The organism is Williamsia sp. Y844, from assembly GCF_056786475.1.
In genome coordinates, this window is record NZ_JBXCJB010000001.1 from 1,150,639 (window position 1) to 1,265,981 (window position 115,343).

A 115,343-nucleotide genomic window follows, 5' to 3' on the forward strand; every position below is an offset into this window, starting at 1 on the left:
AGGTCATCGAGGGTGCGCTCGACGAATGCGCGGTGCTCCGGCGGGATCATCGCGTCGAGGTCGATCTGCGAACCCTCGGTAGGGATCTTGGCGGGCATCACCACGTCGACACCAAACGGTTTGCCGTCGGTGTTCTCGCGCATCCAGTCGAGGGTGGCGTCGAGTTCCTCCGCCTCGTTGAACCGCACGCAGCCCAGCACACCGAGACCACCGGCCCGGCTGATCGCCGCGGCCACATGCTCGGACGGGGTGAACCCGAATATCGGGTATTGGATTCCGAACTCGTCGGACAGTGAAGTACGCACTGCGTCAGGCCTTTCGTGAGCTGGTTGTCAGATTTTCGTCGGCAGACCGGGATTCGGCGATCTCCGCCGCCCAGCGATAGTTGGGCTTACCGGCCGGGGAACGTTTGATCTCGTCGACGAACCACACCGCCCGTGGGCACTTGTAGCCGGCGATATCCTGCCGGGCAACAGCATTGATCTCATCGAGCGTGGGACGCACACCGTCCCGGGTCGCGATGACCGCGGCGACCCGCTGTCCGTACCGCTCGTCGGGCACCCCGACCACTACGGTGTCGAAGATGTCCGGATGCGCCTTGAGCGCTGATTCGACCTCTTCGGGGTGGATCTTCTCGCCGCCGGAATTGATACTCACCGAACCACGTCCGAGCATCGTCACCGTGCCGTCGTCTTCGACACGCGCCTGATCTCCCGGAATGGAATACCGGACGCCGTTGTAGATCTTGAAGGTCTTGTCCGTCTTGGCCGGGTCGTTGTAGTACCGCAGCGGGATGTGCCCGGTCCGGGCCAGGATCCCGACCTCACCCTTGCCGGGCTCGATGACCGAACCGTCTTCGCGCAGAACAACTGTCGACAGGTCGGCCTTGACCCGCGGACCGCCACCACTGTGCGAGGTCTCCTTCGAGATGACACCCATCCCGGAAAAGCCGGTCTCCGATGAGCCGATGGCATCGATGATGACCGCGTTCGGGAACTTCTCGACGAACTGATCCTTGACCGAGGCCGAGAACAGCGCCGCGGACGACGCAACGGAGAACACCGAGCTGACGTCGTAGTCTTTCTGCTCCAACGCGTCGATCATCGGACGCCCCATGGCATCTCCGGTGATGAAGATGACGTTCACCTGGTGGCGCTCGACGATCTCCCACGTCTGATGGGCGCCGAACTCGGGGTAGACGATGGCCTTGCCGCCTGCGAACAACGCCTGGAACACCGCCCACTGCGATCCACCGTGGATGAACGGTGGGATCGGAAATCTCACCAGCTGTCCGCCCTGCGCCCCGGTCTTCGCGAAATGCCACTCGTCGGTGACCGCCTCGCCGGTGTACCAGTCGATACCGCCTCCGAGGACCCGGAACACGTCCTCCTGCCGCCAGACCACGCCCTTCGGATTTCCGGTGGTGCCACCGGTGTAGAGCATGTACAGGTCGTCGTCGGAGCGCGGCTCGAAGTCGCGCTCGATCCCGCCGTCGGCAACCGCCTGCTCGTAGGGGATTCCGTTCACCACCGAGATATCCAGGTCGGAGCCGTCTTCGATCACGATCACCGACCGCAATTCGGGCACCTTCGGTAACACGTTCGCCACCCTGTCGACGTACTGACGCTCGACGATGAGCGCCTTCATGTCGGAGTCGGTGAAGATGTGCTCGAGTTCGCTCTCGACGTACCTGAAGTTGACGTTGACCATCACCGCACGGGCCTTGAAGATGGCGACCATCGACTCCACGGCCTCGATGCCGTTTCTGCTGTACAACCCCACAGAATCGCCCGGAGCGACGCCGAGGTCCCGTAAGGTGTGGGCGAGCCCGTTGGCCCGCTGGTCGAGTTCGGTATAGGTCTCGCTGCGCCCGTCTGTTTCCAGCGCCACCCGGTCGCCCATCGTGTCGACGGCATGCTCGATGAGGTCGGCAATGTTGTAAGCCATACCGACAAAACTAGAACGTGTTACCGTTTGATGGCAAGGCCCGAGGAGATACAGGTCACAGACGCCCCCGCGCGTCTTGTCATGCGAGAAATCAGGAGCAAATCATGTCGGACGCTGCCCCCCATTGTCTTGTCGAGAAGCGCGGGCACACGTTGATCGTGACGATGAATCGGCCCGAGGCCCGCAACGCACTCTCGAGCGACATGCTCGCGATCATGAACTCCGCGTGGGATCAAGTCGATTCCGACCCCGATATCCGGGTCGCGATCCTCACCGGAGCCGGCGGCTATTTCTGTGCGGGCGCCGACCTGAAGAGCATGAACAAAAAGGCCCCCGGAGACTCTTTCAAAAAGGGCGGCTTCGATCCGAAGATGCTTGACGCCTTACTCAAAGGCCGCCGCCTGACCAAGCCTCTGATCGCAGCAGTGGAAGGCCCGGCCATCGCCGGTGGAACCGAGATCCTGCAGGGCACCGATATCCGTGTCGCCGGACAGAGCGCCAAATTCGGTGTGTCCGAGGCAAGGTGGGGTCTGTACCCGCTCGGCGGATCGGCAGTCCGACTGGTTCGGCAGATCCCGTACACCGTCGCCGCCGACATCTTGCTCACCGGACGCCACATCACCGCTGCCGAAGCCCTCGAATACGGCCTCATAGGGCATGTCGTCGCCGACGGCACCGCGCTCGACAAGGCCATCGAACTCGCCGATCAGATCAGCGCGAACGGCCCGATCGCGGTCCAGGCGATCCTCAAGACGATCCGGGACACCGAGGGCATGCACGAACAGGATGCATTCAAGATCGACGCCGATCAAGGCATCAAGGTCTTCATCAGCGACGACGCCAAGATCGGCCCGAAAGCCTTTGCGGAGAAGACTATCCCGGACTTCACCGGCAAGTAGCCCGGCCGGCGGCACACCGTCGAACCCCTGCTCTTCAGACCGTCTGCCCCTCAGACCGTCGGGGTGCCGTAGCAGAGGAATCCGACCACGGTCTCGACCGTCTCTTCGACGTCGAGTTCGGCGGAGTTGTCGAGCATTCGTGGCAGTACCGCGCCGAGTAGGCACGAGACCATCGCCTCGCCTGCGAACTCCACGTCGAGGTCCTCCCGTAGGTAACCGTCGGCGACGCCGTGCCGGAAGTACTGTCCACACAACTGGCTGAGTTGAACGTAACTGCCGGTCAGCAGATCGAGCGTTGCCTCGTCGATACCCGGCGCCTCCATCATCACGAACGTGAGCACGTCGGGGCGTTCGTTCACGTGGTCGACCAGCCTGCGGACCAATGACCCCATCGCGTCGACGAACTCGGCCTCATCACGTGGGCGCGGACGGTGCAACTCGGCAATCGCGGTGAGCTCGGCGAGTTCCCGGGCCAGGACTGCATCGAGCGCATCCCGCTTGTTGTCGAAGTAGTTGTAGAACGTGCCGTGACTGCAGCCGATCCGGGCAACTATCTCGGCGACTCCCACGTCGCTGTAACCGTTTTCGATGAACGTTCGCAGGGCGGCGTCGAGCAGTTGGCCTCGACGAAGCCGGGTCCGCCTGGTGTCCGGGCGAACTGTCGGTTGGACCATCACTTCCCATCCATGGTCGGCGGGCGCTTCATCATTCCGTGGAAGGCCAGGTCGGCGGCTCCGCTGACATACCGCTCACGCTTGCCTGCGTCGTCGTCCGCCCGCAGCGACATGACCAGACCGGGCAGCGCCAACATCATCAACAGCCGGGCAACGATCTGCCGCTGCGGCATCGTCAGGACGAACCACTCATTCTCGACAGCTCGCGTCAGCGCCTTGACCACCAGAGAATTGATCATGTATTCGAGTCCGACGACCCGCGCCTTGAGTTCTTTGTCGATTGCGCTGGCCTGCACCCCGATCAGCTTGAGCATCGCCGGATCGTCTTCGATCATCCGGTGGAGCCGATCGCCGATGACCCTGATGTGCAGCGCCATGTCTTGCGCCGTTTGCGCCTCGGCCGCGAGTAACTCGTTGGGATCAACGGTTGCGAATATCCGCTCCACGGACCAGTCGAAGACCATGTCCAGCAGCTCTCGCTTGCTGTTGACGTAGCGGTAGACGGTGCCCTGGCCAATACCTGCGCGTTGCGCTATCTCCGCGATACTCGTTCCGTCATAACCTCTTTCAGTGAGCACGGCATAGGCCGCCTCGACGATCTGGTTACGACGGTGATCGGCAAGACCCTCGACTTTGGGGCGTCCGCGGCGTCGGCGCACGGGAACGTCAGATGTCATTGCCCGACGGTTACGCTTTCAAGACACGGCTGGCGAGAAATCCGATGTACCCGATCAATCCCACGTAGCCGATCTTGCGGGTCCGCTTGTTCGCAATCGCCAGACCGACGAGGGTCTCGGTTGCCCCGTTGGAATACGTCCACTGGGTCGTGTTCTCCGGGAAGGCCGCCTTGGTGATCGGTTCGAACACCTGCGGACTGATGAAGTGCGCCAACCCGGTTGCGGCAAGGCCGAGCCCGGCCACACGCGGTAGGACCGCATCCCGCGATCCGGTGTCGCCATCTTGATCGGGGCCCTGTGATGATCGGGCCGCCGACAGACCGGCACCAGCGGATTTCTTCAACACTCGCGCGAGCACGATTGTCATTCGTTGCCTTTCGTTGTTTCAACACTATCGAAGCCTTTACCCAGGGCAAGCGTTCTCTGAACATCACCGGGTCACGTCATCGACCCCGCGCCCACGCCCCACTCCGCCGACATGGCGCCAACTCTCGATTGCGGTGCCCATCGGCGTCGCCGCTGCGGCATCGTCGTAGATCCACTCACGGACGATCGAACCCCACGGAGCCGTCGCCTCCAGGCGGCCGAGTAGTTCGCACACACTGAGCTCCGTCCGCCGCGAGAACACATGCGTCTCGGCCAGGTCCTGACGCCGGATCTGTCGATAGTGCCCGGACCCGGGCAGCACCGCGCAGGCGAATGCGAACCTCGCGACCTCCCCGGTCACCGTCGACCGATCCGGCGACAGATGCCATCCGGCCACCTTGCGCGTGTACTGGGCGACCTGTCCCATCGACATCGCGTTCTCGTCCTGGATGAAGCCCGCCTCGATCGCCAACCGATAGACGTCCTCGTCACGACCCTCGAGCAGCGCGCGGAACGCATTGCGCTGCAGCACGATATCTGACTCCGCCATCGACAGATAAAGTCCGAAGTCCAGGAAGCCGACCTTGCCGTCCGGCATCACCAGCACATTCCCCGGATGGGGGTCGGCGCAGAACTCGCCGCGCTCGTAGACGCCACCACAGTAGAAGCGGTACACCGCTTCACCGATCCGGTCCCGCTCCTCCGCCGGGAGTGCGCAGGCCGCGGTGAACGGCATCCCGTCCAGATATTCGGTGACGAGAACCTGATCGGTACTGAACTCGGCATACGGCCGCGGAATGGTCCAGACCGGATGGTCGAGGTAAAAATCGTGGACGCGTTGATGATTGACGAGTTCGGTGTCATAGTCCAGCTCCGCGAGCATCTGCCGGGAGACCTCTGCCACCACGTCGTCGAGGTTGGCGCCGGGTATCCTGCTTCGCCCCATCCTCACCACTAGCGCAAGATTCTTCAGGTCCGCCCGGACCGCCGATTTCACGTGGGGATATTGAACTTTCACGGCAACCCGCTCGCCGTCCAGCGTCGCCAGATAGACCTGGCCGATGGATGCTGCAGCTATCGGTGTCTGTTCGATGTCCAGGCGCGCCATCCGAGCCGGCCCCAGCGAGGATTCCAGGACCGCCATCATCGCCGCGTTGTCGACGGCCGGCGCGCGGTCGAACAGCGGGGCGAGTCGGGCTCTGAACTCCTCCCTGGTCGCCTCCGAGCTCACGCCCAGGTCGAACATCGCCAGCATCTGGCCGAGCTTGAGGGCCGCGCCCTTCATACTCCCGACGACGGCGACCAGCTCGTCGACAAAACGAAGTATCTGTTCATCCTGCTTGCGTGCCTTCGCGTCTGCATCGGCCGATGAACCGATCAGGTTGCCGGTCGCCGTGCGGACTGCGTGACCGGCAACCACCCGGCCGATCTTCTGACCTCTCCCCAGACGGGCGCCGATCTGTCGTGCCGATCCGCCTGCTGTGGGCGGCTTGGCGTCTGCGGGCGAGTCCGGCACGTTCGGGACTCTACGCACCGCCGACCCAGATCGTCGGCGACTTCGACACGCCGATCAGATTTAGAACATGTTCTCCTCAGATGAGGCGACCGAGCCTGGCGATCTGATCGGGATCGCGGTTGGTCACCATCAACATGCTGACCCCGGCCTGTTCCCACCTCTTGATCTGGCGCCGCACCTCGTCCTCGTCGCCCACGATCATCGTCTCCAGAACCATCTCGTCGGGCACTGCCGCGACCGCCTCGTCCTTGCGCCCGGACAGGAACTTCTCACCGATCTCACGGACCACCTCGCCGTACCCCATCCGGGTGTAGACCTCGGCGTGGAAGTTCTGCTCCTTGGCCCCCATGCCACCGACATAGAGCGCGGTCGATGGGCGGTAGGCATCGATGACCGCGGGAACGTTGTCGGTGATCTCGACCTGGACGGTCGCGGCCACCTCGAACGTGTCACGGGTACGACGCGCCCCCGGCCGCGCGAAGCCTTCGGCAAGCCACGACTCATACATGTCCGACAGGCGCGGCGTGTAGTAGATCGCCAGCCAGCCATCGGCGATCTCCGCGGTCAGCGCGACGTTCTTCGGACCTTCCGCACCGAGCCAGATCGGCAGGTCAGCGCGCAGTGGATGGGTGATCGGCTTGAGTGATTTGCCGAGCCCGGTCGAGCCCGTGGCATCCGGCGGATAGGGCAACGGATAGTGCGGTCCGGTGTTGGTGACCCGCTCTTCGCGGGCCAGCACATCCCGGACCACCCGAACGTATTCACGGGTCCGCGCCAGCGGTTTGGCAAAGGGCTGGCCGTACCAGCCCTCGACGACCTGGGGCCCGGACACCCCGAGCCCGAGGATGTGACGGCCACCGGACAGATGATCGAGCGTCAGCGCTGCCATGGCCGCCGACGTCGGTGGCCGTGCCGACAGTTGAGCGATGCCGGTACCGAGCTTGATCGTCGACGTCGCAGAGCCCCACCAGGCCAGCGGCGTGAACGCATCAGACCCCCATGATTCGGCGGTGAACACGGCCTCGTAACCCGCCGCTTCGGCGGCCGCGATCAAAGCCGGCGCATCCGGGATCGGCGACGCTCCCCAGTACCCCAATTGCAGACCGAGCTTCATACCTGGCGACCTCCTGTTCGGCCTAGTCCTTGCGCGACAATCTAGAACCTGTTCTACTCGATTCTGTGAGCGTGAGCCAGATATCCGCAGGATTTGCCGCCGTAGTCGCACCGATCGAGAACCCCGACGACCCCGTTCTGTCCGCACCGTTGCACAACGCCTTCGACTACACCCGCTCGCTCGGGCCGGTCCTGGGACGTTTTGCACGCGGGCTGCTCGACGGCAAGGTCGTCGGAGGACGCAGCGCGGACGGAACCGTATACGTCCCACCGGTCGAGTTCGATCCCGTCACCCGGAGGCAGATCGACGACTTCGTCGAGGTCTCGCCCGTGGGCACCGTGACGTCATGGACCTGGATGGCGCAGCCCATCGCGGGCCAGCCATTGTCGAATCCGTTCGCGTGGGCCCTGATCCGGCTCGACGGCGCCGACACCGCCCTGCTGCACGCCGTGGCTGCAGGCGGTCCCGGCGACCTGAGTACCGGCGCCCGTGTGCATGTGGTGTGGAAGTCCGAACGCACCGGCCGCATCGACGACATCGACCACTTCGCACTCGGCGAGACCCCAGAACCAGCGTCCCCCAACACCTCCGAGCCGTCAGCTTCGGACGGTGTCATGATCACGACTCCCATCGAGTTGACCATCGACCACACTGCCTCCATCGAGGAGACCTGGTATCTGCAGGGCCTCAAGGAGGGCAAGCTCTACGGTGGACGCACCGGCCCTGGTGCGCCCGTCTACTTCCCACCTCGCGGCGCCGACCCGACCGACGGCAATCCGACCGGTGAGAGGGTCGAACTGACCGACAAGGGCGTGGTGACCACGTTCTGCATCGTCAACGTGCCGTTTCTCGGACAGCAGATCAAGCCACCGTATGTGGCGGCCTATGTCCTGCTCGACGGTTCCGACATCCCGTTCCTGCACCTGATCCTCGAAACCGAGGCCGCCGACGTGCACATGGGCATGCGGGTCGAGGCCGTGTGGCGCCCCCGTGACGAGTGGGATTACACGTTGCGCAACATCAGCCATTTCCGTCCGTCGGGTGAACCCGATGCCGACTACGACTCCTACAAGGATCATCTGTGAGCACATACCGCGACATACCACCGATCGCCGTGATCGGATTCGCGCACAGTCCCCACGTCGATGCGACGTTCGGAACCACCAACGGCGTCGAGATGCTGGTGCCGTGTTTCCAGAAGCTCTACGCCGACCTCGGGATCAGCCGGACCGACATCGACTTCTGGTGCTCGGGTTCCTCGGATTACCTTGCCGGTCGAGCCTTTTCGTTCATCTCGGCGATCGACTCGATCGGGGCCGTCCCGCCGATCAACGAATCGCACGTCGAGATGGATGCCGCCTGGGCCCTCTACGAGGCCTGGGTGAAGATCGCAACCGGCGAGGTCGACGTTGCCCTCGCCTACGGGTTCGGAAAGCCCTCGGCTTCCAACACCGATCAGGTGCTGGCGCTGCAGACCGACCCGCACACCGTCGCCCCGCTGTGGCCCGACGCCCGATCTCTCGCTGCACTGCAGGCCCGCGCCGGCCTCGACTCCGGGGCGTGGACCGAAGCCGACATGGCCGCGGTGGCCGCCCGGGGTTCCGGAGCCTCGGTGGATGAGCTGCTCAAGTCCGACTACGTCGCCGATCCCCTACGCGCCCATGATGTCTGTCGCTACACCGACGGCGCCGCCGCGATCATCCTGGCCAGCGAACATCGCGCCCGGGAACTCGTGGCGAACCCGGCCTGGATCACCGGCTGGGATCATCGCATCGACACCCCCAACTTCGGGGCCCGCGATCTGACCAAGTCTCCATCTACCAAGCTGGCCGGTGACACCGCCCTCGGCAGCAACCGCACGTTCGATGTCGCCGAGCTACACGCTCCTTACACGCACCAGGAACTGATTTTGAAGTCCGCACTTGGACTCGATGATTCGGTGATCATCAACCCGTCGGGCGGCGCACTGGCCGCCAACCCGCTGTTCTCGGCCGGGCTCGAACGCATCGGATACGCGGCAACCACGATCCTGAACGGCAATGCCGGGACCGCACTGGCCCATGCCACCAGCGGTCCACTGCTGCAACAGAACATGGTCGTCGCCCTGGCCGGCGACGCAGCCGGATCCTCGAAAGGTAAGAACTGATGGGCCGCTATCGCGCTGCGGTGCTCGGCACCGGGCAGACCAAATACGTTGCCAAACGCCATGATGTCTCGATGGCGGGGCTCTGCCGCGAAGCCATCGACAAGGCACTGGAAGATGCCCAGGTGTCGATGGATGACATCGACGCCATCGTCATCGGCAAGGCGCCAGACCTGTTCGAGGGCACGATGATGCCCGAACTCGCACTTGCCCAATCGCTGGGCGCCGAGGGCAAACGACTGATCCGCGTCCACACGGCCGGATCCGTCGGCGGTTCGACCGCCAACGTCGGGGCCTCGTTGGTCACCTCCGGTGTGCATCGCCGGGTTCTGGCCATCGCGTGGGAGAAGCAGTCGGAATCGAATGCCATGTGGGCGTTGTCGATTCCGGTGCCCTTCACCATGCCGGTCGGCGCAGGCGCGGGCGGCTTCTTCGCCCCGCACGTCCGCTCGTACATCCGAAGGTCCGGCGCGCCCGATCACATCGGAGCGATCGTCGCCGCGAAGGACCGGCAGAACGGCGCCCTCAATCCATTGGCGCATCTCCACCAGCCCGACATCACGGTCGAGAAGGTGATGAGCTCACAGATGTTGTGGGACCCCATCCGCTACGACGAGACCTGCCCGTCGTCCGACGGTGCCTGTGCAGTCGTCATCGGCGATGAGGAAACCGCAGACAACGCAGTGGCCCAGGGGATTCCGGTGGCCTGGATTCACGCCTCTGCCATGCGGACCGAACCGCTGTCGTATTCCCACCGCGACACCGTCAGCCCCCAGGCCGGCCGCGATGCGGCCGCCGCACTGTGGAAGGCAGGCGGGATCTCCAATCCGCTCGAAGAGATCGACGTCGCCGAGATCTACGTCCCCTTCTCATGGTTCGAGCCGATGTGGCTCGAGAACCTGGGCTTCACGCCCGAGGGCGAAGGCTGGAAGCTGACCGAGTCCGGCGACACGGCCATCGGCGGAAAGCTACCGGTGAATCCGTCGGGCGGCGTGTTGTCGTCGAACCCGATCGGCGCCTCCGGCATGATCCGTTTCGCCGAGGCCGCCATCCAGGTCCAGGGCAAGGCAGGTGATCACCAGGTGGGCGGCGCGCGCAAGGCACTCGGCCACGCATACGGTGGTGGTTCGCAGTACTTTTCGATGTGGCTCGTGGGCGCCGACAAGCCCACGCACTGATCATCGACCGCGACGACCGACACGAGGGAGACATCATGACGAAGGCACAGCCTGCCTACATGAACATCGACCGCGCCAACAATCCCGCGGTGGTTGCGGGCCGGCGCTCCCGCGAGTACGTGGGTTCGCGCAACAAGGACGCCTGGGTGAACCTGTTCGCCACCGACGGGATCGTGCAAGATCCCGTCGGCCCCTCGATGTTCGACGAAGAAGGCATCGGCTTCACCGGACACGACCGCATCGGTCAGTTCTGGGATATGTCGATCGGCGCCACCGAGCAGATCGAGTTCCTCTTCGATGAGGAGATCATCTGCGGAAACGAGGTGGCCTATATCGGGAAAATCGTCACCCATATCGCCGGACACGTCTCCGAAGCCCGGGGTGTGTTCACCTATCGCGCCAACTCCGACGGCAAAATCGCTGCGCTGCGGGCGTTCTGGGAAGTAGAAAAGACGATCAACTCGGTCCGTAAGGCCTAGCTGAGCCACCCGCCGACACCGCACGACTTCGCATCCGCCCCGGGCTTACCCCCGGGGCGGATGCGTTATATCGGCACCCTTTTACCCTGACCGTGCGGTCACGAAGAATAGAAAATCCTTCCGAACCAGCATTTATGAATTGAATACGCAACATACGAATTAGCATCGCTAACCTATACATTTCACCGAAAGTGAACTTATAGTCTAAAAACTCGCGCCAATCCGTGGTCGCATCATTCAGAGGACTCGCCACAATGCGTAGGTCAACCGTTGCTGGTGTTGTCGTGACAAGTACCGCTGCTTTCGCCCTGATCGCTCCCGGGCAAGCCACCGCCGCCGACACCACCGCAACATTCACCATCCCGAGCGGCAGCCTGTCGATCACCGCACCCGCCGCGGCGGGACTGGCGGTCGACGCCGACGGAACCGCCGCCCGCGGGACGATCCCGAACATCAAAGTCATCGACGATCGACGGGGTACAGCCGGTTGGACCGTGTACGTCGATGGAGGCGGATTCACGCGTGCAAGCGATGCGGATGTACTGCCCTCCAAGTACGCAATCCCCAGCGTGGGGTCCAGCGGAATCGTGAACGCGGCTCAGAGCCCCGAGTTCACACTGACAGGCTCGGGTGACCAAGACCCGGCGGTGGCGGTCACCGGGTCCGGTGTGCAAGGCGTCAACACCGCCGGCTGGGACGCCACCGTAACCGTCGACCTGCCTCAGAATGTGCTGGCGGGCAACTACAGCAGCACCCTCACCCATTCGGTGACCTAGCTCGTCCACCACCGCTGTCGGCCCTTCTGCCCGATCTTCGATCTCCACCTTGAAGGACTCACCACAATGCGTAAATCAATCGTCGCCGGTATCGCCGTAACAAGCGCAACCATTCTCGCGTTGACCACTCCGGGACAAGCCGCTGCCGCCGACACCACCGCAACATTCACCATCCCGAGCGGGCCACTGGCGATCACCGCGCCTTCTGAATTGAGGCTGGACGTGAACACCAACGCGGTGGCAGTCGGAACAATCTCAGGCATCAAGGTCACCGACGACCGACGTGGAACAGACGGTTGGATCGTATACGTCGCCACCAGCGGAGTCTTCACGTCTGAAGACGCAGGAACCTCCACCACAGGCTGGAACTCGACCTACGTACCCGGCAACGCGACGACCAGCGGAACCGTAACGGTCACAAAAGGCGTGGCAGTCTCCATTCCGGTCACCGATCCGAAAGGGCCTGCCGTGCAGACCGCGACCGCTGCGAACGGCGCCAACACCGCCACCTGGGACGCCCGAATAGCTGTCCCGATCCCCGACGAAGCATTGGCGGGCACATACACCGGTGCCTACACTCACTCGGTGGCCTGACCTGCGAAGTCCTGGCCGAGGTCGAAAAAGATGCCTGAGCCCGGCACGCGTGGCAGATCCGGGGCTCCCCAAGTCTCGGCCACGGTGACAAACATACTGAACAAACGCCGTGTGGCCCGACCCTGAATCAGGGTCGGGCCACACGGCATTCGACAACTAGTGGGCGACGGGGCAACCGGTTCCGTAGTTGACCGTCATCTCCTTGACACCGTTGATCCAGCCGGACCGCAAACGGCGCGGCTCGGCGATCTTGGTGATGTCCGGCATGTGGTCGGCGATGGCGTTGAAGATCAGGTTGATCTCCATGCGCGCCAGGTTCGCTCCGACACAATAATGGGCACCGTGACCACCGAATCCCACGTGCGGGTTGGGGTCTCGCAGGATATCGAACTCGAAGGGATTCTCGAACACCTCTTCGTCGAAGTTCGCCGATGCGTAGAACATTCCGACGCGCTGCCCCTTCTTGATCTCGACGTCGCCGAGAACAAGATCGTGACGGGCTGTGCGCTGGAAGCAGTTGACCGGCGTGGCCCAGCGGACGATCTCGTCGGCCGTGGTCGCGGGACGTTCACGCTTGTACAGCTCCCACTGATCCGGATTGTCGATGAAGGCGTTCATCCCGTGACTGATCGCGTTTCGGGTGGTCTCGTTGCCTGCCACCGCGAGCAGCAGCACGAAGTAACCGAACTCGATCTCTTCGAGGGACTGACCGTCGATGTCGGCATGGACGAGCGCCGTCACGATGTCGTCTTTCGGGGAGTTCTTGCGCTGCTCGGCCATCGTGTAGGCGTAGCCGAGCAGTTCGGCCGAAGCGATCTGCGCCGGACTGAGCTCTTCACCCTCGAGGGGCTCGTTGAACTCGGGATCATCGGTGTTCATCATCGTGTTCGACCAATGGAACAGTCGCTCACGGTCTTCGGCCGGTACGCCGAGCAGATCGGCGATGGCCATCAGCGGCAGATTGACCGCAACATCCTCGACGAAGTCGCCTTCACCTTTTGCTGCGGCATCGCGGGCGATCTTCTGGGCCGCCTCTTCGAGGGACTCCTCCAGCGCGTGCACGGCCTTGGGCGTGAACAGCTTTGCGATCAGTTTCCGCAGACGGGTGTGCTCCGGCGGATCGTGATTGATCAGCAGCGCCTTGGTGATGTCGAGCTGTTCCGGGGTCATCTCGTCGTCGAACCGCATGATCACACCGTTTTCGTTGGTGGACCAATCATCGTTGTTCTTCGACACCGCCCGAATGTGCTCGTGCTTGCTGACAACCCAATACCCACCATCGTGGAACCCACCGCCCTTGCCCTCTTCCTGGGCGTTCCACCAGACGGGGGCGGTCTTACGCAATTCCGCGAATTCCCGGACCGGGATACCCTGCTCTAACAGGTCAGGACTGGTGAAGTCGAACCCCTTCACGAACGGGCACACCTGCTCGGCCTGCGTCATTGCATTCCCCTCAATCCTCTGCATGAACGTGTTCTAGTCGATCGTAGAGCACAATGGCCAGCAAGGCCACTACCTGCTGTAATAGGACTTGTGTCCAGTTGGCAACTTGTTCTAGTTTCGTATGGACAACGACCTTTTTCGCAGCATGAAAGGAAATGACATGGGAACACCGGTGATCGTCGAGGCGACCCGCTCCCCGATCGGTAAACGGGCAGGATGGCTCTCCGGACTCCATCCGGCAGAACTGCTCGGAGCAACCCAGAAAGCTCTGGTGGAACGCGCCGGAATCGATCCGAACGAGGTCGAGCAGGTCATCGGCGGCTGCGTGATGCAGGTGGGTGCGCAATCGAACAACGTGACCCGGACCGCGTGGCTGCATGCCGGGCTCCCCTGGCAGACCGGTGCGACCACCGTCGATTGCCAGTGCGGTTCTGCCCAGCAGGCCAATCACCTGATCGCCGGCCTGATCGCGACCGGCGCCATCGACGTCGGCATCGCCTGTGGTGTCGAGTCGATGACCACGGTGCCGCTCGGCGCCAACGTGATGCTCGAAGGTGCGGGCAAACGACGCCCCGAGTCGTGGGATATCGACATGCCCGACCAGTTCTTGGCCGCCGAACGTATCGCGACCCGGCGCGGGATCACCCGCGCGGACGTCGACGCGCTCGGTGTGCGCAGCCAGCAGCTCGCCAGGCAGGCCTGGGATGAGGGTCGCTACGACCGGGAGATCTTCTCGCTGAAGGCACCCGAGCGGACCAAGGAAGGCGAGCTGACCGGCAACATCCTCGATGTCGCGCGCGATCAGGGACTGCGCGAGACCACCCTGGAATCGCTTGGCAAGCTCAAGCCCGTACTGGAGGGCGGCATCCACACTGCCGGAACATCCTCACAGGTCTCCGACGGCGCCGCCGCCGTCCTGATCATGGACGAAGACAAGGCAAAGGCGTTGGGGCTCAAGCCTCGTGCACGGTTTGTCGCCCAGGCACTGGTCGGCGCCGAGCCGTACTACCACCTCGACGGACCGGTCCAGGCCACCGAAAAGGTCCTGACCAAGGCCGGGATGTCCATCTCCGACATCGATCGGTTCGAGGTGAACGAGGCATTCGCCTCGGTACTGCTGTCATGGGCTGCCGTGCACAACCCCGACATGGACAAGGTCAACGTCAACGGCGGCGCGATCGCGCTCGGCCATCCGGTCGGATCCACCGGGGCGCGCCTGATCACCACCGCGTTGCATGAGTTGGAGCGTTCCGATTCGTCCACCGCCCTGATCACGATGTGTGCCGGTGGAGCCCTGTCCACCGGAACCATCATCGAACGGATCTGAGGTCTCATGCCCCCGCAAGAAACTCCCAAGGCCCTCAATTCCAAGGCCGTCGGCTCGATGATAAAACTCGGATCTCGCCTCAACACCCGGGTCTACAAGATGAGCGGGGGCAAGGTCGGGGCAAACTGGCGGATCGGTTCCGGTTTCAAGAAGCCGGTCCCGGTCATCCTGCTGACCACCATCGGCCGCAAATCCGGGAAGCCGCGTACCGTTCCGCTGCTGTATCTGCGCGACGGCGCCAACGTCGTGGTGGTCGCCTCCCAGGGTGGCATGGCATCGAACCCGGCCTGGTATCTCAATCTGAGAGACAACCCGGACGTCACCATCCAGGAGGGCAAGCACACCACGGTGATGCGAGCCCGCGAGGCCACCGACGCCGAGCGCGAACGGCTGTGGCCGCAGCTGGTGGAGATCTACGCCGATTTCGACACTTATCAGGGCTGGACAGAACGCAAGATCCCGGTGGTCATCTGCGAACCGAAGTGAGTTGACGTCCGGCGGCGCGGGGGGGTCACATAGCCAAGCGTTCACCGGTGGGTCGCAAAGAATTCTTCGCGAAGGTCACCGGATTGCATCCTCGGGGTCGCCGGGTATGCCAGGATTTGTGCGCAATGAAAACAACTCGAGATTCTCAGCCCCGCACCTGGACTCAGCCGTCACGTCGCGCGTTCATCGGCGGGGCCGCCGTCGGAACCGTCGGCGTCCTCGGGTCGGTCTATGCCGGGAGCGCGAGCGCTGATCCCACCGCACCCGTAGCCGCCTTCCGCCATGGCATCGCATCGGGCGATCCGTTGCCCGACCGCGTGATCCTGTGGACCCGCATCACCCCGACCGACGACGCCGCCCCGGGCTCGGGCCGGGGCAGCGCCACGTCCGTGGCCTGGGACGTCGCCACCGATCCGGGATTTGCCTCGGTGGTCTCGTCCGGGATTGCCGAAACCGGACCGGACCGTGACCTCACCGTCAAGGTCGACGCCGGGGGTTTGGCGCCGAATACGCGCTACCACTATCGTTTCCGCGTCGTCAGCGGTCCGGCTGCCGGCGCGGTCTCCCCGACCGGTCAGACAAAAACAGCACCTGCGACGGCCGCGGAAGTCGCCAAGGTGCGATTCGGTGTTGTGTCCTGTTCGAACTGGGAGGCCGGATACTTCAGTGCCTACCGGCATCTGGCCGCGCAACCGGACCTCGACGCGATCGTCCACCTCGGCGACTACATCTACGAGTACGGGGTCGGCGAATATGGCGGGCATGACGGGTCGGTCCGCACCCATCAGCCGCCGCACGAGATCGTCTCGCTCACCGACTATCGAATCCGGCACGGCCAGTACAAGTCCGACTCCGATCTGCAGGGCGCACACCGGAACGTGCCGTGGATCTGCACCTGGGACGACCACGAATCGGCCAACGACGCATACGCTTCGGGCGCCGAGAATCACAGTCCCGCCGAGGGTGATTGGTCGGCCCGCAAAGCCGCCTCCGAGCAGGCCTACTACGAGTGGATGCCGGTCCGGCCCGATGTCGACGCCGGCGGCCGCCATCTCTATCGCCGCCTGCGCTTCGGAAACCTGCTCGAACTCACGATGCTGGATCTGCGAACCTACCGCAGCGCACAACAATCGATGACGTCCGCGAAGACCGACAGCCCGGCCGCCACCATCACCGGCGCCGCGCAGATGTCCTGGTTGACCAATGGTGTCGTCTCGTCACCGGCCACCTGGCAGATCATCGGCAACCCGGTGATGATCAGCCCCATCCTGATCCCGCCGCTCGAACCACGCACGACCGAGGCACTGACCGAACTGCTCGGTGTCCCGCAGGCCGGGGTCCCGTTGAACGCCGATGCCTGGGACGGTTACACCGCCGACCGCAAGCGGCTCTATCAGGCGTTGCGAGACAACAACATCGACAATGCGGTGTTCATCACCGGCGACATCCACATGTCTTTCGCCTGCGACCTGCCCGTCGATGCCGCCAACTATCCGGGTGCGGGCACCGTTGGTACCGAGTTGGTGGTGACCTCGGTGACCTCCAACAACGTCGACGACATCGTCGGGGTCCCCGAATACACCGCGGGTGCGGTCGCTGCCGCCGCACTCACCAACGTCAACCACCACCTGCGCTGGGTCGACACCGATGCCCACGGTTACGCGGTTCTGACTGTGACCCCGGCTGCCACACAGATGGATTGGTACTTCATCGACAACCGCGATGATCCGCGCTCGGGTCAGCGATACGCGCAGTCCTGGCGGGTGCCCAACGGTGCCAGGCAAGTACACCCCGCCACCAGCCCAGCCCGTTGATCCGCAGAAAGACACCCAACCATGAGTGAGCAGCCCACACCATCTCGTTCCGGCTTCCGCAGGCGCACATTCCTGGCCGGCACCGCGGCAGCGGCAGGCGCCGGAATCGCCCTGGCAGGCACCGCGCAGGCCGCACCCGCGACCACCGGCAGGTTCCCGTTTCCCCAAACCGGTTCGACGGCGCGGATTCTGATCACCGGCGACGCGGGAACCGGTGAGGCACCCCAGTTCGCGGTGACCAAGGCGGCCCGGGCACTGCACGCGCAGAACCCGTTCGGGATGGCAGTCGGGCTTGGCGACAACATCTATGAGTCCGGCCCCAACGGTCCCGACGACCACCAGTTCGACGAGAAGTTCGAAAAGCCCAACACCGGCCTCGACTTCCCGTGGGTGATGGCACTGGGCAACCACGACAACTCCGCGGTGTTTCCCGGCGACGGTGGCTGGCTGCTCCGCGGCGATGCCGAGGTGGCGTACCACTCGCGGTCGTCGCGCTGGTACATGCCCAAGCGTTACTTCTCGGTGGCGGTACCCGAGCAGACCCCGCTGGTCGAGTTCTTCATCCTCGACCTCAACCCCATCGCGGCATACATCCCGCCGTTCCTGGCGCCGTACTGGGAACCGCAGGGCACGTACATGACACAGCAGCGTCAGTGGCTGCGAAAAGCACTCGCCGAGTCCAAGGCGACGTGGAAGATCGTCGGCACGCACCACCCCTATCTCAACAACGGACCTCACGGCAGCGCCGGACACTACGACGGCATCCCGATCCCCCCGATCAACGGGATCCTCGTCAAGGAATTCTTCGAACAGGAGATCGCAGGCCGCGCGCACTTCTTCCTGTCCGGGCACGATCACTCGCTGCAGGTTTTCGACCCGACGACGTTGTCGAAGGGCACCCGCCAGCTGGTCTCGGGCGCGGCGTCCAAGTCCGTCGAAGACCGATCATCCAAGGAAACCCCGGCGCTGTACGAGAACTATTCCAACCGCGGATTCATGACCATGGACATCAGCAGCACTGAGGTGGACCTGCGGGTCTATACGGTCGACCTGTCCACCGGCACCCCCGCCGAGGCGTTCACGAAACGCTACTCCGTATGACCGGAGCGCGCGATCGCGAATAGGATCAAACCATGACTGATCCAGACCGTGCCGCAATACGTCGCGACATCACCGCCGCCCTCGAAGCCGCTTTCGAACAACGCCATGCCGTACTCGACGCCATCGTCGAGGCCGAAGACCGTCCGGCCGCCGTGGCAGCCATCGCAGACCTGCTCTCGGTGCCTGCCGTCGGCGCGGAGGCAGTCCTGGGGATGTCGTTCGATCGTCTGACGGTGTCGGCACGGCGAGCCAATGCCGCCGAGCTCGAGGACCTCAACAGCAAGCTCACGTTCACCCAGACCGATCGTCCGGCCGCGACCGCCGAAACGCTCACCCTGCGGCCGTTCAAAGACAGTGATGCCGACCTGTTCGCCGCCCGGACCGCCGACGTGGGTGCGGCAGGCGACGGCAGCGGCACCCCTGCCGCCGAGATCAGCGAAGAGATCTCCTCGGCCAACAGCCGGATGGACAACGAAGAAGCCGTGTGGCTCGTGGCAGTCGAGGGTGAGCACAAGGTGGGCATCGTCTTCGGTGAACTGTCCGACGGCGAGGTCGACGTCCGGATCTGGATCGCACCCGACCACCGTAAGCGCGGCTACGGCACCGCTGCGCTGCGTCGCAGCCGCTCCGAACTCGCCGCGTACTTCCCCGGTGTCCCGATGGTGGTCCGCACCCCCATCGCATAACTCGTAGACGCTCCACCTATGCGAAGACGCTCCACATATTTGTGGAGCGTCTTCGTATTTGTGGAGCGTTTGCGGGTCAGCTGCGGCGCGGGACCCCGAACTTCGCGAGGATCTTGACGATCCGACCGGTGTCATCGAACTCGAAACTCTCGGTCACCAGCGCACGCAGGCGCAAGGCTTTCGGATGGACGTGTACATAAAACGTACTGTGGACAACGCGCCCGGTTGCTTCGGCCGTGAAGTCACCGATGGTGTGGATGAGACGGAACTGCGGTCCGCGAGCCAGACTGCGCCGCAGATGGTTTCCGTTGCGTCCGGTCTTGACACCCATCTCGATCCGTACACAGTCCGGATGAAACGGCACCCCCGACGGGTCATGGCTGACCAGGGCGTCGACATACGACTTCGCCGCCGCGATCAGCTCTCCATCGGTGGGTGTAGCGGTCATCGTGCCCCGTAGACCGGCATCGGAGTGGGCGCTTCTTCCAGGATGTCCTTCACCACGGGCCCGAGTTCCGCCGGATCCCATTTGGCGCCCTTGTCCCGCTTGACGCTTCGCTGCCAGCCATCACTGACCGAGATGGTTCCACCCTCGACCTCGAAGACCCGGCCACTGACCTGAGCCGATTCCTCGGAGCCAAGCCAGACCACGAGCGGGGACACGTTCGCCGGATCCATCGCGTCGAACGAGCCGTCCTCGGGCGCTGCCATCTGCGCGGCCATGGCTTCACCGGAACCGGTGGTCATGCGGGTACGAGCCGACGGCGCAATGGCATTCACCGTGACACCGTAACCCTTCATCTCCGCTGCGGCCTGGATGGTGAGTTCGGCGATCGCGGCCTTGGCCGCGGAGTAGTTGCCCTGTCCGACCGAGCCGTACAGTCCAGCGCCCGACGAGGTGTTGATGACACGGGCTGCCCGGGTGTTGCCTGCCTTCGACTCGGCCCGCCAGTACGCGGCGGCGTGGCGCAGCATCGCGAAGTGTCCCTTGAGGTGGACGCGGATGACGTTGTCCCAGTCCTCTTCGCTCATCATCACGAGCATCTTGTCGCGCAGGAAACCGGCGTTGTTGACCAGCACGTCGAGTCCGCCGAACGTGTTGATCGCGGTGGCCACCACGTTCTGCGCGCCTGCCCAATCAGCGACGTCGTCGCCGTTGACGACCGCTTCGCCACCAGCGGCGATGATCTCGGCGACAACCTGCTCGGCGGGAGACTCCCCGGTGGCCGCCCCGTCGAGGCCGGCACCGATGTCGTTGACCACCACTTTCGCGCCCTCGCGAGCAAAGGCCAGGGCATGTTCGCGGCCGATCCCCCGGCCCGCGCCGGTCACGATGACAACGCGTCCGTCAACAATTCCACTCATCAGTTATCTCCTCAGTTCAGGTGTTGGTAGGGGTGACCGAGTTCGCGGCGGTGGCGGCGTCCAGGAACGCCAGCTTCTCTCCGCCGCCATGCACGGTCAGTGTCGAACCGGTGATGTAGGAAGCCAACGGCGACAACAGGAATGCCACCGCATTTCCGACATCCTCGGGGGAGGCCAGACGGCCCATCGGGATGGTCTTGCCGACGGCGTCCACCCCGGCCTGGTCGCCGTAGTGCAACTCCGCCAACTCGGTGCGCACCGCTCCGGCAACCACCGAGTTGATCCGCACCGTCGGCGCCCATTCGGCAGCCAATGAACCGGTCAGCGAATCGAGCCCAGCCTTGGCCGCACCATAGGCCGCGGTTCCGGGCGACGGACGATGCCCGCTCATGCTCGAAACGTTCACGATCGAGCCACCACCTTGCTGATCACGCATGATCCTTTGCACCGCCTGCGAAATTATGAGCGGCGCGAGCATGTTCAGTTCCACGATCTTCGAGTGGTAGCGGGGTGAGACGTCGGCGGCGAGTGCAAACGGTGCACCGCCTGCATTGTTCACCGCCCCGTCGAGGCTGCCGTGGCGCGCGGCGATGTCGTCCACCATCGCGGTGACCGCGTCAGCATCGCGAATGTCGCAGCTCACGAAGTCCACCCGCGGATCGGGTACGTCGGCAGGGCGCCGAGCACACGCCACCACGGTGGCTCCCAGGTCTGCCAGTACCGCACTGATACCGGCACCGACACCTCTGACGCCACCGGTCACCAGCACCACCTGGCCTTGCAAGCCGAGGTCCATCCACGCTCCGTTCCGAGTCAGCACTTTGAGTGTTAAGGTACCAAGCAATTGCTTGGTTGGTCTACACCAGGACAGTACGCGAGGAGCATTGATGCCGATCACCACATCCACAGTTGAACCGGGAGTCGTCACGGTCACCGTCGACTACCCACCGGTCAACGCCTTGCCGTCAGCGGCATGGTTCGAACTCGGCGAGGCGATCATCGCCGCCGGTCAGGCGCCTGACACCCATGTTGTGATCCTGCGAGCCGAGGGCCGGGGGTTCAATGCCGGCGTCGACATCAAGGAGATGCAGGCCACCGAGGGGTATGACGCCCTGGTCGCCGCCAACCGCGGATGTGCCGCCGCATTTGCCGCGGTCTACGACTGCGCGGTGCCCGTCATCGTCGCGGTGAACGGATTCTGCGTGGGCGGCGGCATCGGTCTGGTCGGCAACGCCGACGTGATCGTGGCCTCCGACGACGCCATCTTCGGGTTGCCAGAGGTCGACCGCGGGGCCCTTGGCGCCGCCACCCACCTGGCCCGGCTCGTCCCCCAGCACACGATGCGCACGCTGTACTTCACCGCGCAGAACGTCACCGCCCAGCAATTGCTGCACTTCGGTTCGGTGCAGGCAGTGGTGCCGCGGGCCGAACTCGACGAGGCCGCACTGGAGATCGCCCGCAAGATCGCCGCGAAGGACACCCGCGTGATCCGGGCGGCCAAGGAAGCCATCAACGGCATCGATCCGGTCGATGTGAAGAACAGCTACCGCCTCGAACAGGGCTACACCTTCGAACTGAATCTCGCAGGCGTGGCCGACGAGCACCGTGACGCGTTTGTCGAAACCGGCAAGCCGAAAACCGCAACAACCAAGGGGGCTTGAGCCCAGATGGCAACCGACAAGACCAGCACCCTCGACGAGATCATCGGCGAGATCGAGAGCGGAATGACCATCGGTATCGGTGGTTGGGGTTCGCGGCGTAAGCCGATGGCATTGGTACGGGCCCTGGCCCGTTCGAGCGTCACCGACCTGACCGTGGTCACCTATGGCGGGCCGGATCTCGGTTTGCTCTGTGCCGCAGGCAAAGTGAGCAAGGCCTACTACGGCTTCGTCTCGCTCGACTCCCCGCCGTTCTACGATCCGTGGTTCGCACACGCGCGCACCACCGGGGCCATCACGGTCCGTGAGATGGACGAGGGCATGGTCAAGTGCGGCCTCGAGGCCGCCGCGGCACGCCTGCCCTTCCTGCCGGTTCGTGCCGGCCTCGGCTCCGACGTCCCGAACTTCTGGGAAGGCGAATTGAGCACGATCACCTCGCCCTATCCCGACGAGGATGGCCGCCACCAGACCTTGATCGCGATGCCGGCCCTGGAACTCGACGCGGCGTTCGTCCATCTCGACATCGCCGACAAGCACGGTAACGCCGCGTACACCGGCGTCGACCCGTACTTCGACGACCTCTACTGCGGTGCGGCCAAGCGGCGCTACCTCGAGACCGACCGCCTGGTGACCACCGAGGAGCTGGTGGAAAAGGTTCCCGTGCAGCGTCTTCTGCTCAACCGGCTCAACGTCGACCGGGTGGTGCACACCCCGAACGGTGCGCACTTCACCTTTGCAGGCGAATACGGGCGCGACGAAGCCTTCCAGCGGTTCTATGCCGAGTCGGCCAAAACCCCCGAAGCCTGGCAGGCGTTCTCCGACCGGTTCCTGACCGTGCCCGAAGACGTCTATCAGGCAGAGGTCGAGAAATGGAACACCGAGCGAGAGGCCGCACAGTGACTACAGGACACGCAGGGACCACCCCGAATACCGCGTCAGATGTGACACGCGCCGAGTACTGCGTCATCGCGTGCGCCGAGATCTTCTCCGGTGCAGGCGAAATCATGGCCTCGCCGATGTCCACCACCCCGTTGATCGGCGCCCGGCTGGCCCGACTGACCACTGAACCCGATCTGCTGATCACCGACGGTGAATCCCTGATCTTCGCCGACACCCCTGGCGTCGGACGCTCCGGCGCCATCGAAGGATGGATGCCGTTCCGCAAGGTCTTCGACGTGGTCGCGTCCGGCCGCAGGCACGTGGTGATGGGCGCCAACCAGATCGACCGGTACGGCAACCAGAACCTCGCGTCGTTCGGGCCGCTCCAGCACCCCACCCGCCAGATGTTCGGATCCCGCGGCGCACCGGGAAACACCATCAACCACCCCACCAGCTATTGGGTTGCCAAACATTCCGCGCGGGTGTTCACCGATGTCGATGTGGTCTCCGGTGTCGGCTACGACAAGATCGACCCCGAGAACCCCGCTTTCAAGTACCTGAACATCCCCCGCGTGGTCACCAATCTCGGTGTCTTCGACTTCGAAGGCCCCGACCACACCATGCGCGCGGTCTCGTTGCACCCAGGCGTCGACGCCGCAGAGGTCGCCGAGAACACAGGCTTCGAGATCGCCGGCCTGGCCGATGCTGCGGTCACCCGCACGCCCTCCGCCGAGGAACTGCGGATCATCCGTGAAGTACTCGACCCGAAGGGGTTGCGCGAGAAGGAAGTCAAGCCAGTGGCGGAGACGCCCCGATGACCTCTGCGCCTTTGGCCACGCGGTTCACCGAACTGGTCGGCATCGATTACCCGATCGTCCAGACCGGTATGGGCTGGGTGTCGGGACCATCGCTGACCTCGGCGACGTCCAACGCCGGCGGACTGGGCATCCTGGCTTCGGCGACGATGACCTATTCCGAACTGGAAGCGGCCATCAAGAAAACGAAGTCGCTGACCACCAAGCCTTTTGGTGTCAACATGCGCGCCGATGCCACCGACGCACCCGAGCGGATCGACCTGCTGATCCGCGAAAAGGTCAAGGTGGCCTCGTTTGCGCTGGCTCCCAAGAAGGAACTGATCGCCAAGCTGAAAGATCATGGGATCGTGGTCATCCCGTCGATCGGCGCCGCCAAGCATGCGGTGAAGGTTGCCTCGTGGGGTGCCGATGCCGTGATCGTGCAGGGCGGCGAAGGCGGCGGACACACCGGTCCGGTTGCCACCACCCTGTTGCTGCCGAGTGTGCTCGACGCACTTGGACCCGACGGCATCCCGGTCGTCGCGGCCGGCGGGTTCTTCGACGGCCGTGGCCTGGTTGCCGCATTGGCGTACGGCGCCGAAGGCGTGGCGATGGGCACCCGCTTCCTGTTGACCAGCGACAGTGCCGTGCCCGACTCGGTCAAGGCGCAGTATCTCGAACGTGGGCTCAGCGACACCGTCGTCTCGACGAAGGTCGACGGTATGCCGCACCGGGTGCTGCGGACCGAGCTGGTCGAAAAGCTCGAATCAGGCAACGGCGCAACGGCACTGGCGGCGGCTGCGAGCAACGCCAACAAGTTCAAGCGGATGACCGGTATGAAGTGGTCGACCATGCTCAAAGACGGTCGCACCATGCGCAAGTCGGGCGAACGCACCTGGCAGCAGATCATCATGGCAGGCAACACCCCGATGTTGTTGCGGGCCGGACTGGTCGAGGGCAACACCGAAGCCGGAGTCCTGGCCTCGGGTCAGGTGGTCGGGATGATCAACGACCTGCCCAGCTGTGATGAGCTCATCCAGCAGATCATGACCCAGGCACGGAGCCGTCTGGATAGTCTCAGCAAGTTCTGATCCCCCGACCCCGGGCAGGCCTTTCACGTACTCCGGTGCGCTGACGAAAGGCCTGCCCGGGGTCGGATCATCGAATCAACGTCTGTGGTGAACTCTTGCTACTTCGGACACTCCCCGCGAACCAAAGTGTTAGCTTTTTGAAGCAGCTGACCGTTCGTTCAGGGAGGTCCTTCGATGAGTTCAGCCGCACAACGTGTGCTCTCGACGTTCGAAGAGCTCGTAGGCACTGAACTCCCGGTTCACGTGCGATGTTGGGACGGCTCCGAAGCCGGACCGCCCGACAGTGCCGCGCGAGTCTTCTTCCGGAACCGCACCGCGCTCCGTCGCTTGTTGTGGTCCCCCGGCGAACTCGGCCTGGCCCGAGCGTTTGTGGCAGGCGACCTCGAGGTCGAGGGTGACATCTTCGCGCTGCTGGATGTGCCCGGACTGCTATCGCGGATCAGCGAACACCGCGTCCGCGCGATGAAACCGGTTGCCGTCCTTCGCATCGCGGGCTCCCTGCTCAGACTCGGTGCCGTCGGCCCCCCACCCAAACCACCGACCGTCGAGATGCGGCGCAAACGCGGGCCACTGCACAGCCGATCACGCGACTCCGCCGCGATTTCACACCATTACGACGTCGGCAACGATTTCTATCGCCTTTTCCTCGACAGCGGCATGGTGTACTCGTGCGCATATTGGGAGGACGGTGTCACCGATCTCGACGTCGCCCAGATCGCCAAATGTGATCTGGTCTGCCGAAAGCTCGGCCTGAAGGCCGGCATGCGTCTGCTCGACGTGGGCTGCGGATGGGGCACGATGGCCATCCACGCAGCGAAGACCTACGGGGTAGACGTGGTGGGCGTCTCGTTGAGCCAGGAACAGGTCGAACTGGCGAAGACCCGGGTCGCAGACGCCGGTCTCTCCGATCGGATCGAGATCCGATTGCAGGACTACCGCGACGTCGATGACGGCCCCTACGATGCCATTTCGAGCATCGGGATGTCCGAACACGTCGGCCTCTTGCAGCTACCGACGTACACCAGCGCCTTACAGGGATTACTCAAACCCGGCGGCCGGCTTCTCAATCACGCAATCGCCCGGGTCACCTCCCTGCCCGACGACCCCAACCCGGCCACCTTCATCGACCACTACGTGTTTCCCGACGGGGAAATCCTGCCGCTGAGCAAAACAATCGATGCGCTGGAGCATGCCGGCCTGGAGGTTCGCGACAGTGAGGCTCTTCGCGAGCACTACGCGCAGACCCTGCGCGTCTGGGTCGCCAATCTCCTGCGGTCGTGGGACCAGGCCACCACGCTGGTCGGGGTGCAGCGAGCCCGCACGTGGCTGCTCTACCTCGCGGCGAGTGCACTCGGATTCGAGGAGGCGCGTCGTCTCACCATCCACCAGGTGCTGGCGGTACGCCCCGGCGACGATGGCGTCAGCGGACTGCCCCTGACCCGCGGCAGTTGGTACCACCCAGATGTCAGCGGGCAACCGCCGCAGTAGAAGCGCCTGCACCCATCACGGGTCCCGTTGCCACCGATCGCCCAGCCTTCGACCGATGGGCAGGGTGGCGCGGTACGCCGAGACCCTGGCCCACACCATGTGCTGCACCGCCAGCGTCAACCAGCCCGCAATGGCCATCCCGAAGAGGTTGATCACGAGCTGGAAACTGCTGCCGACGACCGCGTCCCGAACTCCGAAAGCCAACCCCAGTGCGACGTTGCCTGCGGCGGGAATGGTCGTCACCGAGATGAAGACCCCGGACAGCCCACCGAGCCTGGCCGATGTCAGCGACAGCACCCCAGCGATCCCCGCGATCACGGCAACGATGAACGACCACTTGTCCGGGGTGTAGATGAAGTCGGTGTCGGGCCGGGACTCGGTCACATCGGCCACCGTCACCCAGCCGAAGCCACGCACGACGAGGGTTGCGATGGTCGTGGCCGCGATGGCGAGCAGAAATCCACCACTCAGTGTCATCAATGCACGTCCGAGAAGCGTCATCCGCCTGCGTACCAGCGCGACTCCAAGCGCGGCCACAGCCCCGAACTCGGGGCCGAGGACCATCGCACCGACGAGGAGAATGCTCGAATCGAGGACGATGGCCACCGCACACAGCACGGTCGCCAGAACCATGAAACTTGCGAAGGTCCAATTGAATTCGGAGTCGTCGTAGGCCTGCTGCGTCACATCGGCCCAGACAACCGCATCTGCACTCGCCCCCGGTGTCACCTGGTCGGCCTCTCGAGCACTCTGAGAGACCCACGTCGGAACCGGGGCCAGATGGACACTGCCGAACCGGTGAATTCCCATGTCCCGCAACATATCGACGACCTCGTTGGCGCCTTCCCTCGCGATGTAGGCCTCGATCACATCGCCTTGGGGCTTGACCGACACGCCACGATGTACCGTCACGTTGCTGACAGCGGTGTCCTCGCAGAGAAGTCCTACGATGCGATCTGCGTGTTCACCTGGGGCGATGACCCGTATCTGCAGCATTCCGACAGCTTGCCACGGCGCACCCGCCGAAACGACGAAGCGGTCAGCGTGGCACGATCCCGTCGAGCACGACACTCAAATACTGGTCGGCCACCTCGCGGGCGGCCCGCTCACCACCCGGGCGATACCAGCGGACGGCAACCCAGACCGTGTCTCTCATGAAGCGGTACACCAGTTCGGTGTCGAGATCAGGCCGGAAACTGCCGTCGGCCACACCCCTGGTCAGGACATCGCTCCACAGGGTGCGGAACTCGACGTTGCGATCCTGGATGTACGAAAACCGTTCCTGGCCGGCGAGTCGCTTGGCCTCATCCTGGTAGATCGCCACCGCAGAATGATCGCGGTCAATGCTCTCGAACGACGCGATCACCAAGGCGGTCAAGGTTTCTCGCGCCGGCATACCGGCCGCGACCACCTCGTGATACGTCTCGAAGAGCGAATCGAGGAACGACCTCAGGATCTCGTCGACCATCGACTCCTTGGAGTCGAAATGGTGATACAGACTGCCGGAGAGGATGCCCGCCGCATCGGCGATGTCACGGACCGTGGTGGTCCGCAGTCCACGTTCGGCAAACAGTCCACTTGCCACCGCCAGCAATTCATCACGCCGCGACGGACGACCATTGGCCGCATCAGCCGCACCGGTCTTTCTCGCCTGGCCTGCGCCCTGCTTCTTTGTCCCGCGGCTTTCCGCCACCTGCGACCACCTCCATCGATAGCCTAGCAAGCGCTTGGTTGCCTGGCTGCCGGTAGAGGTTCGCCGCAGGTGGCGGAATCCGTCCGACCTACAAGGTTACTTCTTGCCGTTTTTCTTGATGGATCGCTTGGTGAAGAAGTTCCATGCCTTGAGCTGCAAGTTGGTGGTCTTGGTGTCACGCGACGTGAACGGCGCCGACATCATCTCCGAAACGGTGATCTTCAACGACGAGAAGGCGATGGCCCGCGTGTGCGAGAAGGTGTCGAAGCCGAACTTGCCGTGGTAGTTACCCATACCGCTGCGGCCGATACCGCCGAACGGCAGATCCGGGCCGAACATGTTGACCGCGAAGTCATTTCCGTTGATCGAACCCGAGCGGGTCGAGTCGGCGAGCTTGGTGAAGCGGTCGTTGTAGTCGCCGTACCAGTACATCGTCAGCGGGTGCGGATGGCTGCTGATGTGGGTGATCGCCTCGTCGAGTTGCCGGTAGGGGTACACCGTGAGGACGGGACCGAAGACTTCGTCCTCTTCGATCTTCATGCCGGCCTTGACGCCGGTGAGCAGCGTCGGCGGGATCTTGCGCGCCTGGGCGTCAGGCAGCTTCTCCCCCACCGGGATCACCTGATGCTTGGTGGCACCGAGAGCTTCGGCATCGTCGATGAGGCCGACGATGCGGTTGAAGTTCTTCTCGTTGATCGTCGACGTGTACTGCGGGTTGTCCTTGATCGTCGGCAGGTTGGTGCGCCAGCGGGCCAGCACACGGTCGGTGAACTCGCCGACCTTGGACTCCGGTACCCACACATAATCGGGGCACAGGCAGACCTGGCCACCATTGACCAGACGCGCATCGGCGACCCCGTTGGCGGCCTTGGCGATATCGGTGTCGATGTCCACGACCACGGGATTCTTGCCACCGAGTTCGAGTGTCACCGGCACCAGGTTCTTACCTGCCTCCGCGGCGACCGAAGCGCCCACATCGGGCGATCCGGTGAAGAACATGTGATCGACCTCGAGTTTTGCGAAGTCGGACCCACCACCATGAGCGCTGGTCAACACGGCCAGCTCTTCGAGCTCGAAGTATTTCGGCGCATGCTTCGCCAGTACGGCCGTGGTCTTGGCGGTGACCGACGACGGACGCATCAGTACGCGGTTACCGGCAGCGAACGCTGATCCGGCAGGCACGATCGTGAGCTGCAGTGGGAAGTTCCACGGACCCATGATCCCGACAACACCCTTGGGGTCGTGCCGCAGTTCTTGTCGCAGGCCGGCGCGGGCCAACCATTTACCCGGCGTCGATGTCTTCATCCACCCGGAGAGGTGCTTCTTCTGGTGTGCCAGGTCGATCATGCAGCCGGCGATATCCGCTGCCATCGACAGTTCACGGGGACGGGTGCCGAAGTCGTCGTTGAGCGCTTCGGCGATCTCCTCCGCGTTGTCGAGGAGCAGCGACTGGAGCCGATTGATCCGATCGATACGGGTCTTGGCATCGGGGATTCCGTCCCGCAGGAATGCCGTGCGCTGCAGTTCGAGCAACGCCTGCAGCGACAACGTATCCGCCGACGTCTCGTCTCGGACCTGCTGCTTTGCCACATCTACCGGTTTTGTCATTGCGGGAACCTCCACGAGCCGTTGGTCATCTGCGGGACATTGGAACGAAACTCCAAGTCTGTCGCAAACCAGTATGCGCTACCTCACACCGAGTGCGCCACTGCCGATCTCGCGCCACCTGAATTTGTGCCGCCCACCTGCACTTGCAGGTGGGCGGCACGAGAAAAGGCGCAAGACCGATACTGCCCGTCAGAGCCGTTCGATGATCGTGACGTTGGCGGTGCCGCCGCCCTCACACCGCGGCGAACCGACTGAACCCGTCAGAGCCGTTCGATGATCGTGACGTTGGCGGTGCCGCCGCCCTCACACATCGTCTGGAGGCCGTAGCGGCCGCCGGTGCGTTCGAGTTCGTGCAGAAGCGTCGCGAAGAGCTTGGCTCCGGTGGCGCCCAGCGGATGCCCGAGGGCGATGCCGCCGCCGTTCGGGTTGACCTTGGCCGGGTCGGCCCCGGTCTCCTTGAGCCAGGCCAGCACCACGGGTGCGAAAGCCTCGTTGATCTCGACGACATCGATGTCGTCGATGGTCAGCCCGGCCTTGGCCAGGGCGTATTTGGTCGCCGGGATCGGCGCGGACAACATCATCACCGGGTCGGCGCCGCGAACCGAGATGTGGTGGATCCGGGCCCGCGGGGTCAGGCCGTACTGCTTGAGGGCGGCTTCGGAGACGACCAAGGTTGCCGACGCACCGTCGCAGATCTGTGAGGCGACGGCGGCTGTGAGATCCGAGCCCTCGGCCAGGACCTGCAGTGAGGCCATCTTCTCCAGCGACGTCTCGCGGGGGCATTCGTCGACGACGCAGTCGCCGAGTGCAACCGTCTCGGCATCGAAGCGGCCTGCTGCGATGGCGGCGCGGGCGCGCTCGTGCGACTGCAGTGCCCAGCGCTCCATGTCGTCGCGGCTGATGTCCCACTTCTTGGCCATCATGTCGGCACCGACGAACTGGGAGATCTCTGCGTCACCAAAACGCTTGTCCCAGCCGACCGACCCGGCGAACGGACTGGTGAACCCGTATTCGGCACCGGCGAGCATCGCCGCCGAGATCGGGATGGCGCTCATGTTCTGCACGCCACCGGCCACGACGACGTCCTGGGTTCCACTCATCACGGCCTGGGCGGCGAAGTGGATGGCCTGCTGCGACGATCCGCACTGGCGATCGACGGTGGTGCCGGGGATCTCCAGGGGCAGGCCGGCGGCCAGCCAGGCGCTGCGGGCGATGTTGCCCGCCTGCGGGCCGATTGCATCGACGCAGCCGAAGATGACGTCGTCGACGGTCATCGGATCGATGCCGGTGCGCTCGACGAGGGCGGAGATGACGTGTGCACCCATATCGGCGGGGTGGACCTTGGCCAGCGAACCGTTCCGTTTCCCGACCGGGGTACGCAACGCATCGACGATGTAAGCCTGGGGCGAAGACATGTTGTGCTCCTTCTATATTCGACGTTGGGACAGCGAGATCAGGCGCGCTGGCTCGAGATGGAGACGACCTCACCGGTGAGGTAGGTGGTGTAGTCGCTGGCGAGCATCGCGATGGTGGCGGCGATCTCCCACACCTCCGCGGCCCGCCCGTAGGCCTCGCGGGAGGCCAGGTCGGTGAGCAGCTCTTCGCTGGTCACCTTCGCCAGGAACGGATGCCGCGCGATGGACGGTGCCACCGCGTTGATCCGCACGCCGTATTCGGCGGCTTCGATCGCAGCGCAGCGGGTTAGCGCCATCACACCGGCTTTGGCTGCCGCGTAATGGGATTGGCTGTGCTGGGCTCGCCATCCCAAGACCGACGCATTGTTGACGATGACACCCCCGTGCGGTGCGTCACGGAAGTAGCGCAGTGCCGCGCGGGTCGCCCGGAAGGTGCCGTTCAGGGTGATGTCGATGACGCGATCCCACTCGTCGTCGTTCATGTCGACCACGGGGGTCTCACCGCCGAGGCCGGCATTGTTGACCAGGATGTCGATCCGACCCAATTCGCTTGCGGCAGTTTCGATCAGAGCGTTGACCTGCGAGGTCTCCTGGACGTTGCACACGACCTGCGCCACGGTCTGCCCACCGAATTCGGCGCGCAGCTTGTCCGCGGTCTCCGTCAGCCGCCGTTCGTGCCAGTCGCTGACCACCACGTCGGCGCCTTCGAGGAGCGCACGTCGCGCGGTGGAGAATCCGATGCCGGTTCCGGCTGCCGCGGTGACAACCACCTTCCGTCCGGCCAGGAGTCCGTGGCCGGGAATCTCTTCCGGGGCCGTCGCCAGCGGGCTGGGGCGATGTTCAACTGTCACGATCGTGCCTCTCGAGGTAGTCCGAGCACGCGCTCGGCAATGATGTTGCGCTGCACTTCATTTGATCCGCCGTAGATGGTGTCCGACCTGGTGAACAGGTACAGACGCTGCCATACGTCGAGCTCGACGTTCCCGGGATCGAAGATGTTGTTCGGCGCGCCCTCACTGGTGGCGTCCGGAGCGATCAGCGAGGACGGACCCTGGACGGCTACCGCGAGCTCACCGAGATCGCGATGCCAGTTGGCCCACAACAGTTTGGCCACCGAGGCCTCGCCGCCGGACCCGCCGGTGTCGACCGCGGCCAGCGTGCGTTGCACGTGCGCCCGCATCACGCGGAGTTCAAGCCAGGCGCGGGCGATCCGCTCGCGGATGACCGGATCGTCGGCCGCGCCGTTCGACTTGGCCATCTCAACGATCTCGCTCAGTTCACGGGAGAATCCGACCTGCTGGCCGAGCGTGGACACACCACGTTCGAACTGCAGCAGCCCCATCGCGACCTTCCAGCCGTCGCCCGGCGCGCCGACCACAAGACTCGCCTCGGTGGTGGCGTTGTCGAAGAAGACCTCGTTGAACTCGGAGGTGCCGGTGAGTTGCTGGATGGGACGCACCGTCACACCGGGCTGGTCGAGTGGGACGAGCAGGAAGCTCAGTCCACTGTGCCGTGTCGAACCGGGTTCGCTGCGGCACAGGACGAACGCCCACTGCGCGACATGCGCGAGCGAGGTCCAGACCTTCTGTCCGTTGATCACCCACTTGCCGTCCTCCAGACGGGCCGTCGTGGAGATGTTGGCCAGGTCGGAACCGGCGCCGGGCTCGGAATAGCCCTGCGCCCACAGCTCGTCGACCGTGGTGATCGGCGGCAGGAACCGTTCCTTCTGCTCCTGCGTCCCGAACGCGATCAGCGTGGGCCCGAGGAGTTCCTCACCGACGTGACTCACCCGCGCCGGAGCGCCGGAGCGCGCGTATTCCTGATGGAAGAGGATCCGCTGCTCGATGGTGGCCCCGCGGCCACCGAACTCGGTTGGCCAGCCGAGGCAGGTCCACCCCGCCTTCGCCAGCAGCCGATCCCAGGCCAGTCGGGGTCCAAAAAATTCGTGTTCACTGCCGGGCCCACCACGGGACTTCAGATGCTCGAACTCACCCAACAGGTGTTCATCGAGCCAGGATCGCACAGCGTCCGAGAATTCGGCCGCCGATCCGTCCCATCGTCCCAGGTCCACGCCTCGGTCAGCGAGCTTGATCGCCGTCATGCAACTCAGCGTAGCCGACCAAGCACTTGCTCGGTTTACTACCCAAGCAAGTGCTAGGTTTTTGCGACGAGCCTGTTGCCTCCGGCACAGGTATTAGCCTTTTGAGCAGGTGAGAGCACCGGGAGGAATTATGTCTGTGGGACCGCAGCAGTCAGCAGCAAGCGTGGAGTCCGAAGAAGTGACAACTACGCCACAGGCGTTGATACGAGCTGCGAGGCTCTGGCCCGACCAGACCGCCATCATCGACGATCAGTGGGGCGAGACGGTGTCGCTCACCTGGTCGGAACTGCTGAGCACGGTGCGCACTTTCGCCACCGCCCTGGCCGAACAGGGCATCGCCCCCGGCGACCGCGTGGCGATCTGGGCGCCCAACAGTCATCACTGGCCCATCGCCGCCCTTGGCATCCATTACGCAGGCGCCACCCTGGTCCCTCTGAACACCCGCTACACCGCCACCGAAGCCCTGGAGATCATCCAGCGCACCCATGCGCGCGCCCTGGTGATCGCAGGCGTGTTCCTGGGCTCCGATCGACTCGGTGAACTCACGGCCGAGGCAGGCGGCGACCTGGCGGCAGCAACCGACCTTGTCGCCACCCTGCGCATCCGCCTGCAGCCCGACGACGAACGCGGGGCCATCGGTATCGACTGGGACGACTTCCTCGATACTGCCGCCTCCCACGATCACAGTGAGGCCGACCGCAGGGCCGCCGCGCTGGCCCCCACGGACTACTCCGACATCCTGTTCACCTCCGGTACCACCGGGAGGTCCAAAGGCGTCCTCGCCGAGCACCAGCAGACCATTGCCGGATCCGGGGCCTGGGCCGACAACGGAGGCCTGCGCCCCGGCGACCGCTACGTCATGGCGAATCCCTACTTCCACACCTTCGGATACAAGGCAGGCATCCTGGCCTGCCTACTCAACGGCACAACCATGTTGCCGCTCGCGGTGTACTCGACCGACGCCGCGATGCAATTGGTCCAGGAGCGCCGCGCGACGGTCTTCCCCGGAGCGCCGACCATCTTCCAGACACTTCTCGACGCTCCTCGTCGAGGCGAGTTCGACCTCTCCTCACTTCGCCTGGCAGTCACCGGGGCGGCCATCGTCCCGGTGGTCCTGGTCGAACGGATGCAGCGCGATCTGGGCATCGACACCGTCATCACGGCCTACGGCCTCACGGAGGCGGGCGGCTTTGTCACCACCTGCACGCCGGACGACGACGATGAAACCGTCGCCAACACCTGCGGACGCCCGTTCCGGGGTATGGAGATCCGGCTGTCCGACAGCGGCGAGGTGCTGACCAGAGGAAAGATGGTGATGGCCGGATACCTCGAGGACCCCGTGTCCACCGCGGAAGCGATCGACTCCGACGGTTGGCTCCACACCGGCGACATCGGGACCATCGACGACCGCGGCAACCTGTCCATCACCGGCCGCTCGAAGGACATGTACATCTGCGGTGGATTCAACGTCTATCCCGCCGAGGTCGAGCAAGTGTTGTCCCGGATCGACGGCGTGACCGAGGCCGCCGTGATCGGTGTACCGGACGAACGTCTCGGCGAGGTCGGGCGCGCATATGTGTCGGTCGCCCCGGGGGCATCGGTGGACGAATCGTTGATATTGGCAAACGCCCGAGGGAAACTGGCGAACTTCAAGATCCCGCGTTCCGTGGTGTTCGTCGAACAGTTCCCGCGTAATGCGGCGGGGAAGATCCTGAAGCGCGAACTCCGCTAAAAAATCCGTGCGCTTTGCGAACCTTTCCAGGGTTTCAAACGTTTGCTTCAACCGCACAATCCTGACGCATCGATTAAATGTCGCTGACGTTCAGAAAAAAGAAACTAAAGTGCAAAAGTGATCGCGAAGATCATTTCTTTCCCAAGTGTTTACTGTGGAGTGCGTTTTAGTAATTCCCCAACCGACACTTGCGAAAGAAAAAGGCGGGCAGTCCGAATACTCGGACCGCCCGCCTTTCAGACAGAGTCTGAACTCAACTCATTGAGTCAGTGCGCCTCGTTGTAGGCCTCGACAACACCGGCCGCGATACGTCCACGAGCCGATACCGGGTGCCCATTGCGCCGCGCCCAATCACGGATCGCCGCAGTCTGCTCACGGTCGACTGGGGCCTTACCTGCGACGCTGAGGCCCTTGGGACGCTTACGCCCACCGACCCGACGTGCATGTTCTGCCCACCGTGCGACGTCGTCACGCAGCTTGTCTGCATTCTTCGTCGACAGATCGATCTCATAAGTGACACCGTCTACACCGAACTCGACGGTCTCGTCCGCAATTTTGCTGTCGTCGACATCGTCGACCAGCGTGACCGTAACCTTCTTAGCCATAACACTCCATTCTTGATGGCTCCCCGACATACAAGACGGTTTCTCAGAACACAACTCGGAACGAGCATATTCATGGAGGCCGCCTATTGGCCGACAGCATAGCGCGAATATCTTGTTCGCGCGAATAACGCACTAACGAGTTTAGAAAATTATCAATGCTGCGGCTTCACGAGTGGAAAGAGGATCGTTTCCCTAATCCCAAGACCGGTAAGCGCCATGAGAAGTCGATCAATCCCCATTCCGGTCCCCGTCGTCGGGGGCATCCCCTGCTCCATCGCGGCAAGAAACTCTTCGTCGAGCGCCATTGCCTCGTCGTCGCCGGCCCGCGCAAGCCTGGCCTGGTCGACGAACCGCTCCCGCTGAATGATCGGGTCGATCAATTCTGAATACCCGGTTGCCAATTCGAAACCACGAACATAGAGGTCCCATTTCTCACTGACGCCGGGCTTCGTCCGATGCTCTCGGACCAAAGGCGAGGTCTCCACCGGGAAGTCCCGGACGAAAACCGGTCCCGACAGCGTGTCCCCGACCTGGTGTTCCCACAGTTCTTCGACGAGTTTCCCGTGGCCATAGCCCTTGCCCTCCGGGATCTCGAGCCCAACCCGGGCGCACACCGCCAGCAGGTGTTCCACCGTGGTGGCCGGCGTGATCTCTTCACCGAGGGCCTGCGACAACGACGGATACATCTCGACCGAGGTCCACTCGCCGCGCAGGTCATTGACCGTTCCGTCGGCCATCAACGGCTGCAGCGTGCCCAACGCAGCGAGCGCGACCTCTTGGATGATCTCCCGGATCATCGTGGCCGAGTCGTCGTAGGTGCCGTACGCCTCATACGTCTCGAGCATCGCGAACTCCGGCGAATGGGTGGAGTCGGCACCCTCGTTGCGGAAGTTGCGATTGATCTCGAAGACCTTCTCGATCCCGCCGACCACCGCACGCTTGAGGAAGAGTTCCGGCGCGATGCGCAGGTAGAGGTCGATATCCATGGCATTGGAGTGCGTCACGAACGGACGGGCCGCGGCGCCGCCGTGCAATGTCTGCAGCATCGGTGTCTCGACCTCGAGGAAACCGCGGCGTTCGAGTGCGGCGCGCAACTCTCGCATGACCGCAACCCGGGTCCGGGCCATGGCACGGGCCTCCGGCCGGACGATGAGATCGAGGTAACGCGCACGCACCCGAGCCTCTTCGTTCATCTCTTTGTGTGCCACCGGAAGCGGCCGCAGCGCCTTCGACGCCATCTGCCAGCTGTCCGCGAGAACACTGAGCTCGCCACGGCGGGAACTGATCACCTCACCGTGCACGAAGACAAAATCACCGAGATCGACGTCGGACTTCCACGCCGCGAGGGACTCCTCGCCAACACCGTTGAGGCTGATCATGGCCTGCAACTGCGTGCCGTCACCCTCCTGCAACGTGGCAAAACACAGCTTGCCGGTGTTGCGGACGAAGATCACACGGCCGGCGACACCAACATGGTCGCCCGTGGCGGTGTCGGTCTCGAGGTCGGGGTACTTTGCCCGGACCTGCGCCAATGAATGTGTTCGCGGTACGGAAACCGGGTAGGGCTCGGTTCCTGCCGAGAGCATCCGATCCCGCTTTTCGCGACGGATACGCAGCTGTTCCGGCGTCTGGTCTTTGACAGTGTCTGCATCTGTGTTGGTGCGGCGCTGGCCACGGTCTTCGTTCACGCCAACGACCCTATCGGCCGGAGCGCTTCGCGATCCATTCGCCAAGGTCAAGCGTAGACAAACAGTCACAAACCACAGTCACAAATCCCGGTCCCGCTCCGAGCCGCAACCACTTCCGGCCAGGGCGAGAGGATCAGTGCGCCGAGTAGGCATCCAGCTCGCGCCGGGTGTGCTCGCCGAGTAGACCGGGTGTGACGCCTCGGGCCAATGCCCGCTGACCACCCACGACAAAACGGGCTCCGACGATGCCTCGCGCCTGCAGGTGCCAGGTCAGCATCTCCGCGTCGTGGCCGTCCGCGCCGACCAAGACCCAGCGCGCAGCGGTGGTGGCGCTCGACAAAGAGGCGGGCGAGCCGGGGGTCAAGCGGTCGAGGACGTTCTCGGCGGGAACGGCCAACGCCCCCATGAGGATTCCGTCGGTATCGCGGACACGCTGACTGCGGATGTCGACGGCGATCGCGCCGGCCTGCAAGGCGGGCCCGAACTGATCAGCCGAGATGGAGAGGGGCGCCGCCGCCGGAGCGGACACGGGAGCAGCGGAAGAGATGGGTGCCGTGAGCACAGACATGGTGGGTGCTTTCGAGAATGATCGGCGACAGAGCGCCAGAATCGGATGTTAGGGGTCATCGAGAGGCGTTAGCCCCGACAACACTCCTGACAGCTCCGGTTCATCACGGTCGAGATTCTGCCACATCGATTCGGCTCGCACCAGTGGGGACGATCACAGGACCGGGGCCTGCGAGAGATCAGTGATCTGACCGTGTCTTGCCGCGACTTTCGCGCTGCCGCTCGTAGACCAGCCGCAGACCGTCCAGCGTCAGCGTCGGCTCATGATGCTGCAATGTCTCGCACTCGTCGAACACCAGCGGTGCGAGATACCCCGTGGCGACCACCGCCACATCGTCGGCGGGGCCGAATCCGCGGATCTCCCGACGCACCCGGGTCACCAACCCGTCGACCTGTCCCGCGAATCCGTAGAGGATGCCCGACTGCAACGCCTCGATGGTGTTCTTGCCGACCACACTGCGCGGCGGCAACAACTCCACCTTGCGCAACGTCACCGTCGCGGTGGCCAGCGCCTCCACGGCCAGGTCGATGCCCGGCGCGATGGCGCCGCCGAGGAACTCACCCTTCGCCGAGACCACATCGACCAGGGTTGTCGTCCCGAAATCGACGACGATGCAGGCCCGCCCATAGGCCGTGTAGGCCGCGAGCGCGTTCGCGACCCGGTCGGTGCCGACCTCTTTCGGGTTGTCGACCAACAGCGGAACCCCGGTCCGCACACCGGGTTCAAGGAGAACATGGGGTCCGGCGCCGTAGTACTTCCCGACCATCACGCGCATTTCACGCAGCAGTGATGGCACGGTGGACAGGCCGACCACCGACGTGACCTGGTCGACGTCGGGGCCCAGGAGCCCCCGGAGATTCAGTGCGAGTTCGTCCGCGGTCATCCGCGGTTCGGTCCGCATCCGCCAGTCCCGGATCAGACGGGCATGGTCACCGCGCCCGGAATAGACACCCAGGTGGATGTTGGTGTTACCGACGTCCAGGGCGAGCAGCATGATCAGGCGGTAGCGGAAGACAATGGGGCGGAAGACAATGGGGTGGAGGACAATTCGCGCGGATCCAGGAGCCCGCTGCCTTCCGGGGCATGCGCCGGGTCGGCCCCCAGCTCGAGGATCTTGTTCTGCTCGTCGACGAACACCACCCGTGGGCTGTACTCGAGCAGCTCGCGCTCGTCGAGGCCACCGTAGGCGATCAGGATGACCAGGTCCCCCGGATGCACGAGATGTGCTGCGGCACCGTTGATACCGATGACACCCGAACCGCGCTCACCGGCAATCGTGTACGTCTCCAGACGTGCACCGTTGGTGATGTCGACGATCGAGACCTTCTCGCCTTCGAGCAGGCCCGCGGCGTCGAGTAGATCCTGATCGACCGTCACCGAACCGACGTAATGCAGATCCGCCTGCGTCACGGTGGCGCGGTGGATTTTTGAAGTCATCATCGTGCGAATCATGGTGTGTTCTCTCCTCTTTCGACGAAACCCGTACCTATCGCGACGCCTACGTTGTCGATCAGCCGAGTACTGCCGATCCGAGCTGCGACCAAAAGCCTGCCGTCACCCTTGTCCGGGGGCGCTTCCAAACCCGGGCCACGCACTTCCAGGTAATCGACCTCGATCTCCGGATGTAGTGCGAGCACCTGCCCGGCCGTTTCGAGAATTGCCTGCACACCACCGGCTGCCGCATAGGCACCGGCGACCAGGGCCGCAGACAGGGTCGTGGCCAGCTCACGCTGCGCGGGATCGAGGTACCGGTTACGCGAAGACATTGCGAGCCCGTCGGATTCACGCACGGTCGGCACGCCGACGATGCGGATGTCGAGGTCGAGGTCGCGCACCATCTGCCGGATCAACGTCAGCTGCTGGTAGTCCTTCTCACCGAAGTACGCCTCCATCGGTGCCGCGATGTTGAGCAGCTTGAGCACCACGGTCAGCATCCCGGCAAAGTGGGTCGGCCGTGACGCCCCTTCGAGCTCGGCGCCAAGGGGGCCCGGATGCACGGTGGTCCGAGGACCATTCGGGTACATGTCCGAGACCCGCGGCGCGTAGACCAACTCGACTCCCGCAGCGCGCAACAGATCGCAGTCGGTGTCGAACGTCCGCGGGTAGGCGTCGAGGTCTTCGTCGGCCGAGAACTGCAGCGGGTTCACGAAGATCGAGGTGATCACCACGGCATCACCCTTGGCCTTGGCCGCCCGGATGAGCTCCAGATGACCGGCGTGCAGCGCGCCCATCGTCGGGACCAGCACCACCCGTTTGCCGGTCGACCGCAAGGCCCGGCTGATCTTGTTCAGCATCGCCGGATCGCGGTGGACGGTCAATTTACCTGCCGTATACGGCTTTTCAGAAGTCAGGTCGGTACCCGGCATCAGTGCTCACCTCCGAGGAGCTCGGTCAGATCAGGGGGTGGATCGGTATACGCGGCGGCGCGACGGGCCATCGCCCGGTATCCGTCGGCGATGGCGGGGTCTGCTGCGGTCAGCGCGTCGAGGTGGCGGGCAACCGCAGCGGTGTCGCCGCGCTTGACCGGCCCGGTCAGCGCCGCAGGGCCCATATGCAGGGCATTGTCGAGGGCTGCGGTCAGCAGCGGGCCGAGGAGCCGTTCCGGCCGCACGTCTTGTCCGTCGAGGACCTTGCGCAGGGCGGCTGCGGCGTCACAGACCAGGGCCACCAGATGATTTGCGCCGTGTGCCAATGCCGCGTGATAGAGCGTCCGGTCGGTTTCGTGGACGTGGACCGGTTCACCACCCATCTCCAGCACCAGGGACTGTCCGATGGCCAGACCGATCTCGTCGGCGGCGGTGACCCCGAAACAGCAGTCGTTGAGGCGGTCGGTGTCTTCTCCGGTACCGATGAAGGTCATCGCCGGATGAAGGGCCAGTGGCAACGCTCCGGCGTCGGTGAGGGGATCGAGAATGCGAACGCCGTTGGCTCCGGCGGTATGGGCGACAATCGTGCCCGGCCGAACCGAGCCGGACGCGGCGAAGTCGGCGATGAGCAGCGGGAGTTGATCGTCGGGTACTGCCAGAATCAGCAGTTCGCACCGCGCCGCGACTTCACGCGGGGCAAGGATCTCTGATTCGGGCAGTCGTTCGGCGGCCCGACGCCGCGACTGTGGCGACGAAGCTGCAACCGCTCCGACCACGTGTTCGGCACGTTCGAGCGCCTCACCGATGGTTGTGCCCACACGGCCCGCCGACACGATGCCCACCGTCAGGCGGGCAGGCGCGGGCCAGTTGGTAATCCCGGTCGAGGTCACCGATGTCCTCCATCATTCGTTCCAGTCCCACCGAACCCGTCCAACCGGATGATTGATCACGGCCGAAAGAGTCGATTTCGGGTACCAGACGTCTCGCAGCGAGGATAGATCCCGCAGCGTCGAAACCGCCAACCGCTGTGATCGGCCTCACCGAAATGCATATCGGCCGTGGTGGCCAGAACCCGGCCGCGCACTACCGGTTGTCGAACCGATCGGACTCAGTCGCGGCGGCGACGGCGCCCTGAGCTGGGGGAAGAACCTGCAAACCCCTGGAGCAGTTCCGAGACCGAACGGCCGGATTCATGAGCCCCTGAGTGATCGGGCGAACCTTCGCCCTCGGCCAGCAGAGCATCGGGGATGGCATCCTCGGGCGGTGCGACTTCCCATTCATCGGTCGGGTTGTCATCGGCAAAACCTTCGGGGTCCGCAGCGTCCTCGGCGGGCTCATCAGCACGACGACGCCTACCCGAGGCACGGGGTTCGGACTCCGAGGCCGGTTCGGCAGTGCTGTCATCGGCCGATTCGTCGACCAGCTCGGCGACGATCTCTTCGTCTTCGTCTTCGTCCTCGGCCTCGGCCGGTTCGGCTGTGGCCGGCTCGGGCTCGGCGGGCAGTGGCTCCTCGGCGGCGATCACCGGAAAGACCTCTGTCATGTCGTCACCCCCACGTGGGGAGTCGTCGGCAGGCGGTGCCGTGGACGCGAAGTCCTGTTCGGCAAGCGCGCCGTCATCGACGAGACCACTCGGGTACTCGGCGAAACCGGAGGCATATGCGGCATCCGGACGATTGAGCCAACTGGATCCGTTCTCCAGCTCGGGTAGCTTCTCGCGGAAGAGCGCGATGCGATCTTCCGGCAGTTCGCCGAGGATCTGCTCCAAACTCTCACGAAGCGACTGCAGCTCGGTCTTGAGCGCGGCGAGTTCGGAACCGGATTCGGCGCTGACCTCGCGGCGAACCTGGGTCTCGACACCGAGTTCGTACTGGCGGCGGGCGGTGATCTCGCGCTCGAGCTGCAATTCGTAGACCAACCGCAGATCACGGGCCTTCGCGTCCGCGGAATCTGCGGCGCGACGGTATTTGGTCACCAGGATGGCGCCGATGACCGCAGCCCACAGCGCGGTGATGACGGCCAGCGAACCGGCCACGCTCATCTCCGAGGTGACGATCATGAACACGCTCGAACCGAGAGCGAGCAGCAGCAAAGCGCCGATGAGCCATTGGCCCGGACCACGACGAGTCCTTCTGGCGTCAGCCGAGCGGCCAGCGGAGGTGGTCATGGGGCAAACATACCGGGCTGCGGCGGACGAATTCGCCATCTCACCCGGCAAGTCCTGTTATAGACGGTCATGATGATTGTCACCGCCGATCAGGCGGGGAGATCCTCGGACGGATCATCAGGCGCGCGACAGCAATATTCGAGCCACAACGCCGCGACCGCAAGCAGGATTGCACCGATCAACCCGACGATCGCGCTCGGCAGATCCTCCCGCGCGGCGGCCAGTTCACTTTGTCGTGTCAGGAGATAGACGAGCGTCCCGGCCCACACACCCGTTGCGAGCGCACCGAGGATCGCCGACGCCTTGGCCAGTGCCAGAACCCGCGCCGCGGTGATCGGATGCAACTGTCCGTGGTGCGCCCCGACCTCGCGGTCCCGGACGCGCGAACGGACAACGAATGCGATCACAACTTCAAGGGCGGCAAGCAGATACAGCACCACACCGGCCAGCAATGGCAGTGGTGGCATCGAACCGTAACTGACGCGGACCAGCAGGAACACCACCACGGCGGCAACCGCGGCCAAGGCCGACAGATCACGGACCCGGGTCGGACCCATCTTGCCGTCATCGGACTGCTGCCGCGGATTTCGCCGGTTCATCGGCCCGTGTCCGCCTCGTCGCGGCCGGCGACCACAAGTTGCCGGTCGGTGCGGTGCACCCCAGATCGCTCGTCGTCCGGTAGTGCCGCAAGCAGATCGGCCACCGGGGTCGCTGCGCCGTCGTGCCACAGCGTCGCCGCCGGATCAACATCGCGCCACGGGGCCAGGACAAACGCGCGTTGCGACGCTCTCGGATGCGGCAGCGTCAGGGTCGGATCATCAGAGATGACATCGCGGCCCGCACTGGTCACCGAGATGACGTCGACATCCAGAGTTCTTGGACCCCAATGCTGTTCGCGGATCCGCTGCGCCTGCTGCTCGAGCTCCTGCCCGGCGGCCAGCCAGTCGGCGGCCTCCCGGTTCGGATCATCGACCACCACAACAGCATTGAAGAAGTCCTGCTGCTCCACACCACCCCAGGGCGCGGTCGAGTAGACGGCGGAGGTCGCCACCACCACATCGGCGAGCCCGTCGCAGACCGACTGCAGATGCGCCATCCGATCCCCGATGTTGGAGCCGATCGAGAGCACCGCACGGCTCACGGTGTTGCCCCACTCATTGCATGCCCTTACGGGACCGCCTGGCCACCACCGCAACATCGTCGAACGTCAGCGGGATCGGCGCGGACGGCTTGTGAAGCGTCACTTCGCACGCCGCCACCTGCTCCGTTTCGAGCATCACCGTGTCGGCGATTTCGGCGGCCACCGTCTCGATCAGATTCCGCGGGGTTCCCGCGATGATGTCGTGCGCGGTCTGAGCCAGTGCGCCGTAGTCGACCGTGTCGGCAAGGTCATCGGTGGCCGCAGCGACCCGCGAGTCGACCCACAGGATCACATCGACGATGAAGTCCTGGCCATCGGTGCGCTCATGGTCGAACACGCCATGGTTGCCCCGGACCTTCAACCCGCGCAACTCGATTCGGTCAGCCATTGCGCCCCTTCGTATCGACTTGTTCGTTCACAACCGGAGATCCCCCGGCGTTCCATGCCTTCGCAACGGCGATCGCATCGCGACTCGACGCCACGTCGTGTACCCGAACACCCCACGCGCCGTGGGCCGCAGCCAGCGCACTGAGTGCGGCCGTGGCCACTTCCCGTCCAGCAGGCGGCCTCGGATTCCCATCGGCGTCGGCGAGAAGGGTCCCCAGGAAACGCTTCCGGGAAGCCCCGATGAGCACCGGGAACCCCAACTCCAGGAACTCGGGTAGACGCTGCAACAACGCCCAGTTGTGTTCGCCTGTCTTCGCAAAGCCCAGTCCGGGGTCGAGGATCAGCGCACCGGGATCGACACCGGCCTTCACGGCGGCGTCGACCTGCTCGAGGAGTTCGCTTCTGACCTCGGACACCACATCGCCATATCCGGCAGCTCTACCCGAATGCGCCCAGTCGGCATCCGTCGGCCGCCAGTGCATCAGGATCCAGGGTGACCCCGATTCCGCGACGACCTTGGCCATGTCGGGATCGGCGCGGCCACCGGAGACGTCGTTGATGATGCCGACCCCGGCCGACAACGCGGCCTCCGCGACCCGGGCCCGCATCGTGTCGACCGACGTCACGATCCCGCGTGCCGACAGGCCTTCGATCACCGGCCGGACGCGCGCGATCTCCAATTCGGAGTCGACCCGCTGGGCACCCGGTCGCGTTGATTCACCACCGACGTCGATGATGTCCGCGCCGTCGGCCACCAGAGCAACACCGTGCTCGATGGCTGCGTCGACATCGAGATACCGACCGCCGTCCGAGAAGGAATCGGCGGTCACATTGACCACGCCCATGATGACCGTGTTCACGACGCCCGAACCCTTCATGACGGCACTGTCTTGCAGCACTAGCTCTTTCGGGAAATCAGATCCAGTGCTTCTCCACGCGAGATCGCACTGGTCTTGAACTGCCCGCGGACCGCCGAGGTGGTGGTCGTGGCACCCGGCTTACGGATACCGCGCATCGCCATGCACAAGTGCTCGGCCTCGATCACGACGATGACACCGCGCGGATCGAGCCTCCGGACGATTGCGTCGGCGATCTGTGTGGTGAGCCGCTCCTGGACCTGCGGCCTGCGGGCATACAGGTCGACAACCCGGGCAAGCTTCGACAAGCCGGTGACCTGACCGCTGGCACCGGGGATGTAACCGACATGGGCGACACCGTGAAACGAGACCAGGTGATGCTCGCAGGTCGAGTACATCGGGATGTCCTTGACCAGGACCAATTCGTCGTGCCCGACATCGAATGTGGTCGCGAGGACCTCATCGGGATCGGTGTGCAGGCCGCCGAACATCTCCTGGTAGGCCCGGGCCACCCGGGCCGGAGTCTCCTTCAGCCCATCACGTTCCGGGTCCTCGCCGACAGCAATGAGAAGTTCTCGAACAGCGCGCTCGGCACGCTCAGCATCAAAAGGGGCAATCGCGGTGCAGTCTTCGCGGTACGTCATTGTCCATTCTGTCCGGTTGAGGGCGGTTGGCCGTTCTGGCCTTCATCGCCCTGGCCGCCACCGTTGTGTCCGCCGCCGTGTCCGTCACCGTTGTGATGTCCGTTTGCCGGAGGCCGACCATAGGGGTTGTGCGGTTGTGCATAAGGATTCCCTGGTGCCTGTGGGTAACCACCATTGGGGTACCCACCACCGGGTTGCCCGTTCGGCTGGCCACCGCCCTGGGGGCCACCGCTCGGAGAGTTACCAGGGGGCCATCCCGGTGCCGACCACCCGGCCGGAGCACCGTAATCAGGACGGGTTCCACCCGAAGTCGCACCCGGCTGCTGCTGACCCGGTCCGGGCTGCGCATGCGAACCCGTTTTTGTCAGCTCCGGCGTTTTCGGGGCCTCGGGCGGCCACGGCTCGCCGCGTTCCTTGGCCAGCTCACCGGGGGTCTTGACCGGCGGCTTGTCGCTGGGGGTGCGCTCACCGAAGTCGTTGAACGTGGTGATGCGGGGACGCTTTGAGACCTTGTCGAAGATCTTCTCGAGGTCCTTGCGGGTCAGCGTCTCGCGTTCGAGCAGCTGGGTCGCGAGTTCATCGAGGGTGTCCCGGTACTCGGTGAGGATGGCCCAGGCCTCGGTGTGCGCGGCCTCGATCAGGCGACGCACCTCGTCGTCGATCTCGCTGGCAACCTCGGGCGAGTAATCCGCATGCGTGCCCATCGATCGGCCCAGGAACGGATCGCCCTGCTCCTGGCCATAGCGAACGGCGCCCAAGCGGGCACTCATGCCGTACTCGGTCACCATCGCGCGGGCGATCTTGGTCGCTTGATCGATGTCGGACGAAGCTCCGGTGGTCGGCTCGTGGAACACCAGTTCCTCGGCAGCGCGCCCACCCATCGCCATCACCAGACGAGCGATCATCTCCGACCGTGTCATCAGGTCTTTGTCCTGCTCGGGCACGGCCAGAGCATGTCCGCCGGTACGACCGCGGGCCAGGATGGTCACCTTGTAGATCGGGTCGAGATCGGGCATCGCCCACGCGGCCAGGGTGTGTCCACCCTCGTGGTACGCCACGATCTTCTTCTCGTGTTCGCTGATGATCCGGCTCTTACGACGCGGACCACCGATGACGCGATCGACCGACTCTTCGAGGAGTTCGGCGGTGATCGTGGTGCGGTTTTCGCGAGCCGCGAGCAATGCGGCCTCGTTGATGACGTTCGCCAGGTCGGCGCCGGACATGCCGGGTGTGCGCTTGGCCAGACCGTCGAGGTCGGCGTCGGCGTCGATCGGCTTGCCCTGGGCGTGGACGTTCAGGATCGCCCGGCGTCCGGCCATATCGGGGTTGCTGACCGGGATCTGGCGGTCGAAGCGGCCCGGACGCAGCAGCGCCGGGTCGAGGATGTCGGGACGGTTGGTCGCCGCGATCAGGATGACGCCCGAACGCTCACCGAATCCGTCCATCTCCACCAGCAACTGGTTGAGGGTCTGCTCGCGCTCGTCATGACCACCGCCGAGGCCGGCACCACGCTGGCGGCCGACCGCATCGATCTCGTCGACGAAGATGATGCAAGGACTGTTGTTCTTGGCCTGCTCGAACATGTCACGCACTCGCGAGGCACCGACGCCGACGAACATCTCGACGAAATCCGAACCGGAGATCGTGAAGAACGGGACACCGGCCTCACCGGCAACCGCGCGTGCGAGCAGCGTCTTGCCGGTTCCGGGTGGGCCGTAGAGCAGCACACCCCTGGGGATCTTGGCGCCGAGTGCCTGGTAGCGGGCCGGGTTCTGCAGGAAGTCTTTGATCTCGAAGAGTTCTTCGACGGCTTCATCGGCACCGGCGACATCTGAGAACGTGGTGGACGGCATGTCTTTGGTGAGCTGTTTGGCCTTGGACTTCCCGAAGCCCATGACACCGCCCTTGCCACCACCTTGCATCCGGCTCATCACGAAGAAGAACAACCCGAACAGCAAGACCAGCGGCAGGATGAAGATCAGCATCTGCATCAGGAACGAGTCTTTGTTGACGTTCGTCTGATACGTCGCACCGGTGTCGTTGACGCGGTTGAAGATCTCTTCGGTGGCTTGCGCCGGGTACTTCGCCGAGATCTTCTTCTCACCGTCCGTCTGACTCGGATCCTTGATCGTCATCCGCAGCGTCTGCTCGCGGTCGTCGATCTGCACCTCGTCCACGTTCTTGGTGTTGAGCTGCGTAATCGCCACCGACGTGTCGACGGCCTTGTAGTCACGATTGTTGTCCCGTAGCAGGGTCCAACCCCAGATCGCCAGCACGATAACGGCCACGATCGCCAGATTGCGAAAGACAGTCTTACGGTTCATTGAGGTGTGTCAGCCGAGACCGAGAGCCACGTCTGTGGCTCTCGCTGTGATTTCGGCGCGTCCTTCCAGTCGGGATATCTGAGTTCTCAGGCTACCCGTCAACGATTCACCATGGTCAGGCGTTCCCTAGGAGCGCAATTGCAGGTCAATCCATCGGGTGCCCGCTTACGCTTCTCACACTTGCGCGGCCTGCAGACCACGCGGGCGTGATACCGATGAGCGGGCGCGGTCAGAAGCCGGGTGCGACCCTCTGCCAGGGACGGGCGCCTTCGATCTGGGCAGCCAAGGTCAGCAGGCGCGCTTCGGATCCGGGCCTGCCTGCGAAGTGCACGGCAAGGGGGGTGCGGGTGACCGGGTGAACGCCGAAGGGGACCGACATCGCCGGCCAGCCCAGGAGATTGAAGAGCCCGCAGAAGGGGGCATAGCCGACGTTGGCCCACATGTTCGCGGCCCAACTCGCCGAACTCCATTGCTTCGCCGCAGGCGGAGACGTCGCCAATGCCGGGGTCAGGAGCACATCGGCCTTGTTGCGGTCGAGGTATGCGAGGACTTTCTTCTCGATCTTGTCGACCTGACTGTCGTTCACCAGATCGAAACGGGTCACAGTCCGCCCGAGTGACGTATGGACTTTGCTGCGCCGCTGCAGCTTGTCCAGATCCCCACCGGCCGCCTCGATGTCATCGGCATCGGCGGCCGCACCGGCAAGCCAACGCATCAGCAGGGGCGCGGGATTCGCGGGGTACGGCAGGTCTGCGTGCGGCACCCGGTGACCGAGGTCGGCCAGCAGTGAACTGCAACTCTCCTGCGCCTGCGCCCAATGTTTGTCGGTCTTGCCGACGGCAAGGGGAAAGTTCTCGGCCACGACGATGCCAAGCGATCCCGGATCTGTCGACAGACCCGCCTTCGCCAGATCTGGCGCATCGGCCATCACCGAGAGCATCAGTGCCGCGTCGGCGACCGTGGTGGCCAGTGGCCCGTTCTCACTCATGCCGAACCAGCCGTTGCCACCAAACTCGGACGGCACCACGCCCCGCCCCGGTTTGATGCCGAAGACTCCGCAGTCTGCCGCCGGTATCCGGATCGAGCCCAGCCCATCGTTGCCGTGGGCGATGTCGACCTGGCCACTGGCAACGGCGGCGGCCGATCCGCCCGACGAACCGCCAGGGGTTCGCTTGGTATTCCAGGGATTACGCGAAATGGTGGCCTGATTATCCGTGGTCCCCCACATACACAATTCCGGAACTGCGGTGGTCCCGATGACAATCGCCCCGGCCGCACGCAATCTCCGAACAACGGTGTGGTTGGTCAACTGCGGCGCACGGCTGGTGGCCTGCGATCCGACCGTCATGATTTCACCGGCGATCGGAATATTGTCCTTGATCGCCACCGGCACACCTGCCAACGGCAATTCAGCAAGTTGTGGATGCGCGGTCAAAACCTCGGCTTCGGAAACAGCCCGGTCGGCCCGGACCGCGACAAAAGCACCCAGTTCCGAATCGCGCTGTGAGATCCGGGCCAGCGCCTCCCGGGTGACCTCGACTGGGTCAAGCCGTCCCGCGCGTACTCCGGCGGCGGTCTGGACTGCAGTCATCGATCACCTTTTAGTCTGTGTAGACGGACGGATGCAAGCGGCCGACGTACGGCAGGTCGCGGTAGCGCTCGGCGTAGTCGAGACCGTATCCGACGACGAACTCGTTGGGGATGTCGAATCCGACATCGGCCACATGTACGTCCGCGCGGACCGCATCTGGTTTGCGCAGCAGTGTGCACACCTCCAGAGACCGCGGGTGGCGGGTGCGGAGGTTCTTGATCAGCCAGGACAGGGTCAATCCCGAATCGATGATGTCCTCGACGATCACGACGTCGCGATCGTTGATGTCGCGGTCGAGGTCCTTGAGAATCCGCACCACGCCCGACGACGATGTCGACGAGCCGTACGAACTCACGGCCATGAACTCGAGCTGCGAAGGGATCGGCAACGCCCGGGCGAAGTCGGTCATGAACATGACCGCCCCCTTGAGGACCCCGATCAGAACGAGGTCGTCCGGAGCGTCCCGGTAGCGCGAGGCGACCGTCTCGGCCAACTCGATGGTCCGCTGCCTGATCTGCTCCTCTGTGACCACTACCGCTTCGATGTCATTGCCGTATGGATCACGCTGCGCCGTCACAAGGGACATCATGCCTCAAACGCCATGACAGCAATTGCAGGGGGCAACAACCCACCAAAGCATCGCGAAGTCCACCGAACGGATGATTTCCACCATCGCGAGTTTTTCGCAATCACAGTTTTGTTTTACTGATTGCGCGCGACACCGAAGCACACAAGATCCACGAGCCGTTTCGAAATACGGTCAGGGGGAGCGATCGGCGAAAGTCGGACAGCTTTCGGTTGAATCGAAATTGGGCACGTGGCGAAAATCAATCACCTTTCGGGTGACGCTTCACACCCGCCCAAAACCCCTCAGGACGTACCCATGAAACGCAGAAATGGATTCATCGCACTCATTGCATCAGCCGTCACCGCCGCCGGCTTCCTGACAGCAATACCGGCAAATGCCGCACCGGCCAATGACATCAACTATCAGGCCGACATCGTCGGGGGCGACCAGATCGTCCTTTCGACAGACATCGGGTCACTGCGTACCAACGACGGTCAGCTCGAGATCGTCGACGCCACCGGCAACGTGGCTGCCACCGTTCCGCTGTTCTTCAACCTCGACAACCAACAGTTCCCGATCGCGGCGAATGTGGACGGCCGCACGGCCACCCTCACACCGGTTGTCGATCCGGCCGCGGCCACCCCGGTCGCCGCGCCCACGACCCGAGAAGAACGCGACATGCAGGCGCTGGAGACGCTCGGCACCTACATATCGGTGTCCGTGGCGATCGGCGGGTTGGTCGGCACCATCATCGGCGCCGGGATCGGTTGTGTCCTCGGACTGCCTGCCGTTGTAGCCGGTTGCCTACCGGGTGCCGTCACCGGAGCCGGTATCGGCGGCGTCCTCGGCACGATCGCGGTCGGCGGACCCACCCTGATCGGCGCTGCGATCCAGTACTTCAACACGATCAATTCGCCCTTCGTGGCACCGGCACCCTGATCCGGCGCGATTCAACGCTCGCGGCGCTCGACGACAAGTCGGGCGCCGCGTCTGCTCACCTGGGTACGAAACTGCGGCCGGCCACCGATCGCCACCGCTCCCTGGCCTCGCCACCGCATGACCAACGCGTCGACCGCCTGAACCACGGCGTCGGTGGGCTCGGTGGCGCCATTGGCCAGCAACCACCGTCGCAGCAGGCGCAGCCGGATGGCACCCGGCAGCGCCGCGAGGTCGGCATAATCCACCTCAACGCCGTCGACAAGCGCGGCGTGGTCATCGACCATCCCTTCGACCACGTCGACGTCGAGCTGCAGCTGCCGCGCGGTCCGCGCCAATGCCTCGGCGACGCCCCCTTGCAGCACCTCCTCGAGCAGTGGCATCACCTCACGCCGCAACCGGACGCGAGTGAACCGCGGATCCCGGTTGTGCGGATCCTTGTACGGGGTCACATCGAGTTCGACGCAGGCGGCCACCGCGACCGAGCGTCGTACACCGAGGAGCGGCCGCCCGAACGGTGGCGCCCACGGCCGCATCCCGGCCACGGACCGGGCTCCCGACCCGCGCGCGAAACCCAGCAGTACGGTTTCGGCCTGGTCGTCGAGTGTGTGACCGAGAAGGACCGGTCGATCAGCGCGATGCGCGTCGAAAGCTGCGTACCGAGCGCGACGGGCCGCCGCTTCCGGACCACCGGCACCGGCAACGTCCACCCCGACGATCACCGGTTGCGCACCAAGCGCCGCTGCCATCGCCGCCGCCTTTTCGGCGACCACGTCCGAACCGGCCTGCAAACGGTGGTCGACGATCAGGGCCCGCACGTCCAGGCCCGCCCGCACGGCAGCCGCGGTCAGCGCGGTCGAATCAGGGCCCCCAGACAACCCCACGCACACCTGCGGCCCGGTCAGATACTCGCGGGCGAAAACCTTTACCGCCCTGGTGATCTCGGAGACCGCTCCGGAGTTCACAACACGCGATCGATCCACGCCCGGGGGGTTTCGATCTCAGCGGGCGTCGGCATCGTCTCCGGGCCGGTCCAGATCGCGTTGAAGCGGGTCATGCCGACCGTCTCGACCACTTCGTCCACAAATGCCTTGCCCCGCGTGTACTGGGCGATCTTCGCGTCCATGCCCATCAACGTGCGCAGCAGCCGCTGTACGGGGTTCTGAGGCCTGGCCCGACGCTTGTCGAATGCGGTACGAATCCGGTCGACGGTCGGCACCTTGGCCGGACCCACCGCGTCCATCACGTGGTCGGCGTGGCCTTCGAGGAGCGTGCCGAGCATCATCATCCGGCTGAACGCTTCGTACTGCTCCGGGGACTGCAGGAGCTGCATCGCGCCGACAATTCCTTTTTCCCTCGGGAGATCGCTGCGGAGCGCGGCGCTGATCCGCGACACCATCTCACCGGTGGACTCGACATCCTCGGAAGTGAGCGCCTCGACGTTCGACTGCATGTAGTCACGCAGCCAGGGGTTCGCCGAGAACTGCACCCGATGGGTCACCTCGTGCAGGCACACCCAGAGCCGGAAGTCGGCCGGTACCACCCGCAACCCACGCTCGACCGCGATGATGTTGGGGGTCACCAGCATCAGCACGCCGTCGTGTCCGCTGATCGGATCCGGGGTGAACGGGTCGTACTGACCCAGGATGGCGCTCGACATCAGGGCCAGCAGTCCACCGGCCTGCAGACCCGCGATTCGTCCGGTCACCCCGGGCTTTTCGTCGGGTTCACCGGGGTCGAGCATCGCCGCCATCGACAGTGCCGCCGCCTCGATCCATTCGCCGCGGTCGAGTACCCGCGCTGCGGGCACCGGAAGTCCGTCGGCCAGCCCGGTGACCTCCCGAACCGGCACTTCGGACGCCACTGCCGACGCCGCCAGCTCGTTGCGGGCGGCTTCGGCCGTGTAGGCCGTGGTCAGCGGACCGGGCCGGGCGATCTTCTTGCCCACCGACGCGGCGAGCTCCCAGTCGATACTCATCGGCATCCGCAATCACGCAAGGCCGCGGCGACCGCATCGAGCGCGGGCCGGGCCTCGGTCGGCCCGGTGCCATTGGACATCAGAGCAAAACTGAGCACGCGTCCTTCTTTCGTCTGCACCACTCCGGCCAACGCACTGGCGACCGTCAATGTTCCGGTCTTTGCGCGGATCCACCCGGCACCGTCGGCGTTCTCGAGAACAAAACGCTCCGCCAGGGTGCCGGTCGCACCGGCCACCGGCAGCATGTCCAGCAGCGGCCGCAGCTTCGGCTGGGCTGTCCCGGCTCCGGCGCCGGTCACCTTGTCGAGCAACCCGGCCGAAATTCTGTTGTCCTCGGATAGGCCGCTGACATCCCCGAAGACCGTGCCATCCATGTTGAAACCGTTATCACTCAGAACTTTTCGAACAGCTTCGATACCTCCGGCCAGCGTCGGCCTGCCGCCGATCGCCTTGGAGATCTCAATGGACGTGGTCTCGGCGAGCACGTTGTCGCTGGCACGCATCATGTCCCCGAGTCGGGTCACCAGGGGCGCCGACGTGACGGTGGCGATCACGGCGCCGCCTGCCGGAGCAGTTGCCTGGACCACGGGGTTCTCGACGCCGAGCGCCGCGGCCAGTGCCGTCCCGGCGGCCAGTGCCGGGGTCGGGGTCCGCGGCGAATCGATCTCCAGCGGATCGATTCGCCCGGAATCGGCGATGAGCGATTCGATCGGTGTGATGTTGCCGTCGGCGATGTCCACCGGATCCCAACTCGACGCCATCGTCGGACCGGAGAAGGCACTGGTGTCGACCGCCACCGAGGTGACATCGATACCGGCCTTCTCGATCTGATCGGCCAGCGCGGCGATCCGCGGGGCATCGGTGAAGAACGTCTCCTGCCCCTCTGGTTGCGCGGACAGCGTCGGGTCGCCCGCGCCAACCAGGATCACCTGTCCGTCGGCACCGGCAACCACCGTGGTCGAGATCCGCTGATCATGCGGCAACGCCAGCAAAGCGGCCGCCGTGGTGAGGATCTTGATCGTCGAAGCCGGCACCATCGGGCGGTTCGGGGTCTGCGACCAGAGTGTCTGACCGGTGAGCGCATCGGAGACCTCGCCCGACAGCTCGCCCAGACCCGGGTTCGACAGCACCTCCGACAGAGCGGCAGCGATCCCGGCCGACGTGGGCAGCGGCGCATCGGTGGCCACCGGGCTGATCTGCGGGACAAGCGATACCGGCGACGGCTGCGCGGAGGCACCCGCAGGCAGACTGTTGTGCTTCTCGTCCACACGCAACGCGATGACCAGTACAATCGCCGCGACGACGATCAGTACAACCACCGGTAGTAGCGTCCACAGGAGCCCCTTGCGACTCGGCGAACTGCCTGGCACGAATTACCTCCGGTCGAAGTTCTTGCCGCTCGCGGCGGGCACAGGTCTCCACAGTATCGTTGAGTCGATTTGCTGACCGGCTACCGGAGAACACTTTGGGTAGGCAGAACACACGAGGAGTACAACGTGGACTTCGACGTCACGATTGAGATCCCCAAGGGACAACGCAACAAGTACGAAGTAGACCACGAGTCGGGAAAGATTTATCTCGACCGGTACCTGTACACATCGATGGGCTATCCCGCCGACTACGGGTACATCGACAACACCCTCGGCGAGGACGGCGATCCGTTGGACGCCATGGTGTTGCTCCCCGAGTCCGTCTACCCCGGCGTGATCGTCCGCGCCCGCATCGTCGGCATGTTCCGCATGACCGATGAGGCCGGTGGTGACGACAAGCTGCTGGCCGTTCCGGCCGGAGATGTCCGCTGGGACCACATCCAGGATGTCGGCGACGTCTCGGACTTCGAGCTCAAGGCGATCGCCCACTTCTTCGAGCACTACAAAGATCTCGAGCCCGGCAAAGAGGTCCAGGGTGGCGGCTGGGCAGGCAAGGCCGAGGCCGAGAAAGTCGCGCAGGAAGCGATCGAACGTCTGGCCTCGCAGCCGCACGGGGCGAACGAGCCCTCTCGCGGCTGATCGTCCCCACATACACGAAAAAGGGCCCGACTCGCATCAGCGATGTCGGGCCCTTTTCGGTTGTGTGGGGCGATCTCAGGACCGGGTGCGGTCCGCAGGCGACTCGTTGGCCTCGATGAGGGTGCGTTCTGCAGCGCTTACGTATCTCCCGAGCAGTTCGGTCAGGGTCTCCACATCATCGTCATCCCAATCGGCCAGCATCGTCTCGAGTTCCTCGGCCCGCCGGGTTCGGAAATCGGCGACCCGTTGCGCACCGGATTCGGTGACCACCAGGATGGTGGCCCGGCCGTCACGCGGATCGGCCTCGCGCCGCACGTAACCGAATTTGACCAGCTGAGCGACGTGGCGGCTGATCGTCGACGGGTCACTGAACAATGCCTCGGCCAGCTCACCCGATCGCGCCGGCGCCCGATTCAGCCGAAACAGACAGTGGTAGGCCGCAGATTCGACAGCGTCGTCCGCGGTTCGCCACCGCGTCGCCGCCAAGCGGTCACGAATCCGCAGGTGCCTCGCCAGGACCTCCATGAGATCCGCAATCTGATCGTCTCGCGACGGTGTCTCCTCCGACATGATCCTTCTCAAGGTTCAACGAGTTTCGACATGCAACTAGTTGTTGCGTGAGAGTATGGCCCTCGCCGCGGAGCTAACGCAAGAACCCACCGTCGACGAGTCGCACCCGATCCGCCGTGCCACTAGCCTGGGGAGTCGTGACCCCATCCCCGCCGAACTCGCGGCCCCATTTCACCTCGATGCCAGACTTGGCTCTACGCGCTCTCGGCGGCGCGGTCCTCTGGACCAATGACGACCTCTTCGCCGAGGCCGAGAACCTCATCAAGACGCCCGCCGCCGAGTATCAACCGGCGACGTTCGGACACAAGGGTCAGGTCTATGACGGCTGGGAGACCCGGCGGCGACGTGAAGCAGGTGTGGACCAGGCGATCGTGCGCCTTGGCGTCCCCGGCATCATCTACGGCGTCGTGGTGGACACCTCGTGGTTCGTCGGCAACTATCCGCCGTACATCTCGGTGGAAGCTGCTGCGGTCGAAGGCATTCCGACCACACAGGAGCTGCTGGAAGACACGAAGTGGCAGACGATCGTCGACCGCGTGGAGGTCAACGGTGATACCCAGAATCCGTTCCGGGTGGATTCCAAGGAACGCTTCACCCACGTGCGGCTCACGATCCATCCCGACGGTGGCGTGGCGCGATTCCGTGTGCACGGCCGCGGCGTCCCCGACCCGAAGTTCTTGTCCTACGGACACTTTGACCTGGCCGCGCTCGAGAACGGCGGCATGATCACCGCCTGCTCCAACATGTTCTATGGCTCTCCGAACAATCTCCTGATGCCCGGACGGGCCCGCACGATGGGCGAAGGCTGGGAGACCTCACGCCGACGCGATGACGGAAACGACTGGGTACAGGTCAAATTGGCCGGTGAGTCGACGATCGGACTCGCCGAACTCGATACCAGCTACTTCCTGGGAAATGCGCCGGGATCGGCGACGATACGTGGCCGTGACGGTGAAAACGGTGAGTGGTTCGAGGTTTTGGGCCGGTCTCCCCTGCAACCCGACACCCGGCACCGGTTCCTGATCGAGGTCGATCGACCGATGACCGAGGCCCGCCTCGACATCTTCCCCGACGGCGGCATGGCAAGACTGCGGTTGTTCGGCTCGCTGACCGAGGATGCTCGCGCACGGATCATCGATCGCTGGGAAAACGGCGAGAGCTGATCGACCATGCCCCCTCCCCCACGCCTGAAGGCAGGCGTGGTGGGGGGATCAGGCTGCGGCAGCCCGCTCGAGCAGACCGGGCAGCACCTGATCGGCGATGAGCTGCGCCGAGCCGGGCCGATCGCCTGTTTGTCCCTGGTCGAGGGGCCGCAAGATGACCGCATCGGCGACCTCGGCGGCGTAGATGTCGACAATCAGCGTCAGGAGTCCGTTGGCGGTGCCGACATAGCGCACGGTGTCGCCGAATCGCGACTCCCCCAGCCGGAGGAGCTCGGCCCGAGCGGTGGCCGCGTCTTCGGCGATCACCACGTCTATCTCCAACGCCACCAGCAGGTCAGCGGGATCCTCACCGAGGTCCTGCCATCCGGCGCGCAACGCAGCCCGCTCCTTGATGCCGCCGCGCAAGTCCGGCTGGCGGATCCGACGGACCGCCGAACTCCGCGCATCGGCCGGACGGCGCCCGCTCCAGGCGATCGGATGGTCGTCACCGTCGATGGCAACCAGCAGTTCGGGGCGCGTCCGCGGGGTGGTGGCACTACTGATCTCGGTCATGACTTCTCCTGCTCGAAAACATTCTCGGTGAGTGAGTTCAGTTGCCGGGCAAGCTCATCGATGCTGGTGCCGGCACCCCAGCGGATGATTACGGGTTCGGAACGGCCCGCAACGGTGAGCGAGGCGATTCCCACCCTGTCCCGGGCATCGGGCCACAACTGGAGCCGGCGGATACCGGGAAGCCGGGCCGCCTGGGCGTCGAGCCACTCCGACAACGCCTGCTCGTGGAGGCCGACCCACTCGTAGCCGAGGTCGGCCAACGCCCGGGCCGGGGAATGACCGGTGCTGATGTCGTCGACGTCGGCCCGGGCGTCTGCGAGCCAGTCGCCGCGCCCAACAACCACAGCCGGGCCGGCCATGGACCGGCCGGACAACACGAGGTAGTCGATTCCATGGCTGGTCAGATTCACGGCCCGCCGGGGGACGATCTCGCTGCCGTCGACCAGCAGTCGCGCGCCGCGTCGGTGTGCGATCGCTGCCAGGGCGGGCAACGGCAGAACTTCGCCGGTGGCCTCGGCCACCGCGGGGACGATCAGGAGTGCGGCCGGTCGACGTTCGAGTTCACTGTCCACCGCGGCGAGGGTGGTCCTCAGATCAATCTGCGCCGGCATCACACGGTCAGCGCCTTCAGACGTGGTGGCCGCGAGGTCGGCCGTCAGATCGAGTGTCAGGACGTCACCTGGTGCAACACCGGCGACCAGCGCAACGGCCTCGGCAAGTTCGGACGCGAACAGAACTCGATCGGTCGGACGCGCCTTCACGAACCGGGCGATGTCTTCCCTGAGATCACTGGTGGAGGAGCTTGTCACCCGCATCCCCTTCGGATCAGGACTCCGCCGGAGTCCGCGCTTGCCGCCGTCCGAACAGACAGCGGCCAGGTTGTCACCCGGAGCACCCCGCCGCGAATGGAGGGTTGCCGGCCAGCAAGCCGGGGCTTGTCGCTGGCACTCATCACCGATAACCACATTGCAGCGCCATTGATTTCCCTGTCAAATGACAAACCTTTAAAACGCGGCGTGAATGTTATTCCGCGCTGGCAGAGGACTTTTGTGACCTACTCCGGTGTCGCCACCAGCGAAAGAAGAAATAGACGGACATGAGTACGCCCGCACCAACCGCCAGATAAAACATCAGCGTTGCCCCGACCGTCTCGCCGACCGCATAGCCGATGATGCACACCGCGCTCACCCAGACGACGCCGCCCGCGACATTCGCAAGCAAATATTGACGCGTCGGCATCTTGCTCATCCCGGCCACAAACGGGGTGACTGTGCGGACGTATCCGATCCAGCGCGCCCCGATCACGGTGGCGACCCCGCCGTGGCGGATGAGTTCCTCGGCCTTTTGCCAGCGTTCTCGCCCAACCCACCCACCGAAGCGGGTTTCGGTGATGCGGCCGCCGGATCTGCGGCCCATGGAATAGCCCGTCCAGTCACCGAGTACCGCCGCAATGCAGGCACCGACTATCAGCCACACGATGTTGGTCTGGCCGACGGCGGCTGCCACGCCACCGGCAAGCAGGACTGTCTCACCGGGCATGATCAGGCCGAGGAGCGCGGCCGCCTCGCAGTAGATGACGATGAAGACCACGAGGTACACCGCCCACGGCGGCGTCGACTGCACGATCGAGATGACCCAATCGGCCAGCGAGTGAAAAATGCCCACCCTCCGATCTCCGGTGACGACCTCAGGTGGCGTCGTCCGACTCCCGCTACAGGGCCTGGTCCAGGTCCTTCAACAAATCATCCACACCTTCGAGCCCGACCGACAGCCTGACCAGCGAATCGGACAGCCCGATCGCGGCCCGGCCCTCGGGTCCCATCGCCCGGTGGGTGGTGGTGGCCGGGTGCGTGATCAACGACTTCGAGTCCCCGAGGTTGTTCGAGATGTCAATGATCTGCAGACCGTCGAGCAGCTCGAACGCGCGCGCCTTTCCGGATGCCGAGCCCGTGTCGGCGAGTTCGAACGTCACCACGGTGCCACCACCGGACATCTGCTTCTTCGCCAGATCATGCTGCGGATGTGACTGCAGGAACGGATATCTCACCCGCGCAACCCGCGGATCGGCTTCCAGGAATTCGGCGATGCGCAATGCCGCGGCGGTCGAATGATCCACCCGCAACCGCATGGTTTCGAGTCCCTTGAGCAACGTCCAGGCGTTGAAGGGGCTCAGCGCCGGACCGGTGTGCCGCATCAGGGTCTGCACCGGACCGTCGATGTACTCCTTGGTTCCGAGCACTGCCCCGCCCATCACCCGGCCCTGGCCGTCGATGTGTTTGGTACCCGAATACACGATCACGTCGGCACCGAGCTCGAGGCCGCTCTGCAGGAGCGGGGTCGCAAAGACGTTGTCCAGCACAACCTTTGCACCGGCGGCGTGGGCGAGTTCGCAGACGCGCTCCACATCGACCAAGGTCTGCATCGGGTTCGACGGGGTCTCGAAGAACACCGCGTCAGTCGGCTTCGACAGTGCCTGTTCCCACTGTTCGATGTCTTCTCCGTCGACAAAGACGGTTTCGATGCCCCAGCGGGGAAGGATCTCGTTGCACACGACAAAGCACGAACCGAACAGGCTGCGCGCAGCCACCAGCCGGTCACCCGTCTTGAGCAGCGCACCGAGCGCCACGAAGACCGCCGCCATGCCACTGGCGGTGGCGAAACACGCCTCGGCACCCTCGAGCTGACGGAGCCGCTCCTGGAACATGGCCACAGTCGGGTTGCCGTAGCGGGAGTAGACGAATCGCTGTTCTTCGCCGGTGAAGGCCCGCTCGGCCGCAGCTGCAGACGAATAGACGTACCCGGAGGTCAGGTACATGGCCTCGGAGGTCTCCTCGAAACCGGACCGCATGAGCCCTCCGCGCACAGCCAGGGTCTCGGGCGAAAGTCCCTCGGGCAGTTTGGCGTTCAACTCGTCCTCCATCGTGCGCAATATGCTGTCTTGAATCTGGCCGTCTGGGTCACGATTGCCGCCACGGCAGGCCGGTTGCCTTCCAGCCGACCGCACCGCGATGTCCGTCCGGATCGGTGGCACCTTCGAAACCGTCGAGGATGTTGTATGCCTTGGCCACCCCGTCGGCCGTCGCGGCCTGCGCCGCACCGATCGAACGCTGTCCGGAACGACAGAGGAACACCACCTGCTGGTCGTTCTCGACACCGGCTTCGCGCAACTGCCCAACGAAATCGGCGTTGCGGGCACCGTCAGGAAAGCTGACCCACTCGATGAGTATCGGCTTCTTGGAGACACCAGACAGATCCGGTACGCCCACGTAGCTCCACTCGGCCTGGGTCCGACAGTCCACGAGTACCGACGTCGGATCCTCGTCGAGGATCTTCCATGCCTCTTGCGGGGTCAGATCGCCTGCGTAGCTCATGCACACACCTTCCAGTTGCCACCCTCTTTGACCAGAACAATAGGGGTGATCGTGGTTTCGCTCTTCTGTTCCCGGAACCAGTGCACATTGGCCGTGGCCCGATCGCCGTTGACGACGGTCTCCGAGATGTTGCCGACCTCGATCTTGCCGTCGGCATCACGCGCGTCCCGGTACTCGGCGGTGAACTCGTCCTGGCTCGGGAAGTCCGCAGACTCGAGCTCGGCGGTACAGAAGACGGCACGGTAGCTCGTGTAGTTGATCGCGTTCTGGGCCGTGTAGTAGTCGTTGACGGCGTGGGTCACTTTCGCCTGGTCCGTCAGCCGGTCCTCCGCCGGGCGAAGTACCTGCATGAGGACGATCGCACCCAGGACCACGACCATGATCGTGGCCGCCACAAGGAACGGCCAGATGGTCCGTCGCTCGTCGTCAAAAACTTCTGGTTCTGTCTCTTTGCCCCCACCCGACCGTTTACGGTCGGCTGCGGAGTCGCTTCCTGCCATGGCCGCGAGCTTATCGCTCATATTTGCCCGACCTGCCACCACCGTGAGACGGTTAACAAGATTTTGGTCAGCCAACCCTTACTTGACTGACCCAGAAACCGACGTTTTTGGTTCCGGTCAGGTCCAGCGCCTACCGTGGGGAGGAAGTAGCCTCCCCAGGTCCGCGTCGGTGACGTCCGCCTGAACTCTCCGCACGAGAAAGCAACTGCGACTCATGAGCGATCAGAACCGCCCGCTTCGCGTGGCCATCGTCGGTGCCGGCCCCGCCGGTATCTATGCCGCCGACGCATTGATGAAGTCGGACAAAGCAAAAGACCGTGGCGTCTCAATTGATTTGTTTGAGCGGATGCCGGCCCCGTTCGGGCTGATCCGCTACGGCGTGGCCCCCGATCATCCCCGGATCAAGGGCATCATCACCGCCCTGCACAAGGTCTTGGACAAGCCGCAGATCCGGTTGATCGGCAACGTCAACTTCGGCAGCGACATCGCCCTGGAAGACCTGCAGCAGATGTACGACGCGGTGATCTTCTCCACAGGCGCCACCGACGACCGCGCCATGCAGATCCCCGGCATCGACCTCGACGGTTCCTATGGCGCCGCCCAGTTCGTCGCCTGGTACGACGGACATCCCGACTTCCCCCGCACCTGGCCCCTCGAAGCCGAGAAGGTCGCGGTCATCGGTGTGGGCAATGTCGCACTGGACGTGGCGCGCGTGCTGGCCAAGACCGGCGACGAACTGCTGCCGACCGAGATCCCGGCCAACGTCTATGAAGGCCTCAAGGCCAACAAAGCCGTCGAGGTCCACGTCTTCGGACGTCGCGGCCCCGCGCAGGCCAAGTTCACGCCGCTCGAGCTCAAAGAACTCGACCATTCCCCGACGATCGATGTGATCGTCAACCCCGAAGACATCGAGTACGACGAAGGCTCCACCGTCGCCCGCCGTTCGAGCAAGATCACCGATCAGGTCGCGACCATCATCGAGCAGTACGCGATCCGCGACCCCAAAGGGCGCCCGCACAAACTGTTCCTGCACTTTTTCGAGTCGCCAACCGAAATCCTCGGCGAGGACGGCAAAGTCGTCGGACTACGGACCGAACGCACCGAACTCGACGGCACCGGCAACGTCCGCGGCACCGGCAGGTTCACCGACTGGGAGTTGGGTGCGGTCTACCGCGCGGTCGGCTACCTGTCTGACAACCTGCCGCAGCTGCCGTTCGACGACCAGGCCGGCGTCATCCCGAACGAAGCCGGTCGGGTCTTCGACCAGGGCACCCACATGACCGGCATATACACAACCGGTTGGATCAAACGCGGCCCCGTCGGCCTGATCGGTCACACCAAGGGTGACGCCAACGAGACCGTCGACTGCCTGCTCAACGACATGGGTGAAGGCAAACTCCTCCATCCGGCCGAGCCCGGCGAAGACGCCATCATCAAATACCTCGACAACAAAAACGTCGCCTTCACCACCTGGGACGGCTGGTACCGCCTCGACGAACACGAACGCGCACTCGGCGCCGCCGAAGGTCGCGAACGAGTCAAGGTCGTCGAACGCGACGAAATGTTCGCCGCCTCCGAACCCCACAAGGTAGAGAAGGGCTGAGGCTCTCCAACCAAAAAATCCGCTCCACTTATTCGCGTACGCGCCGGTTGCAACCGGAGCGAACGCAGGCAAGTGGAGCGGATTTTTTATGCGGCTGGGGCGACGTCGTCGTCCGGCGTGTTGTCTCGACGCTGGATGTTCGCCCAGAATCCGATGTTGTTCTGCAGCGGGTCGATGTTGCTGGAGATGGTGTAGCCCGAGATCGAGCTCGGGAAGCAACCGAACCACTTGGTCTCGATACGCAGGGTCTCGTTCTTCTTGAGCTTCGGGGTGAACTTCGAAGCCCCGTTGAACTCCTGCAGGGTCACGTTGGGGAAGTCGGCACCGTATGCCTTGACCTCCATCCAGCGCACCATGTACCAGGAGTTGACCCACGGGTCGCCTGGCTTGCCGAACGAGCAGAACACGCCGCCGGTCAGATCGAGGTCGACCGGACCAACGGGGGCAGCCTGCGCGGGGGCCGTGGCGACTGCACTGCCTGCGGCGATTCCGACTGCCGCGGCCGCAGCGACGGCGGCGCGAATGAACTTCTGCTTCATCTTCACTCCTTTGGTGGCACCACAACGTGGCTTTGGGGGATGAATCGGACCTGGATGCCTGAGCGTTAGCCATGAATTGACTGAGAAGTAAGTTATACGCTCATCGTTACCGTTTCGTTACCGGGCTTTGACGAGAGCTTGACTCGACTCCGTCGGCAAGAGCAGGTTAGGTTACCCTCGCCAGAGCTGTTCATACGCGGCACAACCGCGGTTACCCCCGGACAAGACAGGGCACCTCCCTTGACCAAGAAGACGCGCCGCACGTCCGGTCTGGTGCTGCTGCTGACTCTGCTGGTCGTGGTTTGCGTGCTGTCCATCGCGATCGGTTCGCGGGTGATCCCGATCGGCGAGGTGTGGGACGCCCTGTGGGCCGACAACGTGCCGGGCGCAGCCGACGCGGTCGGGATCGTTCAGGACCTCCGACTCCCCCGCACCGTCCTCGGGTTGATCGTCGGCCTGTCGATCGGCGCCGCCGGTGCCCTCACCCAGGGACACACTCGCAACCCGCTGTCGGACCCGGGAATCCTCGGGGTCAACGCCGGCGCGGCATGCGCGGTGGTCACCGGTGTCTACATCCTCGGGATCACCACCCCGATCCAGTACATGGGCTTCGGTCTGATCGGCGCGCTGATCGCCGCGAGCCTGGTCTTCTTCCTCGCCTCGGTGGGCAAAGGCGCGAGCCCGCTGACGCTCATCCTCGCCGGCACCGGTTTGACCGCGATGCTGACCGCGATCACCTCGGCGATCGTGCTCGTCGACTCCAAGTCGCTGGAGGCGTGGCGGTTCTGGCAGGTCGGTTCGATCGCCGGACGCGGAACCGACGTCATCTATGCCACCCTGCCCTTCGTGATCCCCGGCCTGATCCTGGCGCTCGCGAGCGGATTCTTCCTGAACATCCTGTCGCTGGGCGACGACATGACCAAGGCGCTGGGCTCCCGGATCCTGCAGGTTCGGATCGTCGGCATCGTGTCCATCACCCTGCTGGTCGGTGCAGCCACGGCCGCCTGCGGACCGATCGTGTTCCTCGGCCTGGTGGCACCCCACGTGGCCCGCTTCTTCACCGGGCCCGACTACCGCTGGATCGTGCCCTACTCCGCCCTCATCGGCGCGGTGTCCCTCATCGCCTGCGACGTCATCGGACGAATGATCGCCCGTCCGGGTGAGGTGCAGGCCAGTATCGTGCTCGCCGCGGTCGGCGCCCCGTTCTTCATCGCCCTGGTCCGCGCAAAGAAGTTGGTGGCCGTATGAGTGCACCCACCAAGGACGCGTCGGGGGTCCCCCCGGAGAATTCCTCGACTGCGGAGGCCACACCGCTGCCGACCAACCATCTACGCCGGACGGTCGTGCGCTTTGCCGGCGGAACATTTGTGGTGCGGCCCTTGGCAACCGGGGTCGGCGTACTCCTGGCCGCGTTGGCACTGCTCCTGTTCGCGATCAGCATCGGAACCAGCGACTTCCCGATGAGCACCATCGACGTCGGCCGAATCCTGCTCGGCGGCGGCACACGCGCCGAGAACGTCGTCGTCTTCGACACCCAGTTGCCGATCGGACTGGTGAGCCTGCTGGTCGGGTTCGGGTTGGGCATGTCCGGCGCACTGACCCAGGTGATCGCGCGCAATCCCCTGGCCACCCCGGACATGCTGGGCATCACCTCCGGTGCCAGCGCCGCGGCCGTCGCCGTGATCGCTTTCGGATCGACCTGGGCCTCGTGGCTCGCCGACCTCGGATTGGCAACGGCTGCACTGCTCGGCGGCCTGGCCACCGCTGCGCTGATGTATGTCCTGACCTGGCGCAAGGGTATCGACCCGATCCGACTGGTCCTGGTGGGCGTCGCGATCACCTGGGGCCTGCAGGCACTGATCGCGTACCTGCTCACCCGCGCCGACATCGATCAGGTCCAACGAGCGCAACTGTGGATTGTCGGTTCGGTGTCCGGGGCCGGATGGTCCGCGGTATGGCCCCCACTGATCGTGCTGATCCCGGCCATCGCGATCGTCTGTATGCAGAACCGGAACCTGAACCTGATCAGCCTCGGCGACGACGTCTGCCGCGGCCTCGGTGTCCGGGCCAATCCCGTCTCGGCAATAGTTCTGATCGTCGCGGTGATCGTGGCCGCGGTGTGTGTCTCATCGGCAGGGCCGATCGCGTTTGTCGCCCTCCTGGCACCGCAGATCGCGATGCGCCTGACCCGCGCCGAGATACCCGGCCCGATCACCTCGGGACTCACCGGTGCCGCTCTGGTCATCGGCAGCGACCTGCTCTGCCGCACTGTGATGCCCGCAGGCATCCCGGTCGGCGTGGTCACCGCCGGAATCGGCGGCCCCGCCCTGATCTACCTCATGATTCAAATCAACCGAAAGGCCTCGGTATGAGTGCCGCCATCTCTGCGCCGAACTCGGCGCGGATCGCGACCACCGGCCTTCAGGTCGGCTACGGCGATCGCACGGTCATCGACGGCCTCGACATCAACATCCCCGACGGCAAGGTCACCACCATCGTCGGCCCCAACGGCTGCGGTAAGTCGACGCTGCTGCGGTCCCTGGTGCGGCTGCTCAAGCCCACCGCCGGAACCGTGCTGCTCGACGGCGCCGACATCTCGTCGATGCGCACCAAGGATGTCGCCCGCATTATCGGCCTGCTACCCCAGAACCCCGTCGCCCCAGAGGGTTTGACCGTCTCCGACCTGGTCTCACGTGGTCGCCATCCCCACCAGTCCTGGTACCGCCAGTGGTCGCCCGCCGATGAGATCGCGGTGTCGCAGGCGCTCGAACAAACCAATTGCACCGACCTCGCCGACCGAACCATCGACGAATTGTCCGGTGGTCAACGGCAACGTGTGTGGATAGCGCTGACCCTGGCCCAGCAGACAGACATCGTGATGCTCGACGAGCCGACCACCTACCTCGACCTCTCACATTCGATCGACGTCCTCGACCTCGTCGACGACCTGTGCCACAAGCACGGCAAGACGGTCATCATGGTGCTACATGATCTGAATCTCGCTGTCCGCTATAGTGATTGGCTGATCGTGATGCGCGACGGCGCGGTCATCACCGAAGGCACACCAGCCGACGTGATCACCACCGACCTTCTGGAAGCGGCTTTTGGATTGCGGTCCCAGGTCCTGACAGACCCGGTGTCGGGCGGCCCGATGATCGTTCCGATCGGCCGCAAGACGTAACCGCTTTACGAACGCCGATGCCACCGGGCTAGAACACGAATGCGGCGCCCAGCCACAGCGATGCCGCGAGCAGGGCGCCGGTGAGTTCGATGATCATCGCCACTCCGGCCGCTTTCGTCGCTGCCACCGCGCCGTTCCATCCGCCGCGAATGTCCTTGCAGCGCCACCATTCGGCCAGGAATGCGCCGAGAACAAATCCGATGATCAGGCCGACCACCGGGACGACAAAGAACCCGACGATCCCGAGTAGTCCACCGGCGATCACGGTCCGGCCCGGCACACCCGAATTCGCCATCGACTTGTTGGCGATCAGGTACTTGACCACCGCGGCGGCGCCCAGAAAGCCGGCGGCAATCGCGAAAATCAGCCAGGCCCAGCCGCCGACCACAAACGCCCACACGGCGATTGCTGCGAGGATCAGGGTCAGCCCGGGCAGTACCGGCACCACCACACCGCAGAGACCGATGAAGATGATGGCAGCAACGAGCAACTCACCAGCGAATGGCACTCGAGAATCCCCACTACCGGTTGTTCTCGACGGCGGATGACGGCTTGCTCAGGCCCACCTGCGGCGGTTGCTGCGACGGCGGAGAAGACTGCGGCGGTGGGGACTGCTTCACGGGGGCCTGGGGCGGGGATTGTGGTGGCGGCGGTGATGATTGCGGCCGGACCGCTGCCGGTGGACGGCGGGTGATCCGGGTCTGGGCCGCATCGCCCGGAGCCGTTGGCTCCGGTGGCGCCTGCACCGGCGGTAGCGGGCGCGCCATGGACGCGGTGCTGACGGGCCGCACCAGTCGCGCTGCCTCGGTGGCCCGCCGGCGGGCGGTCGCAACGTCGTCGGCGGTGGCGATCACCACGCCCATCCGGCGTCGGGCGAAACTCTCGGGCTTGCCGAACAGTCGGATGTCGGTTTCCGGAACCGCAAGTGCGGCAGCAACATTCTCGAATGCGATGGCCGGTTCATCCAGTCCGCCGTAGATCACCGCGGACGCTCCGGGTGAGGCCAGCGTGACGTCGACAGGCAGTCCCAGGATGGCCCTGGCATGCATCTCGAACTCTGAAAGCCGTTGTGTCCCAAGGGTGACCAGACCGGTGTCATGCGGACGCGGACTGACCTCGGAGAAGTAGACGTCATCGTCCTTGACGAACATCTCGACCCCGAAGATGCCGCGGCCACCGAGGTGACCGTCGCCGAGCGCCGCCGCGATCCGGGCGGCCACCGAGGTGGCGCCACCGAGCGCGGTCTCGCTCATCGGTTGTGGCTGCCAGGATTCGACGTAGTCACCATTGTGCTGCCGGTGCCCGATCGGGGCGCAGAAGTAGGTGCCCAGCTTGCCCGTTGCCGGATCGACTGCACGGACGGTGAGCAGCGTGATCTCGTAGTCGAAGTCCACAAAACCTTCGACGATGACGCGGCCGCCCTTCACTCGACCACCGGCGACGGCATGGTCCCAGGCCCGGTCGATCTCGTCCGGGCCGCGAACCACACTCTGGCCCTTGCCCGACGACGACATCACCGGCTTCACGACGCAAGGGAATCCGACGCGGGCGGTCGCGGCCCGGATCTCGTCGGCAGAGTTGGCAAACGCATACGGCGATGTGGGAAGGCCCAGGCGCTCGTCGGCGAGACGGCGAATTCCCTCGCGATTCATCGTCAGAGCGGTTGCCCGGGCTGTCGGGATGACCTCGGTGAATCCTTCTTCGTGGATCTCGACGAGGACCTCTGTCGCGATCGCCTCGATCTCGGGCACCACGAAGTCGGGGCGTTCGGCTTCGATCACCGCGCGCAGGGCAACCGGATCGGTCATGTCGACGACGTACGAACGATGCGCAACCTGGTGACCGGGTGCATCGGGGTAACGATCGACCGCAACAACTTCGACGCCGAGGCGCTGGAACGCGATCACAACTTCTTTGCCCAGTTCGCCCGCACCCAGCAGCATCACGTTGGTGGCGCCGGGCGACAGCGGCGTACCGATCCGCTGCGGCACCGAATTGATAACGACGCCGGATTCCGAGTTGCTGATAGTCACGTGTCCAAGGCTAACCCCTAGGGGCCCACCAATCGCACAGGTAGACCCGGTCGAAGGCGATCAAATCCGGCCGCAGAAGCCGAATCAGCCCATCCGCCCATGTAGATAGCACCAGCGCCAACTCTCACCGGGTTCTGCCGAACGGATCACAGGATGACCGCTGACCTCGAAATGCCTGGTCGCATGCCGGCGTGGGCTCGAGTCGCTGCAGGCGACATGCCCGCAGGTCAGACATCTGCGCAGCGACGCCGGATGGTTCACACCTTCGGCGGCGCAGTCCACGCAGACCGCTGCGTCCCCATCGAGCACGCTCTCGGATACCGGATCCTGCGTCGGATCAGTGGGTGCCGCCGCAAGTTCCGGGCATAGATCCTCGACCGGTTCCATCACGTCGGCGGGTTTGATGAGCCGGTGCATCGCCGATCTGCGGATCGGTTTCATCCCCGGCTCCGCTGATCGTGTCCGGCCTCTCCGACCGCTTGCGTGGCATAGACATCGGCGCCGCCCGCGGCGACATAGACCTCGGTTTCCTCTGAACGTCCGCGCAGCAGAGTTGATTCGAATCGCGACCAGTACGCGGCCTCGCTCTCGGATGCCGCTGCGATCGCCCGACCGGAGGCCACCGGCCGGCTCGGGTCCCGTTTGGCGAACTCGCTGAGCCGGGCCGCCTCGTTCACGGCGTCACCGATCACCGTGTACTCGAATCGTTCTATGGCACCGACATTTCCGGCGACCACCGATCCATATGCCACGCCGATCCCGGCGGCAAGTTCGGGGATTTCGCCGGCCAGGCGCTCGGAGATCTCGCGGGCCGTTGACAGCGCTGCGGTCGCCGGGTCGGCCAATTCCAGTGGCGCACCGAACGCCGCGAGCACCGCATCCCCTTGAAACTTGTTGACCAGGCCCGCATGCGATTCGACCGCCGAGACGACCACCGCAAAGAACTTGTTCAAAAGCGCGACAACCTCGTCCGGGGGCCGCGATGCCGCGAGCGCGGTGGACCCGATGACGTCGACGAAAACGACGGCCACATAGCGCTCGGCGCCGCCGAGTTCGGGATTCTGTGCCAGTGCCGCTTCGGCCACGTCCCGGCCGACGTGCCTGCCGAACAGATCACGCATCCGCTCGCGTTCCCCGAGGCCTTCGACCATCAGGTTGAAACCCCGTTGCAGGTCGCCCAATTCGGTTCCGTCGTAGACGACGACCCGGACGTCGTTGTCGCCCGCGCTGACCTTTGTCATCGCCTGCTGGACCGATCCGACCGGCGCCTTGATCGCGCTGATGCTGAGGTAGTTGAGCAGGAATCCGGTGAACAGGCCGACGGCTCCGAGCACCATGACCGCCACGAAGACATCGGTTTTGCTGGTGGTGTCGCGAAAAACGGAGAAGAACGCGACCAGCATCGTCCCGACGATCGGGATGCCCGATCCGAGAACCCAACTCAGCATGACCCGGGTACGTAGTCGGCTACGTCGCTTGATGCCCGGATAGCCGGCTTCGAGGGCCTGCGCCGCGACCGGTCGTAGCGCGAACTCGACAAGCAGGTACGAGATGGCGGAGACCACCGCGCCGGACAGTCCGACCACCAGGGCGATCTTCGGGATGAGTTCGGGGTCCAGGATGCCGTAGCAGAGGGTGAACAGGACTCCGGCGATGAACCACAGCAGAAGCTGCATCCGGGTGAGCACCCACGGCGCCCGCAGCGCCCATCGCGCCTGCTCCGGTGTGGGCTGCTCGTCGCGGAGCGCCCATCGCAGATGCCGCAGGACCCTGGCCGTGCCGAACGCCCAGCCGAAACAGAACGCGACGGCCACATAGACCGGGGCGGCGATGAAGTTGACCCACCAGAACTCCGGTTCGAGCACACTGGGTTCGGGGATCCCGATCACCACCAGCAGCATCGCGATCCCGGCACCGATCGCGTTGGCGGTCAGTACCGACACCGTGATCAGCAACTGGATCCGGATGCGCTGGCGACGGGGGGTCTCGGTCGCAGAGCCCAGCAACACCGAACCGAAGTCCGATTCCTGTCCGGGAAACCTCACGCCTGACCCCCTACCGATTCATCAACATCCGCAATCTACCGGCAACGCCGGGATGCAGGCGTAACTCAGTGGTCAAGCAGATAGTCGGCGGTCAGTTGTTTCCACAGCGGCAGATGCGGATCGTCCAGCGGACTGCGGCGGTCGAGAAGATATGTGGTCGCCGCGCCACGCATGCTCGACAGCAGGATCGGATAGAGCTGCCCATACCGCGGGGCCGCGGTCAGCGACGGTCCCAGAAATGAGGCCACCGCTGCCCGGACCGTGGGTCCGAGTTCCTTTTCTGCAGGCAACAGCGCGCTGCGAAGTCTCTCATTGGTCCGCGCCGCGGTCCACAGTTCCATCGATGCCACGAAGTAGGGCTGATGGAACGTCGACCACCCGAGGTCGACACCCAGCGAGATCCGTTCCATCGGGTCGTCGGGCCAATCGATCGCCTTGGGCAACTCTTCGATCCGGACCCGGGCCAGATGATGAACCGCGGCCATCAGGAGGTCGTCGCGGGATGGGAAGTGGTGCAGGAGCTTGCCGCGCGAAACCCCCGCAGCCTCCTGGATCGCCAGCGTGCTGGCCCCCGAGTAGCCCTTGGCGATCAGCACATCGATTGCGGCATCGAGGATCTGATTGCGGCTTCTGGTGCTCTTTGCGCTCCGGTGGACGAGTTCGTTTGTGCCGGAGCTGCGTTCGTCCCGGCCCGTCATGGCAAGATACTAACTGCCCTCAGACGTCCATGATGTGCGGCAGTCCGGCGCGGTAGCGGTCGCGGTCGACCTGCTTGAACGGGTCGAGAAGCGGCAGCTCCCACAACGGAAGCACCGGAACCTGTGCGGCACTGCTTTCCGCGGCGGCGAGGATCGCGTTGGCGACCCGGCGGCCCGATTCATTGGCGCCCTCCATGGTCGCGAGGTCGATGTTGGTTCTCACGTGATCGCCTGCGATGAAGAGGTTTCCGATCGCGGTGTCGGCGGTCGGTCGATTCCGGTAGGAGTCGGCGGTGTTGACCATCAGCGGTGTCGCATTGGAGATGGTGGGCGACCAGGTGATCCCGGGATCGAGATGCCAACTGAGCACCTCGCTCTCCCGCAGTATCGGACTCGAACCACGATTCATCGCCCGGCTCAGCTGAGCCCAGACCTCCCTGGCGATCTCGTCTCTGGTGCATGCCTTGGCGGTCTTTCCATAGAGAATGCCGGGGGTGTCCCAGTCGGAGACGTCGACCGACAGGCAGTCGTGGACGGTGCCGTCGCCGTACTTTCGACCGAAGTCCACCTCCCAAGGTGCGGCCTGGAACAGTCCGGTCAGCGCCCAGGGGGTGCCCAGGGCAGCAATATGACTGGGCGGAAGGTCGGATCGACGCGAGAGGAAGTACTGGATCCCGACCATCCAGTCGTCCTGCAGGGCAGTGATTCCTTCCAGTTCCGGCGCGGCCGACAGGATCGGTGGTTGCAGCAGTGGTTTGAGCCGGTCCAACGGCATGGCAGGGACATACCAGTCCGCGGTGACCACGCCGGCCCCGCCATCGCCACCCACCCGGGCTCCGACGATGCGACCATCGGTGACGTCGAAACCTGTTGTGCCCTGGCCCATCACAAACCGGACGCCACGGGCCTTCAGGTACTCGACCCACGGGTCGATCCAGGCATGATTGGTCGGTGCGTTGAGAATCCGATCGACGCCCCCTCCGACGAGGTCGGCGTCGTATTGCCCGATCAACCCGGTTGCCGAGGTGGCCAGCGCCAATCCGATCTGCCCGATGGTGCGCGCCGAACCCATCTCCGCCTTGGCCGCGACCGTCGCCCGGGTCAGGGCGTGGGCCAGGTACTTCCGATACGAACTCGACTTGCCTTCCGCCTTGACGAAATCCAGCCACGACTGTTTTTCCCACTGTCCGATGCGGCGCTCCTCGCAACTCGTCGCGATGACGAGTTCGCGGCCGACGAAATAGGCCAGTTCAGCAGGCGGGATGTCCCCGGTGAGCGCCAGCCCCAGGGTCAGCGCATTGCGGACGTTCTCCAGATCGGTGACCGCCCCGGCATGTTGAATCATCCCGTCGAGCGACTGCGGTGCGACCACCGGTGCGTAGCCGGGGTCGTCGAAGGTGATGACCGCACCTTCGACGTTGATCAGGTGGGCATCGCGCACGTTCGAACCGCCTGCGACCGGGATACGCGACATCGTGTCGGGCACATGCTGATAGCAGCCGGGAAAGAATCGGAAGCCGTGTTCGCCGGGCAATGCCTGCCGACCACCGGACACCGGTCCCGGCACATCCATGCTGCGGGCCTTGCCGCCGAGAAAGGCCGGCTCATAGACCGCGACGGAGAAGCCTCGCTCGACCAGCTCGTGGGCGACGGTCAGGCCCGACATGCCACCGCCGAAGACCGCGACCTCTCGCCGCGGGCCGCCGACCGGTGGCACCCCTCGAGCCCCCGGACCGACCGGCGACGGAACCACCATCGCCACCGAGCCGGCGGCAGCGGCGACACCGACCCCCTTCAGCAGCGACCTCCGCGACATCTCCCTTTTGATCCTTGATTCCATCTCAACCCCCGTTGATTACAGTCAACGCTGACTGCTAGGTATGAGTGATTTGTATCACAGCAAACTTCAGGGTTGGGATGTTTTCGCAAGATCGTCCCAGCATTGGGATCGGCGCCAACAAAACAGAAGCCGCCGATCAGCGAAATGCTGACCGGCGGCCGGTGTTCGAAACTCGGATCAGATGATCTCGCGACGAACGATGGTCTGGTCGCGGCCGGGACCGACGCCGATGCAGGAGAAAAAGGCACCGGAGAGTTCTTCGAGACGCAGGACGTAATCCTGCGCGTTCTTCGGCAGCTCCTCGAAGGTGCGGCAAGCGGAGATGTCCTCCCACCAGCCGGGCATTTCCTCATAGATCGGCTTGGCGTGATGAAAACCGGTCTGGGTCATCGGCATCTCGTCCACCCGCTGTCCGTCGACCTCGTAGGCGACACAGATCGGAATGGTGTCGAGACTGGAGAGGACGTCGAGCTTGGTCAAGAAGTAGTCGGTGATTCCGTTGACACGCGTGGCGTATCGGGCGATCACTGCATCGAACCAGCCACAACGACGGGCGCGTCCGGTGGTGACACCGACCTCGCCGCCGGTCTTGGCCAGGTATGCGCCCCACTCGTCGAACAGTTCCGTGGGGAACGGACCCGATCCCACGCGGGTGGTGTACGCCTTGAGGATTCCGAGCACCGTGGTGATGCGGGTCGGTCCGATACCGGAACCGACCGATGCGCCACCGGCTGTCGGGTTCGACGAGGTGACGAACGGGTAGGTGCCGTGGTCGACATCGAGCAGGGTGCCCTGCGAGCCTTCCAGCAGCACGGTCTCACCGGCTTCCAGCGCCTGGTTCAGCAGCAGTCGCGTATCGGCGATGCGGTGCTTGAAACCTTCGGCCTGACCCAGAACCTCTTCGACCACCTTCGCAGGCTCGAGGGCACGTCGGTTGTAGATCTTGGTGAGGATCTGGTTCTTGATCTCGAGCGCGGCCTCGACCTTCTGGGTCAGGATGCTCTCGTCCAGCACGTCGGCCACACGAACACCGACACGGGCGATCTTGTCCTGGTAACAGGGACCGATGCCACGTCCGGTGGTTCCGATCTTCTTGTTACCGAGGAACCGCTCGGTGACCTTGTCGATGGCCACGTGGTACGGCATCAGCAGGTGGGCATCGGCCGAGATGAGTAGACCCGAGGTATCGACATCACGATCTTCGAGTCCGCCGAGTTCGGTCAACAGCACACCGGGGTCGACAACAACACCGTTACCGATGACGTTCTTGACGCCGGGGGTCAGGATCCCTGACGGGATCAGATGCAGGGCGAAGGTTTCGCCGTTGGGTAGGACCACGGTGTGCCCGGCGTTGTTTCCGCCCTGGTACCGCACCACCCACTGCAGACGACCACCCAAGAGATCAGTGGCTTTACCTTTACCTTCATCGCCCCATTGGGCGCCGATCAGCACGATCGCAGGCATGTACGCGCTCCTTCCGGCCGGTACACGCCAGATGCGACACCGAACCGTGGGTCAACCCTACTTGGTCACGAACGGATATCCGTGACCGGACCTCCCGGCATGCCTGATGACTCGCAATTTGGCGCCGACTTCCGATCAGTAGGATCGCCCATAGGCGAATGCGTGGGACAGGTGGGTCCACCGGATATGAGCGAGGACCGAGTGCGACCAACAGATATACGGGTGATTGCCGAGGAGTCTGCGGCGGCCGACCTGATCCCGGCAGGTCTTGAAGCGGTTCGCACCACCCGCGAGCGGGCGCCGATCATCTCCGCCCTGACCGCGACGTTGACCGATCCGGCAGTCAAGCGTCTGATCCTGGTCGCCGGGCCCGAATTGCCAGACGCGTTCTGCGCCGCGGTGATCGGCCGCCTGATGCTGCTCGAGCGACTGGACGTCGAAGTCGCCCTCGTCCTCCCGTTCCCGACGCCGGCCGCAGGCGTCTACGGCCTACCCAGTGGAAAGCGAGCGGCGGCACTGGCCGTCGAGGGGACGGCCTCCGAGGTACCGCTGATCCGCGACGACATGGCGATCGTCCTGCTCGGCACGGCCCGCCAGCGGGGTCCCGACGGCGAGTTCGACGGCGAGAGTTACGTCGACAGCGCACTGCTTGTCCGCGGCAAGGCCAAGGCGGTGGTGATCGAACCGATACCCGAGATGCCCGGGGTCCGCGCACGTCTGGACAAACGCTTCCGCGCGCGCTGGCAGGTCGGCCGGGCCGCACAGACCGGTGCGCTCGCGCTGATCGTCGAACGTGACGGCATCACCGCGCCACGCCCGACCAAACGCTCGACGTTCTACCGGCACCAGCAGAACTGGCATCTGGTGCGGCCGTGACGCCCGGGACCATCGGGGCCGTGGCCCGCGCCGTCCGGCCGGGGCCGGTGTTCCTGGCGGTCGTCGCGGCCACGGCCCTCGGCGGGGTGATCCTGTGGAATGCCGGTGGCGAACGAACCCCGACAGCCATCTTCGGCGCCCTGCTGATGGTGATGGGTGGCTGGGTCATCTCGCTGTGTCTGCACGAATTCGCCCACGCGGTAACCGGATTCAAGTTCGGCGACCATGGCGCCGAGCTTCGCGGCTACCTGACGCTCAACCCGCTCAAGTACGCACATCCGGGACTGTCCCTGGTTCTGCCGCTGCTGTTCATCGTCCTGGGCGGCATCGGATTTCCCGGTGGCGCGGTGTACATCAACCAGTCCGGCTTCACGAAAGCCCAACGCAGCCTTGTCTCGGCCGCGGGACCGCTGACCAACATCGCGCTTGGCGTGATCTTGCTGGTGGTGATCGGCAGCCAAGATCTGTTCTCGCTGTTGCCCGAGCTCAACTTCTGGTCGGCACTGTCGATGCTGGCTGTCTTGCAGATCACCGCGGCCCTGCTGAATCTGCTCCCGATCCCCGGCCTCGACGGCTACGGGATCATCGAGCCCTACCTCTCGGATCAGACGCGGCGTTCGGTGGAACCGATTGCGCCGTACGGCTTTCTGCTGATCTTTGTCCTGCTCTTCATCCCCGCATTGAACAAGTACTTCTTCGACATCGTCTACGGGATCTTCGAATTGGGCGGCGCCGATCGGGCTCTGGCCTCGTGGGGCTGGCAGCTCTTCGTCTTCTGGCGGTAGCTCCGGAACCAGGTGATAATCTCCGCCGATGACCCTGCGCGTGATGATCGCCGATGACGACGTTCTGTTGCGTGAAGGTCTCGCCAGCCTCCTGTCCGGCGCCGGCCTGGAGATCGTCGGCCAGGCCGGGAACGGCGAGGACCTCCTGAAGTTGGTGCGGGCAGATCCCCCGCAACTGGCGATCGTCGACATCCGGATGCCGCCGTCGCACAACGCCGAAGGCCTTGAGGCGGCGCAACGGATCCGTGCCGATTTCCCCGATGTGGCAATCCTTTTGCTGTCCGCCCATATCGACGTCGACCATGCTCTGGACCTTCTCGACAGCGGGCGCGGCATCGGATATCTGCTCAAGAGCAGGGTCACCGACGTCGAGGACTTCGTTGCCACGGTCGGGCGCATCGCGAACGGCGCATCGGTGATCGATCCGGCGCTTGTCCACGAGCTCGTCGCCGCCCGCCGCCGCGACAACCCACTCGAGGTTCTGAGCGCGCGCGAGCGCGAGGTACTCACATTGATGGCAGAGGGGCTCTCCAACGCCGGGATCGGGCGTCGGCTGTGGATCACCGAGGGCACCGTCGAAAAGCACGTTCGCAGCATCCTCACCAAACTCGATCTGGCGGATACACCGGACGACCACCGTCGCGTGCGCGCGGTGATCATGTATCTCGACGCCGCAACCTGATCGGCGGTTGCCGTCAGCTCGCGACTGCGAGTGCCTGTCGGATACGGTCCGCGGACAGCGCGAACTTCGCGATGAAACCGACCGCCGCGCTCGCCTCGACCATGTCTGCGAATTCGTCTTCATCGTGAGTGGATATCAGGATCGTCGCGGGTGGACGGGCAGAAGCGGCCAGCGCCTCGACGACATCGAAACCGCTTTCGCCGCCGAGGTCGATGTCCACCAGAACGACGTCGGGCCGGGACGTCTGTGCCATCTCCAACGCATCGAACGAGGTGGCCGCGGTCCCGACGACGGTGATACCGGCAGCTTCGAGCGTGCCGCGGGCGGCAGCACAGAAGGCAGCGCTGTCGTCCACGATGATGCAGCGCATACGGTCGGGATCGTCCACACTGTTCAGCGTGGCAGAAGACGTCGGCCAAAACATGCCCGCTAGCCGGAACATCGACCACGGATCGCAGTGGGATCGGATCGCAGCCCTGGTGTTGCGGCCCACCGCGCCGCCGCTGGGCTGGGGTATCGCCACCGCGGTCATCTTCATCGCGGCCGAAGTGGCCGTTGTGCATCTCCTCAAACAGCTCGCGCCGGAGGATGCGTTCGGCGCGGTGTTCCTGTTCGGCGTCCTCGTGGTGTCCGCGCGGTGGGGATTCGGGCTCGCCGTGGTCACGTCGGTCGCGAGCACTGTCGCGTACGCGTGGTTCCACGCCAGTGAGGGCACGGAGAGCACGGGTCCGGCGGTCGTGGTGTTCCTGGTCTTGGCGTTGCTCACCAATTTGCTTGTGGGGCAGTCTCGTCTGCGTGCAATCGAGTCCGATCAGCGTCGAAGGGAAGCCGATCTGTCCGCAGCGCTGGCTCGGACGGTGTTGCGGGCAGCGGATCTCCCGCAGGCATTGACCGCCGCCGGCGCGCGGCTGACCGATGTACTCGAGCTTCCGCCACCCGGCGCTGTCATCACCACCGACGAAGAACCCGGCACCTCGACGCAGCGGCGCATTGCGCTCAAGGACGACGATCGCCCTATCGGGTCACTGCTCGTGCCCGCCGATCTCGCTGCCGCCGATCTGCTGCGGGTGCAGCGGATGGTTCCCGGCCTGGAAGCCCTGCTGGCGGCGGCCCAGGATCGTGAGGTGCTCTACGAGCGGACCGTCGCACTGGGCCGACAGCAGGCAGCGCTACGCCGGGTCGCCACCCTCGTTGCCTCGCGGACGAAACCGGAGGACGTGTACGCGGCGGTCGCCGACGAACTCGCCGACGAACTCGGCGCCGAATACGTCTCACTCGTCGGCTTCTCCGAGGATGGATACTGCATGGTCCTCGCGGCCCGCGACGGTGACGACGCCGATCCGAGCGGCGCGGGCCTGACCGTCGGCGAACGACTCCAACTCGGCGGGAACAACATCTCCACAAGGGTCCTCGCGTCCGGCGACATCGAGGTGACCGACTACGCAGAGGCCACCGGCCCCATCGCCGCACGCCTGCACGCGCGTGGCATCAGCTCGGGCATCGGTGTGCCGATCACCGTGGAGGGCAGGACCTGGGGTGCGATCGTCATCGGGATCCGCGAGCGTGCTCCGATCGCGGACATCCGTGTGCGCCTCAACGATTTCGCCGAACTGGTGGCCACAGCGGTGTACAACGACGAGTCACGCTCCGCGCTGACCCGCTCCCGGGCGCGCGTCATCGCAGCGGCCGATCAGGCACGACGCGCGATCGAGCGGGATCTGCACGACGGCGCCCAGCAACGGATCGTGTCACTCGGACTCGAGTTGCGCAGCACCCAGGCTGCGATCCCCCACGACCGACCCGATCTCCGAAACCGTCTCGACGACATCGTTGACGCCCTGTCCCTGGTCCACACAGACCTGCAAGAGCTGTCCCGCGGTATCCATCCCGCGATCCTGTCGCGAGGTGGCCTGGGTCCGGCTCTGAAGACACTTGCCCGCCGTTCGGCAGTGCCGGTGTCACTGACCGTCCGAATCGAGGGACGCCTGCCCGACACCGTCGAGGTCGCCGCGTATTACGTCGTCGCGGAGGCACTGACCAACACCGCGAAGTACGCGCGGGCGTCCGGGGTCGAGGTCACCGCGATTGTCGACGCCGAGACCCTGGACCTGGCGGTGACCGACGACGGATCCGGAAATGCGCAGCCCGACAACGGTTCTGGACTCATCGGCCTACGCGACCGCATCGAGGCCGTGAACGGTGTCTTCACTGTGTCGAGCCCAGCGGGTGTCGGCACCACGCTGACCGCCCGAATCCCGGTACCGGGCAGAGTCCAGACCGCGAATACCGGCTAGCCGGTATATGTCCACACCGGCCAGCACCCTGCGGAGTTGGGCGCCAGCAGCGACGACAACTCCGCCTCGATCGACGAATATTGGTTCAGACGACGAGAGAAACACCGACCAAGGAGGACACATGCCTTACATCACCACCACCGACGGAACCGAGATCTACTACACCGAGCAAGGCACCGGACAGCCGGTTCTGCTCAGTCATGGCTGGCCGCTGTCGTCCGACGCCTGGCAGGTCGAGATCAAGCTGCTCGCCGACGCCGGATACCGCGCGATCGCACACGATCGCCGGGGTCACGGCCGCTCGTCGAAAACCGGAACCGGCAATGACATGGACACCTACGCAAAGGATGTGGCGGAGCTGGTCGAAGCGCTAGATCTCACCGACCTGGTCCTCATCGGGCACTCCACGGGCGGCGGCGAGGTCGTCCGATACGCCGCACAGCACGGAAAGGGCCGGGTCTCCAAGGTCATCACGGCCGGAGCCGTCCCACCGCTCATGGTGCAGACCCCGGACAACCCGGAGGGCGCGCCGATCGAGGTATTCGACGGGATCCGGGAAGGCGTCCTGAACGACCGGTCGCAGTTCTACCAGGACCTGAGCGTGGCATTCTTCGGTGCCAACCGAGAGGGCTCGAATGTGTCGCAAGGTGCCAAGGACGACTTCTGGCGGCAGGGCATGTTGGTGAATCTGACGGCGGCCTATGACTGCGTCAAGGCGTTCTCCGAAACCGACCAGACGGAAGATCTCAAGGCCATCGACGTGCCGATGATGATCGCCCACGGTGACGACGATCAGATCGTGCCGATCGCCGCTGCGGCAGAGAAGTCGATCAAGCTGGTGCGCAACGGCACGCTGAAGGTGTACCCGGGTGCCCCGCACGGCATCTACGGTGCGTACCAGAAGGCCCTCATCGCCGACATCCTCGACTTCATCAAGAAATAGCCCCCACCCAATCCCGATGCTGTGCCCTTTTGGCGAGTAAAACCCCAGGTGGGGTTCGCCAAAAGGGCACAGTATCGGGCGTTGGCGGCAGGGATTACCAGGTGATCTTCTTGTGGCAGTTCTCCTGCATGCCTGCCGGGTCGACCTGGATGGTGGCGTGATCGAGTCCGTGGGCCTCGAGCACTTCCCGGGCCGCGAGTAGGACCGCCGCATTGTCGGAGGTGGCGGTCACGTGCACCGTCGCCACATCCATGCCGGTGGTCAGGGTCCACACGTGCAGGTCGTGGACGTCGGTGACTCCGTCGATGCCGACGAGTTCGCACCGGATCTTGTCCACGTCCACGTGTTGCGGGGCCTGCTGCGCCAGGATCCTCAGGGCGTCGAGGGCCAGCTTGATGGCGCGCGGCGCCACCCACAAGGCGATCAGGACGGCGACGACGAGGTCGGCGTAGGGCCAATTCGTGGTCATGGTGACAACGCCGGCGATCAGCACACCCACCGATCCGACGGCGTCTGCGAGTACCTCCATGTACGCCCCGCGCACCGCAATGCTCCCCTTGGAGTCGGCGCGCAGGAGCAGCATCACCACGATGTTGGCGGCCAGTCCGATGAGGGCGACGATCACCAGCGTCAGTCCCGGGACGTCAGGGTCGGTGCCGATGCGCTCGATGGCCTCGTACAGGACGTAGACCGCGACACCCATCAGCAGGATCGCGTTGGCGATGGCGGTGAACACCTCGGCGCGATGCCAGCCGAATGTCTTCACATCGTCGGTCGCGCCGTGGCGGGCGAGCAGCAGCGCGCCGAGCCCCATCAACATCGCCACCACGTCGGTGAGCATGTGGCCCGCGTCGGCGATCAGTGCCAGCGAGTTCACCATGACGCCGACGGTTATCTCCAGGACGAAGAAGACCGAGATGATGATGGCGCCGACCGCCATGGGCCACAGCCTGCGGTGCTCCCCCGTCGCGGCGGGTGAATGACTGTGGCCGGTATGGCTGTGCGAGTGACCCACCAGCGCTCCCTCGGTTAGACAGATACGGCCTGATTCAGCCGGATCCCAATATATGCACGTTCATGCATGTGTTGCAAGGGTGCGACTCACCGCAATGTCGCAATCGCCGACACCCGGGACAGCCCGCAGACCATCAACAGGTCGACCACCGTCGACCTGACCTGCGCCAGGATCACGGTCTCCGTGAGACCGCTGTCGGCGACCAGACTCTTACCCGCCCGCCGCGCGATACTGCGCAGCACCCGTGCGCCCTCCGCCTCATCGGGCTGGCGACCCGGATCGGCCAGCATCACGTCGTTGATCACGTAAAAAGCGTGCCCGAGCTGCGAAACCAATTCGATGACCTCGGGCTGGATGCGTTCGGAGTTCTCGACGGCCGCAGCAGCTCGGCGCGCCAACACCCGGACATTGCGGACCGCGTTGTCGAGCGGATCGGCCACCGCGGCCACCCGCTCGAACCGTGAATGATTTGCCCAGTGCAGCGGCGAGATCCGGCTGATCTCCTTGCCGCCGGAAAGGTCTGACCGCATCGCGTCGATACCCGATTGTGTGCCGCGAGCACGGTGAAGCGCCGCGCGGGCCCGATCCCGATCCATCCGGCGCAGACTTCCCGCCACGTCGAGCAGGACATCGGCCATCGTGGACAGGACATCGGCGGCATCACGCCGGGCGCGCAGCACCGGATGCGTCGGTATGAGCGCGATGACCACGAGCGCGACGACACCCCCGGTGAACGCATCGATCACGCGGTTGAAGCCTTCGATCCCGCCGGGCGGCAGCAGCGTCGCGACAAGCACCGCCGAGCTGGCCGCCTGCATGGGAACCAGCGGCCCCTTGTCGAGAAGGATCGCCGACGACATCGCGATCACCACCACGACCATGATCTGCCAGGTGCCGGATCCGATCACCGAGATGATGAGGTCGCCGACGCCCACGCCCACGGTGACACCGAATGTCACCTCGAGCGCACGGCGCCATCGCCTGCCCACCGAGAGACCGAGGGAGATCACCGCGGCGATCGGCGCGAAAAAGGGTTGCTTGTGCCCGAAGACCTCGGTCGCGATCAGCCAGGCCAGGCCGGCACCCAGCGCACATTGCAGGACCGGCACGATGGCCACCCGCAAGCGCTGTAGCGGCGCACGAAGGCGAGCCGGGATCCGCTCACGATCAATCGGGATGCGGTCGATCAGGCGGCGACCCTGCCGACCGGCCGAGTCAGGCGAGCCCGAGCTCGCCGGCGGCTGCGGGGTCACTTTCGTTGAGCAGGTCGAGGCAACGGAGGTATTCGTCTTCCTCACCGATCGTCTGCGCGGCCCGGGCCAGAACCCCGACACAACGCAAGAATCCCTGGTTGGGCTCGTGGCGCCACGGCACCGGACCGAATCCCTTCCAGCCATGGCGGCGGAGCTGATCGAGTCCGCGGTGGTAGCCGGTCCGCGCGTAGGCGTACGCGGTGATGGTTGCGCCCTCGTTCATGGCCGCTTCCGCCAGGTAGGCCCAGGCGATCGAAGCAGTGGGATGGGCTGCGGCGACGGCGGCTGGATCGGCCCCGTTCAACAGGTCCGATTCTGCCTCGTCATCACCGGTCAACAGGGTGGGCTGGGGGCCGAGAAGATCTCCGAACGACGTCATCGCTACATTGTCGCAGCTCTGCCCGACAACCGGTCGACCCGTCCACCTGCCCGTCGGTTCGATAGGGTGAGCCGAACGCTGCGCGGGGGGTATCTCGATATGAGTCGTCCACCCGCTTCTGCGCGCTGAAATCAGTTGTCGGTCTAGGGACAGGGCTGGGTGGATGTCACATCCTGACGATGAGGGTAATTCGTTTGTGAACCGGACGTTTTCGACGTTCCGTAAGCGTCGCGAGGGGAAATACGGGCCGGCAGCTCAGACGCCTACCGCACCGCAGAACCGACTCGACCGCAGGCCGGAGCGCGCAGACCAGGCGACACCCGACCAGGCGGCATCCGATCAGGCACCCGTCGCGCAGGCCTCCGGGTCGACCGACGGCCCTTCGAACGACACCGGGGCAGATAACACCGCCGACAACACCGGTGCCGACAACACCAGGGCAAACGACGCCGGGCTGACAAGGCCGATCGCCACACCCGCCGCGCCGCAGACCGCCGTTCCCAACACCGACGCTCCCGACACCGAGGCTCCCAACACCGAAGCCCTGGCTCCCGAAGAACAGGACCCAGAAACGCCCGACACCGAGTCCGAGGTCGAAGCACCCGGGGCAGCGGCAACCGAGGTCGAAGTACCCGAGGCAGCGGCAACCGAGGTCGAGGCAACCGAGGTCGAGGCACCCGAAGGCGCAGCAGCGGAAGTCGCAGCAGTGGAAGACGACGGCGAACCGGTCGATGAGTTCACCGCGTCTGCGACCGCCGCAGCCGGGGCCGAGGTGCTCGAACCCGAGGCACCCGAAGTCAAAGCACCTGACGTTGAAGCGCCCGAGGTCGAAGCACCCGAGGTCGAAGCACCCGAGGCGGCGGTAACAGAGGCAACAGAGGCCGAGGCCCCCGAGTTCGAAGCATCTGAGGTCGAGGCATTCGAGCCCGCGAGCCCCGAGCCGGTGGCCGAAGCTCCGGACCACACCGACGAGGCCGAACCGGCCACCGATGTGCGCGGATCGACCCCGCCTCAGTCCCTCGACTTCAGCAACGCCGAGACCACCCGTTTCGCTGCGGTGCCCCCGATGCCGGTCGCCCCGATTGCACCGGCCGGATCCCCTGCCGACGACAACCAAACCGAGCGGATCAACACCGGTTCGGAGGCGGCCACCGAACGAATCAACATCGGAAAGGTCGCACCGCCACCTGCGGCCGCCGCACCTCCGGTCGCCCCGTCATCACCCGCCGGAAACTGGAAAGCCGAACCTGCTGCGCCGCAATACATTCCAGCCGGTGGCGGCAACCCACAGAAGCGGCCGCCCGAGAACAACCCCAAGAAGTCCCGCAAGGGTCTGTGGGCGTCACTCGTTGCGCTCGTTGCGATCGTCGCAGCAATTGTCGTGGTGATCGCCCTGGTGGCAGGCAGCAGTGAAGACTCGGTGGCCCCCGCCGATGTCGCAGCCGACCGCGCTCTCGAATACGTGACCGCGTTGCACGACGGCAACATCGTTGTACTGCGCTCCATCACCTGCGGTGAGGCCCTGGAACGCTTCACCGCGATGTCCGATCAGGAGTTCGCGGAAGATCATCGGCTCCAGCAGTCCAACAACGAACTCGTCGGTGTCGACGGGGTCAAGGCCTCGAAGATCATCGATGACGGCGACGCCGCGGTGGTCGAAGTGATCGCCTACAAGACCGCAACGCCCAACGAAAAGCTGGATGTGGCACTGACGCTGAGCAAGATCGACGGTGAATGGAAGGTCTGTAAGGGCTGATGGCTCGCTGAACGCCTGCATTTCTTCTGTGCGAGGACGCTAGGCTTCCTCAGGTGCCCTCATCGCAAGATCGGCCATCCGTGAACATGCCCGCCGAAGACCGTGTGGTGAACGCACCAGCCACTGGCGTCCGGTCGGTCCCGCAGCCAGCCCGGTCGGACTGGTCTGCAGTGGACAATTCTCGCGCCACCACCGCCCCGGTGCCCGCTGCGCGACATCACGCGCCGCCACACCAGGCACGGTCGGTGCAGGCGCCGACCGCCCAGTTCAACCAGGCATCGGCTGCGCCGTCTCGCCCAGGCGTCTATTCGCCGCCTGCCGCCTACTCGGCGACGCCCTATCCCGCCCAGCCCGGTCACACCCAGGCCAATCCCGCGCCGATCTATTCGCAGACCTATCCGGGCCGGCCGTATCCGCCCGAGTCCTATCCCGGGCATCGTCCGTCCCAGCCGTATCCGGCAAGCCAGCGGGGCCCGATGCAGCGGGGCCCGCAATCGGCCTATCAGCAGGCAGAGGTCGATCCCAGTGCGATTCGCATGACAACGACGCAACGGCCGCACCGCCGGGTTGATACCTCGGTCTTATGTGCGGCCGCTGCGTTGATCGTGCTGGCGCTGGCAGTCCTCGTCGGTCTGATGCTCTGAGGGTCGGACTGACGCTCTGAGCTGTTATCAGCCCAGGATCGACTTGCCCGTCGACTTGAGGTCGTTGCAGGCCTCGACGACACGCTCGCTCATCGACGCTTCTGCCTTCTTCAGGTAGTTGCGCGGGTCGTAGAACTTCTTGTTGCCGACCTCGCCGTCGACCTTCAGGACGCCGGCGTAGTTCTCGAACATGTGACCGGCAATCGGACGGGTGAACGCGTACTGGGTGTCGGTGTCGACGTTCATCTTGATGACGCCGTAGCTCAGCGACTCTTCGATCTCGCTCTTGAGCGAGCCCGATCCGCCGTGGAAGACGAAGTCGAAGGGCTTGGAGCCTTCGGGCAGACCCAGCTTCTTGACGGCCACGTCCTGGCCGGTCTTGAGAACCTCGGGACGCAGCTTGACGTTGCCCGGCTTGTAGACGCCGTGCACGTTGCCGAACGTTGCGGCCAGCAGGTAACGGCTGCCCGTGTCGCCGGCGCCGAGTGCCTCGATGGTGGCCTCGAAGTCTTCGGCCGTGGTGAACAGCTTGTCGTTGATCTCGTTCTCGACACCGTCTTCTTCGCCACCGACGACGCCGATCTCGATCTCGAGCACGATCTTCGCGGCCGCGGCCTTGGCCAGCAACTCCTTGGCAATCTCGAGGTTCTCGTCGAGCGGTACCGCGCTGCCGTCCCACATGTGCGACTGGAACAGAGGATTCTGGCCGGCGTCGACGCGCGCCTGCGAGATCTCGATCAGCGGGCGGACGTAGGTGTCGAGCTTGTCCTTGGGGCAGTGGTCGGTGTGCAGGGCGACCAGCACGTTGTACTTCTCGGCAACAACGTGAGCGAACTCGGCGAGCGCCACCGCGCCGGTGACCATGTCTTTGATGCCCAGACCCGACCCGAACTCGGCACCACCGGTCGAGAACTGGATGATTCCGTCGCTACCGGCGTCGGCGAATCCTTTGATCGCGGCGTTGATGCTGTTCGACGAGGTGCAGTTGATGGCCGGGAATGCGAACCCGCCCTCTTTGGCCGCATCGAGCATCTGTGCATATTGTTCGGGGGTTGCAATGGGCATATGTCCTCCAGCAGCAGTTTCGTGGTTGTCTCTGAACAAGTATGGCAAGGACCACACCGCACCGTCTGAACCCGGTTGCCGGATGCGAAATCGGACACCCGGTACCCTTGGGCCCTGTGATCGAGAATGCGCTTGCCCAGACCACGACAAATGTCGCTTTGATGCCCGGATTCCTGGACCCTGTGACCCTGCTGGGGTGGTTCGGGACTTGGGCCCTCGTGGGCCTGCTGGTCGTCATCCTGATCGAATCAGGCGTGTTGTTCCCTGTCCTCCCGGGCGACTCGCTGCTGTTCACCGCAGGCATGGTGGTGGCGGCGGGCGGTAAGGAAGGTGTCGACGACTTCGCAACACTGTGGCAGTTGCTGATCTTCATACCGATCGCCGCGATCATCGGTGGTCAGATCGGATACTGGATCGGCCGGTACGCCGGGACCGCGATGTTCAAACCCGACGCCCGTTTCCTCAAACAGCGCTACATCACCGAGGCACACGAGTTCTTCGAGAAGCACGGCCCGGTCACCATCCTGTTGGCCCGATTCGTCCCGATCGTGCGGACGCTCGCGCCGATCATCGCCGGCGCAGCCGAGATGAAGTACCGCGTGTTCGCCATCTACAACGTGATCGGCGCGATCGTCTGGGGTTGCGGCATCACGTTGCTGGGCTACTGGCTCGGCGGGTTCGAGATCGTCCAGAAGCTCATCGAGCCGATCTTCATCCTCATCGTGCTGGTATCGATCCTGCCAATGGTGTGGGAGGCCTACCGTCGTCGCAAACGCCCGAAGAACGCCTCGGCCACGGAACCTTTCTCCGACACCGTCTAGTCCCCACCTCCGCGAGATCCGCTCGCAATTCTCACGCCCGCGCAGTCTGCAAAGACTGCGCGGGCGTGAGTTTTCCGGCTGTCAGCCCGTGCAGCGCTACACGCCCATGAAGGCGAACGGCTCAGAGATCTTGAAATCTCCGGCGGTCTCGCCGGCAAACGTGTTCGCCTCGTCCGGCCCCAGATCGAGCTTGAGGACGTCGGCACCCTCGGCGAAGTCGATCGTATTGAGATCGACCCAGAAGGTGTTCGGGGTCAGTGCCGACTCGAAGAAATACAGCTTGCGTTTGTGGTCGGCGACCGTCCGCCAGCGGGTGGACGAGATGTTCGGCTCGTCCGGTGTCGAGATTCCGAACGGCACAGAAACATTGCGGATCACACTCATTACACTCGCCAGTGCCACCTTCGGATCGTCGACTTTGGGAATCGCGTTGATGTAGAACGATGCACGCGCGAATCGGTCCGCGGCGCGATTGGTTCCGGGCAGCATCACCGTCCCGTTGATCTGCTCCCAGTACCGGTTGAGTGCGAGCTGCTCATCGAAGATGGGCGAGTTGGTCATCACCTGGTGGTCGCCACTGTGGTGGATCACCTGTTTTCCGCCGACATATTCGATGATCGCGCTGTCACCGCCTGCATCCGACATCGACAAGTGCAGTGTCGCAAGGCGGTCCTCACCTGGTACCCCACTGGTGACCAGCACGAAGGGTTCATCGCTCAACGCTGCAACGGCCTGCGCCACCGAGCCGAAGTTGTCGAGCACATACTGCGCCCAGGCCGCGATCGACAACGTCGGCTTCGAGGGATCCCCGGTCGGGTACTCCGACTCGGCCAGCCACAGCAGATTGGTCGAGAGACCCGCCTCGTTGAGACCGTCGGTGGTGCAGATGTCGTAGGCAGCGGCGACAACGCTGCCGTACTTCGATGTCCATTCGATCGAGTTGGGTCCGGCAACGCCATCACGCTTGATACCTCGTGGAAACGCCCACAGATTTGTGGCCAGATCAAGCTTCCAGTCCATGGAACGACCGGTGATCACATTGCCGTCGGGACCCAGATACACCGCGCGCGTACACATTAAACATCCTCCATCGTTGTGCCAACCATCCATCGGTTCGCGAATTGCGATAATCGACTGTCCACCAACATATTTCGACAGCTGCGGAAATCAGTTCCCTTGCAGGGTTGCATAGATTCGGTCAGAGAGTTCCTGATCGTTGAGATCGAGTATCTGATTCCAGAAGAACACCGCCTCTGGACCATACGAATGCCCGTGACCGTAGGGCACCTCGGCAGCGAACACCATGTCGAGGGTGACCTGCCAGAACGAGACGAACGGTATCCACGTCATACCCTTGTCGATGTCGTCGCCGCGGGGTTCATCCAGCCAATCCGGTTTGCTACGAAGCAGATTCGATGACCACCAGACGATCGGGTCGCTCGGATGCTGCCAGTAGACGATCCTCGGGGTCTCCCACTCGCCCATCCCCGGCTCGTAGAGATCCTCGGGTGAGGATGCAAACCGGACGTTCTCGCCCCCATAGATCACCGGCAGGATCTCCCGGCTGCCGGGATCACGCGAATCGGTGATCCGTCGCCACTGCTCGGTGAAGTTGGGGGTTCCCACAAACAATGCACCATCGGTTCTGGAGATCATGTCCTGTGCGCCGGAGAAAGCATCCTGTGAACCGTAGGAGCCCAACGATTCTCCGAACACCAGAAGCTTGGGTCGACTGTCTTCCGGAAAGGAACTCCACCGATCGTAGACCGCTTCAAACAATGCCCGTCCGGCCAAACGGGGCGTTTCCCTGTCCGCAAGAAATGCCATCGGACTGGGAAGGAACGAATACTGCATGGCGGCAATCGCAGAATCTCCGCCTGCAAGGTATTCCAGCGATGCCGCGACATTCTGGTTGACCCAACCCCGGCCGGTGGTGGTGACCACGGCCAGATACTCGCGACTGAATGCGTTGGTCCGGTCGAGTTCGGCCACGACGCCTTCGGCCAACGCGTTCACCGTCGGTGCGCCTTCGTCCAATCCGGACTCGTCTACGGACGCCCGTCCGGCGTAGGCACGGATCGGCTCCTGCGCAGGCCGCCCGGTCAGCTCTGCGATCTGTTGCTGACGCGGGCCGCCTGCCACAAATGTGCGGCCCTCGCGGCCCAGCGAGTCCCAGCTCTCCAGCGATTCCGGAGAACCCGAACGCTCCGGCTCTGTCGGCTGGACCACGCCTTCGGCGGTTCCTTCATCGGCAACCATGGCAGAACCGTTTGCGATTCGGCCGATCCCTGCGGAGACCAGGCCCTCGACGGCGAGAACGAGCACCACTGCAACCACCAGAGCGCTGGCACCCATCGCGATCGGGGTCGGTAGAAAACGGTCGACCAGGCGATACAGCAGCTTCGCAAGCGCTCTCAGACCACGACCGAGGTACAGGCAGGCAAAGAACACCACAACACCGACGGCGAACACCCCGATGTAGTCCCAGTTGCTCCCCGGTTCGATCCCGACCAGTTCACGCGTGATGTCCTGCCACCACGAACCCAGCACCAGGAACAGCGGCAGAACGATCAGCGCGGCGAGCGCGATTGCATACCAACCGAACCGCCGCCATGTCCTCGGCCACTCACGGGTCAGCCCGCATTTACGGAATATCCAAACAACCAGAACACCGATGCCGTAACCGATCGCAACACTGATGCCGGTGGCGACCGCCTGCAGATACCACGCCCGCGGTAGCAGCGATGGCGACATCGACCAGGCGTAGAAGAACAGGCCGAGCACCAATCCCACGGGCTCGAACTTGGAGAGCCACTGCCGGATTCGATGAAACCTGGGCTTCTTCGGTTCATCGGCGGCCGCCATCTCGGCCGACTCTGTGTCGACCGAACCGGCGTCTGGCAGATTGGTGTCGGGCGACTGATCGTCGGGCGACCGATCGTCCGGCTCCCGGGGGGTCGACAACTGCTCGGGGATCTGGCTCATCTCTGTCCTTTTCGAGGGGGCATCCCTGATTGGATGAACTCCCTCGCCGAACCCGGCAGTTGCAGCGCCATATCCACAACTTCAGGATCGACGTGGGACCGGCCATCAGGGCGGCGACGATTCGCTGTATTCAAACCGGACTCAAAGGATCAGTGGGGGAACAGGTGCGTGCGAGCCAGTCAATGTGTTCCCAACAATCCCAGATGACGGGGCGATGACGCAATGGGACAAACCGACTGCGGCATCACCACGTCGATTCTGTGCCAACAACACGTTCTCGCGGCACGGACCCGACCGCAGTCACCTGGAGCGTGATCGCACCGAAAAGAATGTTCACTTGTCGGCCAGAATGCACATCTATATTGCAATTTGCGCCGCCCGGTGATCCAGATACCACAGAACCGGCATCAAATCTCGACAAAGCAAAAATGTGCCAGATCGCCCGATATCGTGCCACCGCAGGCGGGCTGCTTTACCTTTGCGAACATAAGTTTCTCCAGCCAGAACATCCGATCGAGACCCGATACGAAACGGCCTTCGACCACGCAATTCTAGAGGCTGGACCGACTACTAAAACATGGATCTGAAGGGACAATTTCATGCCAAGTATTAGCAGCTCGCGATATTCTGCGCTCGTGGACATTTCGGACAGTGCTGAGTTAGATTGAGTTCCATGTCCAGCCAAGGGCCCGCCAACGAGCGGCTTCTCATTCGGAATGTACGGGTATTCGACGGTCGCTCAGAGCGCGTGATAGAGAATGCTGATGTATTAACAGACGGGCCGCATATTTCTGCGGTATCGACGTCTCCCATCGCGGAAGATCCGAGCCGACCCACCAAGGTGATCGACGGCGGCGGACGGTTCCTCATGCCCGGCATGACCGACGCTCACGTCCATTTGATGGGCAATGCGAACGGCTACCTCGATTTTGTCACCGGCCCGACCGGTCTGCTTTTCGCCAACACTCTCTCCGAAGCCAAACGAATGTTGCTGCGCGGCTTCACAACAGTCCGCGACATGGGTGGCGATCTGGCACCGGTCAAGACCGTCATCGATCGCGGAGACTTCGCCGGTCCCCGCATCTATCCCAGCCAGGCGATGATCTCCCAGACCTCCGGTCATGCCGACTTCGCCTTTGTCTACGAGACGCCACCGGTCTTCGGTGGTACCGAAAGTCGCACGGATTCAATTGGATTCACCCGTACCGCCGACGGTGTCGACCGCGTGCTCGCCGCTGTTCGCGAGCAGCTCCGCAAGGGTGCCTCACAGATCAAATTGACCATCGGCGGTGGCGCCGCATCGATGTACGACCCCCTTTACACCCTGCAGTTCACACCGGAAGAGATCCGCGCTGCCGTCCGGGCAGCCGAGGACTACGGCACCTACGTCGCAACCCACGTCTACACGGTGCCCGGGATCAAGCGGGCCATCGACGCCGGTGTCCGCTCCATCGAGCACGGACATCTTGCCGACGAGTCCACCGTTGCCCTCATCGGCGAGAAGGGCTTGTGGCTGTCCATGCAGCCGTTCGCCGAGGCCGACCACCACTATCCCGATCCCGATCGCGCCGAGAAGAATCGGCAGATCTGCCACGGTACCGACGACGTGTACGCCTGGGCCAAGAAGCACGGCGTCAAGGTGGCATTCGGCACCGACCTGCTTCTCGAGCCGCAGTCAGCACCTCTGCAAAGCGTGATGGCCACCCGTCTCGGCGACCACTACTCGAATCTCGAGTCACTGCGGATGCTCACCTCTGGCAACGCCGATCTGTTCGAGATGTCCGGCGAGCGCAACCCTTATGGATCTGCGAAGCTCGGTGTCATCGAAGAGGGTTCGTGGGCCGACCTCCTGCTGGTCGAGGGCAACCCGCTCGAAGACCTCTCGGTCCTGTCCGATCCGGAGAAGAACTTCAACCTCATCATCAAGAGCGGCGAAATCTTCAAGAACACGCTCTGAACATCACAGCTCTCGCAGCACAACTGCATTGACGATGGACTCCGCGCCTGCGCATCAGCCGGTGCGGAGTCGCCGGTTCCCATGAAAGGCATTGCGATGGCACAGCTCTATCCAGAGGTCGGTCCCTGGTGACACTGATCGTGGCCGAGGACATCGGCGTACGCGCTTCGTGGGGCCATATCTACGGTCCCGTCAGCTTTCGCGTCGCCGAAGGCGGTGTGACGATCCTGTCCGGGCCGGGCGGGCGTGGACGGACCGCCCTGCTGCTCACCCTCGCCGGGCGGATGAAGCCCACCTCCGGACACCTGACCGCCTTTGGTCTCACCGATGCCGCCGGCCACCTGTTCGATCAGGCCGCGATCGCCAACATCGACGAGGTCGACGGCATCGAACAGACCATTCGGGTCAGTGATGTTGTGACAGAGCAGATCCGGTGGACCGCACCGTGGTATCGCTGGGTCGGGCAATCACGAATCGAAGACCTCGAGCGGATCTGCACCCCGGTGTTCGGTCCCTACCCACTCCCCCCGATGGAAGCCTATGTCGAAGAGCTTCCCGAACTGACCGCAACACTGTTCCGGATTGCCGTTGCCAACATCGGCAGGCCTCCGTTGCTGGTGGTCGGAGGAGTCGACAAGCTCGCCCGGGTGGAGAACACCTACAAGCTCCTCGACCGTCTGATCGTTCTGGGCACCGGCCAGACCATCATCACCGCCGACATCAACGCTGTGACGCCCGAACGCGGTGTCCGCGACGTGATTGCAGTCCACAACCTCACCGACGACGAGTTCGTAGGCCTCGACACCGCAGATCGGACCTGACATGTTTGCCGCCTTCTCACCGGGAAGCGATTTCAAACGCTATTACCGCGGCCGGATGCCCCGGCTCGCGCTGGCAGTCATCGTCCTGATGCCTCTGCTCTACGGCGCCATGTATCTGTGGGCGTTCTGGAATCCCTTTGCCGCCGCGGACAAGATCCCGGTCGCGCTGGTCAACGCCGACCGGGGTGCAACCGTACAGGGCGAGCCGCTCAAGGCAGGCGATCAAGTGGTTCAAGGTCTGATCGAATCCAAACAGCTGGATCTGCACGAGGTCTCGGCAGAAGAGGCCGCGGACGGCGTCGCGCACGGCAAGTACTATTTCTCGATCACGCTGCCCGAGGACTTCAGCGAGTCGATCGCCTCACCGACCGGCACCGATCCCACGTCGGCCGAACTGATCTTCACCTACAACGATGCCAACAACTACCTGGCAACGGTCATCGGCCAGGATGCCGCACAGCAGGTTGTCAACCAGGTCAGCGCACAAGTGGGCGCACAGACGTTCAGCATCGTTCTCAACGAGGCCGGTCCGCTCGAGGACAAGGTCAGGCAGGCCGCCGACGGCGCAGACGAACTCAGTTCCGGATTGGTCACCGCCAACACCGGGGCCCAGGAACTGGCAACAAACCTGGTGACCGCCAAAGACGGTGGCGCGCAGCTCGCCACGGCGATCGACGAAGTGACCGGTGCGCTGACCAGCGCAACGGACCCGCTGATCGCAGCACTGGCAAACACCGGTACCGGCCTCAGTGCCGCCGAGGTCAGCGCCACCGCCGATCGCCTGAGCACCAATTCGGCTGCGATCGCCGATCAGCTGGCAGGCACGACGAACAACCAGTCGCAGGCCGGCCGGGTGCTGGACTCCGTTGTGTCGCAGATGCAGTCGAGCCCGGATCCGGTGATGCAGCGTCTGGCCGCGACGCTGGTCCAGGCACAGGGACTCCTGGTCGCCGAGGGTGCAGGGACAGGGACTGACAGCACATTGACGCAGGTCCGCAACGACGCGCAGATCCTGTCGGCCGAACTCGGCAATCCGTCGAGCCCGGTCCGGCTCGGGATGACGCTCATCGAGAACGGCGGCGCCCAGAGTGACCTCCTCGCCGTTCGTGCTGCTGCGGGCGAACTCAGTTCCGGTGCAAATCAATTGAGTAGTGGTCTGGTCCAACTCAGCGATGGCGCCAATCAACTCGCAGCGGGCACCGCCGCGTTGTCGGCGGGTGCAGCGGAGCTGGCGTCGGGTCTCGATGAAGGCGTGAAGGCACTGCCGTCGTGGACCGATCAGCAGAAGAAGGACATCGCCGCAACGCTGTCGAACCCGGTGGCGCTCAAAGAGCAGTACACCAACGAGGCGCCCACCTTCGGAACCGGCTTCTCACCGTTTTTCATGTCGCTGGCCCTGTTCGTCGGCGGCATCATCACCTGGATGCTGCTGACCCCGTTGCAGTCCCGTCCGATCGCCCAGGGCTTGTCGTCACTCCGCGTCGTCCTGGCCTCGTACGCCCCCGCATTCGCCGTCGGCTTCGCCCAGGCTGCCGTGCTGTACACGGTGGTCACCTTTGGTGTCGGACTCGACGCCAAGTACCCGGTCGCCACCTTCGGGTTCCTCTTGCTGGTCGTCGCGACGTTCCTGGCGATCATCCAGATGTTCAACGCCGTGCTGGGAACCGCGGTGGGACGTGTTGCCACCCTGGCCTTCCTGATGCTGCAGCTGGTTTCGGCCGGCGGCATCTATCCGGTACCGACCACCGCCAAACCCTTTCAGTACATCCACCATTTCGACCCGATGACCTACACCGTCAACGGATTGCGACAGCTCACGGTCGGCGGCGTCGACTACCGCTTGTGGGTGGCCATAGCCGTACTCGCAGGTATCACCGTGACCTGCCTGGCCCTGTCGTCGCTGGCGGCCAGACGGAACCGGCAATACACCATGGATCGCCTCTACCCACCGGTCGAGGTCTAGAGCGCGGTCAGCGCTGAACAACTCACGAAACATATTGCGAGCCCGAGCCCGAGCCCGGATCAGATCAGGAGAATCAATGGCACCCCAACAGCACACCAATGCACGCCAAACCACCAATATCGGTGATTCGTTGACACTCAACACGGTTTTCGTGCGACCCGGTGAGGCCACCGAACTCCCGAAGTTCAAAATCCCGCAGGGGCAGAGCCTTCCGGAGACCGCGTACCAGATCGTGCATGACGAGGCCATGCTCGACGGTAACGCCAGGCTGAATCTGGCCACGTTCGTCAGTACGTGGATGGACGACGAGGCCAAGAAGCTGTACGCAGAAACCGTCGACAAGAACATGATCGACAAGGACGAGTACCCGCAGACAGCCGCCATCGAAGAGCGCTGCTGGAAGATTCTTGGCGATCTCTGGCATGCGCCCGACGTCGACAGTTCCATCGGCACGTCCACCATCGGTTCCTCCGAGGCCTGCATGCTCGGTGGTCTCGCACTCAAGCGGCACTGGCAGCACCGCCGCAAGGCCGCGGGTAAGTCCACCGAATCCCCGAACATCGTTCTGTCGACCGCTGTTCAGGTCTGTTGGGAGAAGTTCTGTAACTACTTCGAGGTCGAGCCCCGCTGGGTTCCCGTGAGCCCCGACCACATGGTGCTCGACGGTTACGAACTGGACAAGTACGTCGACGAGAACACCATCGGCGTGGTCGCGATCATGGGCCAGACCTACACCGGCTTGTACGAGCCGGTGGCTCAGATCGCCAAGGCGCTCGACGCGATCCAGGCCGATACCGGCCTGGATGTGAAGATCCACGTCGACGGCGCATCAGGTGCGATGATCGCCCCGTTCTGCCAGCCTGACCTGGAGTGGGATTTCCGTGTCGACCGCGTTGTCTCGATCAACACTTCCGGCCACAAGTTCGGCCTGGTGTACCCGGGTGTGGGCTGGATCGTGTGGCGGGACGCCGCGGCGCTGCCGGAGAGCATGATCTTCCATTGCTCCTACCTCGGCGGCAACATGCCGACACTGGCGCTGAACTTTTCGCGCCCCGGCGCTCAGGTCCTGCTCCAGTACTACATGTTCCTGCGTCTGGGCCGCGAAGGCTTCCGCCAGGTGCAGCAGGGATCCCTCGATGTGGCACAACACCTTTCCGCGATGATCGAAAAGATCGGTCCGTTCGAACTCGTCAGCAGGGGTGACACGATCCCGGTCTTCGCGTGGCGCCTGAAGGACGATCACTCCAAGAACTGGAATCTCTACGATCTCTCGGACCGACTCCGCATGAAGGGGTGGCTGGTTCCGGCATATCCGATGGCCGACGACATGGCGGACATGACCGTGCAGCGCATTGTGGTTCGTGCCGGGTTGAGCTTCGACCTGGCCAACGCCCTTCTCCGTGACCTCGAGGGTGAGGTGGCCTTCCTCGACAGCCTCGCCGCACCGATGCCGCGAGTGGGTGAAGGCTCACACTTCAGCCATTGATTTACCACATGTCGGCCGGGAATTGTTGGATGACAACGGTTCCCGGCCGACTTCGCTGACCACCGAATTACCCGCAATCCCCTCGCGGAAAGGATGCCCTGGCGTCATGAGTACTGGTGTTGTGACACCCACCTGGCATCGGGTCGTGTTCACCCCGACACTGCAAAAGCAGTGCTGGGGCTTCATGATCGGCTCGTTCCTGTTCGCGTTGGGGTCTGCCCCCGGCTTCGGTTCCTGGGCCGGGGCATCTGCATCCAACATCTGCTACTTCGTTGGCGCCTGGTTCTTCACCGCCGCCGCACTGGTGCAGTTGCTGCGGAGTGGTGCAGTCACCACGCCGGTCCCCTATGGTTCGGGAACAATGGTCCGGGCCGAATGGCTCGCCGCCTCCACCCAATTCGTCGGCACCCTGATGTTCAACGTGAGCACCACCGCAGCACTGGACGCGCACTCGATACCGTCCCAAAAGCACCTCGTCTGGAGTCCCGACGCCGGCGGTTCCGTCTTCTTCCTCGTCAGTGGCTTTCTGCTCGTCGTGGCCTTCACCCACACCGACACGTTCTGGAAGCCGAGCAGCAGCGACTGGTGGTCCACACAGGTGAATCTGCTCGGATGCATCGCCTTCGGGGTCTCCGCGGTCGGCGCATACATCACCACGTCCGGGGTCACCGTGGACACCGCAATCGCGAACTGGGGCACCTTTATCGGTGCGTTGTGCTTCCTGATCGCGTCGGCGCTGGTGCTTCCGCGCCGGACCCGACTTCCGGCAGCTGCGTTCGTGACAGATCAATCCAGGAGTATGCAATGACGCAGACCTCTGCGGGCGAACCCGTTGTCCACCGCGGCTTACCGACCCAGGTGATCACCGATTGGGAGCGACGGCTCGGAATCGACCCCGAAGTCACGGCCAGGCCGAATGAGATCCGGCTCAAAGGTCGCGAAGGTATCCCGTACTACGGACAGCACGTTCGGTTGAACATCGACGACCCCGACGACTTCGATTCGGTGATGTATGTCCGGCAACTGTCCACGATGGGTACCTTCTGCTCGCTGCACACCCCTTTCCTGGTCGAACGCACCGAAGCCCTCATCCGCGAGCAACCGTCGGAAGATCTTGTCGTCGGGGTTCACACGCTGCGCGGCAACGCTTCCGTCAAGCAGGGCACTCGCGACTACGCCTACCGGCCAGGGCAATTGGTGATCATCAGCAATGCCGCACCGTACGTCGAACGCACGCATTCCATCGCCGACCCCGCAGGACTGGTGATACCACTCGACCTACTCGGAGTGCAGCGTCAGACCGCCGAGTTCGCCCGCAGGCCGGTCGCATCTCATACGTTGCTCTCCCGGGCGACCGCAGCCTTCATCCGCCAGTTCGCCTACGACACCGCCGCGGGCGCAGCAATCGAACCCAACGCCGAGACCGAGCACGCAGCGATCGAACTGGTCCGTGCCGCACTGGCACAACTCAATTACGACCGCTATCAGCTCAACGACAACACACTCTTTGTCCGCCAGGCCGCGATCGATCTGGTTGAACGCAACCACTGTGACGCCGATTTCACGCCTGACTCGATAGCCAGGGCATTGCACATCAGTCGTCGTCAGCTCTATCGTCACTTCGAGGACTCCGACGACTCGCTGGCCGCCATCATCGCCGAGCGCAGAGCTCAAACCGCTCGAGAGATGCTGTTGAGCAACCGTTTGTTGTCGATCAGCGAGGTCGCGGTGGCCTCGGGATTCCCGTCGGTGGCAACGATGCGCAACCGATTCCGTTCGCGTTTCGGTCTCAGCCCGAACGAACTACGTTTGAAGGAGCCGTGAATTGAACAACGTGGCAGCAGGGCATCCCTACGCCGTGGCCGGTGTACCCAATCTGCGTGACCTCGGGGGCTGGGAGACCGGTGACGGTGGCCGGGTCCGCGGATCAACCGTCTACCGCTCCACCGAGTTGTACCGGCTCGGCGAGAGCGGCCGGGAAACTCTCGATCAACTCGGGATCAAGACCGTCTACGACCTGCGGACCGCGGCAGAGCGAAGTGCCGCACCTGATCCCGGACTCACCGGCGTCAACGACCTGCTGCTGGACGTCCTCGCGGATTCGGCGACGGCCCTGCTCGCAAACCTCGGCAAGGTCTTCACCGATCCCGACTCTGTCGCCCAGCTCAGCTCGGCGCTCGGCAATGGTCGCGGGACCGAGATGATGACCGGAACATATCGTCAGATCATCACGCTGCCAAGTGCTTTGGCAGCCTACAAAACCCTGTTCACCGGCTTGGCGGGTGCGCAGCCAGGACCTTCACTGTTCCATTGCACCACGGGCAAGGACCGGACCGGTTGGGCTGCTGCGGCGTTGCTCTCGGTACTCGGCGTCGATGAATCCGACGTCTACCGCGACTACCTGCTCACCAATGACCAGCTGCTGCCCGCGCTCCATCCGTTGTTTGCCGGCTTCGAAGCCGCAGGTGGCGATCCGTCGGTCCTTCACCCGGTGCTCGGAGTCGAAAAGGTCTATCTCGATACCGCATTCGAGGCGATGCACAGCGAGTTCGGCGACATCGAAGGCTACTTCACAAAGGGGCTGGGTATCGACGGGTCGACCCTGCGTTCTCTCCGGGCCAACCTCATCGAATCGCCCTGAAAACTGTCACATAGCAAGGCGGCGAGGGCTATTTTCCCTCGGCACCACTGTATTTGACAGTCTTCAGGGTCAACTCGCGGTGCCGGTGGCGGATCACCAGGCCTGATCCAGATCGGCGTGCCTGCTGATCCACGCATGCATGGCGATGCCGGCCGCGACACCGGCATTGATGGATCGGGTCGATCCGAACTGTGCAATCGACACGGTCAGGTCGGCCTGCTCCTGCGCGTCGGGGCTCACGCCGGGGCCTTCCTGACCGAACAGCAGCACGCATTCGCGCGGAAGATCCGCGGTTTCCAGCGGAACCGAGCCCGGGGTGTTGTCCACCGCTACCACCGACAGCTGGTTCTCCCGAGCCCAGACCATCAAGTCGTGGACCGATTCATGGTGCAACACATGCTGATAGCGATCTGTCACCATCGCGCCGCGCCGGTTCCACCGGCGGCGCCCGACGATGTGGACGGCTTGCGCCATGAAGGCGTTGGCCGTGCGGACCACGGTGCCGATGTTGCCGTCGTGGCCGAAGTTCTCGATGGCCACGTGAAACGGATGGCGCCGGGTGTCGAGGTCGGCGACAATCGCTTCCCGCGTCCAGTATCGGTATGCGTCAACCACATTGCGGCGATCACCGGTGGCGAGCAGTTCCGGATCGTAGCGCGGGTCGGTGGGTGGCTCGGTGCCGTATTCGTCGGTCCACGGACCAACTCCTACGGCCGGTTCACCCCACTCTGTCGGGCCGGCTTCCTGTTCCACTCAGGCCAGGCCGATGTCGCTCAGACCGAGCAGCGACCGGTACTCCACGCCTTCGGCCGCGATGACCGCGTCAGCGCCGGTATTGCGATCGACGACAGTGGCCACACCCGCCACGATCGCTCCGGCATCTCGCAGCGCCCGCACGGCGGTCAGCGGTGAGTTACCGGTGGTGGTGGTGTCCTCGACAACCAGCACCCGCTTCCCGACGATGTCGGGGCCTTCGATCTGCCGTTGCATGCCATGGGCTTTGGCCGTCTTGCGGACCACAAATGAATTGATGGGACGGCCGGGGGCATGCATGATCGCGGTGGCCACCGGGTCTGCGCCAAGGGTCAGTCCGCCTGCCGCGACGTAATCCCAGTCGGCGGTCAGCTCGCGCAGGAGCGCGCCGATGAGCGCGGAGGCCTCATGGTGCAGCGTCGCGCGACGCAGATCGACGTAGTAGTCGGCTTCGGCACCCGACGACAACGTGACCTTGCCGTGAACCACTGCCAACTCTTTGACCAGTTCGGCCAACCGGAGGAGCCCACCGGCGGGAACGATCTCAGGGGCTACAGGGTCAGTCAACGGGTCCTCCAGGTCGGCGGGGGGTGGTGCCGGGTGGGCCCGGCTGGCGTGGGATCGGGCCCGATTGGCGGATCGGCGGGAGCGGGCTGCGACCGGCGGGATCGCCGCTGCGCGGGGGCACCGACGGCCTGCGGATCGGATCGACGTCACGGGCCTGGGGTCGGTCGTCGGGTCCGGACGACCGGCCCGATGGCCGCGGCGGGAGGTCTTCGCGGCGAATGCTCTCGGTCCGCGGTTCGGCGAGGCCACGGCGTGATCGCCCGGTCGGACTGGACGGATCACGCGGGTCGGGCGCACCCTGCGGATCGACGATCGGCGGCAGGACCCGCAGCAGGTCGGTGAAGCGGCGCACGGTCTCCAGGGCGGTGTCGAGACGCTCGGGATCGTTGGTGACCGGCATCGAACCCAGTGACCAGGCACCTTCGTTCCACAGGATCTCGATGTAGTCGGGCGCGTTGGTGGCCAGCGTCACCATGCGGCGATCGCAGACGCGCCGCGCCACATCCAGGTTGCTCGAGAACATCACCCGCTTGCCCATCGCACCGAGCAGTTCGATGTCGGGTTCGGCAGGCGCCAGGGTCTTCTCGTGCCGAAGATCGATGATCACGCTGGACGCGGTGGTACGCCGGATCGCAACGATGGTGGCCGTCTCGGCGAGGTCGAAGACAAGGGTCTTTTCGCCGTAGTAGGTTCCCTCGGCGACATCCTCGACCTCGATGTGCTCGGCGACGTTCATGCCGGCCCGGACGAACTCGTGTTTGAGGTCGGGATCGGTTGCGCGGTATGTGAACCCGTGCTGGTCACCCCAGATCGCACGTTCCTGACGTACGCCGGTGACGCGCTTACGATCAAGCCACAGCAGTGCAACGGCACCGGCCAGCGCCACTGCGGCGATCAGGAAGTAGACGACAGTCATCACGGCTCAGCTTACCGTGGCACCCGCGATTGACCTGTGAACGGATCACCAATCGTCGGGGGTGTCCGGCGGTCGGCAGTGCGCCGCATTGTCATCAGTTGTCGGGTATCGACGCCGATACGCGTCCGTCGACGATGAGGTCGACGGTGGTGGTGTCGTCACTCTTGACCACTCTGACCACCACCAGGTCACCCTTGGCGAGGTCGGTCACCTCGCTGCCCTTCGCGGATTCGACGTGAGTGTCCGGGCTCAGGGTCAGTTGGTGCTTGCGCCCGTCCGGGGTGTGGACGGACAGGAACTCGTCGCTGATGTTGTCGATCGTGCAGAGCATGATCTTCGACCGCTCGGTCTTGAGTTGCTCGGGCAGTTCATCGGACTCGGCGCTGTCATCGGTCGAGTTCAATCCGGCCTGGCTCGGTGGGACGTAGGTGAACTCCGCCGAGGAATTCCCGGAGTCGTCGCGCTGCGCGCCCAAGTGGACGCAATAGGCCAGCGCCACGCCGGCAACGGCCAGCCCGGCGACACACAACAACGTCACGACAATCGTCGAGCGCGGTCGGATTTCAGGCACGTGACCGAACATAGAAGCCCAGCCTGAGATCCATCTGTGAATAGGCACAAACTGGGCGAAACATGTCGGCCGGCCCGCACATACCCGGCGAACTCCTACGCCCGACCAGGCACATCGGCCGCTCCTGAGCCGGCTCTCACGTACCCCACCGCCTTGTCCACCTCATTGGCCGGCGCCTCCCCCGCCGCATATCTATGCAGATTGTCGAGGAACAGCTCTGCCAGTTCATCGCGCCAGCCCACGACGTCACCACTCATATGTGCCGAGACGTTGACGTTCTCCATCTCCCAGAGTGGGTTCGCCTCCGGTAGTGGTTCCACCTCGAACACATCGAGCGACGCCGCCGCGAGAGAACCGGACCGCAGGGCATCGATAAGCGCACGTTCGTCGACGAGCTGACCCCGGCCGACGTTGATCAGGTGCGCGGTCGGCTTCATCGCCGCCAGCACCTCTGCGCTGATCAGCCCGGTGGTCTTCTCGGTCAACGGGGCGATGGTGATGACGTTGTCGAACCGTCCGACATACCCGGCGAGATCATCGGTTACCAGGACCGTCCCGAAGTCCGGATCGTCGACGCGTCGGGTACGCCCGGCTCCGGTCACCTGCAGCCCGGCGGCCCGCAGCAACCGGGCCACCGCCCGACCGATCCCTCCGGTACCGATCACCAGCGCACTGCGACCGGCTGTCCGGATGGTGTCGCGACGTTCCCAGCGCTTCTCGTGCTGCAGCCGTTTGGACCGGTGGAACTGCTTGTCCTGGGCGATGATCGAACCCAGCACGAACTCGGCGATCGGCCCGTCGAACACGCCGTGGGCATTGGTGACGGTGACCTGCGACGACCGCAATTCGTCGAACAACATCGCGTCGACGCCTGCGGCGCACACGTGCACCCACCGCAAGGCCTTCGCATGCGCCCAGTTGTCCCGCAGCGCCGTGGAGAAGAAATCCCAGAGGAGCAGGACATCGGCACCTTGTCCGTCTGCCAGTGCGGCACCCAGGCTCGCGGTGGTGCACATGCGCACCTCGGCGACCTCACGGATCTGCGCCAGGTTGGCGGGTTCCTCCAGTCCCTCGCGGCTCACGATCGCAACAACCGGCCGCCTCGCGGATTCCTGCCGAGTCGCGTTCTGCCGACTCGCCTTGTGCGGGGTCGCCTTGTGAGGGGTCGCCTTGTGAGGGGTCGCATTGTGCCGAGTCGTGTTGTGGCCAAGTCCCATGTGGCCACGTTAGGGCAGTGACCCAACATCCTCGACCGCAACTGTCTAATTGTTGACAATCCTGCAATCTGGCGTCACGGTGTACGAATGAGCCCCACCAAGTTGAGCCCCGCGCTGAAACAGGCGACACCAGTCGTCGTCGACCATGCGTACGGGTCGTGGATTCACGGCACCGACGGCGTCGACTATCTCGACTTCACCACCGGTATCGGTGTCACCAGTACGGGCCACTGCCATCCGAAAGTGGTTGCCGCAGCGCAAGAACAGTGCGGCAAGATCATCCATGCGCAGTACACCACCGTGATGCACAAGCCGCTGCTCGAACTCACCGACAAGCTCGGTGAACATCTTCCGGATGGCCTGGATTCGGTGTTCTACGCGAACTCCGGTTCCGAAGCCGTCGAAGCCGCCGTACGACTGGCCCGCATGGCCACCGGGCGCCCCAACATCGTGGTGTTCCAGGGCGGTTTTCACGGACGCACCGTCGCCGCGGCGACCCTGACCACCGCCGGCACCCGGTTCTCCGCCGGCTTCTCACCGCTGATGGGCGGTGTCCACATGGCCCCGTTCCCCTACGCCTATCGCTACGGCTGGGACGAGGCGACCACCGTCGACTTCGCACTCCGCGAACTCGACTACCTCTTCGCCTCCCGCGTCGCCCCCGATGACACCGCGGCATTCCTGATCGAGCCCGTACTCGGCGATGGCGGCTACCTGCCCACCCCGCCGGCATTCCTCACCGGGTTGCGCGAACGCGCAGACAAGTACGGCATCGTCTTCATCCTCGACGAGGTGCAGGCAGGCATCGGACGGACCGGAAAGTTCTGGGGCCACCAGCACACCGACGGCCTGACCCCCGACATCCTCATCACCGCCAAGGGCCTCGCGTCCGGATTCCCGATCTCGGCCATCGCAGCCCCGGAGGCGCTGATGGCCAAGGCCTGGCCCGGATCGCAGGGCGGCACCTACGGCGGCAATGCGGTCGCGGCCGCTGCCGGTGTTGCGACCCTCGAGGTCATCGCCGAAGAAAACCTGGTCGACAACGCCCGGGTGCGTGGCGACCAGATGCTGGCGGGCTTGACCGAACTCGCCCCGAAATTCGGTGAGATCGGAAACGTCCGTGGCCTCGGGTTGATGGCGGGCATCGAGTTCGTCGACGCCGCCGGTGCACCTGACGCCGCTGCCGCCGCGGCCGTGCAGCAGGCCTGCATACCCGAGCGGTTGCTCACCCTGACCTGCGGTCCGATGGGCAACGTGGTCCGCCTCATCCCGGCGCTGGTGGTCACCGAAGACGAGATCGCCACCGGTTTGAACAGGTTCGAAGCCGCTCTGACCGCGACCCTTGGATAGTGGGGGTCATGGATCTGGCCCCCTCCCCCGACCACATCTGCGCCGACCTGACCGCTCTCGGCCTGAGCGCCGATGCCTCATCGCGCCGGCGGACCGAATACGCGTACGACGCGTCGAACTATCGTCTGCGACCGCTGGTTGTGGTGTTCCCTCGTAGCGCGTCCGAGGTCGCGGCGGTTGCGGCATATTGCCATCGCAACGAGCTCACCCTGACCGCGCGTGGTGGTGGAACGGGCATGGGCGGGAACGCGATCGGTACCGGGGTGATCCTCGACTTCTCGCGCCACATGAACCGCACGCTGGACGTGGACGCCGAACAACGCAGCGCGGTCGCCCAGGCCGGGATCGTCCTGACCGCGCTGCAGGGCGAGGTCCGCGAAGCCACCGGTGGCTCGCTCACGTTTGCCCCCGACCCGTCGAGCCAATCACGGGCAACCCTGGGCGGTGCCATCGCCAACGACGCGTGCGGCAATCATTCGGTCCGCCACGGCCGGACCACCGATCACGTCGAATCACTGCACCTGGTCACCGCGGATGGACTGCAACTGACCGCGACCCGCACCGGACTGGTTGCCACTGACCCATCAGACATTGCCGCGACCGATCGCGCTGTCGAAATCTCCACTCGCCTAAGCGAACTGACGTCGTCGCATCTGGGCGCGATCCGGACCGAGATGGAGCGCATACCACGTCAGGTCTCGGGCTATCACCTCGCAAAACTTCTGCCGGAGAACGGTTTCGACGTAGCCCGGGCACTCGTAGGAACCGAGGGAACCTGTGCGATCGTCGTCTCGGCCACCGTCCGGCTGGTCCCGTCGGCCAGCCGCCCGCTGTTACTCGCCCTTGGCTACCGCAACGTGGTCGACGCCGCCCGCGACGTCCCGACCCTCCTCGAGTTCGCACCGTCCGCGATCGAAGGAATCGACGAACGGATCGTCGCGACCATGCGAACCCGCCGCGGCGACGACTCGATCGTCGGCCTTCCCGACGGAAATGCCTGGCTCTACGTCGACCTCGACGAAGAAAGTGCGTTGAAATGGTCGAGCTCCGCCTCCGGCTTCGTCTCCGACGACCCGCAGGAAGCAGCTCTGGCCCTGCTCGACAAACTCCGCGCCAACGGCCGTCTCGTCGACGGACGCACTGTCCCCGACCCCTCCCAGCGACTCTCACTCTGGCGAATCCGCAAGGACGGCGCCGGACTCTCGTCGAGACTGGTCGAACCCGAGGACGTCGCGCCCGAAGAAGGCGGACACGGCGGATCCTATGAATCCTGGCCCGGCTGGGAGGATTCCGCCGTGGCACCGGAGAACCTGGCCGAGTATCTCGAGGGGTTCGAGCAACTCCTCGACCGGCATGGTCTGACCGGCGTGATGTACGGGCACTTCGGTGCCGGCTGCATGCATGTGCGCATCACGTTCGATCTCCGCAGTACGGCGGGTCGCGCCGCGATGCGCCGCTTCTGCACCGAGGCCGCAGAACTGGTTGTCGCGCATGGTGGTTCACTCTCCGGTGAGCACGGCGACGGCCGGTCGCGTTCCGAGTTCCTGCCGATCATGTACTCACCCGAACTCATCTCGGCGTTCTCCGACTTCAAGAGGATCTGGGATCCGGCCGGAATCCTCAACCCCGGCAGCATTGTCGACCCGGATCGGATCGACGACAATCTCGCACTCGCCGATGTGCCGGATCGGCTCTGGAAGACGACATTCGATCTCGGGACACCCGGGCTTGCCGACGGTGGCAAACCCGGCCTCGACCCGTTTGTGCATGCCGTTCAGGGATGCATCGGCGTCGGGCGATGCCGATCGGCGTCCGGTGGCGTGATGTGTCCGAGCTATCGCGCCACCGGAGACGAGAAGGACTCCACCCGCGGCCGCGCCCGGGTGCTCCAGGAGATGGTCCGCACCGCACCGGACATCAAAGCAGGCTGGCGCGATGAGGATTCGCGCGAAGCCCTCGATCTGTGCCTGTCGTGCAAGGCCTGTTCCACCGATTGCCCGGTCGGGGTCGACATGGCCACCTACAAGTCGGAGTTCTTCTCCAACTACTACCGGGGCCGGGTGCGACCCTTGTCGCACTACTCGCTTGGGTGGATGCCTGCCTGGCTGAAAGCCGCTGCGCCCCTGGCACCGCTGATCAACAAATCACTGTCCGGCCCCCTTGCCCGGGTCGCCGCGAAAGCCGGTGGCATCGATCCCCGGCGCACCATGCCTGCGTTCTCCACCCGCAAACAGGTCCGGACCTCGATGTCCGGGCTCGGAACCGATCCCTGCGCCGACACCGTCCTGTTCGTCGATTCGTTCACCAGGGCATTCCGGCCGCAGGTCGCGGCCGCGGTCGCCGACGTGCTGGGCAGCGCCGACCGGACGGTCAGTTGCGAGTCGGACAACTGCTGTGGACTGACCTGGATCTCCACCGGCCAACTCGGACGTGCGAAAAAGGTACTCGAACGCACCGCACTTGCGCTCGACGACGGGACCGACCGGCCGATCGTCGTCCCCGAGCCGAGTTGCGCTGCCGCCCTGCGCAAGGACCTCCCCGAGCTCGTGCACACCGACGCGGCCAAAAGGGTTGCCGCCCGGGTCCGCAGCTTTGCCACCGAGATCGGAGCGCTCCTCGACAACGGATGGCAACCACCGATTCCACTCCCCGCCGAGGTGACGGTCCAGACGCACTGCCACGAATACGCCACATTCGGACCGAATACCCAAACCGCGGTGCTGAGTCGCCTCGGTGCCACCACCGTCCACCAGGCCGACGGTTGCTGCGGCGTGGCAGGTAACTTCGGCTTCGAGAAGGGCCACTACGACGTCAGCATGGGTGTGGCCGAGCAGGCTCTCGCGCCGGCCCTGCGAACGCGAGCCGCCCACACGCCGGTACTGACCGATGGATTCAGTTGCGCGATGGCGGTTTCGCATCTCGCCGCCACCGACGCAACCGTTCCCGAGGTCCGATCCGTGCATCTGGCCGAGTTGCTCGCCCCCGCAACATCCGCAGCCGAGACCCCGCAACAGAGCACGATTGAAGGAGGTACAACGTGACAGCGTCCCCAGTACTGAGTACAGACCGAAAGGCTCTGGCCGCCGGTCTGATCGGATCGATTCCCACCGCGCTGTTCATCGACGGGCAGTGGGTACCGGCAGCGTCCGGCGAGACCTTCGACGTCGAGAACCCGGCCACCGGTCAGCGAATCGCGAAGGTCGCCAAGGGCGGAGCTGCCGACGCCGCAGCCGCGATCAACAGCGCCGCCAAGCATCAGAAGGCCTGGGCCGCGACATCTCCCCGCGAGCGCAGCGAGATCCTGCGCCGAGCATTTGAACTGATTCTCGCCCGGCAGGATGATCTGGCCCTGATCATGACCACCGAGATGGGCAAGCCGCTGGCCGAGGCCAAGGGTGAGGTCGCTTACGCCGCAGAGTTCTTCCGGTGGTTCTCCGAGGAGGCGGTGCGGATCGATGGTGGCCACACCACCACCGGTGATGGCCGCAATCGCATCATTGTCACCAAAGAGCCGGTGGGACCGTGCATTCTGATCACGCCGTGGAACTTCCCGCTGGCGATGGGCACCCGCAAGATCGGTCCGGCCATCGCCGCCGGATGCACCATGGTGTTCAAACCCGCCGAACTGACTCCGCTGACCGCCCTTGCGCTGACCGAGATCCTCACCATCGCCGGACTACCGGCGGGCGTCCTGAACATCGTGACCACGGACGAGCCGGGCTCGGTTGTCGAGACCTGGATGGACAGCGGACTGGCCCGCAAGGTCAGCTTCACCGGTTCCACCCAAGTGGGAAAACTGCTGCTGGAACAGGCATCCCGAACGGTGATGCGGACATCGATGGAACTCGGCGGCAACGCACCTTTCATCGTCTGTGAAGATGCCGACCTCGACAAGGCCGTCGACGGTGCGATGGTCGCGAAGATGCGCAACATGGGTGAGGCCTGCACCGCGGCCAACCGGTTGTTCGTGCACCGAAGCGTCGCAGGCGAGTTCGCGACCCGGCTGGCCACGAAGATGGGCGCACTGCGGGCCGGTGACGGTGCCGAAGACGGCATCGACGTCGGGCCGCTGGTGGAACGCAAAGCGGTCGACAAGGTTCGGGACCTGGTCGCCGACGCCGTAGCCCGCGGCGCCACGGTAGTGTGCGGCGGCGACGGCAGGGACCCGGATGGATCAGAGACTGCCGGCTACTTCTATCCGCCGACGGTGTTGTCCGATGTCGACCCGCAGTCGGAGTTGATGAGCACCGAGATCTTCGGTCCGGTCGCACCGATCATCCCTTACGACACCGAAGACGAGGTCCTGGAGTTGGCCAATGACACCCCCTGGGGTCTGGTCGGTTATCTGTTCACCCAGGACATCGACCGTGGACTGCGGATGTCCGCCGGACTGGAGGTCGGGATGGTGGGCCTGAACACCGGCCTGGTCTCGAATCCCGCGGCACCATTCGGTGGCGTCAAGCAGTCGGGCCTGGGCCGCGAGGGTGGACGGATCGGCATCGATGAGTTCCTCGAGATCAAATACCTGGCCATTCCACGGACCTGACGATCCGCCAGCGGACAAACGCAGGGCGGCATGATGATTCGACAGCAGAGGGAGGTGCCAACAGATGTATCTCGGATCCAAGTTGTTCAGCGACACCGAGTACCAGACCCGGCTCACCGGGGTACGAACCCTGATGGACCGCCAGGGTTTGTCGGCGATCATCGTGACCGACCCGGCCAACATTTTCTATCTCATCGGGTACAACGCCTGGTCGTTCTACACACCGCAGATGCTGTTCGTGCCGATGGACGGCGACATGGTGTTCTTCGCGCGGGAGATGGACGCCCACGGCGCCCACCGCACCACCTGGCTGCCGCCGGAGCAGATCGTCGGATACCCGGAAAACTATGTGCACCGGCCACATGTTCATCCGTTCGACTGGGTGGCATTTGCGCTGCGCCAGCGGCATCTCATCGCACCCGCGTCACGGGGCGGCTCGGTGGGGCTGGAGATGGATTCACACTTCTTCTCACCCAAGGCATATCGCACGCTGGTCAATGCGATACCCGAGTGGAAGCTCGTCGACTGCTTCGAACTCGTCAACTGGGTGCGTTCCGTCAAGTCCGATGCGGAGATCCAGTTGATGCGCCAGGCCGGGATGGTGTGCTCGGAGGCGATGCGCGCCGCCATCGACACCATCGACATCGGGGTGCGCCAATGTGATGCGGCAGCGGCCATCTCGCAGGCGCAGATCACCGGCACCGACAAGTTCGGTGGCGACTATCCGGCGATCGTCCCGATGATGCCCACCGGAGCGGCCGCCGACACCCCACACCTGACCTGGAATCAGGGCACGTTCGTCCGTGGTGAGGCGGTGGTCGTGGAACTCAGCGGAGCCCACAACCGATACCACTGCCCACTGGCCCGCACGGTGGCCCTTGGCCCGGTCGACAAAGACGTCGACTACGTCGCGGGAGCCACCGCCGAAGGCCTGAACAATGTTCTCGACGCCATCGCCCCGGGCGTGGCCACCCGCGAACTCGCATCGACCTGGAACTGGACCCTCGCGAAGTATGGCCTCGAAAAGCATTCCCGGCTCGGCTATTCCATCGGCATCGGGTATCCGCCGGACTGGGGCGAGCGGACCATCAGCATCCGCACCGAGGACGAAACGTTCCTCCAAGAGAACATGACCTTCCACATCGTCTGCGGCATGTGGATGGACGGCTACGGATTCGAACTGTCCGAATCGGTACGCGTCAGCGCCACCGGCGTGGAGACATTCACCAGCTTCCCCAGAGAACTGATCAGGAAAGCGAGCTGATCGGAAAGTGAGAGGAAAACGCATGACCGCAACCGAACTCCCGCTCGTGGGGGCACCCACATTCCCACTCGCCGACCGGGCCAAGGATCTGGTTGGGTCGATGATCGATTCGTCGACATCGCTTCTCGCCGCGCAAAAACATGACATCGTGCGCTTCGCCATGGGCTCGCCTGCCGACGAGGCGGTACCTGCCGACGAGTTCCGCGAGATCGCAGGCAGCATCCTCGATCACACGTCGTTCACCTACGGGGCCTCCGAGGGTGAACCGCGATTGCTGGACCTGCTGGTGAAATACCTTGCCGGCACACCGGATCCGTCCAGTGAGGATCGTTTGGTCATCACCACCGGCGGCATGCAGGGACTCGACCTGGCCTGCAAGTTGTTCATCGATCCCGGCGATCTGGTGATCACCGAATCCCCCACGTACACCAACGGCAGTGCCACCGCGTTGTCGTACGGCGCGCAGCTCCTCGAGGTTCCGGTTGACCACGAGGGCATGCTTGTCGACCGGCTCCCCGACCTCGTCGCCCGCACCGGTCGCACGCCCAAGGCCATCTATACGATCCCCAACTTCCAGAACCCGTCGGGCGTGACGTTGTCGTTGGAGCGACGCAAGGCGCTGCTCGAACTGGCCCACAAGTGGGGCGCGGTGATCATCGATGATGATCCCTATGCGCTGCTTCGGTTTTCCGGTGAGGACATCCCGACCTTCCGGACCCTGAGCCCCGACGACCCGCTGCTCTTCTCGGTGCGGACGTTCTCGAAGATCCTGGCTCCCGGGTGGCGCGTGGGCTGGGTCGACGCGGACCCGGCGTTGCGGCAGCTACTGATCAACGGCAAGCAGGCGATGGACACGTGCACCAACGTGCCGAACCAGCACATCGTCGCCGAGTACATCTCACGCGGAGGCCTCGATGCCCATCTCGTCGCCCTGCGCAGCCTCTACCGCATCCGGCGCGATGCCATGGTCTCGTCCCTGAACAGGCATCTCGGCGAAGACTTCTCGACCACCAACCCCGACGGCGGCTTCTTCCTGTGGGTCACGCTGGCGGGTAAGTACGCCGAGGTCGATACCCGCGAACTCTTCGAGATCGCGCTGGCACAGGGCGTGGCATTCATCCCCGGTCCCGCACTCTCCCCTGCCGGACATTTCGGAAACGCGCTGCGACTGTGCTTTGCATCGAGTACGCCGGACCGGATCGATGTGGGTGTTCGCCGGCTGAAGAGCGCGCTGGATCTGGCGGTGGCCGCCTCGTGACGGACCTCTCGGGTATCGCCACGTCGGCAGCCGTCTCCGACATCGAGGCGCAGGTGCTGGCACTGGTCGACGAATCAGAACTCGTCGACCTGACCCGGTCACTGATCGATGCCGGCGGTGAGAACCCGGGCGGCACCGAGCAATTGACCGTCGAGGTACTCGAACAGTCCGCCCGGTCCTTGGGGTTCGACGTGCAGACCTGGGACGTCGAACCCGGAAGGCCGAATCTGACGGCCACCACCACCGGAACCGGCGACGGACCCGGACTGTTGATCCTGGGGCATTCGGACGTCGTGCCGGCCGGTGAGGGGTGGACACGTTCTCCGTTCCACTCCCAGGTCGACGAAGGACGCATCTACGGTCGCGGTTCCACCGACATGAAAGGTGGTCTGGCAGCGGCACTGATGTCGATGGCAGCGCTCGCCCGATCGGGGCATCAGCTGCCCGGGCCGGTTCAATTGGCCTGCACGGTTGATGAAGAAGATCTGGGAATCGGTATCCGCGACTTCGTCACCCGCAATCCGGCACACACCTTTGCCGGATGTGTGGTGGCCGAGCCGACCGATCTGGAAACCGTGATCGCCTGTCGCGGGGCGTCGTACCTCGAGGTTCGGATAACCGGCCGCGCAGCGCATTCCGGTCGGCCATCGGACGGCCGCAATGCCATTGATGCCGCCGCCGCGATCATCGACCTGGTTCGGGTCAACCAGCGCACGCTATCGCAGCGGCTCGATCCCCTCTTGGGCTGCGGCAGCTGGAACACCGGACTCATCACTGGCGGACAGGGTATTTCGGTGGTGGCACCGACCGCCACCGTCAGCTTCGATCGCCGGCTGATGCCCGCCGAAGACGCTCACGAGGTCGCCGACTGGCTGCGCAGCGCAATCACCGAGGCGGGTATCGATCGCGACGGCATCACTGCCGAGGTCGAGGTCACCATGGCCATGCCGGGCTTCGAGACCGACCCTGCCCATCGGCTGGTCTCCCACGCCTCCGCAGCGGTGGTCGACGCAGGCGGTAGCACCACCATCACCGGATGGACAGCCGCCTGCGACGGAGGATTCATCAGTCGCGACCTCGGCATCCCGGCCATCGTGCTGGGGCCGGGTGGGCTTGGCGATCAGGCCCACCGACCCGACGAGTCGGTGTCGATCACCGAATTGGTGACAGCCGCAAAAGCCTATGCCCTACTGGCTTTACGCCTGCTCTGAAGAACTTCAGCACGGTCAACGGCTTGGTTGCAGCGCGAATTCAGTCGGTCTTGGGGAAATCCACGATCGCGAGGTTCAACGGGAGCTCGTCCTTGCGGGGTTCGGGGCTCCCGAGTTTGCCCTGCAGGAACATTCCGGTCAGGTAGCTGTCGGCGTCAGCGATCTGTTGCGGCGCCACCTGGCCGTCGTAGTCGAAGCTCTTGAACACGTAGGGCAATGAGTCCGATCCGAGCAGACTCGGACCGTTCATGAGCTGAAAGTGCAGATGAGACGCGTTGGCGTTGCCGGTGTTGCCCAGCTTTCCGATGACCTGGCCCTCGGTCACCTTGTCACCGGGCTTGACCGTCAGCGATCCCGAGATCATATGCGCGTACATGGCGTACACACCTCCGCCGAGATCGAGGATCACGTGGTTGCCGTCGACGTTTTCGACGGTCAACTTCGCCGCCAGTGTCGGGTCACTTGCCGGCAGGATCCCGGGCGCATTCGCGTCGAGGCCGTCGAGTATGGAGACCACCGTGGCATCGGCGACGGCAAGGATCTCGCTGCCGTAGTCCACGTAGCTCTCGTTGCTGGTCTTGTCACCGGTGTAGAACTCACCCTGGTCGTTGACCCGCTTCCAGTCGATCGCGAAGCGTTGGCTGTTGTTGAGTTTTCCGTTGAGCGACATCAGCGAACTGCGGTGCGGAAATCCGGGCTCGCAACATCCGTTGAGCGCGATCCAGTTGGTGCCATGCACCGGCGGCGAAATGACCGGCACGGTCTCGGTGGAGAGCGTCAACGGCGTGGTCAGGTAGTTGATCGGTCCCGGAGCCCCGAAAGCCGGTGAGGCAGACCCGGTCCCGTACAGATGATGCAGCAGAGCCTTGGGCGCGTCGCCGAGTGAATCGAGTGCGAAGTCGATGAACACGACCCGGCTCTCCTGCGGCGCAATCGCATTGCTGTCGACGTAGCCCGCAGGCAGGTCGCGCAGCCGGTTGCAGTCCCCGTAGTCGCAATTCCGATCGACGAGCGCTGCACCGGAGAAGCTCGCGATTATCTTGGTCGGATCAGTGGCGTCGACAACATCGATCTTGTCCAGGGTCGCGGGTACCGCGGTGGCGTTGGTGAGCAGCAGATCATAGGCGATGTGATACTTGCCGTCCGTACCCCGGAACGGAAGGGGCGAGTTCCCGATCGTATTCACCGTGATGGCGGTGAACGCATCCGGCACAGTCACTCCGGCGACCGAGCCTGCAGGCGGGGGCGCGGTTGTTGTGGTCGAGTCAGCGGCGTCGGAATCGGTCGAGCAGCCGGACGCGACCAACGCGACCGAGACCACAAGCGCGGCAATGATGGTGGGTACGCGGCTGACTCTCACAAATACTCCGGTTTCTAGAAGTTGGCCCGAAACATACCAGTTGGCATTCTTGCTGATCAAAAGTCGGGCGAAACCCCCACCGGTGCGCCTATTCAATCCATGAGAAACGGGGCCCGATCGCCAATAGGCGATCGAGCCCCGTTTGAAATCGTCAGTCGCTCAGACTGAATCGGCAGTTAGCTTTCGCTCGACTTCGGTTTCTTCTCCGGGAACATCCGTTCCGCGAATCGAGACGCCTGCGGTCTCGCGCAAGAACGGCAGCGCGATCATGCCGACGGCACAGGCCAACATCATGTAGCCGGCCGGGAACAGCTCCCAGCCATCGTTGGCCGTCACCGCGTCGTTGATCAGCGGCGCGGTACCACCGAACGCGGCCGTGGCCACGTTGTAGGAGATCGCGAATCCCGCGTAGCGAACCTGTGTGGGGAACATCGCCGGGAATGTTGCCGAGATCGTCGCCAGCTGTGGGATGTACAAGAGCCCCAACACCAGGAAACCGATGATGGCCCAGCCGAATCCCTGTCCCATCAACCAGTACATCGGCAACGCGAACACGAAGAGACCGATCAGCGAACCCCACCACATGGGTTTTCGTCCGATCTTGTCCGACCAGGCCCCAAAGAACGGAATACAGGCCATCATTGCCAGCTCACCGATGAGAATGACCATCGTTCCGGTCTTCTCGGACATGCCGATGGTGGTCTTCAGGTATGTCGGCTGGTAGGCGAGCAACGTGTAGTTCGCCACGTTGAGAGCGATCACCAAACCGAACATCACCAGAATGGGCTGCCAGTAGTTCGTCAGCAGGTCCTTGAACGCCTGCCACGGCGAACCCTCGATCTGGTCTTTGTCCTCCATCTCGGTGAACACCGGGGTGTCGTTCATCTGACTGCGCAGGTACAGGCCGATCAAACCCAGCGGCAGGGCGAACAGGAATGGCACCCGCCAGCCCCACTCGTACATCTGATCGTCACTGAGGAACAGCTCCAAGACCAGCACGAAAGCGGTACCCATCACGAACCCGCCGAGCGTTCCGAACTCCAGGAAGCTGCCGTATTTGCCACGCTTCTTGTCGGGCGCATACTCGGCCATGAATGTTGCGGCGCCGCCGTATTCACCACCGGTCGAGAAGCCCTGGACCACCCGCAATGAAATCAGCAGGATGGGGGCCCACACTCCGGCGACCGCATGCGATGGCAACAGTCCGATCAGGGCGGTCGCGCCGGAGATCAGCAGAATGGTCATGGCCAACACTGCTTTTCGGCCGATCCGGTCACCGATCGGACCCCAGACCATGCCGCCGAGCGGACGGAGCGCAAACGAGACGGCAAAGCCGAGCATCGTGCCGATCGTGCCGAGATCACCAGGAAAGAACGCCTGGGTCAGATAGGTGGTGGTCGCGGCATAGACGCCGTAGTCATACCATTCGGTCGCGTTGCCGATGGCGGACGCGCCAATTGCCTTGCGTAGGAGCTTCTTGCCTTCCGGCGAATCCGGATCCGGGAAACCCGGTGGTACTGCGGACGTCGTTT

At 64.3% G+C, this 115,343-nt stretch carries 111 protein-coding genes and 1 riboswitch (2 of these 112 only partly in view); of the genes, 46 read left to right on the forward strand and 65 right to left on the reverse strand.

From position 1 onward, the window contains the following. Positions 1-305: the 5' portion of an NAD(P)H-dependent flavin oxidoreductase gene (locus AC1TQG_RS05095; RefSeq protein WP_482135842.1), read on the reverse strand. The gene continues 823 nt to the left of window position 1, outside the view; the window shows 305 of its 1,128 coding nt (coding positions 1-305); it begins with the start codon at positions 303-305; its stop codon lies beyond the left edge, outside the window. Positions 306-309: 4 nt separating this feature from the next. After that, positions 310-1,947 carry an acyl-CoA synthetase gene (locus tag AC1TQG_RS05100; RefSeq protein WP_482135843.1) on the reverse strand — a complete coding sequence of 546 codons (1,638 nt, stop codon included), beginning with the start codon at positions 1,945-1,947 and terminating at the stop codon, positions 310-312. A gap of 104 nt (positions 1,948-2,051) precedes the next feature. Between AC1TQG_RS05100 and AC1TQG_RS05105 the strand changes: the two genes are divergently transcribed. Further along, on the forward strand, positions 2,052-2,846 hold the full coding sequence (locus AC1TQG_RS05105; RefSeq protein WP_482135844.1) for a crotonase/enoyl-CoA hydratase family protein: 795 nt from the start codon (positions 2,052-2,054) through the stop codon (positions 2,844-2,846). A gap of 50 nt (positions 2,847-2,896) precedes the next feature. On the opposite strand, the gene AC1TQG_RS05110 is transcribed toward AC1TQG_RS05105, so the two are convergent. The 5 genes from AC1TQG_RS05110 to AC1TQG_RS05130 form a co-directional block, all read right to left on the reverse strand. Then, the gene (locus tag AC1TQG_RS05110; protein WP_482135845.1) at positions 2,897-3,520 is read right to left on the reverse strand and encodes a TetR/AcrR family transcriptional regulator; all 624 of its coding nucleotides are present in this window, start codon (positions 3,518-3,520) and stop codon (positions 2,897-2,899) included. Beyond that, a complete protein-coding gene (locus AC1TQG_RS05115; RefSeq protein WP_482135846.1) occupies positions 3,520-4,197 on the reverse strand; it encodes a TetR/AcrR family transcriptional regulator in 678 nt (225 codons plus the stop codon). Before AC1TQG_RS05115 ends, AC1TQG_RS05110 begins: the two co-directional genes overlap by 1 nt. A 10-nt stretch (positions 4,198-4,207) precedes the next feature. Beyond that, entirely contained in the window at positions 4,208-4,564 is a 357-nt protein-coding gene (locus tag AC1TQG_RS05120) for a hypothetical protein (protein ID WP_482135847.1), read from the reverse strand. 63 nt (positions 4,565-4,627) lie between these two features. Continuing rightward, positions 4,628-6,079 (reverse strand): ABC1 kinase family protein, encoded by a 1,452-nt coding sequence (locus AC1TQG_RS05125; protein ID WP_482135848.1) that lies wholly within the window; start codon positions 6,077-6,079, stop codon positions 4,628-4,630. 76 nt (positions 6,080-6,155) lie between these two features. Next, positions 6,156-7,193 (reverse strand): LLM class F420-dependent oxidoreductase, encoded by a 1,038-nt coding sequence (locus AC1TQG_RS05130; protein ID WP_482135849.1) that lies wholly within the window; start codon positions 7,191-7,193, stop codon positions 6,156-6,158. Between the two features lie 65 nt (positions 7,194-7,258). On the opposite strand from AC1TQG_RS05130, the gene AC1TQG_RS05135 reads away from it, so the two are divergent. The 6 genes from AC1TQG_RS05135 (at position 7,259) to AC1TQG_RS05160 (ending at position 12,363) form a co-directional block, all read left to right on the forward strand. Beyond that, on the forward strand, positions 7,259-8,278 hold the full coding sequence (locus AC1TQG_RS05135; RefSeq protein WP_482135850.1) for a Zn-ribbon domain-containing OB-fold protein: 1,020 nt from the start codon (positions 7,259-7,261) through the stop codon (positions 8,276-8,278). Beyond that, positions 8,275-9,339, forward strand: coding sequence for a thiolase domain-containing protein (locus AC1TQG_RS05140; RefSeq protein WP_482135851.1), 1,065 nt, complete (start codon positions 8,275-8,277; stop codon positions 9,337-9,339). The genes AC1TQG_RS05135 and AC1TQG_RS05140 overlap by 4 nt, the downstream gene beginning before the upstream one ends. Next, on the forward strand, positions 9,339-10,514 hold the full coding sequence (locus AC1TQG_RS05145; protein WP_482135852.1) for a thiolase domain-containing protein: 1,176 nt from the start codon (positions 9,339-9,341) through the stop codon (positions 10,512-10,514). Before AC1TQG_RS05140 ends, AC1TQG_RS05145 begins: the two co-directional genes overlap by 1 nt. Positions 10,515-10,549: 35 nt before the next feature. After that, positions 10,550-10,993, forward strand: coding sequence for a nuclear transport factor 2 family protein (locus tag AC1TQG_RS05150; RefSeq protein ID WP_482135853.1), 444 nt, complete (start codon positions 10,550-10,552; stop codon positions 10,991-10,993). Between the two features lie 284 nt (positions 10,994-11,277). Further along, complete coding sequence (locus AC1TQG_RS05155; protein WP_482135854.1) at positions 11,278-11,769, forward strand: hypothetical protein; 492 nt, start codon at positions 11,278-11,280, stop codon at positions 11,767-11,769. Between the two features lie 66 nt (positions 11,770-11,835). After that, positions 11,836-12,363, forward strand: a complete 528-nt coding sequence (locus AC1TQG_RS05160; protein WP_482135855.1) for a hypothetical protein — start codon at positions 11,836-11,838, stop codon at positions 12,361-12,363. Positions 12,364-12,519: 156 nt separating this feature from the next. Here AC1TQG_RS05160 and AC1TQG_RS05165 read toward each other — a convergent pair whose 3' ends face one another. Next, a complete protein-coding gene (locus tag AC1TQG_RS05165; RefSeq protein ID WP_482135856.1) occupies positions 12,520-13,806 on the reverse strand; it encodes a cytochrome P450 in 1,287 nt (428 codons plus the stop codon). Between the two features lie 160 nt (positions 13,807-13,966). Between AC1TQG_RS05165 and AC1TQG_RS05170 the strand changes: the two genes are divergently transcribed. The 5 genes from AC1TQG_RS05170 to AC1TQG_RS05190 all read left to right on the forward strand — a co-directional run bounded on the left by AC1TQG_RS05170 (position 13,967) and on the right by AC1TQG_RS05190 (position 19,220). Then, entirely contained in the window at positions 13,967-15,133 is a 1,167-nt protein-coding gene (locus AC1TQG_RS05170) for a steroid 3-ketoacyl-CoA thiolase (protein ID WP_482135857.1), read from the forward strand. A gap of 6 nt (positions 15,134-15,139) precedes the next feature. Then, positions 15,140-15,619, forward strand: coding sequence for a nitroreductase family deazaflavin-dependent oxidoreductase (locus AC1TQG_RS05175; protein ID WP_482135858.1), 480 nt, complete (start codon positions 15,140-15,142; stop codon positions 15,617-15,619). Positions 15,620-15,744: 125 nt separating this feature from the next. Next, positions 15,745-17,433 (forward strand): alkaline phosphatase D family protein, encoded by a 1,689-nt coding sequence (locus tag AC1TQG_RS05180; RefSeq protein ID WP_482135859.1) that lies wholly within the window; start codon positions 15,745-15,747, stop codon positions 17,431-17,433. A gap of 21 nt (positions 17,434-17,454) precedes the next feature. Beyond that, positions 17,455-18,534, forward strand: a complete 1,080-nt coding sequence (locus AC1TQG_RS05185; protein ID WP_482135860.1) for a metallophosphoesterase — start codon at positions 17,455-17,457, stop codon at positions 18,532-18,534. Between the two features lie 32 nt (positions 18,535-18,566). Beyond that, positions 18,567-19,220, forward strand: a complete 654-nt coding sequence (locus AC1TQG_RS05190; RefSeq protein ID WP_482135861.1) for a GNAT family N-acetyltransferase — start codon at positions 18,567-18,569, stop codon at positions 19,218-19,220. Between the two features lie 76 nt (positions 19,221-19,296). On the opposite strand, the gene AC1TQG_RS05195 is transcribed toward AC1TQG_RS05190, so the two are convergent. The 3 genes from AC1TQG_RS05195 to AC1TQG_RS05205 are packed head-to-tail and all read right to left on the reverse strand — an operon-like array spanning position 19,297 to position 21,381. Beyond that, positions 19,297-19,668 carry a nuclear transport factor 2 family protein gene (locus AC1TQG_RS05195; RefSeq protein ID WP_482135862.1) on the reverse strand — a complete coding sequence of 124 codons (372 nt, stop codon included), beginning with the start codon at positions 19,666-19,668 and terminating at the stop codon, positions 19,297-19,299. After that, positions 19,665-20,585, reverse strand: a complete 921-nt coding sequence (locus AC1TQG_RS05200) for an SDR family oxidoreductase (RefSeq protein WP_482135863.1) — start codon at positions 20,583-20,585, stop codon at positions 19,665-19,667. Before AC1TQG_RS05200 ends, AC1TQG_RS05195 begins: the two co-directional genes overlap by 4 nt. Before the next feature lie 16 nt (positions 20,586-20,601). Further along, positions 20,602-21,381 (reverse strand): SDR family oxidoreductase, encoded by a 780-nt coding sequence (locus tag AC1TQG_RS05205; protein WP_482135864.1) that lies wholly within the window; start codon positions 21,379-21,381, stop codon positions 20,602-20,604. Positions 21,382-21,472: 91 nt separating this feature from the next. On the opposite strand from AC1TQG_RS05205, the gene echA20 reads away from it, so the two are divergent. From echA20 to AC1TQG_RS05230, 5 genes are all read left to right on the forward strand, one after another. Further along, positions 21,473-22,246, forward strand: a complete 774-nt coding sequence (gene echA20 / locus AC1TQG_RS05210) for a (7aS)-7a-methyl-1,5-dioxo-2,3,5,6,7,7a-hexahydro-1H-indene-carboxyl-CoA hydrolase (protein ID WP_482135865.1) — start codon at positions 21,473-21,475, stop codon at positions 22,244-22,246. Between the two features lie 6 nt (positions 22,247-22,252). Then, entirely contained in the window at positions 22,253-23,143 is an 891-nt protein-coding gene (locus AC1TQG_RS05215; RefSeq protein WP_482135866.1) for a CoA transferase subunit A, read from the forward strand. Continuing rightward, a complete protein-coding gene (locus AC1TQG_RS05220) occupies positions 23,113-23,940 on the forward strand; it encodes a CoA-transferase subunit beta (protein WP_482135867.1) in 828 nt (275 codons plus the stop codon). Before AC1TQG_RS05215 ends, AC1TQG_RS05220 begins: the two co-directional genes overlap by 31 nt. Continuing rightward, positions 23,937-25,007, forward strand: a complete 1,071-nt coding sequence (locus AC1TQG_RS05225) for an NAD(P)H-dependent flavin oxidoreductase (protein WP_482135868.1) — start codon at positions 23,937-23,939, stop codon at positions 25,005-25,007. Before AC1TQG_RS05220 ends, AC1TQG_RS05225 begins: the two co-directional genes overlap by 4 nt. 174 nt (positions 25,008-25,181) lie before the next feature. Next, complete coding sequence (locus tag AC1TQG_RS05230; RefSeq protein ID WP_482135869.1) at positions 25,182-26,495, forward strand: class I SAM-dependent methyltransferase; 1,314 nt, start codon at positions 25,182-25,184, stop codon at positions 26,493-26,495. A gap of 15 nt (positions 26,496-26,510) precedes the next feature. On the opposite strand, the gene AC1TQG_RS05235 is transcribed toward AC1TQG_RS05230, so the two are convergent. The 6 genes from AC1TQG_RS05235 to AC1TQG_RS05260 form a co-directional block, all read right to left on the reverse strand. Continuing rightward, the gene (locus AC1TQG_RS05235) at positions 26,511-27,491 is read right to left on the reverse strand and encodes a DUF389 domain-containing protein (RefSeq protein ID WP_482135870.1); all 981 of its coding nucleotides are present in this window, start codon (positions 27,489-27,491) and stop codon (positions 26,511-26,513) included. Between the two features lie 43 nt (positions 27,492-27,534). After that, positions 27,535-28,089, reverse strand: coding sequence for a TetR/AcrR family transcriptional regulator (locus AC1TQG_RS05240; protein WP_482137265.1), 555 nt, complete (start codon positions 28,087-28,089; stop codon positions 27,535-27,537). A 195-nt stretch (positions 28,090-28,284) separates the two neighbouring features. Beyond that, entirely contained in the window at positions 28,285-29,796 is a 1,512-nt protein-coding gene (locus tag AC1TQG_RS05245; RefSeq protein ID WP_482135871.1) for an aldehyde dehydrogenase family protein, read from the reverse strand. 260 nt (positions 29,797-30,056) lie between these two features. After that, the gene (locus AC1TQG_RS05250) at positions 30,057-31,211 is read right to left on the reverse strand and encodes an acetyl-CoA C-acetyltransferase (protein WP_482135872.1); all 1,155 of its coding nucleotides are present in this window, start codon (positions 31,209-31,211) and stop codon (positions 30,057-30,059) included. A gap of 38 nt (positions 31,212-31,249) precedes the next feature. Further along, the gene (locus tag AC1TQG_RS05255) at positions 31,250-32,062 is read right to left on the reverse strand and encodes an SDR family oxidoreductase (protein WP_482135873.1); all 813 of its coding nucleotides are present in this window, start codon (positions 32,060-32,062) and stop codon (positions 31,250-31,252) included. After that, positions 32,059-33,312, reverse strand: a complete 1,254-nt coding sequence (locus tag AC1TQG_RS05260) for an acyl-CoA dehydrogenase family protein (RefSeq protein ID WP_482135874.1) — start codon at positions 33,310-33,312, stop codon at positions 32,059-32,061. The genes AC1TQG_RS05255 and AC1TQG_RS05260 overlap by 4 nt, the downstream gene beginning before the upstream one ends. A gap of 130 nt (positions 33,313-33,442) precedes the next feature. Between AC1TQG_RS05260 and AC1TQG_RS05265 the strand changes: the two genes are divergently transcribed. Further along, the gene (locus AC1TQG_RS05265) at positions 33,443-35,044 is read left to right on the forward strand and encodes a FadD3 family acyl-CoA ligase (RefSeq protein WP_482135875.1); all 1,602 of its coding nucleotides are present in this window, start codon (positions 33,443-33,445) and stop codon (positions 35,042-35,044) included. A 266-nt stretch (positions 35,045-35,310) separates the two neighbouring features. Here the strand turns inward: AC1TQG_RS05265 and AC1TQG_RS05270 are convergent, their stop codons facing one another. From AC1TQG_RS05270 to hpt, 16 genes are all read right to left on the reverse strand, one after another. After that, on the reverse strand, positions 35,311-35,649 hold the full coding sequence (locus AC1TQG_RS05270) for a histone-like nucleoid-structuring protein Lsr2 (protein WP_482135876.1): 339 nt from the start codon (positions 35,647-35,649) through the stop codon (positions 35,311-35,313). Between the two features lie 152 nt (positions 35,650-35,801). Then, a complete protein-coding gene (gene lysS, locus AC1TQG_RS05275) occupies positions 35,802-37,337 on the reverse strand; it encodes a lysine--tRNA ligase (RefSeq protein ID WP_482135877.1) in 1,536 nt (511 codons plus the stop codon). A 133-nt stretch (positions 37,338-37,470) separates the two neighbouring features. Beyond that, positions 37,471-37,905: a hypothetical protein gene (locus AC1TQG_RS05280; protein ID WP_482135878.1), complete on the reverse strand. Its 435-nt coding sequence runs from the start codon at positions 37,903-37,905 to the stop codon at positions 37,471-37,473. A 178-nt stretch (positions 37,906-38,083) separates the two neighbouring features. Further along, complete coding sequence (locus AC1TQG_RS05285; protein ID WP_482135879.1) at positions 38,084-38,899, reverse strand: type III pantothenate kinase; 816 nt, start codon at positions 38,897-38,899, stop codon at positions 38,084-38,086. 2 nt (positions 38,900-38,901) lie between these two features. Next, positions 38,902-39,357, reverse strand: a complete 456-nt coding sequence (gene panD / locus AC1TQG_RS05290) for an aspartate 1-decarboxylase (protein ID WP_482135880.1) — start codon at positions 39,355-39,357, stop codon at positions 38,902-38,904. Beyond that, positions 39,354-40,271, reverse strand: coding sequence for a pantoate--beta-alanine ligase (gene panC, locus AC1TQG_RS05295; protein WP_482135881.1), 918 nt, complete (start codon positions 40,269-40,271; stop codon positions 39,354-39,356). The genes panD and panC overlap by 4 nt, the downstream gene beginning before the upstream one ends. Then, the gene (locus AC1TQG_RS05300) at positions 40,271-41,161 is read right to left on the reverse strand and encodes a Rossmann-like and DUF2520 domain-containing protein (protein WP_482135882.1); all 891 of its coding nucleotides are present in this window, start codon (positions 41,159-41,161) and stop codon (positions 40,271-40,273) included. The genes panC and AC1TQG_RS05300 overlap by 1 nt, the downstream gene beginning before the upstream one ends. A 218-nt stretch (positions 41,162-41,379) precedes the next feature. Beyond that, the gene (locus AC1TQG_RS05305) at positions 41,380-42,438 is read right to left on the reverse strand and encodes a DUF6779 domain-containing protein (RefSeq protein WP_482135883.1); all 1,059 of its coding nucleotides are present in this window, start codon (positions 42,436-42,438) and stop codon (positions 41,380-41,382) included. 89 nt (positions 42,439-42,527) lie between these two features. After that, positions 42,528-43,037 (reverse strand): DUF3180 domain-containing protein, encoded by a 510-nt coding sequence (locus tag AC1TQG_RS05310; protein WP_482135884.1) that lies wholly within the window; start codon positions 43,035-43,037, stop codon positions 42,528-42,530. After that, the gene (folK, locus tag AC1TQG_RS05315; RefSeq protein WP_482135885.1) at positions 43,034-43,579 is read right to left on the reverse strand and encodes a 2-amino-4-hydroxy-6-hydroxymethyldihydropteridine diphosphokinase; all 546 of its coding nucleotides are present in this window, start codon (positions 43,577-43,579) and stop codon (positions 43,034-43,036) included. The genes AC1TQG_RS05310 and folK overlap by 4 nt, the downstream gene beginning before the upstream one ends. 13 nt (positions 43,580-43,592) lie before the next feature. Further along, entirely contained in the window at positions 43,593-43,967 is a 375-nt protein-coding gene (gene folB / locus AC1TQG_RS05320) for a dihydroneopterin aldolase (protein ID WP_482135886.1), read from the reverse strand. Beyond that, entirely contained in the window at positions 43,960-44,844 is an 885-nt protein-coding gene (gene folP / locus AC1TQG_RS05325) for a dihydropteroate synthase (protein ID WP_482135887.1), read from the reverse strand. The genes folB and folP overlap by 8 nt, the downstream gene beginning before the upstream one ends. Before the next feature lie 20 nt (positions 44,845-44,864). After that, positions 44,865-45,467 carry a GTP cyclohydrolase I FolE gene (folE, locus tag AC1TQG_RS05330; RefSeq protein ID WP_482135888.1) on the reverse strand — a complete coding sequence of 201 codons (603 nt, stop codon included), beginning with the start codon at positions 45,465-45,467 and terminating at the stop codon, positions 44,865-44,867. Continuing rightward, on the reverse strand, positions 45,464-47,791 hold the full coding sequence (ftsH, locus tag AC1TQG_RS05335) for an ATP-dependent zinc metalloprotease FtsH (protein WP_482135889.1): 2,328 nt from the start codon (positions 47,789-47,791) through the stop codon (positions 45,464-45,466). Before ftsH ends, folE begins: the two co-directional genes overlap by 4 nt. 229 nt (positions 47,792-48,020) lie before the next feature. Continuing rightward, positions 48,021-49,382, reverse strand: coding sequence for an amidase (locus tag AC1TQG_RS05340; RefSeq protein ID WP_482135890.1), 1,362 nt, complete (start codon positions 49,380-49,382; stop codon positions 48,021-48,023). 10 nt (positions 49,383-49,392) lie between these two features. Next, positions 49,393-49,971, reverse strand: coding sequence for a hypoxanthine phosphoribosyltransferase (gene hpt, locus AC1TQG_RS05345; protein WP_482135891.1), 579 nt, complete (start codon positions 49,969-49,971; stop codon positions 49,393-49,395). Between the two features lie 294 nt (positions 49,972-50,265). On the opposite strand from hpt, the gene AC1TQG_RS05350 reads away from it, so the two are divergent. Next, entirely contained in the window at positions 50,266-50,889 is a 624-nt protein-coding gene (locus AC1TQG_RS05350) for a DUF8020 domain-containing protein (protein ID WP_482135892.1), read from the forward strand. An 11-nt stretch (positions 50,890-50,900) separates the two neighbouring features. Here the strand turns inward: AC1TQG_RS05350 and tilS are convergent, their stop codons facing one another. From tilS to dacB, 3 genes are read right to left on the reverse strand one after another with little or no spacing between them, the layout of a single operon-like run. Continuing rightward, the gene (gene tilS, locus AC1TQG_RS05355) at positions 50,901-51,869 is read right to left on the reverse strand and encodes a tRNA lysidine(34) synthetase TilS (protein ID WP_482135893.1); all 969 of its coding nucleotides are present in this window, start codon (positions 51,867-51,869) and stop codon (positions 50,901-50,903) included. After that, positions 51,848-52,864: a zinc-dependent metalloprotease gene (locus tag AC1TQG_RS05360; protein ID WP_482135894.1), complete on the reverse strand. Its 1,017-nt coding sequence runs from the start codon at positions 52,862-52,864 to the stop codon at positions 51,848-51,850. The genes tilS and AC1TQG_RS05360 overlap by 22 nt, the downstream gene beginning before the upstream one ends. Further along, complete coding sequence (dacB, locus tag AC1TQG_RS05365; RefSeq protein ID WP_482135895.1) at positions 52,861-54,183, reverse strand: D-alanyl-D-alanine carboxypeptidase/D-alanyl-D-alanine endopeptidase; 1,323 nt, start codon at positions 54,181-54,183, stop codon at positions 52,861-52,863. The genes AC1TQG_RS05360 and dacB overlap by 4 nt, the downstream gene beginning before the upstream one ends. A gap of 177 nt (positions 54,184-54,360) precedes the next feature. Here dacB and AC1TQG_RS05370 point away from each other — a divergent pair, with 177 nt between their 5' ends. Further along, positions 54,361-54,873: an inorganic diphosphatase gene (locus AC1TQG_RS05370; RefSeq protein WP_482135896.1), complete on the forward strand. Its 513-nt coding sequence runs from the start codon at positions 54,361-54,363 to the stop codon at positions 54,871-54,873. Between the two features lie 75 nt (positions 54,874-54,948). On the opposite strand, the gene AC1TQG_RS05375 is transcribed toward AC1TQG_RS05370, so the two are convergent. Continuing rightward, a complete protein-coding gene (locus tag AC1TQG_RS05375) occupies positions 54,949-55,443 on the reverse strand; it encodes a MarR family winged helix-turn-helix transcriptional regulator (RefSeq protein ID WP_482135897.1) in 495 nt (164 codons plus the stop codon). A 137-nt stretch (positions 55,444-55,580) separates the two neighbouring features. Between AC1TQG_RS05375 and alc the strand changes: the two genes are divergently transcribed. Beyond that, positions 55,581-56,606, forward strand: a complete 1,026-nt coding sequence (gene alc, locus AC1TQG_RS05380; RefSeq protein ID WP_482135898.1) for an allantoicase — start codon at positions 55,581-55,583, stop codon at positions 56,604-56,606. Positions 56,607-56,654: 48 nt separating this feature from the next. Here alc and AC1TQG_RS05385 read toward each other — a convergent pair whose 3' ends face one another. The 6 genes from AC1TQG_RS05385 to AC1TQG_RS05410 all read right to left on the reverse strand — a co-directional run bounded on the left by AC1TQG_RS05385 (position 56,655) and on the right by AC1TQG_RS05410 (position 61,029). Further along, complete coding sequence (locus AC1TQG_RS05385) at positions 56,655-57,158, reverse strand: hypothetical protein (RefSeq protein ID WP_482135899.1); 504 nt, start codon at positions 57,156-57,158, stop codon at positions 56,655-56,657. After that, a complete protein-coding gene (locus AC1TQG_RS05390) occupies positions 57,155-57,967 on the reverse strand; it encodes an aminotransferase class V-fold PLP-dependent enzyme (RefSeq protein WP_482135900.1) in 813 nt (270 codons plus the stop codon). Before AC1TQG_RS05390 ends, AC1TQG_RS05385 begins: the two co-directional genes overlap by 4 nt. Positions 57,968-57,998: 31 nt before the next feature. Next, positions 57,999-58,114, reverse strand: a riboswitch (SAM riboswitch). A gap of 67 nt (positions 58,115-58,181) precedes the next feature. Next, positions 58,182-58,823 (reverse strand): DedA family protein, encoded by a 642-nt coding sequence (locus tag AC1TQG_RS05395; protein WP_482135901.1) that lies wholly within the window; start codon positions 58,821-58,823, stop codon positions 58,182-58,184. Positions 58,824-58,869: 46 nt separating this feature from the next. Beyond that, positions 58,870-60,078, reverse strand: a complete 1,209-nt coding sequence (locus AC1TQG_RS05400) for an O-succinylhomoserine sulfhydrylase (protein ID WP_482135902.1) — start codon at positions 60,076-60,078, stop codon at positions 58,870-58,872. A 37-nt stretch (positions 60,079-60,115) separates the two neighbouring features. Beyond that, positions 60,116-60,529, reverse strand: a complete 414-nt coding sequence (locus AC1TQG_RS05405; RefSeq protein ID WP_482135903.1) for a rhodanese-like domain-containing protein — start codon at positions 60,527-60,529, stop codon at positions 60,116-60,118. Next, positions 60,526-61,029, reverse strand: coding sequence for an Rv0361 family membrane protein (locus AC1TQG_RS05410; RefSeq protein WP_482135904.1), 504 nt, complete (start codon positions 61,027-61,029; stop codon positions 60,526-60,528). The genes AC1TQG_RS05405 and AC1TQG_RS05410 overlap by 4 nt, the downstream gene beginning before the upstream one ends. Positions 61,030-61,243: 214 nt before the next feature. Between AC1TQG_RS05410 and AC1TQG_RS05415 the strand changes: the two genes are divergently transcribed. Further along, a complete protein-coding gene (locus AC1TQG_RS05415; RefSeq protein WP_482135905.1) occupies positions 61,244-62,632 on the forward strand; it encodes an FAD-dependent oxidoreductase in 1,389 nt (462 codons plus the stop codon). An 86-nt stretch (positions 62,633-62,718) separates the two neighbouring features. Here AC1TQG_RS05415 and AC1TQG_RS05420 read toward each other — a convergent pair whose 3' ends face one another. Continuing rightward, positions 62,719-63,171 (reverse strand): hypothetical protein, encoded by a 453-nt coding sequence (locus AC1TQG_RS05420; protein ID WP_482135906.1) that lies wholly within the window; start codon positions 63,169-63,171, stop codon positions 62,719-62,721. A gap of 240 nt (positions 63,172-63,411) precedes the next feature. On the opposite strand from AC1TQG_RS05420, the gene AC1TQG_RS05425 reads away from it, so the two are divergent. The 3 genes from AC1TQG_RS05425 to AC1TQG_RS05435 are packed head-to-tail and all read left to right on the forward strand — an operon-like array spanning position 63,412 to position 66,352. Continuing rightward, positions 63,412-64,419, forward strand: a complete 1,008-nt coding sequence (locus AC1TQG_RS05425; protein WP_482135907.1) for a FecCD family ABC transporter permease — start codon at positions 63,412-63,414, stop codon at positions 64,417-64,419. Continuing rightward, positions 64,416-65,543: a FecCD family ABC transporter permease gene (locus AC1TQG_RS05430; protein WP_482135908.1), complete on the forward strand. Its 1,128-nt coding sequence runs from the start codon at positions 64,416-64,418 to the stop codon at positions 65,541-65,543. The genes AC1TQG_RS05425 and AC1TQG_RS05430 overlap by 4 nt, the downstream gene beginning before the upstream one ends. Beyond that, on the forward strand, positions 65,540-66,352 hold the full coding sequence (locus AC1TQG_RS05435) for an ABC transporter ATP-binding protein (protein ID WP_482135909.1): 813 nt from the start codon (positions 65,540-65,542) through the stop codon (positions 66,350-66,352). Before AC1TQG_RS05430 ends, AC1TQG_RS05435 begins: the two co-directional genes overlap by 4 nt. Before the next feature lie 28 nt (positions 66,353-66,380). Here AC1TQG_RS05435 and AC1TQG_RS05440 read toward each other — a convergent pair whose 3' ends face one another. The 7 genes from AC1TQG_RS05440 to AC1TQG_RS05470 all read right to left on the reverse strand — a co-directional run bounded on the left by AC1TQG_RS05440 (position 66,381) and on the right by AC1TQG_RS05470 (position 74,432). Then, a complete protein-coding gene (locus AC1TQG_RS05440) occupies positions 66,381-66,860 on the reverse strand; it encodes a DUF456 domain-containing protein (RefSeq protein ID WP_482135910.1) in 480 nt (159 codons plus the stop codon). A 13-nt stretch (positions 66,861-66,873) separates the two neighbouring features. Next, positions 66,874-68,295, reverse strand: coding sequence for a formate-dependent phosphoribosylglycinamide formyltransferase (purT, locus tag AC1TQG_RS05445; protein ID WP_482137266.1), 1,422 nt, complete (start codon positions 68,293-68,295; stop codon positions 66,874-66,876). Positions 68,296-68,469: 174 nt separating this feature from the next. After that, positions 68,470-68,826 (reverse strand): UBP-type zinc finger domain-containing protein, encoded by a 357-nt coding sequence (locus tag AC1TQG_RS05450; RefSeq protein ID WP_482135911.1) that lies wholly within the window; start codon positions 68,824-68,826, stop codon positions 68,470-68,472. Then, entirely contained in the window at positions 68,823-70,430 is a 1,608-nt protein-coding gene (locus AC1TQG_RS05455; RefSeq protein WP_482135912.1) for an adenylate/guanylate cyclase domain-containing protein, read from the reverse strand. Before AC1TQG_RS05455 ends, AC1TQG_RS05450 begins: the two co-directional genes overlap by 4 nt. Before the next feature lie 65 nt (positions 70,431-70,495). Further along, entirely contained in the window at positions 70,496-71,128 is a 633-nt protein-coding gene (locus AC1TQG_RS05460) for a TetR/AcrR family transcriptional regulator (protein WP_482135913.1), read from the reverse strand. Positions 71,129-71,147: 19 nt separating this feature from the next. Continuing rightward, positions 71,148-72,944, reverse strand: coding sequence for a hydroxysqualene dehydroxylase (locus tag AC1TQG_RS05465; protein WP_482135914.1), 1,797 nt, complete (start codon positions 72,942-72,944; stop codon positions 71,148-71,150). Between the two features lie 201 nt (positions 72,945-73,145). After that, positions 73,146-74,432, reverse strand: a complete 1,287-nt coding sequence (locus AC1TQG_RS05470) for an adenylosuccinate synthase (protein ID WP_482135915.1) — start codon at positions 74,430-74,432, stop codon at positions 73,146-73,148. 186 nt (positions 74,433-74,618) lie between these two features. Here AC1TQG_RS05470 and AC1TQG_RS05475 point away from each other — a divergent pair, with 186 nt between their 5' ends. Genes AC1TQG_RS05475 through AC1TQG_RS05485 form a run of 3 tightly spaced genes read left to right on the forward strand, consistent with a single transcriptional unit; the run spans position 74,619 to position 76,775 of the window. Beyond that, a complete protein-coding gene (locus AC1TQG_RS05475) occupies positions 74,619-75,308 on the forward strand; it encodes a hypothetical protein (RefSeq protein ID WP_482135916.1) in 690 nt (229 codons plus the stop codon). Continuing rightward, positions 75,305-76,093: a site-2 protease family protein gene (locus AC1TQG_RS05480; RefSeq protein ID WP_482135917.1), complete on the forward strand. Its 789-nt coding sequence runs from the start codon at positions 75,305-75,307 to the stop codon at positions 76,091-76,093. Before AC1TQG_RS05475 ends, AC1TQG_RS05480 begins: the two co-directional genes overlap by 4 nt. A gap of 28 nt (positions 76,094-76,121) precedes the next feature. Next, positions 76,122-76,775 carry a response regulator gene (locus tag AC1TQG_RS05485; protein ID WP_482135918.1) on the forward strand — a complete coding sequence of 218 codons (654 nt, stop codon included), beginning with the start codon at positions 76,122-76,124 and terminating at the stop codon, positions 76,773-76,775. A 13-nt stretch (positions 76,776-76,788) separates the two neighbouring features. Here AC1TQG_RS05485 and AC1TQG_RS05490 read toward each other — a convergent pair whose 3' ends face one another. Continuing rightward, entirely contained in the window at positions 76,789-77,163 is a 375-nt protein-coding gene (locus tag AC1TQG_RS05490; protein ID WP_482135919.1) for a LytR/AlgR family response regulator transcription factor, read from the reverse strand. A 10-nt stretch (positions 77,164-77,173) separates the two neighbouring features. Between AC1TQG_RS05490 and AC1TQG_RS05495 the strand changes: the two genes are divergently transcribed. Together AC1TQG_RS05495 and AC1TQG_RS05500 are read left to right on the forward strand one after the other, a co-directional pair. Then, complete coding sequence (locus AC1TQG_RS05495) at positions 77,174-79,069, forward strand: sensor histidine kinase (RefSeq protein ID WP_482135920.1); 1,896 nt, start codon at positions 77,174-77,176, stop codon at positions 79,067-79,069. A gap of 121 nt (positions 79,070-79,190) precedes the next feature. Beyond that, positions 79,191-80,012 carry an alpha/beta fold hydrolase gene (locus AC1TQG_RS05500; protein WP_482135921.1) on the forward strand — a complete coding sequence of 274 codons (822 nt, stop codon included), beginning with the start codon at positions 79,191-79,193 and terminating at the stop codon, positions 80,010-80,012. A 94-nt stretch (positions 80,013-80,106) separates the two neighbouring features. Here the strand turns inward: AC1TQG_RS05500 and AC1TQG_RS05505 are convergent, their stop codons facing one another. From AC1TQG_RS05505 to AC1TQG_RS05515, 3 genes are all read right to left on the reverse strand, one after another. After that, positions 80,107-81,027: a cation diffusion facilitator family transporter gene (locus AC1TQG_RS05505; RefSeq protein ID WP_482135922.1), complete on the reverse strand. Its 921-nt coding sequence runs from the start codon at positions 81,025-81,027 to the stop codon at positions 80,107-80,109. 86 nt (positions 81,028-81,113) lie between these two features. Further along, complete coding sequence (locus AC1TQG_RS05510) at positions 81,114-82,280, reverse strand: FUSC family protein (protein ID WP_482135923.1); 1,167 nt, start codon at positions 82,278-82,280, stop codon at positions 81,114-81,116. Continuing rightward, positions 82,243-82,659: a DUF3151 domain-containing protein gene (locus AC1TQG_RS05515; RefSeq protein WP_482135924.1), complete on the reverse strand. Its 417-nt coding sequence runs from the start codon at positions 82,657-82,659 to the stop codon at positions 82,243-82,245. The genes AC1TQG_RS05510 and AC1TQG_RS05515 overlap by 38 nt, the downstream gene beginning before the upstream one ends. A gap of 196 nt (positions 82,660-82,855) precedes the next feature. On the opposite strand from AC1TQG_RS05515, the gene AC1TQG_RS05520 reads away from it, so the two are divergent. Both AC1TQG_RS05520 and AC1TQG_RS05525 read left to right on the forward strand, forming a co-directional pair. Then, positions 82,856-84,415: an Rv0361 family membrane protein gene (locus AC1TQG_RS05520; protein ID WP_482135925.1), complete on the forward strand. Its 1,560-nt coding sequence runs from the start codon at positions 82,856-82,858 to the stop codon at positions 84,413-84,415. 53 nt (positions 84,416-84,468) lie between these two features. Then, positions 84,469-85,059 carry a hypothetical protein gene (locus tag AC1TQG_RS05525; protein WP_482135926.1) on the forward strand — a complete coding sequence of 197 codons (591 nt, stop codon included), beginning with the start codon at positions 84,469-84,471 and terminating at the stop codon, positions 85,057-85,059. Between the two features lie 27 nt (positions 85,060-85,086). Here the strand turns inward: AC1TQG_RS05525 and fbaA are convergent, their stop codons facing one another. Next, positions 85,087-86,124 carry a class II fructose-bisphosphate aldolase gene (gene fbaA, locus AC1TQG_RS05530; RefSeq protein ID WP_482135927.1) on the reverse strand — a complete coding sequence of 346 codons (1,038 nt, stop codon included), beginning with the start codon at positions 86,122-86,124 and terminating at the stop codon, positions 85,087-85,089. A 116-nt stretch (positions 86,125-86,240) separates the two neighbouring features. Here fbaA and AC1TQG_RS05535 point away from each other — a divergent pair, with 116 nt between their 5' ends. Further along, the gene (locus AC1TQG_RS05535; RefSeq protein WP_482135928.1) at positions 86,241-86,945 is read left to right on the forward strand and encodes a DedA family protein; all 705 of its coding nucleotides are present in this window, start codon (positions 86,241-86,243) and stop codon (positions 86,943-86,945) included. A gap of 96 nt (positions 86,946-87,041) precedes the next feature. Here the strand turns inward: AC1TQG_RS05535 and AC1TQG_RS05540 are convergent, their stop codons facing one another. Continuing rightward, entirely contained in the window at positions 87,042-88,022 is a 981-nt protein-coding gene (locus AC1TQG_RS05540) for a linear amide C-N hydrolase (RefSeq protein WP_482135929.1), read from the reverse strand. A 90-nt stretch (positions 88,023-88,112) separates the two neighbouring features. After that, positions 88,113-89,930 (reverse strand): alpha/beta hydrolase, encoded by a 1,818-nt coding sequence (locus tag AC1TQG_RS05545; RefSeq protein ID WP_482135930.1) that lies wholly within the window; start codon positions 89,928-89,930, stop codon positions 88,113-88,115. Between the two features lie 673 nt (positions 89,931-90,603). On the opposite strand from AC1TQG_RS05545, the gene AC1TQG_RS05550 reads away from it, so the two are divergent. The 7 genes from AC1TQG_RS05550 to AC1TQG_RS05580 all read left to right on the forward strand — a co-directional run bounded on the left by AC1TQG_RS05550 (position 90,604) and on the right by AC1TQG_RS05580 (position 98,798). After that, positions 90,604-91,887, forward strand: coding sequence for a metal-dependent hydrolase family protein (locus AC1TQG_RS05550; protein ID WP_482135931.1), 1,284 nt, complete (start codon positions 90,604-90,606; stop codon positions 91,885-91,887). Between the two features lie 128 nt (positions 91,888-92,015). Beyond that, positions 92,016-92,708, forward strand: a complete 693-nt coding sequence (locus AC1TQG_RS05555) for an ATP-binding cassette domain-containing protein (protein WP_482135932.1) — start codon at positions 92,016-92,018, stop codon at positions 92,706-92,708. A gap of 1 nt (position 92,709) precedes the next feature. After that, entirely contained in the window at positions 92,710-94,671 is a 1,962-nt protein-coding gene (locus tag AC1TQG_RS05560; RefSeq protein ID WP_482135933.1) for a YhgE/Pip family protein, read from the forward strand. 76 nt (positions 94,672-94,747) lie between these two features. Next, positions 94,748-96,157, forward strand: a complete 1,410-nt coding sequence (gene gad / locus AC1TQG_RS05565; protein ID WP_482135934.1) for a glutamate decarboxylase — start codon at positions 94,748-94,750, stop codon at positions 96,155-96,157. A 106-nt stretch (positions 96,158-96,263) separates the two neighbouring features. Continuing rightward, positions 96,264-96,965, forward strand: coding sequence for a hypothetical protein (locus AC1TQG_RS05570; RefSeq protein ID WP_482135935.1), 702 nt, complete (start codon positions 96,264-96,266; stop codon positions 96,963-96,965). Next, positions 96,962-97,981, forward strand: a complete 1,020-nt coding sequence (locus AC1TQG_RS05575) for an AraC family transcriptional regulator (RefSeq protein WP_482135936.1) — start codon at positions 96,962-96,964, stop codon at positions 97,979-97,981. Before AC1TQG_RS05570 ends, AC1TQG_RS05575 begins: the two co-directional genes overlap by 4 nt. A gap of 1 nt (position 97,982) precedes the next feature. Beyond that, positions 97,983-98,798, forward strand: coding sequence for a tyrosine-protein phosphatase (locus AC1TQG_RS05580; protein WP_482135937.1), 816 nt, complete (start codon positions 97,983-97,985; stop codon positions 98,796-98,798). 93 nt (positions 98,799-98,891) lie between these two features. On the opposite strand, the gene AC1TQG_RS05585 is transcribed toward AC1TQG_RS05580, so the two are convergent. From AC1TQG_RS05585 to AC1TQG_RS05605, 5 genes are all read right to left on the reverse strand, one after another. Beyond that, entirely contained in the window at positions 98,892-99,551 is a 660-nt protein-coding gene (locus AC1TQG_RS05585) for a TrmH family RNA methyltransferase (RefSeq protein WP_482135938.1), read from the reverse strand. Beyond that, a complete protein-coding gene (gene pyrE, locus AC1TQG_RS05590; protein WP_482135939.1) occupies positions 99,552-100,118 on the reverse strand; it encodes an orotate phosphoribosyltransferase in 567 nt (188 codons plus the stop codon). Continuing rightward, on the reverse strand, positions 100,111-101,034 hold the full coding sequence (locus AC1TQG_RS05595; protein WP_482135940.1) for a hypothetical protein: 924 nt from the start codon (positions 101,032-101,034) through the stop codon (positions 100,111-100,113). The genes pyrE and AC1TQG_RS05595 overlap by 8 nt, the downstream gene beginning before the upstream one ends. Before the next feature lie 94 nt (positions 101,035-101,128). Beyond that, positions 101,129-101,605 carry a hypothetical protein gene (locus AC1TQG_RS05600; RefSeq protein ID WP_482135941.1) on the reverse strand — a complete coding sequence of 159 codons (477 nt, stop codon included), beginning with the start codon at positions 101,603-101,605 and terminating at the stop codon, positions 101,129-101,131. A 95-nt stretch (positions 101,606-101,700) separates the two neighbouring features. Further along, positions 101,701-102,690, reverse strand: a complete 990-nt coding sequence (locus tag AC1TQG_RS05605; RefSeq protein WP_482137267.1) for a D-2-hydroxyacid dehydrogenase — start codon at positions 102,688-102,690, stop codon at positions 101,701-101,703. Positions 102,691-102,909: 219 nt separating this feature from the next. On the opposite strand from AC1TQG_RS05605, the gene AC1TQG_RS05610 reads away from it, so the two are divergent. From AC1TQG_RS05610 to AC1TQG_RS05635, 6 genes are all read left to right on the forward strand, one after another. Beyond that, positions 102,910-104,172: an aspartate aminotransferase family protein gene (locus AC1TQG_RS05610; RefSeq protein WP_482135942.1), complete on the forward strand. Its 1,263-nt coding sequence runs from the start codon at positions 102,910-102,912 to the stop codon at positions 104,170-104,172. A gap of 8 nt (positions 104,173-104,180) precedes the next feature. Further along, the gene (locus AC1TQG_RS05615; RefSeq protein WP_482135943.1) at positions 104,181-107,213 is read left to right on the forward strand and encodes an FAD-binding and (Fe-S)-binding domain-containing protein; all 3,033 of its coding nucleotides are present in this window, start codon (positions 104,181-104,183) and stop codon (positions 107,211-107,213) included. A 35-nt stretch (positions 107,214-107,248) separates the two neighbouring features. Then, entirely contained in the window at positions 107,249-108,718 is a 1,470-nt protein-coding gene (locus tag AC1TQG_RS05620) for an NAD-dependent succinate-semialdehyde dehydrogenase (protein WP_482137268.1), read from the forward strand. A gap of 64 nt (positions 108,719-108,782) precedes the next feature. After that, positions 108,783-109,982: a M24 family metallopeptidase gene (locus tag AC1TQG_RS05625; RefSeq protein WP_482135944.1), complete on the forward strand. Its 1,200-nt coding sequence runs from the start codon at positions 108,783-108,785 to the stop codon at positions 109,980-109,982. 22 nt (positions 109,983-110,004) lie between these two features. Beyond that, a complete protein-coding gene (locus AC1TQG_RS05630) occupies positions 110,005-111,240 on the forward strand; it encodes an aminotransferase-like domain-containing protein (protein WP_482135945.1) in 1,236 nt (411 codons plus the stop codon). Further along, complete coding sequence (locus tag AC1TQG_RS05635) at positions 111,237-112,451, forward strand: M20 family metallopeptidase (protein ID WP_482135946.1); 1,215 nt, start codon at positions 111,237-111,239, stop codon at positions 112,449-112,451. Before AC1TQG_RS05630 ends, AC1TQG_RS05635 begins: the two co-directional genes overlap by 4 nt. A 40-nt stretch (positions 112,452-112,491) precedes the next feature. Here AC1TQG_RS05635 and AC1TQG_RS05640 read toward each other — a convergent pair whose 3' ends face one another. Both AC1TQG_RS05640 and AC1TQG_RS05645 read right to left on the reverse strand, forming a co-directional pair. Next, complete coding sequence (locus AC1TQG_RS05640; RefSeq protein WP_482135947.1) at positions 112,492-113,811, reverse strand: M23 family metallopeptidase; 1,320 nt, start codon at positions 113,809-113,811, stop codon at positions 112,492-112,494. Positions 113,812-113,970: 159 nt separating this feature from the next. Then, positions 113,971-115,343, reverse strand: the 3' portion of a protein-coding gene (locus AC1TQG_RS05645; protein WP_482135948.1) for an MFS transporter. The gene runs 19 nt beyond the window's last position; only the last 1,373 of its 1,392 coding nucleotides appear in the window; the start codon falls outside the window, past its right edge — the gene reads right to left on this strand; it ends in the stop codon at positions 113,971-113,973.

Coding starts and splice junctions, on each gene's coding strand:
- folP (WP_482135887.1), bottom strand. CDS start 44,844: ATGAAGGGTTCGGGCGTCGTGAACACGGTCATCATGGGCGTGGTCAAT.
- gad (WP_482135934.1), top strand. CDS start 94,748: ATGGCACCCCAACAGCACACCAATGCACGCCAAACCACCAATATCGGT.
- AC1TQG_RS05310 (WP_482135884.1), bottom strand. CDS start 43,037: ATGAACCGGCGAAATCCGCGGCAGCAGTCCGATGACGGCAAGATGGGT.
- AC1TQG_RS05130 (WP_482135849.1), bottom strand. CDS start 7,193: ATGAAGCTCGGTCTGCAATTGGGGTACTGGGGAGCGTCGCCGATCCCG.
- AC1TQG_RS05420 (WP_482135906.1), bottom strand. CDS start 63,171: ATGAAGCAGAAGTTCATTCGCGCCGCCGTCGCTGCGGCCGCGGCAGTC.
- AC1TQG_RS05165 (WP_482135856.1), bottom strand. CDS start 13,806: ATGACGCAGGCCGAGCAGGTGTGCCCGTTCGTGAAGGGGTTCGACTTC.
- AC1TQG_RS05105 (WP_482135844.1), top strand. CDS start 2,052: ATGTCGGACGCTGCCCCCCATTGTCTTGTCGAGAAGCGCGGGCACACG.
- AC1TQG_RS05110 (WP_482135845.1), bottom strand. CDS start 3,520: ATGGTCCAACCGACAGTTCGCCCGGACACCAGGCGGACCCGGCTTCGT.
- AC1TQG_RS05280 (WP_482135878.1), bottom strand. CDS start 37,905: ATGTCTGTGCTCACGGCACCCATCTCTTCCGCTGCTCCCGTGTCCGCT.
- AC1TQG_RS05205 (WP_482135864.1), bottom strand. CDS start 21,381: ATGGACCTCGGCTTGCAAGGCCAGGTGGTGCTGGTGACCGGTGGCGTC.
- AC1TQG_RS05230 (WP_482135869.1), top strand. CDS start 25,182: ATGAGTTCAGCCGCACAACGTGTGCTCTCGACGTTCGAAGAGCTCGTA.
- AC1TQG_RS05625 (WP_482135944.1), top strand. CDS start 108,783: ATGTATCTCGGATCCAAGTTGTTCAGCGACACCGAGTACCAGACCCGG.
- AC1TQG_RS05235 (WP_482135870.1), bottom strand. CDS start 27,491: ATGCTGCAGATACGGGTCATCGCCCCAGGTGAACACGCAGATCGCATC.
- AC1TQG_RS05595 (WP_482135940.1), bottom strand. CDS start 101,034: ATGACTGTCGTCTACTTCCTGATCGCCGCAGTGGCGCTGGCCGGTGCC.
- AC1TQG_RS05470 (WP_482135915.1), bottom strand. CDS start 74,432: ATGCCTGCGATCGTGCTGATCGGCGCCCAATGGGGCGATGAAGGTAAA.
- AC1TQG_RS05615 (WP_482135943.1), top strand. CDS start 104,181: ATGGATCTGGCCCCCTCCCCCGACCACATCTGCGCCGACCTGACCGCT.
- AC1TQG_RS05540 (WP_482135929.1), bottom strand. CDS start 88,022: ATGTGTACGCGCGCGGTGTATCTGGGTCCCGACGGCAATGTGATCACC.
- AC1TQG_RS05405 (WP_482135903.1), bottom strand. CDS start 60,529: ATGAGCTACGCAGGCGATCTGACCCCGCAAGAGGCATGGAAGATCCTC.
- AC1TQG_RS05410 (WP_482135904.1), bottom strand. CDS start 61,029: ATGGCAGGAAGCGACTCCGCAGCCGACCGTAAACGGTCGGGTGGGGGC.
- AC1TQG_RS05175 (WP_482135858.1), top strand. CDS start 15,140: ATGCCCCCGCAAGAAACTCCCAAGGCCCTCAATTCCAAGGCCGTCGGC.
- AC1TQG_RS05270 (WP_482135876.1), bottom strand. CDS start 35,649: ATGGCTAAGAAGGTTACGGTCACGCTGGTCGACGATGTCGACGACAGC.
- AC1TQG_RS05285 (WP_482135879.1), bottom strand. CDS start 38,899: ATGCTGCTCGCCCTGGACGTCGGTAACACCAACATCCACCTGGGTGTC.
- AC1TQG_RS05610 (WP_482135942.1), top strand. CDS start 102,910: ATGAGCCCCACCAAGTTGAGCCCCGCGCTGAAACAGGCGACACCAGTC.
- AC1TQG_RS05265 (WP_482135875.1), top strand. CDS start 33,443: ATGTCTGTGGGACCGCAGCAGTCAGCAGCAAGCGTGGAGTCCGAAGAA.
- AC1TQG_RS05340 (WP_482135890.1), bottom strand. CDS start 49,382: ATGACTGCAGTCCAGACCGCCGCCGGAGTACGCGCGGGACGGCTTGAC.
- AC1TQG_RS05190 (WP_482135861.1), top strand. CDS start 18,567: ATGACTGATCCAGACCGTGCCGCAATACGTCGCGACATCACCGCCGCC.
- AC1TQG_RS05305 (WP_482135883.1), bottom strand. CDS start 42,438: ATGACCACCTCCGCTGGCCGCTCGGCTGACGCCAGAAGGACTCGTCGT.
- AC1TQG_RS05465 (WP_482135914.1), bottom strand. CDS start 72,944: ATGTCGCGGAGGTCGCTGCTGAAGGGGGTCGGTGTCGCCGCTGCCGCC.
- AC1TQG_RS05195 (WP_482135862.1), bottom strand. CDS start 19,668: ATGACCGCTACACCCACCGATGGAGAGCTGATCGCGGCGGCGAAGTCG.
- AC1TQG_RS05500 (WP_482135921.1), top strand. CDS start 79,191: ATGCCTTACATCACCACCACCGACGGAACCGAGATCTACTACACCGAG.
- AC1TQG_RS05225 (WP_482135868.1), top strand. CDS start 23,937: ATGACCTCTGCGCCTTTGGCCACGCGGTTCACCGAACTGGTCGGCATC.
- AC1TQG_RS05575 (WP_482135936.1), top strand. CDS start 96,962: ATGACGCAGACCTCTGCGGGCGAACCCGTTGTCCACCGCGGCTTACCG.
- purT (WP_482137266.1), bottom strand. CDS start 68,295: ATGCTGCTGGGTGCGGGCGAACTGGGCAAAGAAGTTGTGATCGCGTTC.
- AC1TQG_RS05160 (WP_482135855.1), top strand. CDS start 11,836: ATGCGTAAATCAATCGTCGCCGGTATCGCCGTAACAAGCGCAACCATT.
- folB (WP_482135886.1), bottom strand. CDS start 43,967: ATGGCTGACCGAATCGAGTTGCGCGGGTTGAAGGTCCGGGGCAACCAT.
- AC1TQG_RS05115 (WP_482135846.1), bottom strand. CDS start 4,197: ATGACATCTGACGTTCCCGTGCGCCGACGCCGCGGACGCCCCAAAGTC.
- hpt (WP_482135891.1), bottom strand. CDS start 49,971: ATGATGTCCCTTGTGACGGCGCAGCGTGATCCATACGGCAATGACATC.
- AC1TQG_RS05485 (WP_482135918.1), top strand. CDS start 76,122: ATGACCCTGCGCGTGATGATCGCCGATGACGACGTTCTGTTGCGTGAA.
- AC1TQG_RS05400 (WP_482135902.1), bottom strand. CDS start 60,078: ATGGAGGACGAGTTGAACGCCAAACTGCCCGAGGGACTTTCGCCCGAG.
- AC1TQG_RS05350 (WP_482135892.1), top strand. CDS start 50,266: ATGAAACGCAGAAATGGATTCATCGCACTCATTGCATCAGCCGTCACC.
- AC1TQG_RS05415 (WP_482135905.1), top strand. CDS start 61,244: ATGAGCGATCAGAACCGCCCGCTTCGCGTGGCCATCGTCGGTGCCGGC.
- AC1TQG_RS05185 (WP_482135860.1), top strand. CDS start 17,455: ATGAGTGAGCAGCCCACACCATCTCGTTCCGGCTTCCGCAGGCGCACA.
- AC1TQG_RS05450 (WP_482135911.1), bottom strand. CDS start 68,826: ATGAAACCGATCCGCAGATCGGCGATGCACCGGCTCATCAAACCCGCC.
- AC1TQG_RS05150 (WP_482135853.1), top strand. CDS start 10,550: ATGACGAAGGCACAGCCTGCCTACATGAACATCGACCGCGCCAACAAT.
- AC1TQG_RS05545 (WP_482135930.1), bottom strand. CDS start 89,930: ATGAGCCAGATCCCCGAGCAGTTGTCGACCCCCCGGGAGCCGGACGAT.
- ftsH (WP_482135889.1), bottom strand. CDS start 47,791: ATGAACCGTAAGACTGTCTTTCGCAATCTGGCGATCGTGGCCGTTATC.
- AC1TQG_RS05215 (WP_482135866.1), top strand. CDS start 22,253: ATGGCAACCGACAAGACCAGCACCCTCGACGAGATCATCGGCGAGATC.
- AC1TQG_RS05170 (WP_482135857.1), top strand. CDS start 13,967: ATGGGAACACCGGTGATCGTCGAGGCGACCCGCTCCCCGATCGGTAAA.
- AC1TQG_RS05145 (WP_482135852.1), top strand. CDS start 9,339: ATGGGCCGCTATCGCGCTGCGGTGCTCGGCACCGGGCAGACCAAATAC.
- AC1TQG_RS05385 (WP_482135899.1), bottom strand. CDS start 57,158: ATGACCGAGATCAGTAGTGCCACCACCCCGCGGACGCGCCCCGAACTG.
- AC1TQG_RS05200 (WP_482135863.1), bottom strand. CDS start 20,585: ATGAGTGGAATTGTTGACGGACGCGTTGTCATCGTGACCGGCGCGGGC.
- AC1TQG_RS05460 (WP_482135913.1), bottom strand. CDS start 71,128: ATGACGGGCCGGGACGAACGCAGCTCCGGCACAAACGAACTCGTCCAC.
- AC1TQG_RS05560 (WP_482135933.1), top strand. CDS start 92,710: ATGTTTGCCGCCTTCTCACCGGGAAGCGATTTCAAACGCTATTACCGC.
- AC1TQG_RS05250 (WP_482135872.1), bottom strand. CDS start 31,211: ATGTCTTCGCCCCAGGCTTACATCGTCGATGCGTTGCGTACCCCGGTC.
- folE (WP_482135888.1), bottom strand. CDS start 45,467: ATGACGTACCGCGAAGACTGCACCGCGATTGCCCCTTTTGATGCTGAG.
- AC1TQG_RS05120 (WP_482135847.1), bottom strand. CDS start 4,564: ATGACAATCGTGCTCGCGCGAGTGTTGAAGAAATCCGCTGGTGCCGGT.
- AC1TQG_RS05180 (WP_482135859.1), top strand. CDS start 15,745: ATGAAAACAACTCGAGATTCTCAGCCCCGCACCTGGACTCAGCCGTCA.
- AC1TQG_RS05220 (WP_482135867.1), top strand. CDS start 23,113: ATGGAACACCGAGCGAGAGGCCGCACAGTGACTACAGGACACGCAGGG.
- fbaA (WP_482135927.1), bottom strand. CDS start 86,124: ATGCCCATTGCAACCCCCGAACAATATGCACAGATGCTCGATGCGGCC.
- AC1TQG_RS05375 (WP_482135897.1), bottom strand. CDS start 55,443: ATGTCGGAGGAGACACCGTCGCGAGACGATCAGATTGCGGATCTCATG.
- AC1TQG_RS05245 (WP_482135871.1), bottom strand. CDS start 29,796: ATGACAAAACCGGTAGATGTGGCAAAGCAGCAGGTCCGAGACGAGACG.
- AC1TQG_RS05100 (WP_482135843.1), bottom strand. CDS start 1,947: ATGGCTTACAACATTGCCGACCTCATCGAGCATGCCGTCGACACGATG.
- AC1TQG_RS05570 (WP_482135935.1), top strand. CDS start 96,264: ATGAGTACTGGTGTTGTGACACCCACCTGGCATCGGGTCGTGTTCACC.
- AC1TQG_RS05515 (WP_482135924.1), bottom strand. CDS start 82,659: ATGACGTCGTTCGGAGATCTTCTCGGCCCCCAGCCCACCCTGTTGACC.
- AC1TQG_RS05260 (WP_482135874.1), bottom strand. CDS start 33,312: ATGACGGCGATCAAGCTCGCTGACCGAGGCGTGGACCTGGGACGATGG.
- AC1TQG_RS05475 (WP_482135916.1), top strand. CDS start 74,619: ATGAGCGAGGACCGAGTGCGACCAACAGATATACGGGTGATTGCCGAG.
- AC1TQG_RS05435 (WP_482135909.1), top strand. CDS start 65,540: ATGAGTGCCGCCATCTCTGCGCCGAACTCGGCGCGGATCGCGACCACC.
- panD (WP_482135880.1), bottom strand. CDS start 39,357: ATGATTCGCACGATGATGACTTCAAAAATCCACCGCGCCACCGTGACG.
- panC (WP_482135881.1), bottom strand. CDS start 40,271: ATGCCGGGTACCGACCTGACTTCTGAAAAGCCGTATACGGCAGGTAAA.
- AC1TQG_RS05630 (WP_482135945.1), top strand. CDS start 110,005: ATGACCGCAACCGAACTCCCGCTCGTGGGGGCACCCACATTCCCACTC.
- AC1TQG_RS05430 (WP_482135908.1), top strand. CDS start 64,416: ATGAGTGCACCCACCAAGGACGCGTCGGGGGTCCCCCCGGAGAATTCC.
- AC1TQG_RS05550 (WP_482135931.1), top strand. CDS start 90,604: ATGTCCAGCCAAGGGCCCGCCAACGAGCGGCTTCTCATTCGGAATGTA.
- echA20 (WP_482135865.1), top strand. CDS start 21,473: ATGCCGATCACCACATCCACAGTTGAACCGGGAGTCGTCACGGTCACC.
- AC1TQG_RS05360 (WP_482135894.1), bottom strand. CDS start 52,864: ATGAGTATCGACTGGGAGCTCGCCGCGTCGGTGGGCAAGAAGATCGCC.